This is a genomic window from Sporosarcina sp. SAFN-010 (assembly GCF_059415065.1).
The window spans coordinates 1-107,117 of the sequence record NZ_JBPFDS010000012.1 but is presented as its reverse complement, the minus strand read 5'-3'; the positions used below and the strand labels follow the sequence as shown (position 1 = coordinate 107,117).

Here is a 107,117-nt window from a genome sequence, read left to right as displayed (position 1 = left end):
GATGAGTGTTGATACTTTCCTTCATAAGCTTCATTATTAATCTTATAAAAGACTTGACTCGAGGTAAGAAAGCGTCCACCTGCAGCGGAAAACAACGGTGCTAAAATGTATATTCTTGTGAATGTATATTAGGAAGGAATCGCAATTCGAAGCCAAACGTGCGATAATAAAGAAAATGCGCGAACGGACATAACTATCCGTAGAAAAGGATGAAAACATGAAAACAATTGATGTACTCGTAAACGATAAAAGCGGTATTGCTTTAAAGAAAGGCTACCCGCTTATTTTAAAAGACGCTGTCATGAATCCGGAAGTCTTAAAAGAAGAAGGCGACCTGCTTCGTCTGATCGACCGAAACCGCCGATTCATTGCCAAAGGCTACTACGGTAACCAAAACAAAGGAATCGGCTGGGTATTAACGAGAAAAGAAGAAGAAGCCATCGACTTCAAATTTTTCGAATCCCGCATAAGCGCAGCAATTGAACGCCGCAGTAACTTTAAAATGAACACCCAAACCACTGCATACCGTCTATTCAACGGAGAAGGCGACGGAATTGGCGGATTAACCATCGATTACTTCGACGGCTACTACATGGTAAGCTGGTATAGCGAAGGGATTTACTCGATGAAACATCACGTCTATGGCGTTTTAGACAAAATCGTCAATGCAAAAGCAATCTATGAGAAAAAACGCTTTGACACAAAGGGTCAGTATATCGACCAAGACGATTACGTATCAGGAACTCCTGGAGATTTTCCAATCATCGTCAAAGAAAACGGCATGAACTTTGCGGTCGATTTGAATGATGGTGCTATGACAGGCATATTCCTCGATCAGCGTGATGTGCGTGCGGCGCTTCGAGACAAATACTCTGAAGGCAGTCATGTACTGAATACGTTTTCTTATACAGGTGCGTTCTCAGTCGCTGCGTTAAGCGGTGGTGCTGTGAAGACAACAAGCGTTGACTTAGCGAAGCGTAGTTTAGCAAAAACAATTGAACAGTTCAGTGTGAACGGTATCGACTATGAAGCACAAGATATCAAAGTGATGGATGTCTTTGATTACTTCCGATATGCGAAGCGTCATGAGTTGAAGTTCGATGTAGTGGTACTAGATCCACCTAGCTTTGCACGTTCTAAAAAGTACACGTTCAGTTCAGCAAAAGACTATACGGCTTTGCTGCAGGACGCGATCGCGATTACTGAGAAAAAAGGATTCATCGTCGCATCTACAAACAACGCAAGCTTCAGCATGAAAAAATTCAAAACGTTCATTGACGAAGCGTTCAAAGCAACAGGTACCAAGTATAAAATTTTAGAAGATTCCTCTCTACCTAAAGACTTCCGAACGAACCGAGATTATCCGGAATTCAACTATTTGAAAGTATGTATCATCCAGAAATTGAAATAAGAGAAGCGCCTAAGTGCATTTGAGCACTTAGGCGCTTTTTGTCACAAATACGTTAAAGACATGACCGAATTTATGAAGTATTCTTGAAGTAATAGAACAATTCGGGAGGTTAGTTGGATGAAGCGGATTGCCGGAATACTCATCTTAGGCGTGTGGTTGTTGGCAGGCTGTTCTTATACATTTGCACATGAAGACGGTTACCGGATGGCGGTCATTAACGAAGGATTCCCTGTACCTAACAATGCATACGAACTAAAACCGGAAGACTGTACGACAGAAATTGCAAAGTCTGCGAAGTACAAAATGAATGACATCGGTGACGAGGAAGGGACGCCTCCTGCTGAATATTTGGATGAAATCGAAAAGTGGGGTTGGACGGAGATGCTCGAAGCGCGAGTCGGAAACGTCCATTACTTTAAAAAGAACGGAAAGGTCATGTCGCTAATCATCCAACGTGATGTTTTTGACGTATTTGAAATGAGCGATGAAGTGAAACTTTGAAATAACGTTCATAAAGACACATAATTTACCGGTTTTCAGCCATCCTTATCGTAAGGAGGTTCGAAAATTATATGAAACGTTTAATTGAAGGGGTACTTATTGCGACAATGATGATTGTCTTAAGCGGTTGTGGGGGGATGAATGCAAAAGTCCCTGTGAATGCCGAGGCAACAAAAACAATTGAAACGAGTTTAATAAATACTGAGGGCGAACAAATCGGAGAAGCACATTTCACAGAAGTCAATGGAATTCTCACGATTAGCTTGGGCGCTGAAGGACTGAAGCCGGGCATCCATGGTATTCATCTTCATGAAAAGGCAGTTTGTACACCCCCTGATTTCAAATCTGCAGGCGGTCATTTTAATCCGACGGATAAACAACATGGTTTTGACAATCCGAAAGGGTACCATCTTGGAGACTTGCCTAATTTGGAAGTAGGAGAAGATGGGAAAGTGGCGGTTAAAGTGACGATGCATAATCTCACACTCCAGCCTGGAAAACCCAATTCACTGATAGATGGGGATGGAAGTGCACTCGTCATTCACGCAGATGCGGATGATTATAAAACGGATCCTTCAGGAAATTCAGGGGAACGGATTGCATGTGCGGAACTCAAGAAAAAGTAAGAAAACAGCCAGACTGAGCATTATGCGCACGGTCTGGCTGTTTTTCATCTGAGCAAAAATTCTTCTGAATAATACGGTTGCATCTCTTGGTTGAAACTGACGCCAATACCAAGGCTACTATAATCTTTTAAAAGAATGTTTTCGCGGTGGCCCTTCGAATTCATCAGTCCTTCGTGCGCGAAGATGCTACTGGACTGTCCGTAAGCAAGGTTTTCCCCGGCCCGTTTAAATCCGATGCCATCTTCTTTGATGCGATCGAAAGGGGATAGACCTTGTAGATTATCATGACTGAAATAGTCATTGTCTGCCATATCTGTACTATGTTTGCGTGCGGTACCTGAAACTGCACTGTCCCAAGAAAGGATAGAGCGACCGTGACGGACCCGAGCTGCATTTGTAAGATCGAACAATTGTCGTTCAAACCCATTACGGAGTGCTTCACTACGCTCAGCATAAAGTGATTTTTTGTTATTCTCTAGTGCAACAGACACGAGTTCAACGGCGGTCACAGTTTTTTCTTGATGAATGTCATAAAATACATACGCATAGACATCTCCAAGTTTGAAGAGATCCATGCCTTCATCATCTTGAAGGACAAACACGTTCAGCCCTTTACGCATCTTAGTCAGTGGTTGGCCGAGTGCTTTTCTGACATCTGCTTTTGAGGCGCCATATGAGACACCGACAGTAGATGAGATGAGGTCGTCATTTGTGTAAATGGCACCGACGCGATTAGATTCATCGAGAGAGACCATGACGAAGTTTTGATAATCTGTGTGATACGTTTGCCATTCGGTTCCGTATTCATTGAGGGATTGGCTCTCAGGTTCTCCAAGTGTAGCTGTAACTTGTTCAGCAGGTGCACCGATTTCAAGATTGTTGATGGAGATAGGGGTGTCCGTCGGCTTTGCAAGCGCAGGTTTGTCGACGGACTGTTTCACATCTCGCAATCCTTCAGTTTTGTCCGAGATGATACCTGCAAGATCTTGTGTAGCGGTCCGTAACGTATCGATTGTCGAGTCAATCGTATCTTTGTTGACAACGTCTTCAAGTTTTTCATCTATAGAATCTAAGAAGGATAGGTCCACATACTTAGAGACGGGTTCTTCCCAATAAGGCTTTGAGAGAAAGAGGGCAACGAGAAGTAGCACGAAAAGGAATAGTCGTTTCAAATAATTCGCCTCCTATTCTTAGTATACCTTGCCGAAGTCGATTGAATACAGCGTGACCTCTTTATTTTGAAGAGGTGATAGTTTCCAGAAGAGTGGATTGCAGGTATACTTTGAGAAAGAGTGGAGAATGGACAGAATGTTGTAGGATGAGTACATAACGAGGAGCTGGTGGAATGTTTGGTGGTCTTAGTACAATCCCCAATTGGTTTTATATTTTAGCGTTTTCCGTCGTCATCGTCATTGTTATAGTCACAGAATGGAAAACTAGATAGGAGTGATAGTATGAGAAAAATGGTGATTCAGAAACCTAAGTTATCAGCGCGAAGGGAACAGCTACATGCTGAACAAATCCCGTCAGACCCAGGTACGCTTCGTGGCGTTGAAGTGGAGAACGGAGATTTACGATTTACGAGTGGTATGCAACTCGCAACTGATGATGCAATGTTCACCGATTGCACTTTTGCAGATATGGATTTATCCGGCGCCTCATTCGTAGATACGGTATTTGAGCGGTGTGATTTCTCCAATGTGACAGCTGGACATGCAGACTTATTGCGCTGTGAATTCCGCAACTGCAAATTGACAGGAGCGAACTTTGATCATTCGGGGGTCAAGCATGTACGGTTCGAGGAGTGTGATGCACGCTACAGCAGTTTCAGTTTTAGTAAGCTGCAGGCGGTTCAGCTCGAAGACTCCCAGTTTTCGGAGTCGGACTTTTTTGAGTGCGTATTAAAAGATATGAAGCTTTCCCGAAGCCAATTGGAGAATGCGAATTTTAGAGAGACAGATCTTGCAGGAGTGAATTTGGCTGGTTGTACATTCGAGCGGTTGGAAGTGACACCTTCCAAAATTGCAGCGTGTACAGTTTCCAAGGAACAAGCAATCGGATTCGCACGGATGTTCGGGTTATTGATACACGAAGAATCATGATATACTGAAACGAACAATATGAGGAGTGTGTAAACACCAATGCTTACATTTGAAGAGAAACAAACAATTATTGAATCATATCCGGAACTGTCCCGAAAAGACGTTTCAATGAAGCGAGTCAATTATCATTACGCAGCTAGTAAATTCGATAAGACAGTTGTCGTTCAGCATTTACATCCGAATGGCAACGCGTTCATTTACGTTGCGGATGTGCCTGGTTATGAGCCGGATAGCCGCGGTCTCGTGAATGTACGCGAAGCTTCTGAAGCGGAATTACGTAAGACGATTGAAGATGCAATTGCAGGATTGGCTGAGGAGAAGACGGAATCAGAGCCGGTTGAAGAAGTCTGGTTAGACGGACATAACTCTAAGCTTGAGTTAAAAGAAGAGCTTGGTGCTTGGAATATCTATCACGGTTTGAATTTGGAAGACAGCTTTGGGGATTACCAAGAAGCTGTAGATTATTTAAGAGAAGAAGGATTTAAGAAAGTGGAGGACGGAGGAATCGTCCGATGAAAGGGAAAGCAATCGTGATTGCAGTAATTGTCCTGACAATTGTGGCGGTAGCTTCTATCTACTTTCTAGTCATGGCGACGTTTAAACACGACCAGCAAGGTGTCGATTCATCCATGGACGCATCAGTTTCGATTGAATGGATAGAACAGGCCGCCGTAAGTCTATAAAAAGAGACACATCCTCCGTGAAGGAGGATGTGTCTCTTTGTTATAGATCAGCTTTTCTTACGGAACGGCAGCCACCAGTTCCAGTCACCGAACAGTTTCATAAGACTTGGAACAAGTAACAAGCGAATGATGGTTGCATCAATTGCTACCGCAATCGCAATCCCAACACCGATTTGCTTCACAGGCATGACGTCTGTAAACGCAAATGCACCTGTCAGTACAATCATGATGAGCGCAGCGGACGTAATGACTTTACTTGTCGATGCAAGTCCTTCAACCATCGATTTGTCATTGTCACCCGTTTCCAAATAGGATTCCTGCATACGAGAAATCAGGAAAACTTCGTAATCCATACTTAGTCCGAAAACGAGGCTGAAAACAATGACTGGGATAATCAGTGCAATCGTTCCAGGATGGAGTCCGAAATGACCATATTGGAAAATGTAGACGAGCAGTCCGAATGACGCCGACAGTCCGATGATGTTCATCAGAATCGCTTTAAACGGAATGAGGAGCGATCGGAATGCAATCATTAAGATGATGAACGTTGACACAATAATGATGAGTAGCGCATAGACGATGTTGTCAGCAATTTCGTCGAAAATTTCTTGGTTGAACTTCGCTTCTCCTCCGATTTGCAAGTTCCAAGGAGTCTCTTTCTCAGACCATTTTCGTGCCCATTCTTGGGCTTCACTTGACGCACCATCCGCTTCCAGCGTTACAGGAATCATAAGGAGGTCTTTTGTGATGAATGCATCCAGCAATGGTTGCAACTGAGCAGATTGTTCTGGTAGTTGTAACGCTTGGGCGAAGTCTTCAGGTTGGTCAATACCACTTTCGGAAAAAACGGTTGTCACTTTACCAGTGAGTGCATCTTTTTCAAGAGCTTGTTGAACATCTTTGAGTGCATTCAACCCTTCTTCATCTTCCCATCCGCCTGAGCGTTCGGCGATAACAAATGATGTGGATTCGTTCCGCATCCCAAATGCATCTTCCATATTCTCGTATGCAGAACGAGTGTCATACGAAAGTGGCAAGGAGTCTATCTGCGGAATCGTAAGTGTCATATTGCGAACTGGTATTAGCGCAATTCCGAGTATGACAAGCGCAACAATCGTGATGATGACTGGACGTTTAATGACACTTTCAGCAAAGGAACGCCAACGATCTGTTCCGGTTTTGACGTTAAGAATCTTTCCTTTGTCAATTCGTTCTTTCAGGACAAGGAGCACAGACGGCAAGAGTGTAAGGGAAGCGAGAACGGCCATCGATACGACAATCATGCCGCCGAGCGCGATGTTTTGGAAGATATCCACGCGGATAAGGAGCATTGCACCGAGTCCGATGAAGACACAAAACGCTGAGAAAATAATCGAGCGTCCTGCTGTTTCAATTGTGGTGCGTACGGCTTCAGGAATCGATTGTAGCTTTCGCTCTTCCCGATATCGACTGATGAACAGGAGTGCAAAGTCGATACTGAGCGCGAGTCCGAGCATCGGAATGATATTCAGGACGAAGATGGACAGATCCATTGTTTCGCCGAACAATGCGAGGATTCCAAATGACGTAACAATCGTTGCCACCCCGATTAGTAGTGGAACTAGAGAAGCGACAACAGTACCAAATGCGAACAGCAAAACAATGAGTGCAATTGGCAGACCGATTGCTTCAGCGACCATTAAATCTTTTTGACTTGCCGCGTTAATATCTTTGGTAATCGGTGATTGTCCGGTAAGTGTGATGCCGTTATCCGTTCCCACCGAATCGCGAATTTCAGTAACGAGACTGGACTTATCGCTCTCACTATCATCGAAATGAAGCATCGCATAGGAGATGTCGTCTTTATACTGATCTGATTCATCTAGTGGGGAAATGATCTCTTTTGTGATGTCGAGTTTTTCGATGGAGGTTAAGGCATCTGAAATCTCATCATCTGTTTTCCCTTCGAAGACGAGAAACATGGTTTCGTCGGGCTGGTCAAAGTCTTGTGTTAACGTATTGGAAACGTCTTCTTGCTCGCCGTCCATACGGAATCCATCGCCTTCGAGAAGACCTGGGAGTCGGATTGCAAAAATGGCAAAACCGATGAGTAGCAGGATCCAGAAACCAATTAGCCATTTATACCGAGCGGCAACGAAGCCGGAGAATGCTTTCATGTTGAGTCCCTCTTTCTTATGTAAGTTTCTTTATGTTCATCATATCTGGTAGAGTTGGAGAATGGAACTATTTCGTTGGAAGAATTCGTATCTTTGGACAGTAGGATTGTAGATTAGTTGAATCGGAAAGATAGCATGTGTTATCGGCAATATGAGTGGAAGAGTCGGTAAAATGGAGAGCTGAAGCGGACAATCGGCTTTTTGGGGGAATGAATCAGCAAACAGAAGCAATTCATAATGGGGATAAAACAACATAAAAAAACCGTTCCCTTAGGAGGAAACGGTTTTGAAAGGTTGAAGTTAATTAGTTCTTTTCAACGTTTGTAGCTTGAAGACCGCGTTGGCCTTGCTCGATTTCGAAAGTTACATCCTGGCCTTCTTCAAGAGTCTTGAAGCCTTCGCCTTGGATTGCTGAGAAGTGAACGAATACGTCGTCGCCATCTTCACGTTCGATGAAGCCGTAACCTTTTTCTGCGTTAAACCATTTTACTTTACCATGTTCCATGTTTGTTTCCTCCTCGTATGCGTAATAGCGCATACATTGTGTTACTATCCTTGCTCAAGTCTTGAAAGGGTCAAGTGAACTCAACCATCGCGCCGAACAAAAATAATTCTTCTTAATCATAACAGAGGGTAGTTGGCAAAGCAACCCATATGTTCAAATTAAAATAACAAGTTAAGCAATTGATACAATACTGCAGCTACCAATGCGGAGATAGGCATCGTTATCACCCAAGTGATGACAATCTTCTTAGCGGTCCCCCATTTAACGCCTTTTACACGTTGAGCAGAGCCTACTCCCATAATGGAGGAAGAGATCACATGAGTTGTCGATACAGGCAAGTGAAGAAGCGTTGCTCCAAAAATAATTGCAGCAGAGTTCAAGTCGGCAGCAGCCCCGTGGATTGGACGGATTTTCATAATCTTACCACCGACTGTTTTAATGATTTTGTATCCACCGATTGATGTCCCGATACCCATGGAAGTGGCAGCGGCAATCCGTACCCACATTTGAATATCGTCACCTGTTTGAAGGTTTGCAGCAATAAGGGCCATCGTAATAATCCCCATAGCTTTTTGAGCATCGTTTGTACCATGTGTAAACGACTGAATCGCGGCTGTAAGAATTTGCAAATACCGAATACGTTTGTTTGCTTTAAACAGATTTCTATTTTTCAGCACAGCCCGAAGGATCGTCATGACGATGAATCCTCCTACTATTGCTATGACTGGTGAGATGAGAAGTGCCTTCATAATTTTAGTGAATCCACTATAGTTTAAAATACCAAATCCGGCAGCTGAAATCGCAGCGCCCGCAATCGAACCGATCAAGGCGTGTGAGGAACTGGAAGGAATACCGAAATACCACGTTACCAAGTTCCATATAATCGCAGACAGGAGAGCGGCTAAAATGACGATTGAACCGTTTTCTAGTGTGAACGGATCCACAATATCTTTTGAAATGGTTTTTGCTACGCCGGTGAATGTTAAAGCACCCGCAAAGTTCATCGTCGCAGCTAGTAAAATCGCTACACGAGGCTTAAGCGCACGCGTCGACACGGAAGTGGCAATTGCATTCGCTGTATCATGAAACCCGTTAATGAAATCAAATACAAGTGCAAAAATGACTATCAAAATGGTCAGAAGCAATACTGTATCCATCAGTCTGCCCCCTTACGCGTTACGCATGATGATCGTCTCAATCGTGTTGGCGACATCCTGGCAGTAATCTGCAACATCTTCTAACAGTTCGTATATATCTTTAAATTGGATGATTCGGATTGGATCCGTCTCGCGTATGAACAATTGCTTAATGGATGTACGAAGCACTTCATCACAAATTCGTTCGTATTCCTTAATTGTGACTGCGTGATCACGCATTTCAACAAGTTTTCTCCGTTCTAACAACTTCATCGCTTTTACGATTTCGTCAGAACTTTTCACGATGTTGTCCATGAATGTCTGGACGTATTCATCGATTTCAATCAATGAAAACATTTCTAAGTTAGCGGCGAAATGTTCGACTCCGTCCAAAATGTCATCCATCTTAATGGCGAGTTGTAAAATATCTTCACGCTCGATTGGTGTCATGAATGATGTGTTCAGTTTTGAGATAAGCTCGTGGATTAGGTCGTCCCCATCCGTTTCGTACTTCTTTAACCGTATACTAACTTCTTTTAAGTCAGCAACGGACGTCACTTTATAATCATTTGCATAGTGCATGGCTTCTTGCACATGTTCTGCGATTGTTAGCAGAGCAACAAAAAAGGGATCGGTTTTTCTTGGACTGAACATGATTGACCTCCATCCGATTAACGGAAAGTGAATTGATTAATAACTTATCTATTATAGCAAATTCAACATTGTAAGACGAACATAATTTGCGATTTTTCGACAAAAAAATTGCACTTCATGAATTATTCACAAAAGAGGTAGCAAATAACCGGATTTAAAAATTCTGTTACGAAATATTCATTCAAATGAATCCTTTCCGAATCTCTTACGTATAGAATAGACAAAGGGGGTGTTTGAAATGGAACTGTTCGGCATGACGATTCAAGAACTATACTTACCGATATTGATTGTTGCAGGAATTGCAACGTTGCTCTACTTATTCTTCAGTGATTTAACGGATGGAGCAGGTGATTTGTTTCCTTTGTTAGATCCAGCCGTCATCTTGCCATTCATTACCTTAACGGCAACGTGGGGATATGTACTGGAACTAGCTACAGGACTTGGAAGCGGAGTTATTCTAATTATTTCACTTGCTGCCGGCGCAATACTCGACTTTTTACTATATTTCTTCATTTTGTTGCCACTGAAGTCGGCAGAAGTTTCTATTGCCTATACAGATGAATCGCTTGCAGGAAAAGTGGCTAAAGTCATTGTTCCAATTCCTGCGGATGGATTTGGTGAAATTGTTATCGAAACAGTCAATGGCGTTTTGTCGAAGCGAGCATCTGGTTATGAAAACCATCCGATCGATTATGGAAAAGAAGTGCTTATTATCGAAGTCGATTCAGGAACGTTCATCGTCAAAGAATACGAACCTTTCCGTTTCAAATAATCTTACTAGCTTAAGGGGGAAACAAAATGCCAATAGAATTACCTGGAATGTGGATTGCCATTGCAATCGCAGTATTTGTTGTGTTAGCTGTTATCCTTGTGTACGTAACAAAGTACCGAACAGTCGGACCAGATGAAGCCTTAATTGTTACTGGTAGTTATATCGGGACGAAAAATGTCCATACCGACGACTCTGGAAACAAAGTGAAAATCATTCGTGGTGGCGGTACGTTCGTCCTGCCGGTGTTCCAACAGGCAGCGCCACTCAGTTTGCTGTCTAGCAAGCTTGAAGTTACAACTCCCGAAGTATACACAGAGCAAGGAGTTCCAGTTATGGCAGATGGAACGGCAATCATTAAGATTGGCGGGTCCATTTCAGAAATTGCCACAGCTGCTGAGCAGTTCCTCGGAAAGTCAAAAGAAGACCGAGAGAACGAAGCGAAAGAAGTATTGGAAGGTCACCTGCGTTCCATCTTAGGATCGATGACCGTTGAAGAAATTTATAAAAACCGCGACAAATTCTCTCAAGAAGTTCAACGCGTGGCTTCACAAGATTTAGCGAAAATGGGCTTAGTGATCGTATCATTCACGATTAAAGACGTACGCGATAAAAACGGCTATCTCGATTCACTCGGTAAGCCGCGTATCGCACAGGTTAAACGTGATGCCGATATTGCTACAGCGATTTCAGAGAAAGAAACACGTATCAAGAACGCGGAAGCATCAAAAGAAGCACAAAAAGCGGAAATCGAACGCGCAACTGAAATTGCAGAAGCCGAAAAGGAAAATCAACTGAAAGTTGCAGAATACCGTCTGGAGCAAGACGCGGCTCGTGCGCGTGCTGACCAGGCTTACGAATTGCAAACAGCTCGTTCTAAGCAGGAAGTTATGGAGCAAGAGATGCAAATCCGCATCATCGAACGTCAGAAACAAATTGAACTCGAAGAAAAAGAGATTCAACGTCGTGAGCGACAATACGACTCTGAAGTTAAGAAAAAAGCAGATGCGGACCGTTACGCAATTGAACAGAATGCCGCGGCTGATAAATCCCGCCAACTTGCTGAAGCTGATGCAGAGAAATACCGCATTGAAGCGCGTGCAGCTGCAGATGCTGAAAAAGTTCGTCTCGATGGTACAGCGCGTGCCGATTCCCAACGTGCTCAAGGTGAATCTGAAGCGGATATCATCCGTTTGAAAGGTCTTGCGGAAGCAGAAGCGAAGCGCAAAATCGCGGAAGCATTCGAACACTACGGTCAGGCAGCTATGCTCGATATGATCGTTGGCATGCTACCAGAATACGCGAAACAAGTCGCAAGCCCACTTGCTAACATCGATAAGATTACTGTGGTCGATACAGGTAGCGGCGAAGGTGGCGGTGCTAACAAAGTAACTGGCTACGCAACTGACCTCATGGCTACAATGCAGGAATCACTAGGTGCTACAACAGGTCTAAACATTAAAGAAATGCTAGAAAGTTACGCAGGTAAAGGGACATTGCGCCCAAGCCTCGATAACCTAGCGGAAGAACTCAAGAAACCTCGTTCACCACTAGCGGCATCTACAGAAGAAGCTGCAACTGACGAAGATTAAAATAAAAGTGAAATAATTAAATGAAGTAGGCTGTTCTCCCCAGATGTCTCGGGAGAACAGCTTTTTTATGTGTAGAGATTTTTCTAGAATCAAGCGAGTGATGAGTGGATCCTTATAAAAACTTGGATGTGCTCATAAAACTTGAGAAACGCTCATAAAAACGTAAATGTGCTCATAAGTTTGCAAAACTGCTCATAAACCTTGGTATTTGATCATAACACTAGAAAACTGATCATAAATCAGGAAAATCGCTCATAAAACTCAAAAACTGATCATAACCATTTGCCCGCGGCCTGATTCAAGGCAAGCAAAGTACCTACTCGCGGAAAAGTGCCTTTAACCAATCAAAACCAAGATTTAATTGGTGTGCTTCGCCATGCGAAGCAATTACTACGGAAAGTTGTGAAGCGAAAGTGTCCTAAATGGCAGGAAGCAAATGTTTATCAACTCGTGGCCTAGAAATGTGCTCATAAAACTTGAGAAACGCTCATAAAAACGTAAATATGCTCATAAATTTGCAAAACTGCTCAAAAATCTCTAGAAGTGATCATAAGTACGTGGAAATGACCATAAACGAAAAAAACTGCTCATAAAACTTGAAAACTGATCATAAACCTCTCTTCCACCATCGTCAGCATCCACCGCCAGGCCAATAACCCATCCACTCTCAGAATAGTTCCCTTCATCAATCAAGACCAAGAGCCAGAAGGAGTGCTTCGCCCTGAAAAGCATTCAAATTGAAAAACTTCTCGCATCTTAAGAAATTCTTCATTTTTCCATACACTTCTTCTAAAGATTTGACTGTCATACTCAAAGTATCAGCAAGTTAGAGGAGGACATCAAATTGATTCGCGTAGAAAATATTCAGCATTCGTTCAAAATCGGTAAAAAAGGAAAAGAGCGGCCTGTCCCTGTCTTGAAAGACCTTTCTTTCGAAGTGCAAAAAGGTTCCATTATCTCGATTGTCGGAAGAAGTGGATCAGGGAAGTCAACATTACTTCATATTATGGCTGGATTCCTTAAGCCTGAGAGCGGGAAAATTACAGTCAATGGAACAGTGACGTCTGATTTCAATGAAACCCAAAGTGCAGAATTCCGGCTAGACCAATTCGGGTTCATCTTCCAGAATTTTCAGCTCATGCCCGGTCTCACGACATTCGAGAATATTGAGCTACCTTTGAAACTGAAAGGCACGACAAAAGCAGAACGCACAAAACTAGTGAAGCAACTCATCCAACACGTAGGTTTGAAAGAAGTGCAAGACCATTACCCGAATGAGTTGTCGGGTGGTCAACAACAACGTGTTAGTATCGCCCGTGCACTCATCACGAATCCACCAATCATATTTGCAGATGAACCAACTGGCAGTCTTGACTCAGAAACGGAACAGGAAATTCTAGCGCTCATCCGTTCGCTGAACGAATCCCGTGGAATTACTTTCGTCATTATCACTCACGACGATGAAGTTGCATCTATTGCAGATGAAATTTACCAAATGCACGACGGTGTATTGAAAGCAGGGGGTGTGCATCATGCAATTTAAGGACCAAATCGATTTTGTTAGCCAGCACATTAAAAAGAACAAACTACGTGTATTCATGACAATCTTAGCCGCAACGATGGGAACCGCTTTTCTTATCATTTTAGCTTCTGTCGGATTCGGGATCCAAGACACATTGCGCAGCGAAATTTTGGACAACCGACTCGTCACACAAATTGAAGTGTATTCGAGCGATATCGATTCTGCAAAAGCAGAAGAAATGAAGAAGCTAAATCATGTGAAAGCGGTCGTTTTACGCCAACAAATTAGTTTGTCTCAGCAATCCACACTCGACACATATAGCAATTCTGGAACACTTGTCGTTTCAGAGTTTGCGGAAGAGCAAAAGGCAGGATTCGCGTTAGAGAAAGGGCGTTTACCGGAGAATAAATATGAAATCGTCGTCGGAAGTGATTTTGCAAAAAATTTAATCGATGAAGCGGAAGTTGAGAAGCTGGAAAACCAACAGTCAGCGGAGGACTCGACTACAGAAGGTGATGCTGAAATTGAAATGCCGCACTATGAAGGTGATCTCCTAGGTAAGGAAATCACATATGAACTTGGAAGCCTCGAAACATCTGAATTGTACGGTGAACCGATTCAACTGAAGATTGTTGGAATCGCAAAGGAACCTGCAAAAGACTTTATGTTCGATAGTAACCTATATGCGGATGCATCGATAATACCAGAACTAGAAGCTATTTATGATCGACATAAGCCAAAAGAAGGTGCGGATCCGCTGTTCTATTCAAACCTAAACATCTATGCGGATGAACTGCAAAATGTAAAGGGCATCACGACATCGTTAAAAGATGACGGATATTCTGTGTATTCAATATCAGAAGAGTTGGAGCAAATCGATGTCTTTTTCTTAGCCCTAAAAGCCGGACTTATCTTCGTTGGAACCATTGCTATCTTAATTTCTTCTATTGGTATCTTCAATACGATGACGATGGCAGTGACTGAGCGTACACGCGAAATCGGTGTCATGAAAGCGCTCGGTGCGAAACCAAAACTGATTCAGCGATTGTTTTTACTTGAAAGTGCATGGATTGGCATCATTGGAACTGTCATCGCAGTCATCCTTTCTTATGCAATTAGCATCCTCGCAAACTACATCTTGCCACTCATCGTAGGAGCGGCACTTGGAGAAGAGGACTTTAATGAATTGAACATCACGTTTTCAATCATTCCCTGGCAGCTCGTTGTCATTGCATCAGCGATCAGTATTAGCGTGGCAATGATTTCAGGATGGCGTCCCGCACGTAAAGCAACACAAATCGATGTCATCGATGCGTTACGCCGCGAATTATAAAAGGAAGATCCGCTCACTATGGCGGATCTTTTTCTTATTGTACTGATTCAAATATCTTTGATTTTACAGATGAATTCCGGCATGATAGATAAGAAGAGAGTCAATTTATTTCCGAAAAGGGGTTTTCAGGATGGAATACCGCATTGAGCACGATACGTTTGGTGAAATTCAAGTCCCAGCGGACAAACTATGGGGTGCACAAACACAGCGTAGTAAACAAAACTTTAAAATTGGCGGAGAACGCATTCCGACTGGCGTCATCCAGGCCTTTGCACATTTGAAAAAATCTGCAGCCATTGCAAGTCACTCGTTCGGAAATCTTTCCGAAGTGAAGATGAAAGCAATCTCAGCTGCAGCCAATGAAGTATTAGAAGGTAAATGGGACGACCATTTCCCACTTGTCGTTTGGCAAACAGGAAGTGGAACGCAGTCAAACATGAATATGAACGAAGTACTCGCTAACCGCGGGAATCAGTTGCTTGAAGAGTGGGGCGAGGAAGAGCGCTTGCACCCGAATGACGACGTGAACAAATCACAAAGTTCAAATGATACATTCCCGACGGCGCTTCACGTATCAGGAGTAATCGCAGTTGAACGTGAACTCCTACCAGCACTTGAGAAACTAAAGAAAACGCTAGGCGATAAGTCGGAAGCGTTCATGGACATTATTAAAATTGGCCGCACACACTTGCAGGATGCGACACCTCTTACACTTGGTCAAGAGATGAGCGGTTGGCATCAGATGCTTGTGAAAACGGAGAAGATGCTTAAGGAAAGCGTTCAATCGATGAAAGAACTTGCGATCGGTGGAACAGCTGTCGGTACGGGTCTGAACGCACCAAAAGGATTCGGAGACAAAGTGGCAGAAGAAATTTCGAAGTCTGTCGGTATTGACTTTACGTCAGCTGAAAACAAGTTCCACGCACTTACAAGCTATGACGAAGTCGTTTACACACACGGTGCCATGAAAGCACTTGCTGCAGATCTTATGAAAATTGCCAATGACGTACGTTGGCTTGCTAGCGGTCCGCGTTCAGGTATCGGTGAAATTACGATTCCTGAAAACGAGCCAGGTAGTTCGATCATGCCAGGAAAAGTGAACCCTACACAAAGTGAAGCATTGACGATGGTCGTTGCACAAATCATGGGGAATGACGCAACAATCGGATTTGCAGCGAGCCAGGGGAACTTCGAGCTCAACGTATTCAAGCCAGTCATCATCTTCAACTTCTTGCAAACGTCAAAACTGTTAGCAGATGGAATGATCAGCTTCAACGACAACTGTGCAGTTGGAATTGAACCAAATCTTGAAGAAATCGATAACAAAGTGAAAAATTCACTCATGCTCGTAACTGCACTTAATCCGCATATTGGGTATGAAAATGCAGCTAAGATTGCAAAAACGGCTCACAAAGAAGGAACAACTTTGAAGGAAGCGGCACTCAAAACAGGACTTCTAACTGAGGATCAGTTCAATGAGTGGGTAGATCCTTCTAAAATGACTGGCTTGTAAGTTGCCACAATATTGTAACGGTACGACCATGTTTAATCCTGTATGCTGAGAGGACAAACTTCAAGAAAAGGAGTCGACATGTCCATGAAAAAACGTCTCATGCCGATCTTAGCTGTACTTGTGATTGTTCTCGCTGCATGCGGTGGGAAAACGGCTACAGAACAGCCTCATGAAGAAACGCCAACATTAGCCGTGGGTGAAGAAAAACAACTTCCGAATGGTGACTTACAACAAGTCACTGCGTCTGCAGAAGAACTGCCTGCTTTCCTCGATGACAAATCAGATGATCTTCAACTTGTTTATCAAGTAGCAGGAAGCGCGGAAGACATTTTGAAATACATGCCATGCTACTGTGGGTGTGCGGATAGCGCAGATCACGGCAGCAACTTGAACTGTTTTGTGGATGAAATCCGAAAAGATGGTTCGGTCGTATGGGATGACCATGGAACACGATGTGACGTCTGTGTAGAAATTGCAGTCAAGTCTGTCACCATGGCGCAAGAAGGAAAATCGTTGAAAGAAATTCGTAAAACAATCGACACAGATTACAACAAAGGGTACGCGCGTCCAACGGATACGCCAATGCCATCATAAGATAAGGAAAACAGGTTCTCTTTTGAGGGCCTGTTTTTTTATATAAATCCAACCATTATTTCTGCATAAAAAACCTCTAGAAACCCTTTCGCAATAGGATTAACCCATAAAGGTTGTATTCTTTTGAAAGGTGGTCTATGATCGGTGTCAGATAGGCTATAAAAGGGATGGGAATTTACTATTCTGACAGTTAAATTTAGGGTTCCTTTTTCATGAATATGAGCGTATGATTCTAATATATTTCAGAGAGAATGCAGACGCGAAAAATGCGTAGGAGGGGTACCATGGTTTTTGAAGGCAATAACAAAATACGCAAGAAGATTTTACAAGCAGTCCAAGGACTGACGAATGAGGAACTCAATCGGAAACCTGCCAATGGTGGCTGGTCACCGAAACAAATCCTCGAGCATCTCTCGCTCATGGAAACGCTCATCGCTTCAAATGTGGCAAAGGAATTGAAAAATCCTGAAAGTCCGAAAGCGATGAAGAAGCCAATTTCCATTTCAACGAACCGCATCATTAAAGTAGAGGCTCCAGGAAGAACAGTTCCTTCGGATACATTCAAGACGCTTTGCGAGATGAAACAGGAATTACACAATTCCCGGATATATTTGCTCGACGTATATGATAGCAGCAACAAAGAGTCGCTTATGAAAAAGTCATGCAAGCATCCGATTTTTGGACAAATTCCATTGTGTCAATGGTTCCCGTTTGTTGGATTGCATGAAAAGCGTCATTTGAAACAATTGCGTGATACAATCGAATCATTACAACTGAAAAAAGCAATTTAACCGGAAGTTCGTTAATCGAACAAAGGTTACTTAGCAAATCACCCTCTATGCCATTTGTGCGTAGAGGGTTTTTGCATAGGGAAATGGTCGTGCTATACTGTCTGCAAGTAACTAGAGAGGGAGAGTGGATTGTATGGATCGGAAATTTGTAGCATCCTGGAGTGGCGGTAAGGATTCCACCATGGCCGTTTACAAAGCGTTGGAAAACGGGGAGACCCTCACACGAATATGGACAATGTTTGAAGAAGAGGCAGACCGATCTCGCTCTCATGCTTTGCCGGAATCGGTCATTCATGCGCAAGCAGAGCGATTGAAGGTTCCGTTGATGACACGACAGGCATCCTGGGAGACCTATGAACAAGAATTTATCGACGCCATGAAAGAATGCACAGATGCAGGGATTCGCTATGGTGTATTTGGCGATATCGATTTAGAAGACCATCGAACTTGGGTTCAACAAGCATGTGAACAAGCAGGGATGACTGCATGGCATCCGCTATGGCTTATCCCGAGACGGCAATTGTTGGAGGAATTCATTGCTGCAGGATTTGAAGCGTATATTATTGTAGTGGACACCAGTCGGATGCCGAAACGCTTTCTGGGAGAACGTTTTACAATTGAATTAATGGATGAACTCGAAGCGCTCGGAATCGATAGTTGTGGAGAGTCCGGTGAATTCCATACAGTCGTTGCTGATGGACCGATTTTTAGTGAGCGAGTTCCACTTGTATTTGGGGAACCTGTGGAAAAAGGAAACTACGTCTTTTTACCGACAGACTGCGTCGAATAACGCTAACAAACAAAGGGGATGCGTGTGAAACGATTTTGTGTTGCTGGAGTATGGTTATTCGCAACATTGTTGTTAGCGGGATGCTTTGGAGGCAAGTCCATCACGTTGACACAAAGAACGTTGACGGAGGATGAACAGCGGTTAATCTACAGTGCAGGTGGAATGGACGCCCTGCATTTTACTTCAAAAGACACATTGGCGGATGGCAAAAGTATTCAACTCACCATTGAGCAATATGAACACGGGGAGTACGTAGGAACGCTTGCGGAAATCCCATGGAATGGTTCAGCAGAACAGCAAGTACTGCTAATTGGGTTTGGGGTTCAGCAAACAGATGAAAATACGATCGAACGAATCCTTTTCAGTTCACCAGGCGGACGTTTACTACCTGAACTAGAAGGAATGCCTGGAGGATCGACGTTAATGCCGGCCTTTGAAAGTGAACTCACTTTGAAACAAGGGGAAGTTGCTTATCTTGCATACTATATCGTCTCAGCAAGTGGAAGGGTTCAAACGTTTAACATGGATGATGAAAACGCGTTGAAACAGCTACAAGCTTATGATCGCTGCCTCCTCTTAAAAGCAGAGTGGAAAGAGTAACCCGAAGTGTGTGTAAGCTTCGGGTTTTATGGTGTGAAAAAACCGTTCAGGAGTGTTCTGAACGGTTCGGTAAAACTGCATTATTCGTTTTTTGAAACACTCTGTTGGTTTTTCTGTGTTTCCTGTTTATCTAATCTGTCGCTTTCAATCGCGTCTTGTTTATATTGTTTACTAAACACAATGGAAATGATGATCATGAGAAGCGCCATGAAAGCGGTTGTTAAATAGATCGGTTCATATGCTGAGTGCGCAGCTTGTTGAAATGCTTCATGCAAAGCGTCTCGCACTTCAGGTGCAGGGATCTGGTCAATTTTAGCTTGCAAATCTCCGTAGCTGCTACCCGCCAATTCCTCCATAGAACCTTCTGGAAGTTGACTAGGATCGATTCCGTGTTCCTTCAACTTCTGAGGGATCAGGTCTCCAATTTTACTGAATCCATTTTGGATGAACACCGCAAAGATAGTTGGAGAAATGGTCAGTCCTACTTGACGCGCTACGGAAAGAGTTCCGATAGCAGAGCCTTTTTGTGTCCCAGCAGCATTTGAAGTGAGGACGGTCAATGGTGCGCCCAGTACAAATCCGAATCCTGCTCCTGCGATGACAGAGAAAACGATGAACAGCAATTTAGTATCCACAAAGTAACCAAGACCACCGAAGCCGATGATCCCGATGATTCCTGCAAAAATCAACGTCTTCACTGGTCCTTTTTTATCTACAAAATAACCTCCTCCACCGGCTCCGATACCTGAAGCGAGTGCAAGGGGTGTCATCCAGTAGCCTGATTTCGCGGCGGGAATTCCGAGGATTTGTTGTGCAAAGGATGGAATGAAAATAATCGCACCGATGAACGTCCCTGATAATAATCCCATTACCATTGTCATCGCATAAGTGGGCTTGCGAAGTAAGCTATATGGAAGAATCGGGTCGATTTTATCCCCCTGTTCGTTGCGCTTTTCAACAAAGATGAGGGTTGCGAAAATTAAGACTCCGAGAACTAAAAGTCCAAGCACACTCCATTTTACGATTGCTTCAGTGAAGGAACCACCACGTCCAATGTTATTAATCGCGAACATGACGCTCAATATAGAGAAGGACAAGAGCGAAATCCCGAGGAAGTCAATTTTAGACATAACATAGGATTTTGTTTCTTCCAATGAGAAGAAACCGACTACGACGAGTGCGATCCCGATAGGAACATTAATCAGAAATAGCCAATGCCAGTTTCCTGTGATATCGATAAGGAAACTCCCGATGTTCGGTCCGACAACTGACGCGATTCCGTTCATCCCGCCAAGAAGTCCGAGCATGCTGCCTTGCTTTTCTTTCGTAAACGTACTTAATACATGAGAGCTCGCGATAATGAAAATACCACCACCACCAAATGATTGGAACAAACGCGCTGCGAGGAATAGCGTGAAATTTGGACTGAGCGCTACCCCGAGTGAACCGATGGTGAAGATCACAATTTCAATGAGGAAGAGTTTTTTGCGTCCATACCGGTCAGCGAGTTTCCCGACGATCGGCGTCATCACAGCAAGACCTAGCGTGTACAGAGTAATCCCCCAAGATCCTTGCGTAGCACTTACATCGAATGAGGTGTTAATGGTTGTAAGTGCCGCACTGATTATCCCGTTGTCCAGTGCCGCCATGAACACACCAACCAACAGAATAATAAAGCCGATGTTCACTTTAGATGTTTTTTCTACTGCCATTGTTTGACCTCCTCTGCAGAATGTCTTGAGCTATAAACCATTTAAACAGTGTACCTTATTTACATAAACTTTACATAAACTGCAGATTACAATTGTGGTTTCAATTTTTGAGAAGCGTCCCTCAATTAGTTGTTGAAACAAGTTTTCCCAACGTATGTTGCGTGTTCTTGAGTCACGCGTAGAAGTTTACTATTGTTACTTAGCGGCTGTTAAGAGGACTATGCGTAAGGCGATCGATACGAGAGGGAACCCGCCCGATTCCGGTCGTAAGGCGATCGATACGAGAGGGAACCCGCCCGATTCCGGTCGCAAGGCGCTCGATACGAGAGGAAACCCGCTCGATTCTGGCTGCAAGGCGATCGATACGAGAGGGAACCCGCTCGATTCTGGCTGCAAGGCGATCAATACGAGAGGAAACCCGCTCGATTCCAGCTGAAACCAGCTCGATACAAAGTTAACAATCAAACAATGAAACTAAAAACAGCTGCCACCTCTCTTACAGAGAGTGACAGCCATTCTTTGTTAGTTCCAATCACGCGCAAGCATACTATACATAGCCAGATCATGAAAATGATCATACAAAAACTCACCATCGCGTTGAATACCATCAAGATGAAAACCGAGCCGCTCTGGAATTGCACGGCTTTTTACATTTTCAACTCCACAACGAATCTCTATGCGATTTAGTTTGTATGTAGAAAACGCGCAGTCAACTAGTGTACGAACTGAATCCGTCATAATTCCATGTCCTTGAAAACGATCCCCAATCCAATAGCCTAAACTCGTACTTCTATTCATCCAGTCAATCTTGTGAAATCCAATCATTCCCGCAATCTTACCTTCGTACAGGATACCTACCTGAAAGCCATTGTGTTCCGCAAACTGTTTCAACCACATTTCGATGACAGGACGATAGCTTTCAGGAGAAAGTGCTCCGTCAACCCATGGAAGCCACTCGCGCAAATGCTCCCGTGATTCATTTACCAGAAAGTATAGTTCTGCTGCATTCTCTTGTTCGAGTAACTTCAGTGACACTTTTTCTGAAACAGGAAGAGTAAACATGTGAGCCCTCCATTTGAGATGTTAGATTTTGTTTATTGTAGCAAAGTTGAGTGCACTTGGAAACCTGTATAGGAGACTGCAAATCAGCTATATATGGCCTTTATTAGGTACGTCCAGTAAAAAAAATTTATAGAAACAAGAAAAATACCTCAATCCCTAGTTGACATATCGGGATTGAATACATAAGATAAAGTGTATTAGAAAATCATAGATTATTTACAAAGGGGGACGTCGGGATGGAGACAGGATTTGTCTTATTGAATGTGGCGGGATTGCTTTTGCTAGCGGGTATTTTGTTTTGGATGAACCGCAAACACGTTTCGTTTTCAAAACGTGTGTTTACTGGATTGGGTCTTGGAATTTTATATGGTGTTATCTTGCATGTCAGTTATGGGGTTGAATCGACCGCACTTCAGCAATCGGTTCCCTGGTTCAATATTATGGGCACAGGCTATATTAAACTCTTACAAATGATTGTCGTGCCACTCGTGTTCATCTCGATTTTGACTGCCTTTACGAAAGTGGCGGCGGGGAAGAACTTCGGGAAACAGGCGGCCTTGATTTTAGGAATTCTAATTGGAACGACAGCGATTGCTGCACTGATTGGAATCGGATCTTCACTCTTGTTTGGGCTAGACGCTGAGCAAATCGTACAAGGCGATGCTGAGATTTCTCGCGGAGTATCATTGGAAGAAACTGCGGCAGGCGTTTCAGATAAAGTGCTGCCTGAACAGTTAATAGATTTATTGCCAGCTAATCCATTTCTCGATTTCACGGGTGCTCGTCCGACATCTACAATAGGTGTTGTCATCTTTGCGGCATTTTTAGGATTCGCATTTTTGACAATCCGGAGAAAGGAGCCTGAACAAGCGGCTGTAGTACAAAAAGGAATCGATGCAGTATATTCATTGGTAATGGCAGTCGTAAAAATTGTATTACGACTCACGCCTTATGGAATCCTCGCAATCATGGCACGGACTGTTGCGTTGTCTGATTACGGCGCGATAGTGAATCTAGGTAAGTTTGTAGCCGCTTCTTATGCCGCATTGATTGTCATGTTCTTAGTGCACTTAGTGATTCTTGCCGCAACAGGATTAAACCCGATTACGTACGTGAAGAAAGCGGGAGATACGTTACTGTTCGCCTTTTCATCACGATCCAGTGCGGGTACATTACCATTGACACTAAACACACAAACGACGCGACTTGGAGTACCTGATGGAATAGCGAACTTCGCAGGATCATTTGGGCTATCAATCGGTCAAAACGGATGTGCGGGTATTTATCCAGCCATGCTCGCCGTTATGATTGCGCCGACGGTCGGTCAACCGATTGACGCTCAATTCATTTTGACACTCATTGCGATTGTCGCGATTAGTTCATTCGGCGTCGCAGGTGTTGGGGGAGGCGCAACGTTCGCTGCAATTCTCGTATTGTCTGCGTTGAATCTACCGATTGCACTTGCAGGGATTCTAATTTCTGTCGAGCCACTTATAGATATGGGCCGCACAGCGTTAAATGTCAGTGGATCCATGACAGCTGGTGTCACAACGGCGCGTGTGACGGGAGAACTCGATCATGCGCAGTATGATGAAGTGATGGCGCGAGAAACTTCCGTGTCCGAATTGTAAAAAAACGTCCGCCTCTTATTTGAGAGCGCGGGCGTTTTTACGTGAGTTTGATTTTCAGGTTGAATGAAATGAAAGTGATCAAGCGAGTGGGAAAGTGATCAAGCGAGAGTCGGATCCGCTCAAGCAAGTGGAAAAGTGATCAAGCGAGTAGCGGATCTGCTCAAGCAAATGGAAAAGTGATCAAGAGAGAGTCAGATCCGCTCAAGCAAGCAGCAAAATCACTCAAGCACCACCAACACCATCATCACAAAAAAAGAGCACCCGCAATCGCAGGTGCTCTCCACTTATTTACTCAATACTTCCAACTTCAATTCATTCTCCAAAAACGGCTTAGCATTCAATAAATCCCTGAAAGCCCTATATCGTTCAACAGACTCCAAAGAGGGCTGTTTCCCTGAATGGTACGCACGAATCAAAATATTTTTTGGTGTATGCGCCATATCGATGAATTCCAGCAACTGTGTTTCGTACCCAGCGAGCGTCAACAACTCCGCGCGCATCGAATCCGTTGCCAGTGCGGAAAAACGTTCTTTCACGAGACCATGCTGCAACATCACATCTAGCGCAGGTGACTGGATTTGACTAAACAATTCATGTTGACAGCACGGTACACTCAAAATCACGCTCGCTCCCCAACGGACCGCCCGTGCGAGTGCCATATCCGTCGCAGTGTCACACGCATGCAACGTGACTACCATGTCAACAGAGGTTTCATCCTCATAATCATTAATGTCACCAACTAAAAACTCCAAGCGATCGTATTCAAGGTCGCGTGCAATCTCAGAGCATTCTTCAATGACCTCTTTCTTCAAATCGAGGCCGGTCACGTGGATATCGAGTCCCTTTTCAATATGAAGATAATGATACAACGCAAACGTTAAATACGATTTACCAGAACCGAAATCCAGAATCCGGACAGTTCGATCATTCGGGAGATGGGTCAAAGCGTCATCGATGTATTCAATGAACCGGTTAATCTGCCTAAACTTATCGTGCTTTTGTTTCTTAACCCGTCCATCTTCAGTCTGTACACCAAGGCGTATTAAAAATGGATAAGGAGTGCCCTCTTCAAGCAAATAATTCTTTTTACGATTGTGCGATAAATCAGCGGTCCTGGACGTTTCTGTCGCACTCGACTTCCAGGAGACTTTAAATTTCTTAGTCAGCTGTATTTGAATCGTTTCACCTGTGAATTCGGCTTGTACTTGTTTGAAATGCATTAGTACATTGGTCAAAAATAGCTCGACGCCTTCGACTGAAATATTATGGTGATTCAGCACGCGTTCAAACTGTTCTTCAAACTGAATGTGCAACTCACCTTTCAATTCAATCGGCTTCGCTTTAATACGCAATAAGCCTTCTGATTTTGTACGGGGTTGACTGAACGTTGCGCGGACAAAAGTGCCATCCGTAAAACGTTTCGCTAAGTCGGTGATCAATTTTTCTAACTCCATTAGGTTTGACTCCTTTACAAGAGAGGTAGGGAAGAAAGCAGACTATTAGTCAAAGTTAAATCCTCGATCTCTTAGAAATTCTTTCATGTAGGGACGTTGAGGTGATTGCAAGAAATCAGCCATCTGTTCAGTCCAGCCTGCGTGCTTACGATTGGAGCTTCGTGTTTCATAATAAGTCTCCATAGTTGCGTCGTAATCACGAAGTATTTCCACATAGTTGCTAGCATCATACATATTTTCGTGCAGCACTGCATCCACTGGTAAACGAGGCTTCACCTCATTCGACTTTGCAGGAACACCAATTGTCATACCAAACATCGGAACTACACCCTCAGGAAGTTTGAGTAGTTCGCTAATCTCAGCGGGGCTATTTCGGACACCCCCGATATAGCAAATGCCGTATCCTTTGGACTCAGCAGCGATTGCAACATTTTGTGCAAAGAGTGCAACATCAATCGTTCCGACGAGCATGGCTTCCGCGTGAGAGTAGTCGATTGAACGGTCATGCAATGCAGCAGCAGTTTGTAAGCGATGGAAATCCGCACAAAAGACCAAAGCAGCACCAGCGCCATTGAATTGATGAGGGTTTTTGGAATACTCACCTAGTTTTTCACGAACTGACGCATCAGTTACGTGGATAACGGAATAGGCTTGGACAAAATGAGAACTAGCGGCGTGTTGACCAGCTGTAACAAGTTCTCGGACTGTTTCTGTGGATAAATGCTCATCCGTATAGGAACGAACAGATGCATGAGATTTCAGTAAGTCAATAACCATTGTGAATCGCCTCCAACTAGTGATTGTGATTAATGGTACACCAGTTTGAGATTATAGAAAAGGAGTGGAGCTTATGAACATTTTTGAAGGACTTTCTCTGACCACTATGCTGATAGTATCTGCATTTATCGTCATTCCTATTTTGGCAATTTCTTATGTATATATATTTGATAGGAAGCAGAAGCAGCATGCTATTTTACGGAATTATCCTATACTTGGCAGAATTCGATATATGATTGAAAAAGTCGGTCCGGAATTCAGGCAATATTTATTTGACAATGATAACGAAGGTAAGCCGTTCAGCCGGGAAGATTATTTGCATATGGTTCTACCGGGGAAATACTTAAAGAGCGTAATCGGATTCGGCTCAAAACGTGACTTTGATGCGTCTGGTTATTATTTGCGGAATGCGATGTTTACGAAACAGAACGAAGAAATGCGTGTAGATAACGATCGCAAAGTAGATTCAATGAGATATATAGTCGATGGTGAAGGGTTATTCTCCCGCAGAGAGCACCGGGAAGAAGTGACGGCAGACCCATGGTTACTTCCTGACGAGGATGCAGTTGTAATCGGCCCGAACTGTAAGCATCCTTTCCGTGTCCATAGCTTGCTTGGACAATCGGCCATGAGTTATGGAGCACTTGGTGAAAATGCGATCACGGCACTTTCTAAAGGAATCGGGATGGCAACGGGGGCATGGATGAATACAGGGGAAGGAGGTCTATCCCCACACCATCTAGCAGGAGATGCAGATATTATCGCGCAAATCGGTTCCGGATTGTTTGGATTCCGCACAAGCGAAGGTGAATTCGATTGGGGCCTACTCACTGAAAAGGCGGAAAATCCAAAAGTCCGGGCGTTCGAACTGAAACTGGCGCAAGGAGCAAAAATGCGTGGTGGACACGTGGAAGGTTCAAAAGTGACGGAAGAAATCGCCTTGATTCGGAATGTCACACCGTTTAAAACGATTAACAGTCCGAACCGTTTCCATCAGTTCGATGATTTCCCTTCCATGTTTTCATTCATCGAAAAAATTCGGAATCATTCTGGGAAACCTGTTGGCATTAAAATTGTAATTGGTGGAATATCGGATGCAGAAGAATTAGCTTCATTCATGAAAGAAACTGGAATGGGGCCAGACTTCATTTCTTTAGATGGCTCGGAAGGTGGTTCAGGTGCGACGTATCAAGACTTAGCAGATTCAGTGGGCCTTCCGATTAAATCTGCATTGATCATACTGGATGACGCATTAAGGAAATTTGAAGTGCGGGATCGAGTGAAAATCATTGCTTCCGGAAAGATGACAACTCCAGACAAAGCGGCAATTGCACTTGCAATGGGGGCGGATCTTGTCCAAATTGCTCGTGGGTTTATGATTTCGGTGGGGTGTATTATGGCACAACGCTGTCATACCAATGAATGCCCGGCAGGTGTTGCTACGACAAATCCGCATTTACAGCGTGGTCTCGTAGTCGAAGAGAAAAAGTATCGGGTCACCAATTATATTTTGACAATGCGTGAGGGGTTGTTCAGAATTGCTGCGGCAGCAGGACTAGATTCACCGACAAAATTAGAGAGACAGCATGTATTCTACAAGGATGAACGTGGTAGAGTGACACCAATCGAGTAAAAAACTACAATACTCAACAAGCGAGGGTAATTTACACTCTGCTTGTTTTTTTGTCGAATAATTGTTGTGTTAAATTTAATAATTATTCATCACAATCAGAAAACTATGATATTATAGAAGGAACTTAGAATTAGATAGGAGGATGGAGAAATGGAGCTGATGAATAAAACGGTCGGAGAAATTTTAAGTGAGCAGGCAGTTCGGTACCCTGAAAACGAAGCATATGTGTATCCGGATCGAAAATTGAGAAAAACGTACACTGAATTCGACAAAGAAACGGATCAACTTGCAAAAGCATTTATGGGGATTGGAATTCAAAAAGGGGAACACGTAGCGATTTGGTCGGATAACAAACCACAATGGCTACTGAGTCAATTTGCGACCGGTAAAATGGGCGCAATTCTCGTAACGGTCAACACGAATTATCAAGCAACCGAGTTACAGTATTTACTGCAGCAATCCGAAGCCACTACTCTCATTTTGGACGAGGGATTCAAAGATACTAGTTATCTAGAGATTTTGCGTTCCATTTGTCCGTCCCAAGAGGAAAGCGATGGAGGGCATATCGATTGTCCTACGTTGCCGAATTTGAAACGTGTGATTTTGATGACAGAGAATAATGAAGTAGGAATTTACAATTGGTATGAGTTTTTGAAACACGCAGAAATGGTATTGGATGAAGAACTGGAGATTCGCAAAAAATCTCTCAATCCGGATGATGTCATTAACATCCAGTACACATCTGGGACGACAGGGTTTCCTAAAGGTGTCATGCTCACTCATAATAATGTCGTGAATAATGGCAATATGATTGGAGAAACTATGAAGTTGTCGAACGCGGACAGATTGTGTATTCCAGTTCCATTTTTCCATTGTTTCGGTTGTGTACTCGGAACTCTTGCAGCAGTGTCTCATGGAGCGACGATGGTCATTGTTGAACAGTTTGAAGCTGCCCGAGTTCTACGCGCAGTTCAAGACGAAAAATGCACGGCATTGCACGGAGTCCCTACGATGTTTATAGCTGAATTGAATCATCCTGATTTTAAAACCTTCGATACTTCCAATTTGCGAACGGGTATTATGGCGGGATCTACATGTCCGATTGAAGTGATGAAGCAAGTTATCGAAGTGATGGGGGCGGCTGAAATTACAATCTGTTATGGATTAACAGAGGCTTCACCTGTCATCTCTCAAACGAAGACGGATGATCCGATTGAAAAGCGGGTGTCTACAGTCGGCAAACCACATCCTCATGTAGAAGTGAAAATCATCGATCCAGCTACCGGTGAAGAACTTCCAACAGGGGAGTCAGGAGAGCTTTGTACCCGAGGATATCATGTGATGAAAGGCTATTATAATAACTCTGAAGCAACTCGCGAAGCGATTGACGAAGAAGGTTGGTTGCATACAGGGGATATTGCTAGATTGGATGAAGATGGCTATCTGGATATCACAGGTCGCATGAAAGACATGGTCATTCGAGGGGGAGAGAATATATATCCCCGTGAAGTGGAAGAGTTTTTGTACACATACCCTGGAGTTTCTGATGTCCAAGTCGTGGGAGTACCAGACGAGAAATACGGGGAAGAACTGATGGCATGGGTCATCCCGAAAGACGGTGTGGAGCTGGATAAGGAAGAAATTCGGTCATTCTGCAAGGGAGCCATATCGCATCACAAAATCCCTCGTTATATTGAATTTACGGATGCCTATCCAATTACGGCTTCAGGAAAGATCCAAAAGTTTAAGTTACGTGAAATGTCCCAAGAAAAAGCGATACACTCTTAAAAAGACGCATGTCCAAATAGGGCATGCGTCTCTATCATTCATATAGCGTCTGTTCTTTTGTTCCATCTTCACGGTATACCGTTAACACACCGTCATGTTCGTTTACATAGGGCTTTGCTTTGTCGAGCAATGCGCTTTTCGTATCTTCCTTATAAATAACAGACGAAGCGCTCTTTTTCTTCAACACCCATTCATCTTCACGTGTACGTACCTCGAAGTGAGGGCGGTCTTCAGCCTTTCCTTCAACTGTTTCTCTAGCCTGAGAAAGTCCGATTGAGATTGCTCGGCCTTCTTCGTATCCTTCCCGGAGTAAGGCATTCCCAATTTCAATGGCTTTGTTGCGTACATCCGCCCCTACATTTTTAAAAGTATCTGGATAATCGTCTTTTGTCCAAGGCATTTGTAACTCCTCCTCCTTAGTTTGCATCACATGTGAACCTTGTTAGCTTGAAATATTGGATTGTTGGTTGGAAGCTGCTATGAAAGGCTCTAGTCTATGATCTGTTTCCACATGCATAAAGGGAACGTCCCGCATTGCACCTGGCTTGTCCTGATCACTGTAAAAGTGCTCCACTTTATCGGGTTTCGGGAGGATTTCCATCGCTTCTTTCTTACTACAAGCGTAATAGATTTCCCCAATGCGAGCTTGATAGGACGCAGCTAAACACATCGGACACGGCTCGCCACTTGCATAAAGAATTGTATCTGAGAGGTCCGTCGAAGCAAGGATTCGACATGCTTCCCTGATTGCGACCAATTCCGCATGTGCAGAAGGGTCGTGATCCACATCTACCGAATTGACGCCACTCGCAATGATTTTACCATCCCGTACGATGACAGCACCATATGGGCCTCCACCTTGAAAGACACTATCAGTTGCTAGATGTATGGCATCATTTAAAAAACGTTCGTGATCCAATTGAATTCCTCCTGTCGAATACTAGCTATTTCCCGGGGAATAAATCGAAAATAGGTATGGCGCAATACACCTAACTTGCCTATAATGGATTTGACCGGGCTTGCATAAGATAATGAAAGCGTTTGCGGTTACTTAGAAAAGAAAAAGGGGGATTGAACTATGTCAGCTGATGGTTACAAACTGATTTCGATTGTGCTTTATATGGCGGCCATGGTGTTCATAGGATGGTACGCATTTCGCCGCACATCTAACTTAACAGATTACATGCTCGGTGGCCGTTCACTCGGACCGGCAGTTACAGCGCTCAGTGCTGGTGCTGCAGATATGTCAGGATGGCTACTACTCGGATTGCCTGGTGCAATCTATGACAAAGGGTTGCCAGAGATCTGGATAGCAATCGGTTTAACAACCGGAGCTTACCTGAACTGGTACTTTGTAGCACCACGTCTACGTGTATATACCCAAGTAACGAACGATTCAATCACAATTCCAAGTTTTCTCGAAAATCGATTGAAAGATAAATCGAGACTTTTAAGAATCGCTTCCGGATTTATTATTCTTATCTTCTTTACATTTTACGTATCTTCCGGAATGGTCGCAGGAGGCAAGTTTTTCCTCAGTTCATTCGGATTGGATTATCATCTTGGACTTATCATTGTGTCGGTTGTCGTCGTAGGTTACACATTGTTTGGTGGATTCCTTGCGGTAAGTTATACGGACTTTGTGCAAGGCCTTATCATGTTCCTAGCACTCATTCTCGTTCCAGTCGTTGCCGTGTTTGTAACGGGTGGAATTCCTGAAACTGTCGATTCAATCCATGCAGTGAATCCGGATATGCTTAGCCTTGTGAAAGGGGCAACACTTCTCGGGGTCATTTCATCCGTTGCGTGGGGACTTGGTTATTTCGGTCAACCGCATATTATCGTGCGCTTCATGGCCATTAAATCCGTTAAGGAAACGAAAAGTGCACGTCGCATCGGAATTAGTTGGATGATTTTAAGCTTACTCGGTGCAGTGGCAACAGCGCTTGTCGGGATTGCTTATTACCAACAGAATCCTGGAGCAGAGTTAGTGGATTCTGAAACAATCTTCATTGCACTCGGGCAAATTATTTTCCATCCATTCATTGCAGGTATCATGCTTGCAGCTGTTCTTGCAGCAGTTATGAGTACGATTTCTTCACAGCTTATCGTGACATCTTCAGCGTTGATTGAAGACTTATATAAGGCTGTTTACAAGACAGATGGTACAGATAAGCAATACGTATTCCTTGGACGTATGGCAGTACTTGTTGTATCACTCATTGCAATGGTTCTCGCTTGGCCGAACAACGAATCCATCTTGAAGCTCGTATCATTCGCTTGGGCTGGTTTCGGTGGCGCATTCGGACCAATCATTCTCTTGTCCCTCTACTGGCGCAAACTGACAGCTAAAGGTGCATTATTCGGAATGGTTGCAGGTGCAATTGTTGTTGGCGTATGGGGGAACATTCCAGCACTATCAGACACTTTGTATGAAATCATCCCTGGTTTCATAGTTTGTCTACTCGTTACGTATTTTGTAAGTCTCGCAACTTACAAGGAAAACAAAGAAATCGAGCGCGAATTTACAGAGTCATTGGACCTGTTAAAACGCGATAGTTAAATTAAAAGTCGTCCATTTCAAGTGGGCGGCTTTTTTCATGGTTTCTTTCTGCTAGTGGGGTATGATACTAGTAAAGGGGGAACTCGTTATGAAACTCGATCATGTTGTTTGGTTTACAAAACGCACACCTGAAGTAATTGCTACACAGTATCCAGGTACAGTTATTGGTGGAAGACACGAACAATGGGGGACATACAATGCACTCCTTTACTTGCAAAATGCCTATATCGAGTGGTTGGCAATTGAAAACGAGGAGGTAGCAGACTTCTCCTCTCATCCTTTAATCGAACTATTGAAAAACGACTTAGCGACGTATGGAGAGGGCTGGGGGACGCTATGCATTTCAACCGACGATATACAAACTCTTAATCAGAAGCTTGAAAGAATGGGGATGCATACTTCTGGTGTGCTAGATGCTTCTCGTTTAACCTCTTCAGGAACCCTTAAGAAATGGAAAATGCTATTTGTGGATGAGAAGGATTTAACTGATCTTCCTGCCCCGTTTTTCATTCAATGGGAAGAAAGTGAACAAAGTCGTCGCCTTGCATTACGTGCAGAAGGTGCAATTACTGATGATCGTGATGCCGAACGAATTTTGGAATGTGGACTTGTTACTAGAGAACCTAAGCGGACGCTCGAGCGCTGGTGTAGGATTCTCGGAGTACAACCCGAAGATCAGGAAAGTCTTATGTTGAATGACGTACGACTGCGCTTTATAGAAAATCCGGACGAACGGAACCGTATGCATGCTGTTGTGACGGGGCAAGCTGAATAATAAGGTAAATGATTGGGAGAAGGTGTTTGAATGGATGAAATGGAACAGATAATAGAAACCGCGATACTCGTTGGGGTAGAAGAACAGAACGATGATCATTTTGAATACGAGCTAGAGGAACTTGGTAATCTGGCGGCAGCTGTTGGGGTGAAAGTCGTCGGAAATGTTGTCCAAAAGTTAGAGCGTAAGCATCCGACAGGTTATATCGGAAAAGGGAAGATTGATGAAGTAAGATTATTTGCAGACGAAGCAGGAGCAAATCTCATCATTTTCAATGATGAGCTGTCCCCTTCGCAATTACGTAACTTGGAACGCGATCTGGAAGTGAAAATCATTGACCGGACAATGCTTATATTGGACATATTCGCGCGAAGAGCCCGAACCCACGAAGCGCGAATGCAAGTTGAACTAGCAGAACTGCAATATTCATTACCAAGGCTAGTCGGATTACGGGCTTCCCTTGGTCGGCAAGGTGGAGGTACTGGTGGCGGGTTCCAAAACAAAGGTGCCGGTGAAACGAAGTTGGAACTCGATCGCCGTAAAATCGAAGAGCAGATTGCAAAGTTGCGGAAAGAATTAGAAGGCATGAAGCAACAGCGCGATGTCCAGCGGAAGCAACGAAAACGTAGTGGAACGCCTGTCGTTTCAATCGTAGGCTATACGAATGCTGGAAAATCGACGTTAATGAATAGAATCTTATCTGAAGCAAACGGTGATGAAGCAAAGACCGTGATGGAGAAAGATATGTTATTTGCAACGCTCGACACATCAGTCCGGAACGTTACATTGATTGATCGTAAACCATTCATCCTAACTGATACTGTTGGTTTTGTTGCAAAACTTCCTCACCATCTAGTGAAAGCCTTCCGTTCTACATTGGAGGAAGCCCGTGAAGCAGATTTGCTTCTTCACGTTGTAGATGTTTCAAATCCAGAGTACCGTCATATGATTGACGTCACGAACAAAACACTCCAAGAAGTCGGTGTGGAAGATATCCCGACGATGTACGTTTACAACAAAGCGGATCTTGCAAGTGACGTGGATTACCCACGTGTACAAGATGATCAAATTTGGCTTTCAGCAAAGACGGGTGTGGGCATCGACGAGTTAGTCACTCTCATTGAGCAAAAAGTTTATCAAAAACATATTACGTGTAAACTCCTTATTCCTTTTGATCGTGGAGATTTGGTTTCCTATTTGAACGAGGAAACATATGTGAAATCTACAGAGTACGAAGAAGACGGCACTCTGATGGTTGTAGAGATGGACGAGCGTGAACGAAAGAAACTTGAGGAATACATTGTCAGTCATTAAAAGAAAAAGAACGGCACCGCCAGTATTGGCAGTGCCGTTCTTTTTTTTTCTATAAGAGAAAGGGGGTGGGATAGTAGTAGTATGCCCGTTTCCAATTTTCTTAAACCTGTTGAAATTGATTTGCGTGTAATTTTGAAAAAATACCATTCTGCGCAACTAGCTCGGCATACCCGCCATCTTCTGCAATCCCTTCAGGTGTCACAACGACGACACGGTCTGCATCGCGTATTGTCGCGAGTCTGTGGGCGATGACGAGAGTCGTTCGATTCTCAGAAAGCTCTGTAAGCGATTCTTGAATAATACGTTCTGTCTCAGTATCTAGCGCAGAAGTTGCTTCATCCAAAATTAGAATCGGTGGATTTTTTAAGAACATACGCGCAATTGCGAGACGCTGTTTTTGTCCACCAGACAATTTCAAACCGCGCTCACCAATTTGCGTTTCGTAACCATCAGGAAGATTAGCGATGAAGTCTTCTAAATGAGCACGCTTGGCGGCTTCGTAGATTGCCTCATCTGGAGCATTCAAATCTCCGTAAGCAATGTTTTCTTTAACGGTGCCGGTAAAGAGGAAAACGTCTTGTTGGACGATGCCGATCTGACGGCGCAACGAACGTTGACTCATATTACGGATATCCATCCCGTCGATTGTAATCTGTCCTTCATTCACATCGTAAAACCGAGGAATCAGCGAGCAAATCGTAGTTTTCCCAGCGCCTGAAGGTCCGACAAACGCAATGGTTTGTCCAGATTGAATCGACAAACTCAGGTTGTTGAGCACTGGCTTTCCGCCATCATAACCAAATGTGACATTAGAAAGGCTGATATCTCCATTTAAGTGTGCGACGTCAATCGCATCAGGGGTATCAATGATTTCTGGATCTTGGTTCAGCAAGTCTTGGAAACGGCTAAATCCTGCCATCCCTTTTGGATAGAGTTCTAGCAATGCACTGATTTTATCAACTGGTTTAATGAGGATGTTGACGAACAATATGAAACTAACCAATTCCCCAATAGAGAGCGTCTTTTGGATGGTAAACCACGCTCCAACAACTAAAATTACGAGTGTGAGCAGACGCGTCATCATATAAATGGAAGAAGTCGTCCAAGCCATTACGTTATATGCAACTAATTTAGCAAGCCGGAAGTTTCCGTTGTCTTTCTGGAAACGAGCCAGTTCGAAATTTTCATTTGTAAATGATTTTACGACACGTGATCCTGAGACTGAGTCTTCTACACGTCCATTTACTTCTGCAATTTTTCCATACATATTGAGCCAAGCGGAATTCATGGCTTTGTTACAGAAAGCAACGAGGACAATGAGGAAAGGCACCATAACGATTGCAATGAGAGCGAGTTCAGGATTGATAGAGTACATCAGGATAAATGCTCCTACAATGGTCATGACTGCTATGAACGCATCTTCGGGTCCATGATGGGCGAGCTCTCCAATGTCAAAAAGATCAGTCGTGATCCGCGTCATAATATGCCCGGTTTTCGTATTGTCAAAGAATCGGAATGATTGCTTTTGAACATGATTGAATAGCTTTTCGCGCATGTCCGTTTCAATATTAATGCCCAGTTTGTGTCCAAGATAGCTAACGATGTATTGAAGGAACGTACTAAATAGATAGATGACGAGTAATAAAATAGTAATCGTAGTAATCATGTCCCAGTCTCGGGTAGGCAAAAGTTCGTCAATAAATCCTTGGACTGCGAGTGGAAATGCTAGTTCGAGTAATGCCACAAATACAGCACTTGAAAAGTCGATCATGAACAGTCTTTTGTGCGGTTTATAATAAGAGAAGAATTGTTTTAGCATCATACCCGTCCTTTTTGCAATTTTAGTGCTAGTATACACGGTTTAATCAGAAAGTTCGACATAACTCTCGGAATATTCTACAATCCAGGACTTTTGTTAGGAATATAGGGTATGGACAGAAAGGAGGATTTTCAGAGTTTTTAGAAAAAATATGAAACCGAACCTATTTGCTGTCGTAGACTAATATGTAATGAAGTTTCATAAAAAGGAGAAGATTTCATGAAAAAGTGGACAAAAGGGATTGCAGCAGGCTTACTTGTGCTAGCACTTGGAGCGTGTGGATCAGGAGAAGAGCCAAATGCAGAGGTAGATGCAAATACAAATACTACAGGTACCGGTAAAGATGCGAATAAAGATGCAAGTAAAGAAGTTGAAAAAAACGAACCTACAGCACAAGAAGTTTATCAAAAGTCATTAGAAGCTTCGGAATCGATTAGCAGTATGCATGCGGATTTTTCGATTCAACAAAACATGAAGACAACAGGTGAAGAAAATTTGAGCATGAAAAATGATATCGCTATCACAATGGATATGGTTACAGAACCGTTGTCGATTCATCAGCAAATGGTAGTGGAAGGAGATGCTGAGGGCACGATGGATATCGAGATGTATGGTGAAGGAGATGAACTATACATTCAGACGCAAGAAATGGAAGGCGATTGGATCCTCGTTCCTGCAGAAATGCAAGATGAGGTTTTAGCTGGAATGGACAGTTCCAACGCAATGATGGACTTGGAGGTGTTCAAAGACTTTACGGAAGAATTCACACTTGAAGAACAAGGAGACGAATATATTTTGAACTTATCCGCCTCAGGCGATAAGTTTGGGGAACTCCTGAAAGAACTCATGGATCAAACTGCAGTGGGTAGTCAAGGAATGGAAGGTGAAGAAGAGGGGACGATGGAGAATGTAGAAGTGAAAAAGATCGAACTCACACTTCATATTGACAAAGAAACGTACTATACGAATTCGTTTGACATGAAACTGGATGCAATCATGGACATAGCGGGCTATCGAACTGTCACCATCCAAAATATCAACGCTAAAATGAGCCAAGTCAATGAGCTTGAAGGAATCGTTATTCCAGACGATGTTCGAAACAACGCTTATGATATGTCAGGAAACAAAGTCGGCGAGTAAGGATAGCAAGATGAATGGAACGAACACATAGTGTCGACATTATAACAGGTAGGAGGAAAGCGCATGCTATCCTTCTACCTGTTTTTTGTTTTGTTTTCTCTTTTGAGATCCCTGGATTTCCTCTCATTCTCATTACAAACCCATTCCCATCAAGTTCACAAATTAGTGAGAATCATTGTCAGTTATGTGTTGACTTCCAATTTGCATTTGCTATAATGGGAATTGCGGCTAACTGATAATTGTTTTCATTTAAACGACTCGAGCCCGCAAATATCTAGATATCGGAGTTCTTCATGAAGAAACGTTACTTGATAATCGCGCTAATTCTCCTTTCACTACTTTCTCTATTTGTGGGAGTGAGCCATATTTCACCAAAGGACCTGCTGGACTTCCGCTCTGAGGAAACTGAAATTTTTCTCATTAGTCGGTTACCAAGATTACTTGCGATTTTGCTCGCAGGTGCAGGGATGAGTATTACAGGTCTGATCATGCAACAGCTCAGCCGCAACAAATTTGTATCCCCTACTACGGCGGGTACATTAGATGCCGCAAAGCTTGGGATTCTCGTTTCGATGTTGTTGTTTACAAACACGTCAACGATTGAGAAAATGCTCGTCGCATTTGCATTTGCTCTAGGTGGCACCCTGTTGTTCATGAAAATTTTGGACCAAGTTAAATTTAAAGATGCCATTTTCATACCGCTTGTAGGTCTCATGTTCGGTAATATTTTATCGTCGATCACCACTTTTTTCGCTTACAAAGCGAATGTGATCCAAAACATGTCCTCTTGGTTGCAGGGAGATTTCTCTCTTATTATGAAAGGCCGTTACGAATTGCTATACATAAGTATCCCCGTTCTCATCATTACCTACCTCTATGCAAACCGGTTTACGGTAGCTGGAATGGGTGAAGATTTCTCCAAAAACTTGGGGCTAGCTTATCGAAGGATTGTGAACATCGGGCTGATATTGGTCGCGCTCATTACGACTACGGTTGTTTTGACTGTGGGGGTCATTCCGTTTTTAGGATTAATCATCCCTAATATTGTTTCCATCGTCAAAGGTGACAATTTGGAAAAAACATTACCACATACAGCGATGCTAGGCGCGATCTTTTTACTCGTGTGTGACATTCTCGGAAGGGTTATTATTTACCCGTATGAGATTTCAATCAGCTTGATGGTCGGCGTCATCGGCAGCGCGATATTCCTCTATATGTTGTTTAGGAGGAAAGCCTATGCGTAATCGTACTAAATTGCTTATACTCGCTGTTGCTGCTCTCGTTTTCTGCGGATTGTATTTGTTCCAGGGACTAAATGGAAGTTATGATTATGCGTTGCCGCGTAGAGGTATTAAAGTCGTCGCGATGGCATTAACTGGTGTAGCAATTGCCTATTCAACAGTCATCTTCCAAACAATAACGCACAACCGTATTTTGACGCCAAGTATTATGGGGCTCGATTCCTTATATATCTTGCTACAAACCGTGCTTATCTTTTTCCTTGGGTCAACACACGTCACAATTGTTAATAAGCAAGTGAACTTTGTGTTATCAGTTGGGGCTATGGTTATCTTCGCCCTACTGCTTTATCAGTTCTTGTTTAAAGCAGGAAAGCGTCCGATTTACTTTCTGTTACTCGTTGGGATTATCGTCGGAACCTTCTTCCAGAGTATCTCAACGTTTCTGCAAGTACTGATAGACCCTAACGAGTTTTTAAGGGTACAAGACAAATCCTTTGCGAGCTTCAATAACATTAACGGGGATCTTGTCTGGTGGGCGCTCGGGATTCTGATTATTACGCTCATCATTGGATGGCGGAAGTTCAACGAATTGGATGTGCTGTCACTCGGTCGCGATACAGCCATTAACCTAGGTGTCGATCACGATAAGATCGTCAAAACGATGCTCATTTTGTCTTCAGTTCTCATCGCTGTATCGACAGCGCTGGTCGGTCCGATTACATTTTTCGGCCTCATCGTTGCTAATCTGTCGTATCAGTTTTTCAAAACTTACAAGCACTCCATTCTAATTGCCGGTGCGTCAGTCATGAGTATCATTGCGCTAGTTGGCGGACAATGGATTGTCGAAAGAGTATTCACATTCTCCACAACACTTAGCGTCATCATTAACTTCGTTGGTGGAGCGTACTTCATCTACTTACTATTAAAGGAGAGTCGATCTGCATGATCCAGGTTCGAGAATTGACAAAGGCCTATGGGAATAAAGCAGTCGTTGAAAAAGTGAGCGTGGACATTCATCCAGGTAAAATCACTTCTTTCATCGGACCGAACGGGGCAGGTAAGTCGACACTTTTATCCATGGTAAGCCGGCTGCTAGATGCGGACACAGGTGAAGTGCTCGTCGATAACAACAACGTTAAAAAGATGAAATCCAATGACTTTTCTAAAAGAGTGTCCATTTTGAAACAATCGAACTTCATGAACGTACGTTTAACAATCCGTGAACTCGTATCGTTCGGTCGTTTTCCACACTCCAAAGGACGTTTGCAAGCTGAAGACATTCAAATCGTAAACCAAGCACTCGACTATATGGACTTAATGAGTATGCAAGATATGTACTTAGAAGAGCTGTCTGGCGGTCAAAGACAGCGTGCGTTCATCGCAATGGTTATTGCGCAAGATACAGATTACATTTTGTTGGATGAACCGTTGAATAACTTGGATATGAAGCACTCCGTCCAAATTATGAAGATTTTACGCCGCCTTGTAGATGAATTGGGTAAAACGGTTGTCATCGTTCTTCACGACATCAACTTTGCTTCTGTCTACTCAGACCGCATCGTCGCTTTAAAAGAAGGACGCGTCGTGAAAGATGGTCCGACGAATGACATTATCAACTCTGAATCACTTCGGGAAATCTATGACATGGATATCCCGATCCAACAGATGAACAATTGTCGCATCTGTGTGTACTTCAACTCATAAACGAAAAGGATGGTATAGAAAACATGAAAAAGCTTACCGTATTATTTATGGCATTTGCATTGATGCTCGTACTTGCAGCATGTGGATCTAAGGATGAAGATAAGAAACCAGAAGCAAACAACGCAGGATCAGATAAAGCATCTGAAAGCAGTGAAGAAGCAAAAACAGAAGAAATGACATTCAAGCACGAGCTTGGTGAAACAACATTGAAAGGCACTCCGAAAAAAGTTGTAGTATTTGACTTCGGTGTGTTGGATACGTTAGACGAGCTTGGTGTTGAAGTAGCAGGTGTTCCACAATCAAATATACCTGCATACTTGGAGAAATACGCTAGTGACGACTACACAAATCTTGGTAGCTTGAAAGAGCCAGACTTCGAAGCGCTCCACGCTCTGAAGCCGGATGTGATCTTCATCTCTGGACGTCAAGCTGACTTGTATGATCAGTTCGAAGAAATTGCTCCAACTATCTATATGGGAATCGATAATGCAAACTACATGGATTCATTTAAGAAGAACATGGATACTATCGCTCAAATCTTCGACAAAGAAGATGAAATGAAATCAGAACTCGCTGATGTAGATAAGCAAATTGAAGACATTAACACAAAAGCCTCTGAATCAGATAGCAAAGCATTAATTACTCTTGCATCTGAAGGAAAAGTAAGTGCGTACGGTCCAAGCTCACGTTTCGGTTTGATTCACGATGTATTTGGTTTTACACCGGCTGATGAAGGAATTGAAGCTTCTACACACGGACAGAACATTACGTTTGAATATATTCTTGAAACAAACCCTGACATTCTATTCGTAATTGACCGCGATGCGGCAGTCGGTAAGGGTGCGAATGCTAAAAAGACAATTGAAAACGATCTTGTGAAGAAAACAAATGCATTTAAAAACGACAAAATCGTTTATCTAAATGGAGAATACTGGTACCTTTCTGGTGGCGGATTGAAGTCCATGAAAGAAATGATTAAAGAAGTCGAAGCAGGACTATAATTACATGAAAAAGACCGATTCCACACATGGAATCGGTCTTTTGTGTCTGCCGGAGAAGTCTTTGCTATGCTACACTTTAAGGATTAGAACGAAGAGAGTGGGAGACGGTATGGGAAAAGCGATTACGGTGCGTGGAAAGTCGGTTGAACAAGCTGTAGAGACGGCAATTGACATCTTATGCCTCGACTTGTCAGATGTACATATCCATGTGAATAAGACTGCTGAATCTAGTGAGTTCACCGGGGCATCCAGATTTGCGGAAGTGACCGTGACTCCAGTTCGATACAATGCACCTACTACAGATTTGCTAGTAGGCGAATCTGGACAAGCTGGTGTCAAAATTCAAGGCGGACGAGTTGAGGTGCATGAAGCATCTGCGAAATCTCATCCTTCAATTGAAGCAGGTAATGGTGTATCGGTAATTGTGAATGGTGAGAAAATAGACGGAAGAAGAAAAATTTCGGAATCAGATATTGTACATATTCGAACAATTGATGAACTGACCCGAGCACAGTTATCCATCACAGTAAGGGAACAGGGAGCACTTGCGCTGTTAACCGTATCACCAGGTAAAAAAGTAACTCGCACTGTAAAAGACTCGGGGTATGAGCATAATTTGACGGTAGTAGCTGAAGAAATCCATGAGATTGTTAATGATTGTTCTCAACGTATGATTCGGGATGCATGCACACAACTAGGAATCAGCGCACCATTAGACAAACGTGTGTTATGGGAAGCCTGTGAGACGGTTGTACCATATGAAGCCATTGTAGCACGTGGGATTTTTCCAAAACCAGGACTTGATGGAGATGTTGAGGTTCAAATTGACGTGGATGGCATAACACTCGCTGACGAAGGGAAAGTCAATTACCGGGAGCGAGCCTCGGTGCAACTTGTTCAGAATGGTCAACTTGTTGCTGCTGTCCTTCCTCCAATTCCTGGCCAATCCGGTGAAGACGTGTTTGGTAATGAAATCATGGCAGAAGACGGACAGAATGCCACAATCCGATTAGGCAAGAATGTTACGAAAACAGGAAACCATATCTTTGCGAATTGTTCCGGGAATCTTGTCTTAGAACGCACCGATAATGTGATTTTCATAGATATCGCTGACTCACTAGAAATGGATGAAGTGAATTTTGCGAGCGGGAATATCCATTTCGATGGTGATGTATCTGTGAAAGGAAACGTCAGCCAGGGATGCCTCATGGAAGTAACAGGAGCTGTTGGAATTGATGGAGAAGTAAGTAAAGCAGAGGTGTTTGCGGGAAAGTCTGTCCATGTAGCAGGCAACGTTTCGTCGTCGACGATTGAAGTGGGACAACAACAATCCCCAGATGCGAAATATGCAGCTGAATTGGAGAAACTTCTTCCTATTTTCAACAAGATTGGGTCATTCATCCAAGATATTGGAGCGTTGCGAGAGGTTGAATTGTCTACGTTAGATGGACAGGATCTGAAGAAACTGTTCCGTATCGGATTCGGAGATAAGTACACTTCTTTCCAAGAACAGCTTCAAACATTCTCACAGCGTAGAGAACCGATTGCAACAGATACTGACTGGAATGAGTTGCAAACAACTTTGTACAGTATATTTGTTAACACGATGAATCCGGGAGTAAAAGACGGAATGGAGTTTCTTGAACTGATCTCAAAATCCCATCAAATGGTAGCAAGTCATCTTCCAAAGGTGACGGTAACTTCAGGCCGTTTACGTATACCCTATGCAGTAAGCAGTACCCTGAATTGTGCGGGAACTATTGAAATCACTGGGAACGGCCTAGCTCAATGCAATGTCCATGCACAGTTGGATCTCCTAGCAGAAGGGATTTGCCGGGGTGGGGAGCTTGTAGCAGATCGACACGTATCCATTCGGGAATGTGGTTCTAAACGCGGTGGACAAACGATTGTCCGTACAAAAGAAGAAGGATCCATTGTCATCGGGATCGCACATGCAGGAACGGTTCTTATTGTGGGGGATCAGTCGTACCAGTTGTCGGAAACGCTTATCGGAGTTACAGCTAAATTACAAAATGGAGTGTTGACCGTCCGTTAAGAGGTGTTTAAATTGTTCTTTACGCTTTCGTTAAATGATTGTATAATGACATGTGTCATGACAGTTGTTTAGACATTGGAGGAGAAAAGACAATGGCAAATACTATGGAACGCGTATCTTCGAAACCTCAGAAGTCGCGACCTATTTCACGGAACAAATTACTCGTAATATCAGGAACTGGCTGGATGTTTGATGCAATGGATGTAGGAATTCTCTCATTTGTGATTGCAGCAATCGCGGTAGAATGGAATCTGGCTCCTGCAGCAATTGGATGGGTTGGAAGTATTAACTCATTAGGAATGATGTTCGGAGCGATCGGGTTTGGACTGTTAGCAGATCGAATCGGAAGAAAGCAAGTATTCATGTTAACGCTGGTATTATTCTCGGTGGCAAGCGGGTTATCTGCACTTACCACAACTCTTACAGCATTTCTTATATTACGATTTTTCGTTGGAGCAGGGCTCGGTGGTGAGCTACCAGTTGCATCTACATTAGTTTCAGAAAGTGTGGAAGCGAAGGAGCGTGGAAGAATCGTTGTCCTATTGGAAAGTTTTTGGGCGGCAGGATGGCTTATCGCTGCTTTAATCGCATATTTTGTCATTCCGACGTACGGTTGGAGAGCGGCGTTAATCATAACAGCGTTGCCTGCATTTTATGCAATCTACCTGAGACGCAACTTGCCGGACTCACCAAGATTTGTACAAGCCGGAGAACCGAGGCAATCTGTCGGGGAAAAAATAACAGCTTTGTGGGCAAAACCTTATAGAAGGAGAACCCTCATGCTTTGGATTGTTTGGTTTACAGTCGTCTTCTCTTATTATGGAATGTTTTTATGGTTACCAAGTGTGATGGTCTTGAAAGGTTTTGCGATGATCAAAACCTTCGGCTACGTCTTGCTGATGACGCTAGCGCAGCTGCCAGGTTATTTCTCAGCGGCATGGTTAATTGAGCGAACAGGTCGCAAGTTTGTCCTCGCAACGTACTTGATAGGAACAGCCCTTAGTGCGTTTGCATTTGGAAATGCAGATTCTTTAGCAATGCTGTTACTATTCGGTGCACTGCTATCATTCTTTAACTTAGGTGCATGGGGTGCGCTATACGCGTATTCACCAGAACAATATCCAACGTCAATCCGTGGAACTGGAACGGGAATGGCAGCAGGGATCGGTCGAATCGGTGGAATCTTTGGTCCTTTATTGGTTGGTTCCATGCTAACAGCTGGCTACGGATTCGGGCTGATTTTCGGGATATTCTGTGTAGCTATTTTAATTGGTGTTCTAGCTGTTATATTTCTAGGTACGGAAACGAAACAAATGGAACTTGAATAACGTAGAAGAGACACTGTGGAATTTCCACAGTGTTTTTTAGTGCAATGGTTTATTGTGGAGGTGTAATTTGGATAAAGTGAAGAACGTAGCATGGGCGGTAATAGGCTTTCTCTTATTTCTATTTTCAACTATGATGTTTATCGTTGAATTACGAGATTTTCAAAAGACAATCCAAAGCGAACAAACTAGCCCAGTAGAAGTTGCAGTTACAGGAAAACAGGTTGAAAGAAGTTATTTAGGGAAGAACCAATATTTAGTTATGCTCAGTAACGGGAACGAAGAAAAAGTCTCTATGAAACAGATGATCGGCACCTATTCAGAGGTGAGTAAAGAAGAATATGAAACACTTAAACCCGGTGACAAGATTCAAGGCGTTATGAAAGGCAGGGTACTCTATACGGAACTAGATGGAAGAGAAGCTCATAAAGAACATTGGATTATGCTTGTAGTGACAGTCATTTACCCGATAATTTACCTCGTCTATCAGTTATCCAAATTGGTTGTCTCCCTAAAAATTACCAACCCCTTCACACACTCTTTTGGCTCCTTATTGAAAATTCTATTGGCAGTTGGATTGGGTGCCCCGATGTTAGCTTGTTACGTGTTCTTGTTCAGTGATCTATTTCGATGGATTCATGAAAATGTTGGGGAACAGACGTATAGAATTGCAGAAATTACTGACAGCAGAATTGACATAGGACATGGACGGTATGCAGAAACAAACTATTACTTGTCATTCAATTTCATTGTAGACGGAGAACCCTTTCATATGACGAAAGAAGTATCAGCTAATGATTACGAAAAAAACTTAGAGTTAGTGAAAATTCGCTATCCTGAAGGACATCCAGATCAAGTCAGTATTAGAGGATACAACTGGAGGGATGCAGTCTATCTCATTTCGTACAGTTGGTTCGGCATTTATCTTTGTGTGATTGTAATTACGGGGCTACTGATTTTTGCAGCAGTTAAGATAAAACAAAAAAAGAGAGCTATCGAAGAATCGAGAAAGCAATCGAGGAGAAAGTTCCGGAAACGATAAAATAAGCGCTCAGCTAATTAATATCGCTCGAATTGTGGTAGGTTATATCGAAGAGCAATCACGTTTGGTACGTTATGTCTTATGCTATAAGTAAATTGAGTGATGAGGTGATAAGCATGAGTGAAATGCATTCATTCAGAATTCCTGAGTTTGTCGCGGACCTTGGGAAGAAGCGGATTGAAGGATTCCCGGTGGAAGGGTTTGTGTATGGCGAGGGTCCACGTCAACCTAAAATGATGCTAATTGGCGAAGCACCTGGAGAAACGGAAGCACTGGGTGGTATTCCGTTTACAGGAAGAGCGGGAAAAGAGCTTATGAAATCACTTGCTTCCATCGGGCTTACGAGGGAGGATGTGTATATAACGAGTGCAGTTCGAAGTCGTCCGTATCGTTATGGTCAACGAAAAGAACGGGATGGGACGTTGACAGAACGCAAATACAATCGTCCCCCTACCAAACTCGAAATCCTTGCACATGCACCTGTACTCGATTTTGAAATCGCGAACGTTCAACCTGAACTGATCGTTACACTTGGTAACGTGAGTTTGCAGAGGTTGATCGGCAAACAGGCTAAAGTAACGGAACTGCATGGGAAATCGTTGAATCAGCCCGTGCGTTTTTTACGTGAACTAGAGGATGTAGAATATGGATGGACGGAAGAAACCTACACAATCATCCCTACTTTTCATCCAGCTTCCATATTTTATCGTCCATCGCATCGACCGTCGTTAGAATCGGATTGGCTTGAAATCGGTCGGATCCTTCAGGAACGGAACGAACAAAAATCCAGTGGTAAAACTGAGAAAATTATAATTGAAAGTAGGAATATGGATGGGGAATAACATGGAATCGGGTCAAGAAACAAAACAAACGAAAGGGTCATTGAAAGAGTTTGTCAGCCTGCTAAAACAGTTGGATTGGCCGAAAGGAGTCACAGTCGCGGCTTTAGTATTGGCACTCTTTTCAACACTAGCAAGTCTTGCAATCCCACTGGTGACGAAACAACTCGTCGATTCTTTGACAACTGACTTATTTAACTGGAAAACAGCTATTTTCCTATTTGCTGTATTTGTGATCCAGGCACTGCTTGGCGGGGTGTCTTACTACATGCTTGCCTATATTGGGGAAACAATTGTTGCGGACTTGCGAACCCGACTCTGGGGTAAAGTGCTTCGTTTACCGGTTCCGTATTATGATGAAACTGAAACCGGTGAAACGATGAGTCGGATTACGCAAGATACAACGATATTGAAGCAACTGGTTGCGGACCATTTGGTATCGCTCATAACTGGTATCATTTCCATCATTGGAGCAATAGCGATTCTCTTGTACCTCGACTGGAAGATGACGCTCATCATGCTCATTAGCATTCCGATTAGTATGGCGATTATCTTTCCACTAGGCCGTGTGATGCACAAAATTGCCAAGGCCACTCAAGCTGAAATGGCGAAGTTCTCAGGGCTCTTAGGTCGCGTACTTGGGGATATACGACTTGTAAAAGCATATCGTGCAGAACCGTATGAGCAGGAAAAAGGATCTGTGGCCATTCGTTCGTTATTCGGTTTTGGACTGCGTGAAGCGAAAATTCAAGCAGTGATTTCACCAGTCATGACACTGATTATGATGGGGATTTTAGTTGCGATCCTAGGATATGGCGGTGCCCAAGTTTCAAACGGTGCACTTTCTGCTGGAACACTTGTCGCAATAATTTTTCTTATGTTCCAGATCATTGTCCCGTTTGCGCAGATGGCTCAAGTGTTTACGGTCTTCCAAAAAGCTGTCGGAGCGACAGAGCGTATTCAACAGATCTTAGGGATGGATAGTGAACGTATTGAAGGAGTAACAGGAGATCCGGAATCGGTACTTTCATTTCAAGAGGTGTCGTTTTCTTACGATAGCGATAAGCCTGTTCTTAAAAACGTGACGTTTAGTGCTGTACCGGGCACCGTTACTGCATTTGTCGGTCCGAGTGGTGGCGGGAAAACGACATTATTTTCTCTGATTGAGCGATTTTACAAACCAATGTCCGGCACAATATACCTTGGAGAACGACCTGTTGAAGAGATTGAGTTATCGGACTGGCGTGGAAGAATAGGGTATGTCTCACAGGAGAGTCCCTTACTAAGTGGAACCATTGTCGATAATATTGCCTATGGACTGTCGGAGCGCCCATCGCTGGATAAAATCCGGAACGCTGCGTCTGCGGCCAACGCGCTTGGGTTCATCGAAGAGATGGAAGACGGATTCGACACACTTGTCGGAGAACGTGGCATGAAGCTTTCAGGTGGGCAACGACAGAGAATTGCCATCGCCCGAGCATTATTGCATAACCCGTCTATACTGTTGCTTGATGAAGCGACATCGAATTTGGATAGTGGGTCTGAGACACATGTCCAGGAAGCACTCCAACGACTTATGATAGGTCGTACGACATTGATAATTGCGCATAGGTTATCAACTGTCATCGATGCGGACCAATTAATCTTTTTGGAAAAGGGTACAATTACAGGGGTTGGAACGCACCAGGAGTTATTGAAATCGCATAAGATGTATGAAGAATTTGCTGCAGGTCAAGGGCTTGCGGAAAATCATTCATTGTAAAAAAAGGACCTTTCGCTCTGGAAGGTCCGTTTGTATTTTCCAGAACCGCTTCGTGGATGGATTGTAAATAATGAAACATGGGTAGACCTTTAAATACATTGAATCCATTTTCAACTGGCGAACAGAGTTTTGTGAAATTTGCAGTTGTTGAATGATAGAAGGAGTGATACTTATCCACGAGCCAGTTGAGCAACAATTTTTTGAACGCCCAGTATTGGAACTTGCCCGAGACTTAATTGGCCAACTGATTGTTCATGAACTCCCGGCAGGTCCTGTAGTTGTACGCATTGTAGAAACAGAGGCCTATCATGGAGCTGAAGATCAGGCAGCACATAGCTTTCAAAATCGTAGAACAAAGCGAACGGAAGTGATGTTTGGAGAGGCGGGAGGTGTGTATACCTATCAAATGCATACGCATACCTTGATGAACGTTGTCTGTGGACCGGTTGGGACACCACATGCGATTCTAATTCGCGCAGGTGAGCCGGTTGAAGGATTGGAATTCATGCGCGAACGTAGGGGAGAAAATCTCACTATGAAAGATTGGACAAACGGACCAGGGAAATTGTCTAAAGCACTTGGGATCACGATGAATTATTACGGTCATCATTGGACAAAGCGACCTTTGTTCATCGCAAAATCAGATGCAGTAGGTGAAGTCGTAACAAGCTCGCGTATCGGCATAGCGAATGCTGGTGAAGCAGTGCACTATCCTTGGCGATTCTATGAAAAAGACAATGCATTTGTTTCTAAATTCCGTCCGTAGGTTTAGTTTGGGAAGAGATGTGGAAAATAATGAAGGAGAGACAAAACTTAATTAACTAAAAGGAGTGCATGTGAAAATGGCTAAGATTGCAACTGTACTTACAAATATGTTTGAGGACTCAGAGTACGCAGACCCAGCGAAGGCTTTCCAAGATGCTGGACATGAAGTAGTTACAATAGAAAATGAAGCAGGCACTGTCGTTAAAGGTATGAAAAAAGGTACGCCTGTCAGGATTGATAAAGGCATTAACGAAGTGAAGCCGGAAGATTTCGATGCATTGTTCATCCCAGGTGGTTTTTCTCCGGATCAGCTCCGTGCAGATGAACGTTTCGTAAACTTCGCAAAAGCTTTTATGGATGCAGATAAACCCGTATTTGCGATTTGTCACGGACCGCAACTGTTGATTACTGCAAAATCATTGGAAGGTCGTGACGCGACGGGGTATAAGTCAATTCGCGTTGACATGGAATATGCAGGTACTAAATTCCATGACAAAGAAGTTGTTGTTTGTCACAACCAACTTGTCACAAGCCGTCAGCCAGAAGATATCCCTGCGTTTAACCGCGAAGCACTCAAGTTACTCGAAGCATAATTAGTGAAAATAGACGTACTTATGAGAAGGCCCCTTTGTGGGTCTTCTTTTCGGTGAGTTGAAAACGCTTTAAAGGAGTGGTAAATTAAACGAAGTAGTATACATAGCTAGAATAGCCTGAAAAGTGGCAAGACAGGAGGCTGGATCATTGGGTGAATGGTTGTTGGTGCTCGTTATCACCTTCGTTCTGTTTTCGTTTATGCTCTACTTTGTCGTACGGAATGCAATCGATAATTCAGCTAGACTGAAAAGACTGGAAGAGATTCTTGAGGAAATTTCAGAAGATTTAAAGAGAAAGAAATAAACCGTTTGTTCCAACGTGTTTACGAATTAGGGGGAAAATGCTTGAAAGTTTTAAAGATGGGAAGCGCTTTTATCGGGATTATCGTTGGAGCTGGTTTTGCTTCGGGGAAAGAGATTGTTCAGTATTTTACAAGTTTCGGATTGCTTGGAATTATAGGAGCCATCATCTCCACAGTCTTGTTTGCGTATTTCGGGATGGTCCTAACGCGGATAGGGAGCCGGATGCAAACTACCTCTCATAAAGAAGCCGTCTATACAATCAGTGGGAAATACCTTGGAATAATAGTCGATGCCGTTATAGTCATCACGTTATTTTCAGTAGGCGTAGTCATGATTGCAGGTGCAGGTTCGAACTTGAATCAGCAATTTGGACTCCCGCCTTTCGTAGGAAGCTTGCTTATGGTTATTTTGGTGTTTTTAACGGTATTATTAAAAGTCGATCGTGTCGTGGCTGTTATCGGGAGTGTTACACCATTCCTCATACTTGCGGTCGTCATCGTTTCAGTCTATTGCCTCACAAACATGACGGACTCGTTCTCGAGCCTGAACAGTGTGGCAACGTCAGTCCAAACACCTTTGCCGAATTGGTGGTTCTCAGCGATTAACTACGTATCGTTCAATATGGCTGTGGGGGCCTCAATGGCACTCGTCATGGGCGGAGCTGAGAAAGATGAAAAAGCAGCAGCGCTTGGTGGGCTTGTTGGCGGGCTAGGGCTTGGAATCATGATTTTACTCAGTCATTTAGCCATCTTCTCGAAAATCGATGTTGTAAAAGATGCGGACTTACCAATGCTTGCAATCATCAATGACATTTCACCAATTTTGGCCATCCTGATGGCGGTTGTTATGTATGGCATGATTTTCAATACGGCAGTCAGCATGTTCTATTCGTTTGGAGCACGGTTTGTGCGTCGAGGGACTCCGCGTTTCCGCGTGTTCGTACTCGTCGTACTCGTCATTGGTTTTGGACTCAGTTTCTTCGGATTCTCAGCATTACTTGACTTTTTGTATCCGTTTATAGGGAATATTGGGCTGTTCCTCATGCTTACGTTGCTCATCGCATCTTTCAGATTACCTAAAAAGGCACTGCACAGTATAAAATAGAAAAACAAGCCGTCATCGCACTAGCGATGACGGCTTGTTTTTGTTTATTAAGCATGTGCAAGGTTTAGTTGTACAGCAGGACCAAAGAATTCAAAGTGTACTTTTTCTTTGTCGATACCCATTGCATACAATTCACTAATTACTGCTTGCATGAATGGAGTCGGACCACAAACGTAAACGTCGCTTCCTTCTTTAACGTTTTTCTCAAGGAATTCACGGTTGATGAACCCGTCACCTTCTTCAGAGTAAAGCGCTGCATAGCTTGAAGTTGCAAGAGATTCGTCCATTTCGCGAACGACTTTGTCGAATGCTTGGTGGCTGCGAGTCCGAGCAGAGTGTAGGAATGCTACAGGACGTTCTGGTGTAGTTGTTGCAATTGTTTCGTACATTGCCATCATCGGAGTCACTCCAACACCACCGCTGATTAGTGTGACAGGTGTAGTATTCGCTACGTCTAGGTAGAAATCGCCAGCTGGAGCGCTAAGCTCAACGATATCACCAACGTTTAACTGGTCATGAAGGAAAACGGATGCTTTACCATTTGGGTTGTTTTCCGCTTCGCGTTTTACAGAGATACGGAATGACTCACCATTCGGCGCTTGGGAAAGACTATATTGACGGATCAATGTATTTTTCTCACCAGGAATTTCAAGCTTGATGCTGATGTATTGACCTGGTTTGTAGGTTGGCACTTTACCACCGTCGACTGGTTTGAAGTAGAAAGATGTAATAACTTCACTTTCTTGGATCTTATCAGCAAGGACAAAACCTTTGAACAACTTCCAGCCGCCTTCTTCAGCTGCCATTTCATCGTACATGGACTTTTCTACGCCGATGAATGCGTCAGCGATTATGCCGTATGCTTCTTCCCACGCCCCAAGGATTTCAGGAGTTGCTGCATCTCCAAGTACTTCTTTGATGGCACCAAGAAGATACTTACCGACGATTGGATATTGTTCTGGAAGGATACCGAGTGACACGTGTTTGTTTGCGATTTGAACAACTGCAGGGATGATTGCACCCAAGTTATCTATATGTTTTGCTGCTGCGAGTACAGTATTTGCAAGTGCAGTTTGTTGGCGGCCTTGTGCTTGGTTGACGTGGTTAAACACGTTCAATAGCTCAGGATGCGCTTCGAACATATTTTTGTAAAAAACTGTTGTGATTGTTTTGCCATGTTGCTCTAGAACAGGTACAGTGGATTTAATAATATCAATTTTTTCTTGGGATAACATAATTGACACGACCTCTCGTAGTTGATGAATTAAGCATAATCCTAATGAATTAGAAAAGCTATATAAAAAATACATCTTTAAAGACAGTTCGAATTTTAGTCACATTTCATTCAATGAATGGACAAAAACGTAGGATCTTATAGAAAGAATGGTGAACGAGATGCGGTTGACGCTCTATACAGACTACTCGTTGCGAGTTTTGATTTTTTTGGCTGCCAAGCCAGAAGGCGAATTATCAACTGTAGCAGAAATATCCGAGGCATTCACGATTTCAAAAAATCATTTAACAAAAGTCGTGCATGAACTCGGCAAGGCGGGTTTCATTGAAACAGTCCGTGGTAGAGGGGGCGGGATCCGTTTGAAAGTCCGACCAGAACATATTAATGTAGGAAATGTTGTTCGCAAGACGGAAGACGATTTTCAATTGGTGGAATGCTTTAATCGGGAATCGAATCAGTGTGTCCTTGCACCTGTTTGTCAGCTGAAAGGGGTTTTGAAGGAAGCTTTGCACGCGTATTTAGCGGTGTTGGACCGTTATACAATTGCAGATTTTGTGCAAAATAAAGATGAAATCGGGATGCTTCTGTTTCCGCCGCCCTTGTCGTGATGGTAAGATAAGAAAGATGCAATAGGTAAAGACATTAGGAGGAATTCACTTATGAACAAAGTACTTGTATTTGGTCACAAAAATCCCGATACGGATTCAATCGCTTCTGCGATCACATACGCATATTTGAAACAACAAATCGGAGTGGATGCAGAAGCTGTAAGACTTGGCAGTGTTTCTGAAGAGACTGCGTTTGCATTGGAAACGTTCGGTTTTGAAGCACCACGACAAATCGATCGCGCTGCAACAGAAGCGTCAAAAGTCATTTTAGTCGACCATAACGAAAAGCAGCAAAGTGCAGATGATATTGAAGACGTTCAAGTGCTTGAAGTCATTGACCACCACCGGATTGCAAATTTCCAAACGAGCGAACCCCTTTACTATCGTGCCGAACCGGTTGGATGTACGGCGACGATTTTAAATAAGTTGTTTAAAGAGCACGGTGTAGCGATTCCGAAAAATATTGCCGGACTTATGTTATCGGCAATCATTTCTGATTCGTTGTTGTTCAAATCTCCAACATTTACTGAAGAAGACCGGAAAGCAGCTGACGAACTTGCAGAAATCGCAGGCGTGGACGCAAATGTTTACGGATTGGACATGCTTAAGGCGGGTGCAGATCTCAGCAGCAAAACATTGGAAGAACTCATTTCACTCGACGCGAAAACTTTCGAGGTCGCCGATGTGACGATGGAAATCGCTCAAGTCAATGCGGTCGATTTGAATGACGTGTTGAATCGCAAGGAAGAGTTGACAGAACTGTTGACGAAAGTAGTATCTGTGAAGAAACTTGATTTATTCTTGTTTGTCATTACGGATATTATTAACAACGATTCAATTGCAATTGCGATTGGTGAGAAAGCATTTGCAGCAATGACGGCATTTAAGGTAGTACCTGCGAATGACATGGCGATTTTAAATGGAATAGTATCGCGTAAGAAACAAATCGTTCCGGTATTGACGGAAGCATTTAAGTAAAAATGATGAAAAGCTGTCTGGAGAGTGACGTGTTCACTCACCAGACAGCTTTTTTTAGTGGAAGTATCTGTTGAATTGTGTTCGGATTCCGATTAATTCCTTGAAACTTCCGATATAAGCTTTGGTATTGCCGATTCCGCAACTCATAATACCGATTCAACCGTCGGGGTTGCCGATAATCCCGTTCATAATACCGATTCCACAATTTAACGCTAGTCCTTTTTCAAATCGAGTGGACGTGTTGCGGGACCTTCTAATACAGAACCATCTTTTCTAAAACGGGAGCCATGGCATGGACAATCCCAGGTTTCATCACCTTTGTTCCAACGGGTGCGACATCCCATGTGCGTACAAATAGGAGCATCCGTACGAGTCAAGTGACCGCCGGTAAATTCCTTTAATACAAATCCTGTCGTTTTCAAAGCCTGTAGTAAAAGTGTACCGAAGCCAGTGCGATCAGGTGCGTAAAGCGAGATGGCAGGGTTCGGTTGACCTGTAATCTGGTCAGTGACAATTTGGGCAGCTGCGAGGGAATTTGTCATTCCCCATTTACGGAAGCCTGTACAAATATGAACATATGGCATTGCGGCTGAAATTGGTCCTGCATAAGGTATTAAATCCGGAGTTGACGGATCTTGTGCAGACCAGCTATGGACCGGTTCCCCTAGATGGTAGACAGATTGCAACTCTTCCGCCAGTCGGTTGTAGTGGAGGTCTGTATCGCTCGTGACACCTGCTTTATGATCCTCACCCCCGAGTAAAAAATGAGGACGACCGTCAATGAATACAGTCCGAATTGAGCGTTTTGGTTCATCTACAGATAAGTACTGGCTTTGCAACGGCATATCAGCAGGTGCGGATATCAGATAGGAGCGTTTTACTTCCAGCTTCAAAATGTTCATACCACGTAGCGCTTCAATTGGATAATGTGTACATAACAGGAGCTCATCAAAGTTAATAACGATGTCAGATGCGAGTTGTAGAGACTTCTCTTTCAAGTCCATAGAGCGAACATCCGATTTTTCGCACAGTTGTGCACCTTCAGAAACAGCAAGCTTTGCAATATGCTGACCATATCTGACGGGGTGGAGCTGTGCCTGATTACTTAGTGTAAGTGTTTCTTTAACGGAGAGTGGTAATTCACAATTCAGACGCCGATCAAATGGAATGCCAAGTGTTTTATAGGCATCCGCTTCTTTCCTTAAAGCCGCCACTCCACTGTCAGTACTTGCGAACAATACAGAATTCGTTGAACGCAGTTCGTCACCTTCAGCAATGGACTGTGCGAACCGAATGGCATCATCGTTCGTCTTATAATAGACTTTTGCGGATTCCTCGCCGAATGTCTTCAGAAGGTCTGCATAGACTAAATCATGCTGTGTCGTTAGTTTCCCAGTCGTATTTCCGGAAGCTCCTTCAAGAATTCGATCCTTTTCAAGCAATAACACTTTTTTACCGGCTTTTGCCAACAAATACGCTGCTGTGAGACCGCATAATCCGCCTCCAATAATACAAATATCGCATGTCGTATCTGAAGAGGGTGGAAGATAGGTGTCACGAGGATAGGCTGTTTCAAGCCAGAGTGAGTTCAACATAGGGATTTCCCTCCGTGTTCATTAAGTTCATATAAGTCCATCTTCGCCAGAAATCAAAAGATTTAACGGAATGGATTGAAAATACACGGATTCTCATCAATTGTTAATGTATTACAAGTAGAATGAAACTATATAGAAAACATGTCCGTACCTCTTGTCAAATAACTATATTCACAGCATACTGTAAGAGTGGTACGTACATTCGAAAGGGTTGGGTGGAATGGCTAAGCAACAATGGCTTGCTGATTTACAAACGACGATTACTAAGGGACAGCTTTTGCTGGATGAATCCCTTTCAGCTTATACAAAAACAGAATTAGGCGGACTTGCTGATTTACTGGTGATTCCTGAGACGGTTGATGAAATGCAAACAACTGTCCGTTACGCATATGAACATGATATTCCGTTATTGCTACTTGGAAATGGATCTAACATGGTCGTTCGCGACGGAGGAGTTCGTGGCATCGTGTTGCATCCTGTGAAATTAGATGTAATTACTGTAAATGGAACGCACGTCCATGCTGAAGCCGGTGCATATATTATCGATGTGTCCAAAGCAGCTGCAGCCGCTGGATTGACTGGAATTGAATTTGCTTGTGGAATTCCGGGTTCTGTCGGAGGTGCAATGGCCATGAATGCCGGAGCATACGGCGGGGAGATAAAAGACATCATCGTGAAGTCTACCCTTATGAATCGTAAAGGTGAAATCTTTGTTTTGCAGAAAGAGGAACTTGGACTCGGTTATCGGAAAAGCATTATCGCAGACGAAGGGTACTTCGTTGTGTCTTCAGACTTTGACCTCCAGTTTGGTGACCAAGAGACGATTGATGCGAAAGTGGCAGAATTGACATTTTTGCGTGAGTCGAAGCAACCGCTCGAGTATCCATCAGCAGGAAGTGTGTTTAAACGTCCTCCCGGGTATTTCGCTGGGAAACTGATCCAGGATAGCGGGCTTCAAGGAAAAGGAGTCGGTGGAGCAGAAGTCTCAACCAAGCACGCAGGATTCATCATCAACAAAAACCACGCAACTGCAACGGACTACATTCAAACTATTGAAATGGTCCAAGCAGAAGTGAAAAGGCGTTTCGGAGTAGATCTCGAACGCGAAGTGAAAATTGTAGGAGAACCTGCGGAGTAAGAATACTATAGCGACAAAACAAAAAGCAGGGAGCGCTTCAGCACTCTCTGCTTTTACCTTTGGTTTGGTTATGCATCGATTTTACAACTGACCAGAGATGGATCCTCAACACGATCATCTGTAATTCTCACCTGGCACATCTTTCCGTCATGCATGAATTTAAAAATGCCATTATTGAAATCAGTTCCGGTCTCTTTAAAGAAAATCCCTTCAAATCGAGCGTCTTTTGTATAGTTGAACGTGATACGGAAGCCCTCTCCATCATCCGTCAGATAGGCTCGTAATCCTTTTTCGAACAACCCTTCGACATCATGCTTAATGGAACGTGCGACCGATACGACGTGGAAATCTACGAATGTAATTTCACGCAACAGGACGTTCATGAACGAACCCTTCGTAATTTCTTCCCATCGGCTTTGTGCCGTTTGCCCAATAATAATTTGCGTGACATTGCGGTCGTGAGCAACTTGTTTGATAACTTTCGCAGTGGGTCTACTTTCGTTATCCCGTACGATGAATTCGTCTGCATCGAATTCATCCGCAAGCTCACGCCATCTGTCAATGTAATCCGATTTGTCTGCATCCATATCATCTAATGGTCGTGGATCGACTGTTAAAATGTAAAGAGGGCAGTCCATCGCGCTTGCCATCTGATGACCACGACGAATAAGTCGCTCTCCGTTAGGTCCATAATACACACAGACGAGGATGCTTTCATCCATGCGTCCTTTCACTTTTCCCATGTAGTCCTCCACCTCCATAGAATCCGAATACTAGGCGATCTCACACTCGTGCGCACCGTCTCAAGTGCGATTGATGTAAATGTTGTGTATACTTTATAATGAAACCAAAACACAAACGCCATCGTTTGAACGGTAGTCCTGAAACTAAAAGATAGTTTCGGGCTTGTTCACTGTACTCACATGGCACTCATTATCGCCGGCTTTTCCATCCGCGTCAAGCCGTCACAGAAACTTTTCTGCGGATTCTTGAAAACCCCGTACAAGTACTGCTACGAATTTCCAAGCTTTCACCGTCCGTTAGAAGACTCTGATGATAGAACCCGTGTTTTCTTTTTTGATTGGGGGTACGACGAAATGATTATTCCGATACTTATATTGGTGCCGTTTCTGGCATCGCTTTTTGTCCCGTTTCTTTATACATATGTACGCAGTAAGAAAATCGGTTGGATGGTATTACCGGTTCCGTTGATTTTGTTTGTCATCCTTAGTTTTCAGATTCCAAGTCTAGCTTCAGGCGAGAACCTATTCCACACCATCCGGTGGCTAAACGCTGCCGATATCCACTTTACCACTCATTTAGACGGTCTCAGTATGATTTTGGGATTGCTCATCACAGGCATGGGAACGCTCGTTGTCATGTACTCCATTTATTATCTATCTGAACGAGAAGCACTCGGTCGTTTTTATATGTACTTGTTGTTGTTCATGGGTTCCATGCTCGGTGTCGTCTTTTCAGATAACGTCTTGGTACTCTACGTATTTTGGGAGTTAACAAGTGTTTCATCCTTCCTGCTCATCGCTTTTTGGCATCAACGGAAAAATTCTCGAGCTGGTGCGAAAAAGGCAATGCTCATCACAGTGACTGGTGGAGTCGGCATGCTTGTCGGATTCCTTATGTTGCACCAAATGACGGGGACTTATAGTATCCAAGAGATGATTGGTATGGCGGGAACATTACCGACGTACGATCTTTTCATTCCAGCGATGCTCCTCATTCTACTTGGAGCATTTACGAAATCTGCACAATTCCCATTCCATATCTGGCTTCCAGACGCGATGGAAGCGCCGACACCGGTCAGTGCTTATTTACACTCAGCTACGATGGTCAAAGCTGGGATCTATCTTGTCGCCCGCTTCATTCCTGTATTTGGTGAAAGTGAACTTTGGTTCTATTCGGTGACGTTCGTTGGGCTTTTGACCTTGTTATGGGGCTCATTCAACGCAGTTCGCCAAAATGATCTGAAAGCGCTCCTCGCCTATTCAACGATCAGCCAACTTGGGTTGATCATGAGTTTACTTGGAATCGGTTCAGCCGCCATGTTGAACATACCAGGGGCGGATAAAACGATCTATACCGCTGCGGCGTTTGCAGGACTATTCCATTTGATTAACCATTCCACATTTAAAGGCGCGTTATTCATGATCATCGGAATCGTAGACCATGAACTCGGGACGCGTGATATTCGGAAACTCGGCGGACTTGCTGTGTTCATGCCGATCACATTTACTATTGCGCTTGCAGGTAGTTTTTCAATGGCGGGATTGCCTCCGTTTAACGGATTTTTAAGTAAGGAACTCTTTTTGGAAGCGAGTCTCGCTGTGCAACACTTGGCGTTACCAGGTGTCCACATTTGGATTCCGATTGTCGCATGGGTAGCGAGTGTTCTTACATTCGTATATTGCATGATTATCGTTTTTCAAACGTTTTTTGGCCGCCAGCAGCAACAGCCTGCATGGGTCGATCGAGGAGCGCATGATCCGCGACCAGGGATGCTAGTTGCGCCATCCATTTTAGGAGTAATGATTGTAGGATTGTTCTTCTTCCCGAACGTACTGGGGAAATGGATTTTGAAGCCAGCAATGGCGGCGGTCTATCCATCGTTTGGAAATTCTGAATCACTTGTCCCGCACATTGCAGCGTGGCATGGATTGAATCCGGCACTTTGGATGACGATTGGTATCATACTGATTGGTACTATTCTCTACATTTTCTTACGTCAGTGGAGAAGGATCTATACAGTTGCGCCGTTCAGTTGGAAGATCGATAACATCTATGCGTTGTTACTTATCCAGCTTGAGGGCAACTCCTACCACCTGACGAATAAGTACATGACGGGGCATTTGCATCGTTATTTCACGTACATTCTGCTGTTTTTCATCGCTATGATGGGAACTGCGTTGAGTTTTGTATGGCGTCTAGCGTTTAACTTTTCAGAGGATTCAGTCGTAACGGTCAATGAATACATTCTCGTGATGGTCATGATGTCTGCAGCAGTTGCGATACTGTTCGTGAATTCTCGGTTGATCGCGATTCTACTGAATGGTGTCCTTGGATTTACAGTCGCATTTCTATTTGTCGTCTTACGGGCACCTGACTTGGCACTTACCCAAATCGTTGTGGAAACGGTAACTACTGTGTTGTTTTTACTGACATTCCGCTTTATGCCAGATTGGAAGAAAGAGCGTCCGCGTCGTCCAGTAAAGGTTTTGAATGCATTCATCGCGGTTGCATCAGGACTAATCGTTATCATTACAGCGCTTATGGTTCAAGGGAATCGCCTGTTTGACCCGATTTCCAAGTACTTTGAAGACGCCAAAACGCTCACGGGCGGTGGCAATATCGTCAATGCGATTTTGGGGGATTTCCGTGCATTCGATACAATGCTTGAAATTGTTGTCCTGTTGATCGGTGGACTCGGTGTCTATGTGTTGATCAAGTTAAAAGATAAAAAGGACGGTGACGGCAATGAAAATCAATGACGTCATCTTGCGCACTGTCACGAAAATTGTCGTGTTCATCATTTTAACGTTCGGTGTTGAGCTCTTCATCTCCGGGCATAACGACCCGGGCGGTGGGTTCTCTGGCGGGCTCGTACTCGCTTCGGCGTTGCTGTTGCTGTATATGACGTACGATATTGAGACGGTGCATAAAGGAATTCCGTTCGATTTCAAGAAAATTGCTGGACTTGGAGTGTTTCTAGCGGTCGCTAGTAGTGCAGTCCCTATGCTGTTTAGCAATCAATTTCTGAACCAGGCAAAAGGGGAATTTGTGTTGCCGGTTTTCGGAGCAACGGAGCTTTCGATGGTGCTACTATTTGAAGCTGGTGTTGCGCTAACCGTTGTGGGTGTCGTCGTGACGATTCTTTTGACGATCAGTGAGGATGTGAGTTGAATGGAGACCTTAATTACATTACTTGTAGGCGTTCTCGTCATGGTGGCGGTCTATTTACTGCTGTCGCGTAATTTTGTGCGGATCATTTTAGGGACTGCAATCCTTTCTCATGCCATCCATTTACTGATCCTTACGATGGGCGGATTGAAAAAAGGGGGAGCTCCGTTACTGACAGAAGAAGGTTCGACATATACGGATGCACTTCCGCAAGCACTCATTCTGACCGCAATCGTTATTAGTTTTGCTGTTACCGCGTTCCTCCTCGTTCTCGCATACCGGATTTACCGGGAAACGGGTGCTGATAATTTGGATGATGTTAGGAGAGAGTTGGATGACTAATGCACTCGTATTGCCTGTCCTTATTCCGTTACTCACTGCGATTGTACTGACATTCTTCCGGAATTCGTTCATCCTGCAGCGCACCCTCAGCTTTTTAGCAACTGCAAGTTCTGCTGGAATCGGTGTGTACTTGTTGTTGCGGATCCAATCTGAAGGCATTCTGCGATTGGACTTTGGTGGTTGGGAACCACCATACGGTATTCTATTTGTCGGAGATTCGTTCGCGCTGTTACTAGTTACGGCTGCTGCAACGGTAACAAGTATTATTTTGCTGTATGCGTTCTCGACGATTGGAGAAGCATTTGAGAAGATGTATGTCTATCCATTTATGCTTTTCTTGCTAGCGGGCGTCAACGGCTCATTCTTAACGGGAGATGTCTTCAACTTATTCGTCTGTTTTGAAGTGATGTTGCTTGCGTCTTATGCACTCCTGATTCTAGGAGGACGCAAAGTCCAGCTCGTCGAAGCATTTACTTATATTACAATTAATGTACTAGCCTCATGGTTTTTCTTACTTGCGATTGCATATTTGTACGGAGCAACAGGGACGCTCAATATGGCACAATTAGCGGAGCGTGTCGCTGAAAATGGTCAAGGTCCAGTACTAACCGTGATTAGTCTGATCTTTTTACTCGTCTTCAGTTTGAAAGCGGGGTTGTTATTGTACTTCTGGCTGCCTGGTTCCTACAGCGCGCCACCTGCAGCGATCGCAGCGTTGTTCGGCGCATTGCTCACGAAAGTAGGGATTTATGCGCTAATCCGTATGTTCACACTTGTGTTCCATCATTCTCCAGAAATTACTCAGTCAATTATCGGAATCATGGCTGCATTGACGTTGATTGGGGGAAGTATCGGTGCACTTTCATCGAGTAATATCCAGCAAATCATAGCCTATAACGTGGTCATTGCGGTGGGATTCATCCTAGTCGGACTTGCTGCTGGAAACGAAGTTGCGTTACAAGGTTCAATCTATTACGTCTTACATGACATGGTCTCAAAAGCGATGCTGTTTTTAGCAGGCGGGTTGATGATTTCATTGACAGGTAAGGCGAAAATCGGAGAACTCAGTGGGTTGATACGGAATTATCCTACACTCGGCTGGCTGTTTTTTATCGTCATGCTATCGCTCACCGGGATTCCACCATTCAGTGGGTTCATCGGAAAAGTGTTGCTCGGTGAAGGTCTGATCGAAGCGGAAACGTATGTGTTGCTGACACTAGCGTTTCTGTCGAGTTTGTTTGTGTTGTATTCGTTGTTGCGCATTTTCCTCAACTGTTTCATGGGGGAAGCGATCATCGGCAGCGAAGAACAGGTTGTGTTGAAGAAACGTACGCTGCTACCCATTGTGATGCTTGGCGTCTTGACGCTCGCAATCGGGATAGGAGCGGACGCAATTGCGCCATTTGTGAATGACGCAGCGTCGACATTGGTCAATCCGCAAACATATATTGAAGCTGTTTTAGACAAAGAAGCGATGCTGAAAAAATAGCGCAGAGGAAAGGGGACGGGAGAATGCCAGGTCAACTGTTATTAAACTTGTTCATTGCATTTTTATGGATGCTGCTCATCGATGAAGACGAATTGCGTTTTTCCACGTTCTACGCAGGCTTTCTCGTAGGAATCGGAATCCTGTTCTTCATGCACCGTTTTTTCGGCACACGCTTCTACTTACGTCGTGTCTACGCTGTCGTCCGGTTATTCTTCATCTTTGTCTCGGAATTGATCCAATCGAGTGCGGTCGTGTTGAAACAGATTTTAAGTCCACGTTTGAAGATCGAACCAGGAATTTTCAAGTATGAAACCATATTGCGTAGTGACGTGGAAATTACGATGCTGTCGATGTTGCTGACATTGACGCCAGGTTCTGTCGTAATGGAAGTGACTCCGGAAAGTGATGCGTTGTACATCCATGCGATGGACGTCCAAGAATCCCGTGATGGGCTGATCAAACAATTGAAGAACTTCGAAAAAGCGATTATGGAGGTGACCCGATAATGATTCAGACAATGCTAGCAATTTCTGTAGTACTATTTGCGATAACAATTGCGATCGCTGTTCTCCGACTTATTATCGGTCCTTCCATGCCTGATCGTGTGATTGCAATGGATGTTGTCGGTGTGAATCTGATTGCGATGATCGGAGTCGTATCCGTTGTTTACGGAACGAAAGCATACTTGGAAGTCATTCTGATTCTCGGGATCTTGTCGTTCATCAGCACAATCGCCTTTTCAAAATATATTGAGAGGGGGGTTATCGTTGAACGAAAACGAGATCGGTGAATTCATCGGCGCCCTGCTTATCCTGTTGGGAAGTATTTTTAGTGTCATCAGTGTGTTCGGGATTATCCGATTACCCGATGTTTATACACGATCCCACGCAGCGACAAAAAGCTCCACTCTATCGGTATTGCTGACGCTGATCGGTGTGTTCCTATACTTTCTGTTCCATGATCATTTCGTCAGTGTCCGCGTGTTACTAGGCATCGTGTTCGTATTCCTCACAGCCCCAGTCGCGGGGCACCTGATCATTCGTGCAGCTTATCGCTCAAAAGTGGGACTCGCAGATATTTCAGTGGAAGATGAACTCTATGAAGTCATTCATGGCGATAAACCCGTGAAGGATGAGGAGACGGAAGATGGGGAGCGCTCATAAAGCGTGAGAAGTGATCATAAAAGCAGGAAAGTGCTCATAAAGCGTGAGAAGTGATCATAAAAGCAGGAGAGTGCTCATAAAGCATGAGAAGTGATCATAAAAGCAGGAAAGTGCTTATAAAGCGTGAGAAGTGATCATAAAAGTAGGAAAGTGCTCATAAAGCGTGAGAAGTGATCATAAAAGCAGGAAAGCGCTCATAAAGCGTGAGAAGTGATCATAAAGGCAGGAAAGCGCTCATAAAGCGTGAGAAGTGCTCATGAAAGCCAGAAAACTATTCATATATCAAAAAAACATTCATAATTTCCTCCACTAACTTATCCAGGAGGACTCCCAATCCCTTTCATTTTGAAAGGGATTTTATGGTGTTACAACGAATATAGATTAAGTATAGAGAAAATTAGAAATGGGGGAAACTTACGTGGCAAAACATAAAAAGAGAATGGGGAAACCAGCGAAAATCCTACTATGGTTCATCGCTACGATTGTAGTAATCGCGGCAGCTGCACTTATTTTTGTAAACGTTTACATAGAGAAGTCGAAACCCGTGATTGAAGGGAACGTTCAGATCGCTGTATTAGATGAAAACGTAACCGTAACTCGGGATGAAAATGGCGTCCCGCACTTGGATGCCAAGTCCGATGCTGATCTGTATCGTGCGCAAGGTTATGTTCATGCGCAAGATCGTTTGTTTCAGATGGATCTCGCACGTAGACAGGCGAGTGGACGACTTTCAGAAGTCGTTGGTGCAAAAGCGATTGACACCGACAAACAGTTCCGCACATTCAGCTTGAGAAATGCAGCGGAGAAATCGTTCGACACATATAGTGACGATGCGAAACAAGTTTTGGGATGGTATGCCGATGGCGTTAATGCATTCATCGAAGAAGTAAAAGACAATGGAAAGTTGTCCTATGAATTCAAGTTGCTCGGTTACGAGCCTGAACAGTGGACACCGATCGACTCACTGACAATCGGAAAGTATATGGCGTATGACCTTGGTGGAAAGTGGACGCCTCAAGCCATGCGTCACTGGGCACTTAATAATTTTTCTGAAGAGAAAGCCCAAGATTTGTTCATCACGTATCCGGAGAATGCAGAATCCATTATGGAAGCGAATCTAAAAAATCCAGTCCAAGTCACAGGGCAGTTTGACCCTGGATTACTTCCACACGAATTCAACGGAAGTAACAACTGGGTTGTCTCAGGTGATAAAACAAAATCAGGGATGCCACTTCTCGCGGATGATCCGCATTTAGGACTGAGCACACCATCTATCTGGCATCAAATTCACTTGAAGTCTCCAGAACAGAATGTTAGTGGTGTCATTTTTGCAGGGATTCCTGGAATTATCCTCGGGCATAACGAAAAAGTTGCATGGGGAGTTACAAACGTCGGGCCCGACGTCCAAGATCTCTATATTGAAATCCCGAACCCAGATGATCCGACCCAATTCCAATATGACGACGAATGGGAACAAGCTGAAGTGCGCGATGAGACAATAAGCGTTAAAGGTGAAAAAGACGTACCTTTCGAAGTGCTGGTCACTAGGCACGGGCCGATTATTACAGATGTCATTTATAAAGATGAAAAGCCAGACGCAGTGTTTTCGATGCAATGGACGGCACTCGAGCCGAGCAATGAGCTTGAAGCAATCATGGATTTAAACAAAGCAGACGATTGGGAGTCATTTGAAACGGCATTGGAAGCTTTCAGTGCTCCCGCACAAAACTTTGTCTTCGCTTCAACGGACGGTACAATTGCGTTCAAAGCGAATGGAAAAATTCCGATTCGTAAAAAAGGGGACGCTCAGCTACCGGTTCCGGGGAATTCCTCGGAATACGGATGGGACGGTTATGTTCCGTATGATGAATTGCCGACTGTTGTAAATCCTAAAGAAGGATTCATTGCCACAGCAAACAACGAAGTAGTAGACGAAAAGTATCCATATCACATTACGAAGTTTTGGGCGCAACCGTATCGCTATGAGCGGATTGCAGAAGTGCTTCGCGATGGAGACGACTTAACAGCGGATGATATGATGAAATTACAAATGGACCAAAAGAATTTACATGCAGGAGAGTTTCTGGATTCACTAATTGGGTCAATTGAAAAGATGGACCGAAAAGGGAGATACAAGGAAATTTTGGGTCAGATGAAAGATTGGGATCAGGTGGATTCAGTGGATGCCTCGGAGCCTCTCGTATTCCATAAACTTATGAAACAATTGCCGTTGACGATGTTTGCATCAGATATGCCTGCGGATGTCTATGAGTTCATGCCAGGAAAGCCGCAGTTAACGGATCAGTTCTTGCGCAATGCGTATGCGGGAGATCCTTCTACTTGGGTGGAAGAGTATGGCGGAGTCGACCAATGGGTATATGATGCGTTTGAAAAAACAATGGCAAGCTTGAAAGAAGATTATGGGGATAAATCAGAGAATTGGCAGTGGGGCGATTTCCATCAGCTCGTATTCCCGCATCCATTGTCGAGCGCTTCACCGATTCTAGCTAATTTCTTGGATCCGAAAAAGCAACCTGTCGGTGGATCAGGTATTACAGTTCAGGCAGCATCGTTCAAGGACGATGGCAGTGCGAATCACGGAGCCTCGTGGCGCTTTGTTGCGGATCTGGATGACCTTTCGAAGGCTTATCATATTGTAGGTCCTGGTCAAAGTAGCCACGTGAAGTCGCAATGGTTCCACGACCAAGCCGATGATTGGGTCCGTGGTGATTTCCATGAGACTGTTTTAGAAGGTGACGTGAAGGACGGGAACGTGTTGACGTTAGAAGCGAAATAATTAGATGAAGCAGGGGTGCAAGTTGCCTCTGCTTTTTTTGTCTGCTCGAACCTAGACAAGTGATCGATTGAGCTACATATGTTGCCTATGTGGCTAAGGATGCTCATAAATCTCAAAAAACGCTCATAAACCTGGGAAAGTGATCATAAATCAGGAGAAACGCTCATAACCCTAGGATTGTGCTCATAAATCTTCAAAAGTGATCATAACCCCAGAATTCTGCTCATAAAACTTAAAAAATGATCATAAACACCTCGCGCCCTATCGCTCGCGGGCAACCCAATCTTCACCAGCACCCTCAATCGCGAAAAAGTGCACTTCACCAAACAAAAACCAAGATTTAATTGGTGTGCTTCGCTTTGCGAAGCCGTTTACTGCAGAAAGTTAAGAGCAAAATTGCATTTCATTCAAACCATCGTTTGATAGTAGTTGCAAATCGTCAGAATAACGCATATACTAACCTTACAATCAAACGAACATTTGAATGATGAGGAGGCGGATGAAATTGAAAATGGTAGATACGTGTGATGAACAGATTATTCACGATGCGCTTGTAGTTGAAATTCAAGAGGAATTGCCCCGCGTTGGAAATATGGTGCAACTCTTTAAAGCGCTCGCAGATGAAACGCGACTCAAAATTGCGTATTCATTAACATTGAAACAAGAGCTCTGTGTTTGTGATGTCGGTGCTATTATTGGTGCATCTAACGCGACAGCCTCTCATCACTTACGATATTTGAAAGAAAATGGATTAGCTCGCTCGGAACGAAGGGGGAAGATGGTCTATTACTCACTTGCAGATGATCACGTCTTACAACTTGTGAAAATTGCTCACGAACATACGATGGAAGGTGAAGAGAATGGCTGAAGCGAACAGGACTGAATATCGTCTCGAAAACTTAAGTTGTGCCAACTGTGCCATGAAATTCGAAAAAAACGTCAGTCGACTTCCAAATGTCGAAGTGGCTACCGTCAACTTTGGTGCGAGTAAACTGTCATTTGCAGGTGACGCAACTGTCGAAGAACTTGAATCTGCAGGTGCTTTTGACGGCATCCGTGTTGTACCAGTTTCTCAGCGTAAGCCTACCAAGAAAACACCGTTCTTCAAACGGAAAGAAAACATCGTCTCTCTAATTTCGCTCATATTCCTAGCAGCAGGTCTATTCACTTCTAGCAAATATGGAGAGACCAATACCACCGCAATCATCTTATTTGCAATTGCGATTGTGGTCGGAGGAACTTCGATGTTCATCGATGGGCTCAAAAACTTAGTACGCCTTGAATTCGATATGAACACACTCATGACAATTGCAATTATTGGTGCCGCAATCATTGGGGAATGGCGGGAAGCCGCTGTTGTCGTCCTCTTGTTTGCAATCAGCGAAGCACTCGAATCCTACTCCATGAATAAAGCTCGTCAATCCATTAGTAGCTTAGTGGACATCGCACCGCCTTCAGCAACCATTAGAAGAAATGATGAGATGTTCGAGCTGCCGACTGAAGATATTCGAATTGGAGACGTCTTAATCGTCAAGCCAGGGCAAAAAATCGCGATGGATGGAACGGTACGCTCAGGGTTCTCAACCGTGAACCAAGCTGCGATCACCGGTGAATCTGTCCCTGTCACCAAGCAAGTAGACGACACCGTTTTTGCAGGAACGCTGAACGAAGAAGGATCTCTAGAAGTAACCGTCACCAAATTAGTAGAAGACACGACAATCGCTAAAATTATTCATCTTGTTGAAGATGCGCAGGCTGAAAAAGCACCTTCGCAACAATTCATCGACAAGTTCGCGAAATACTATACACCAGCAATTATCGCCATTGCGGCGCTAACAGCTGTCATTCCTCCACTTCTCGGTGCGGATTGGCAAACTTGGATTTATCAAGGACTCGCTGTTCTGGTAGTCGGATGCCCTTGTGCGCTCGTCGTATCCACACCTGTTGCCATTGTCACAGCAATCGGGAACGCAGCACGTCAAGGCGTGCTCATTAAAGGCGGCGTCCACTTAGAAGAAATGGGGCATATCAAAACCGTTGCGTTCGATAAAACAGGGACTTTGACGAAAGGCTATCCTGAAGTTACGGATATCATCACCTCAAGTGGAGTAGAGGAAGTACATCTCCTGCGGTCAGTCGCGGCAGTGGAACGTCTCTCTCAACACCCGTTGGCAAGAGCGCTCGTTAATGCATCTGTAGCTCGCAACCTCGAAGTTGTGACAGCGGAAAACTTCCAATCCGTCACAGGTAAAGGAGCAGTTGCTGTTGTGGATGGCAAAAGTGTTTCTGTCGGAAGCCTTCGATGGATGGAAGAACTCACTGAACTTCCGGAATCAGCGAAGATCCAAGCTGCAGACATGCAGACTGAAGGGAAATCTGTGATGGGTGCTGTCATCGATGGTGCATTTGCAGGGCTCTTTGCAGTAGCAGATCCAGTTAGAGAAGAAAGCAAACTCGTTCTTGAACGATTGAAAGAAATCGGCGTAGATACTACAGTTATGCTGACAGGCGATGACCCCAAAACAGCGCAAGCGATTGCTGCTCGTCTAGGCATTGACGACGTCCGTGCTGGACTCATGCCGGAAGACAAACTCAATGCAATCCGTGAATTGAGCGAAGGCAAGAAACGTGTAGCGATGGTCGGAGATGGCATTAATGATGCACCAGCACTAGCCGCAGCATCCGTTGGAATCGCAATGGGGGGCGCAGGGACAGACGCCGCGCTTGAGACTGCAGACATCGCCTTGATGGCGGATGATCTCGAACAATTGCCATATACCGTGAAATTGAGTAGAAAAACGTTGCGTACTATCAAAGAAAACATTATGTTTGCAGTAGGACTAAAAATTGCTGCACTGCTTCTCGTCATCCCGGGCTGGCTGACGCTATGGATCGCAATCTTCGCAGATATGGGCGCAACACTGTTAGTTGTGTTGAATTCACTTCGATTAATGCGAATCCAAAAGTAAGAAGCGGTCGTTTGGAGGAACATCCTTATGCAACTTAAAGAATGGACAATGGTGGAGCAAGAACAGCTGATCCACTTCATGACAACAAATACATGGCCATTTCACATGCAAGAAAATTCGGGTCGCGAGTTGATCGAAAAAGCAATCCGAGAAGGTGGATACGAGTCAGATGAAGTCAAAACATTTTGGCTCGTCAACGACAACGGAGAAAAAGTGGGCATCGCAAAAATCCATGACTTACAAGACGATGTCCCCTTGTTCGATCTACGTATCGCTGATCGCTATCGAGGCAGAGGATATGGAGCAAGCGCACTGCGACTCATGGCAGATTATGTGTTTGGTTTGCCGGAGGGGAAAAACCGGCTGGCAGGTCACACGCGACATGACAATCTAGCGATGCGCAAGACGTTCGAACGGTCAGGCTTTGTAAAAGAAGGACATTTGAGGCAAGCATGGTTTTCTCCAGAAGAAGGCCGATATTACGATGCTATTACTTACGGAATCACGAGAGATGACTATATGGCAGGGGAGAAAACTCCAGTAGTCTGGGAAGATAACGAAAATTCGCAGACGATTCAAGGAATCCCTGATTTCCCGGACCAATTTGAATCAGAACGTTTGCTGATTCGTATGCCTTCACTAAATGATGTTTCAGACGTGAATAACGCAATTCTTCAAACTTTACCTACTCTGCGTCAGTGGATGTCGTGGGCGCATCAGCCTCAAAATCTAGCGGACACAGAACAACGGATGCGGCAGGAAATTGCAGATTTCATCACAAAAAAAGATCTCAGACTCCACTTGTTCGAAAAACAAACAGGTGACTTCATTGGCTCATCAAGATTGCATAGAATCGATTGGTCAATTCCGAAACTTGAAATTGGCTACTGGTTAGCAAATGGGTTTGAAGGAAAAGGGTATATGACAGAGGCTGTAGAACGAATTTCGGAATTTGCATTTGACGAACTAGGTGCACGCCGAGTGGAGATTCGATGCGACGAACTCAACAAAAAAAGCCGTGCCGTTGCAGAACGGGCAGGCTTTGAACTAGAAGCTGTGCTGAAAAATGATGATCGGTCGGCTGATGGCACACAGTTGAGAAACACAGTCGTATATGCAAAAATCAGCCAGTAAACGTGAAAAAGGGATGTCGGAGAAAACCGACATCCCTTTATTTAAACTGACCGTCTGCCAGAAATCATATTAAGAATAAATACGATTAATGCGATGACGAGCAAGATATGAATAAGGCCACCACCGATTTTGAAAACTAGTCCAAGCAACCAGAATGCAATTAGTGCTACAATGATAATCCAAAGTAATTTACCCATGTGTTGTTCACTCCTTTCGAGTTTGTGATTGAATTGGTTATGTTGTTTAGATACCCAGCAACAAAATGTGTTAAACACAAAAAAAATTATTTCAGGATATTAGGCTATAAAATGTTACCGGAGGTGCTTGGATTGGCAACACCGAGTATGGAAGACTACATTGAACAAATTTACTTGCAAATTGAAGCAAAAGGTCAGGCCAGAGTTTCGGACGTCGCAGAATCGCTTGCTGTCCTTCCTTCATCCGTTACGAAAATGGCGCAGCGATTGCACAAAGAAGGCTACGTCATTTATGAACGCTATAAAGATATCAGCTTAACCGTTCGGGGTCGTAATTTTGGCGAACGTCTAGTACAGCGGCATGAATTGCTAGAGCAATTTTTACGAATTATCGGAGTGAAGGAAGAAAACATATACGGAGATGTAGAAGGAATTGAACATCACCTAAGCTGGGACGCGATGGATCGAATAACAGATCTTGTACAAGCAATGAACGAAGACAAAAGCTTCGTGACTGCACTCAAACAACGTAACGAATAAGTTTACTAACAATTATTTAAGGAAATGGGAGAATAAGATGACAAATACACTTGCAGGAACAGTTCAAAAAGTTCGAGTACTGGAGCTTGAAGGCTCACGCTGGTCACTCGATTTAGATGGAACAGAATTGTATATGAACGCTTCGGAAGCACCGGAAACACTACAATCAGGAGACACTCCAGACGTTTTCCTTTTCATGAACCGACGCGGAGAACTCGCAGCATCGATGCAATTGCCGCACATGACGATGGGGACATACGGATGGGCACGGGTGTTACGGGTAGATGACAAATTTGGAGCATACGTTGATATTGGTGCAGCCTTCGAAGTACTCGTGAACAAAGCGGATCTGCCGCATGTCCGTAAGCTATGGCCAAAGATTGATGATGCGTTGTATATGACGCTTCGTACGGATCCAGCTGGAACGATTTTCGGACGTCTGGCAACGGAAGAACGCGTATTGGATGTCATCGGCGTTGCTGAACAATGGCGCATGAATGATAATTTAACCGCTCGTCCGTATCGCTTGTTGCCTGTAGGTGCTTTCTTGCTTAGCATTCCGGATAATTTCCGGATCTTCATTCACGCTAGCGAAATGGCTGCAGAACCGCGTCTAGGAGAAGAATTAGCAGTCCGAATCATCGATGTACAAGAAGACGGCACGTTAAACGGTTCTCTACTTCCGCGAAAGCAGGAACGTTTGGATGATGACGCGGAAATGATTTACGCATATTTACAAGAGACTAACGGTAAAATGCCATTTACCGATAAGTCGACACCTGAGGAAATCGAGGAAATGTTCAGCCTAAGTAAGGGCGCTTTCAAACGCGCACTCGGAAGATTGATGAAAGACGGGAAAATCGAACAGCGTGATGGATGGACGTCTCTTAAAGCGTAACGGGAACCTTTTAGTAGCAAATTTCGTATGTATTGGAAACAAGGAGGTAAGATTATGAAACGAACGCTTACTGCCAGTCTTGCATTGATGCTCTCTGTAGGGTTGCTGTTACCGAACATTGCTTCAGCGGATGCAACTATTAATGAGAAGCTAGGAGTACCCATCGTAGTTTACGGTGCCAACCTTTCCGATGACGAAAAGGCTAGTGTGAAAAAGAGTCTGAAAGTTGACGAGGAAGCTGAAGTCGAAGAAATTGAAGTGACAGGTAAAGATTTAGTTACGTATATTAAAGACGGCGATCCGAATGCACGCATGTATTCTTCAGCAAAAATCATGCGACAAGATGCAGGCAAAGGGCTTGTGATTTCAATCGTTACGCAAGATAATATAACTCAAGTCACACCAGACATGTACGCGACAGCAATGCTGACTGCAGGGATTGAAGATGCTAAAGTGGAAGTGGCTGCCCCTAAGAAAGTAACTGGGCATTCTGCATTGGTCGGTATCTATAAAGCCTATGAAGTAAGCGGAGAATCACTGGATAAGGAACGTACGGATGTAGCCAATGACGAATTGGACGTTGCAACGACGTTGTCTGAAAAAGGTGTAGACAAAGACAAAGTAGCCGTACTATTGACGGATATTAAACAGCAGATTTCTGAGAAAAACCCTGCGACTAAAGAAGACGTCGAAAAAATTGTCAAAGAACAACTAGAGAAGCACAAAATCGAGCTAAGTGATGCAGATCGTCAATTGCTAATTGACTTGATGGACCGGATTAGTAAATTAGATATAGATTTCTCGAAATTCTCACAGCAACTGGATGATATGGCTTCAAAGGTTAAAGATAAATTAGGTGAAATCGATCCTGGTTTTTGGGATAAAGTCAAAGAATTTTTCCAAGGGCTTGTGGATTCAGTGAAATCCGTGTTTCAATAACTAAGTAAGTATCGTTGAACTATCTAAATACCCGAATCATCCAATTAAAAGGGAGGCTGTTCTCATGGAATTTGAATACAAAGATCTTGGCGGAGATGCGTATGCATTTCGCAATGAGCAAGGTGGTAAAACGCTAGCTGAAATTACGTGGACACTTCTCGGAGATGTCATGGTCATGGATCACACTTTCGTTTCGGAAGAACTCCGTGGTGGAGGCGTTGCGAAAAAACTTCTAGACCGTGCAGCTGAATATGCTCGGGAAAACAACTTGAAGATGGAAGCGGTATGTTCATACGTAGTAACCGCGTTTAACCGATACGAAGAATACAACGATGTGAAAGCATAACGAAATATAAAAGCGGAACGCTGTGTTGAGGCGCTCCGCTTTTTTAAGAAGTAACCAAAAAATGAAACGTTTTGTGATTTCAGTCGTATAGTAGACTACAACTAGAAAAAGTGAGGCGATGTAAATGAATCGAACGGCAGAAAAAGTATTAGGAATCATAGGATTGGTATTTACCGTATTTGGAGTCATAGCATCCATTTTTGGTGCGGTTATATTTAATATGTTTAGCAATAATCCCGAACTCCGTACAGAAATGGAAATGGATTTCTATTCAGATCCTACAATGACGCCTGCAGATATTGATATGATTTTCAACATCTTTGATGCACTTGGTGGCTTCCTCTGGCTCGGAGTTGTATTCCTGATCATCAGTTTAGTACTTACTATTATCGGATTGATCAAAATTTGGAATAACAAAAATCCGAAACTTGCAGGAATCATGTTTATCCTTGGAGGATTAACAGGAGGTATTCTATCTCTTACTTCAATCTTACTCTATATCGCAGGTATTCTTTGCTTGACTAAGAAACCTAAAACAATGGTTCCAGATGAACAAATCATTACTGACACACCACCTGAAGATGGTGGAATGCGTCCGTTGTAAACAATAAAAAAACGTCCTGTTCGGTAGTTTCCGAATAGGACGTTTTTGAATTAGATGCATAAAGCGGATTGCCGAATCATATAAACATATTGTGCTGTTTCAACCGGAACCCCTTCAAAGTCTTCATCAAATACTTCAAGTAACTCAAACCCAAGCTTCTCGTAGAATGCTTTTGCGGGATCATTTAAATCATCTACGTATACGAATAGCTTCATAGCACCATTCAGTAGCGTCAATGCACCAGTAAATAGCTCCATCCCTATGCCTTGTCGCTGATAGTCTGGAAGGATATAAAGTGCGGTTAGCTCGGCATCTCCATCAACATCAATCCGAGTCATGTTGAAAAATCCAACAGCACGTCCGTCGCGTTCAGCGATTAAAACCTCTGTCTTTTCCATACGCTTCAATAACATAGGAGTTGAGTAAGCGCTATCGAGAAATTTTTGTTGAACAAATTCGGGTAACAGCTCTTTATACGTATCTTTCCAAGTGGCACGGGCAATGTGTTGAACGGCAGCAATATCTTCCTCAATCATTTGTCGAATCATTGCGCTTTCACCTCGTCATTCCTTTCTCTCATCATAACAAATGCAGGTATCGAAAACTAGCGATAGTCAGACTTGTCATGAAAATGAAATGTTCATTGCGTTTGGCAAAGTAGAAGTGGGGTATACTTGTTACATGGACCCATACTAAAAGTTAAGTAAAAATTTGGAGGTTTGATTTTCATGGCTAAAAAACGTAATGGTATTTTACTTGCAACAATTGCAGCTGGAGCATATGCGTATTTCAGTAAAAAAGAGAACCGTGACAAAGCACAAGTAGCTGTAAATAATTTAGTTACGAAAGTCGATTCTTTTGTTCAATCTAAAAAAGCAGACTACTCAGATCAAACTAAACGTGGCATGTCCGATCCGTACGATTTCCAGGACAATAAAATGGTGAGTGAAGGGGCTCAAACTAGCGTTCATTACTACAACCAAGTAGTTGAAGATAAAGGGAAAGGCTCTAAAGAAGATGGTCTTTATCACAAAAAAGAAGACAAAGAAATTACGGACGAGCTTGAGTCCAAAGAAGCGAAATCGGACTCTGAAAAATCGAAACAAAACTAACGAACTACTAGAACAAAACATCTGACCACGAACATCTTATCTAAATAACACGTGTTTAATCACCATATCTATTACAAAACCTGCAAAGTGTCTAAATTGTCACCAAATGCAGGTTTTTTTGTATTGTCCATATGAAATCGGTGTTTTCATGATAGGTTTCATTGTAATTGTGAACGGGAATAGGGTATACTTTTTGAAGAGACGACGAATGTTAATAATTAAAAAAATCCCGTTAGCCGATCAGCGTTTTCCTATGAAAATCCGGATTGCTAATAGTTTGAAAAATAGTGAAGGTGGATTTCGTGAAAAAAAGAATTGGATTTATAACGATGTTGGCTACAGCTGCAGTGTTGTTAAGTGGTTGTACGAGTGTTGAGGAAAAAAGAGGGACGTTCTATGGAATTTTTGTAAAACCGATGGATTGGTTGCTTCATACTCTAGGAGAAGCATTTAACGGAAGCTATGGACTCGCGATCATCGTTATCACGATGGGAATTCGCTTAATCCTAATGCCACTCATGTTAAAAAACTACAAATCACAGCAAGAAATGAAAGTGAAAATGGATGCGTTGAAACCTGAAATGGAAACGATCCAAAAACAGATGAAAACAGCAAAAGAAGCAGGCAACAAAGAAGAACAGATGAAGTTGCAACAAGAAATGATGGGTCTCTATTCTAAGCATAACGTGAATCCGTTAAACATGGGATGTCTTCCATTAGTAATTCAAATGCCAATCATCATGGGTCTGTACTTTGCGATTTTGTATGCCGATGATGTAGTGAAAAGTCATCAATTTCTCTGGTTTGAGCTAGGTAAACCCGATATGATTATGATGCTTGTTGCAGGTGCTGTGTACTTCGTTCAAGCAAGAGTTTCTCTTTGGACAATGCCAGAGCAGCAGAAAGCTCAAATGAAATTATTTGTCTATATCTCACCAATAATGATTATGTTCATCTCGTATAGAGTGGCGGCAGCTCTACCGTTGTACTGGGCTGTAGGGGGTCTGTTTATGATTTTCCAAACGTACCTTGGACGTAAATTCTACTACAAACATACTGCAGCAGAACTAGCTGTTGAAGCTGACGGTCATGTTGATGTTGAAATCGTTGATCCAGAAGATGAGAAGCATAAGAACAACAAGAAAAAAGGTAAGTAATTATAGTCTTTAAACCAGCCGGAGAGCTTACTCCGGCTTCTTTTTTAACTATAGAACATAATCCTAACTGTGAAATGGAGGAATATGCTGATGAACAGTAAATGGATTTATGGAATAGGTATTGTCTTAGCTGGCGCATTTTCACTCTATTTTATCATCAAGCTAGATTTACAAAATGCATTGATTGGCATGGTTGCGCTGTTTGCTCTCACGAATAGTGCGCGTGCAAGGCAATTCAAAAATCAAGGGATGATACGTGAGTCCCGGTGGATGCAAGGGCTCTCCATGTTATTTGCGATTGCCCTCGCAGTCATCTTATTTTTAAGATTGTTAGGATGAAAAAAGGAAATAGCATTGCGCATAGAGCGCTGCTGTTTCCTTTTTTAATACGCAAGCTTTCGTCGAGTAAAGAGAACGATAAAGATGGCAGGGATTGTACATACCGCCATTCCTAAAAAAGCGAGACCTGGAGAAATATCGTATAAATACCCTGCAGGAATCGTTAAAAAAGCTGTACTCAAGCTCATAGCAAACGCTGCATACATGCCTTGCGCAGAGGCGATCTGCTGTTTTGGAAGACGAGTGGATATATATTGGATGAATGCATAATGTGCAATACCGAAAGAAATTGCATGCAACATTTGAGTAACAACGAACACGGCTGTAATGGGAAAGAGGAATACAACGATCCAACGAACGGTTGAACCAATCGCTGCAATTAAAAACATCGTTGAAATCTTTACATTTGCTAGCATTCGATCTGAAACGCGGAAAAAAAGAATCTCGAATAACACAGCAACGTTTAAAATAACCCCAATCCAAAATCCTGAAACATTCAGGTCATCCAGGTAAATGAAACCAAAGCTATAATACGCAGCATGAGCCCCTTGGAGTAAGACAGCTAATATTGTTACGACCAGAAACCCTTTTGTTTGAAATAACGTCCTTAACTTGGTCTGAGAAACATTGGAAGAAGTGCGCTCAGGTGCCATATCAAGAACTGCTGGTGCACCTCTCATGAAAAAAAGAACCGCGACAGCAAGGCCGACAATCATTAAATACAAAATCGATTGCTCGCTCCAAATGGACGTCGCCGCACCAACGAGCAGTAAAGCGACTGTATATCCGATTGATCCAAACGAACGGCTTTTCCCATAATGGATCCGCTCAGACTGCATTAATAGAGTTGCACCACTCTCGACAGCAGGCAAAATCATAGGATAAACCGCACTGAACAAAATCGTGATTGCTGCAAGTGCCCATAATGGAGAATCAGGCAAGTAGAGAATGACGAGTAACAGTGAGAGGATCGCTAACCCTTGAACCACTCTACGTAGAGAGTGTCTATGGGTTAATAGAGGGAATACGAGAAAAGTAGTGAGCGCTCTTGCTGCCATTCCGATACCCATGATGACACTGGCTGTAGAAACAGTGAGACCTTTTTCAATGGTCAACCATCCGGTCCAATAAGGAAGGAAGATTCCCCACGTAAAGAAGAAAACAAAAAAACTGGCAGAAAGCCATCGTTGGTTAGCCAATAGAATCATCCTTCATCTAAAAAAAATCAAGCTGAAAAAGTAATCATAGCACACACTATTAAAAAGGCACAGTAGTCCTAAGATAGAAAAAATGGTAGACTATGAAATGGACTGTTTGTAATGATCCTGTAAAATACAAGAATCTGACAATAGATAGCAAGAGACAATATGAAAGAAGGCAAATTTCTTATGAAGCGAAGACAAGATAGAAGACGAACGAGCAAGAAGCGGTCTAAAGGGCTAAAAGCGACGTTACTAATTGTTGTAGCCGCTCTGGTAGGACTGATTATATGGATTGGCACCAATGATTGGAACGTTGAGAAAACGCTAGAACAAGCAGGTTTATCGAATTCTGATAGTGAAAAACCAGAAACTTCCCCTGGGACAGAAGACAAGGAAGAAGAGGATGAACAAAATTTGCCTCCTGCAGAAGTAGAGCCGGCTCCTCCCGAAGAGTCAGCAGAAAAAGGCGAGGATGACACACCTTTTGATGGAGGTTATGTGGAGGGACAGCAATTGCCAAGCGAACCGACCTATGTAAAAAACATCTTAATTGCCAACAAAAAAAATCCGCTTCCGGAAACCTTTGCACCTGGTGAAAGTAAAGAAGCTCGCGATGCATTTGAAGAAATGGCTGCGGAAGCTAAGCTTTCCAATTTTAACTTAACCGCGTTCAGCACATATCGTTCCTACGACTATCAAGTGACGCTTTACAACCGTTATGTGGATCGAGACGGAATAGAAGCGGCAGATCGCTACAGCGCAAGACCTGGTTACTCAGAACATCAAACAGGTCTGGCATTTGATATTGGTGAAGTGAACCACGAAAAGCACTGGGCATCCTCATCGTTCGGTACAACAGAGGCAGGCAGGTGGTTGCTCGCAAATGCGCATCGCTACGGTTTCATTTTGCGTTACCCTAATCACAAAGAAGATATTACAGGGTACATGCACGAAGCATGGCATTACCGATATGTTGGCAAGCCGATATCTGAACAGATCTTCAAGAAAAATATCACACTCGAAGAATACCTAGGAATAGAATGAGAAAAAGGGCTGCGCCAGCGCGGTCCTTTTTTCTATGGGGTGAGTTTCGCAGGTGCATTGAAGTTCTTAGTTTTTATGGAATCCGCTCAAGCGAGAAGGAATCCGCTCAAGCAAGAAGGAATCCGCTCAAGCGAGAAGGAATCCGCTCAAGCGAGAAGGAATCCGCTCAAGCGAGAAGGAATCCGCTCAAGCGAGAGGGAATCCGCTCAAGCGAGAGGGGATCCGCTCAAGCGAGAAGGAATCCGCTCAAGCAAGAAGGAGTCCGCTCAAGCGAGAGGGAATCCGCTCAAGCAAGAGGAAATCCGCTCAAGCAAGGAGGAATCCGCTCAAGTGAGAAGGAATCTGCTCAAGCGAGAGGGAATCCGCTCAAGCAGGAGGGAATCCGCTCAAGCAAACCACAAATCCGCTCAAGCAACCATCCAAAAAATCAAAAAACAGGATACCTCCAAATAGGAGATACCCCGATACACAATAACTTATAAAATAGGTGACAACAATCGTGAAATCGACTCTTTAATCTTAATCGTACGAGAGCGGTTCAAATACATATCGTAAGTCAACTCGGTCGATAACTGAATGTCTTGTTCAAATAGCTCAGCGAGTTCTCGCGACTTCTCGCGATCATAGATGAACGCATTGATCTCAAAGTTGAGACGGAAACTTCGCTCGTCAATATTGGCTGTACCGACAGTCGACAACTCATCATCCACAACAATCTGCTTCGCATGAATGAACCCATTTTCGTAAATGTAGACGCGTGCTCCAGCCTTCAGTAAGCTGCCGATATTCGAATATGTCGCCCAGTAGACAAACATGTGATCCGGCTTATTTGGAATCATAATTCGCACATCTACCCCAGACAAACATGCGATTCGAAGCGCGTCCAAGAAGCTAACGTCAGGAATGAAATACGGCGTTTGAATATAAATATAATCTTTGGCGATGAAGATCATCTTTAAATAGCCGTCCTTGATTTGTTCCCATTCTGCATCCGGTCCGCTTGAAACGATTTGCATCCCGACAGACCCTTTACGTGGTATGACAGGGAAGTAGCGATCGTTGTACTGAACTTCACTCGATGCCAATGCCTGATTCCAATCCAAAAGGAACCGGGTTTGCAACGGATGTACTGCGCTTCCTTCGATGCGTAAGTGAGTATCTCGCCAATAGCCGAACTTCTTGCTCATTCCGAGATACTCATCGCCTACGTTGAATCCGCCGACATAACCAATACGACCATCTACAACCACGATTTTTCGGTGATTACGATAATTCAAACGTGGGTTGATGAGCGGCATTATAGCAGGGAAGAACGCTGCAGCTTCTCCACCAGCTTCTGTTAGTTCCTTCAAATGTTTGACGTGCAAACCCCGCGATCCGATATCGTCAAAGAGCACACGAACTTTTACGCCGGACTTCGCTTTTCTCACAAGAACTTCCATAATCCTACTACCGAGTTTGTCGAGTCTCATAATGTAATACTGGAAATGAATGTGATCCTTTGCACTTTCCAAATCCTCAATAAGCGCTTCAAACTTTGCAGCGCCATCATTAAAGATTTCCACATCGTTATCTTGTGTTAGCACCGCATGATTATTTCTTAAATGTAAATAAATCATATCGTGGTAATGTGCGGTATCGTCGAGCTGGAATTCGAAGGTTTCGTCTTCAATCGCTTCCATTTGGTAGTCGATTAAGGTTTCGATACCGATACGATCTCGACCCGACCAGCGAAATAAGTGTCGCTTCCGCAACTGTCTTCCAAGCAGTAGGTAAATAATGAATCCGAAGAGAGGGATGAAAAATAGAACAAGGAGCCAAGCCCATGTAGCTGCAGCATCACGTCGTTCTAAAAAGATAAGAACTCCCGCAAGCAGGACGTTTAAAATAAGTGTTGCAATCGTAAGAAAGGTGATAATTCCTGCCATTGTATGCCGCCTTTCTGGAAATGTATTGTATTTCTATAGTATACATGAACATAGGAATTTGTCTCTGAAAACCAAAGCCGCTTGCAACACCATAAAAAAACTGAAAGAAATGATAATCGCTCATTTCTTTCAGCCCTAAACGATATCAAGATTACGAACGCAGCTTCACGCGTTGCAACCGAAGCGCATTCAATACAACTGACACGGAACTAAACGCCATTGCAGCGCCAGCTACCCAAGGGGCGAGCAATCCAGCAGCTGCAATCGGAATGCCAATCGAATTGTATGCAAGTGCCCAAAACAAATTCTGTTTAATGTTACGAACAGTCAATCGGCTCATCGTAAGTGTGTCTGGAACCCGTAACAAATCACCATGCATCAGCGTGACGTCGGCGGCTTCCATGGCAACCGCAGTTCCGGTGCCCATAGCCAACCCAATATCGGCAACAGCTAGTGCGGGTGCGTCATTAATCCCGTCACCCGCCATCGCGACACGTTTTCCTTCAGCTTGTAATTCCAAAATCGTTTGTGCTTTTTGGTCAGGTAACACACCCGCAATCACCCGGTCAATTCCGACAGTTGCTGCAATCGACTTCGCAGTCCGTTCCTGATCACCTGTCAGCATAATGACTTCCATCCCGAGTGCATGCAATTCTTTCACAGCTTGAGCAGAAGATTCTTTCACCGTATCCGCAACAGCAATCACACCAACATGCTCGCCATCCGCTGCCATATACATCACTGTCTTGCCATCGTTCTCAAGGGAAGCCGTGTCTGCAATGCCATCATCGAACGAAACGCCGAAGCGCTCCAATAATTTCTGGTTACCGAGCAATACTTCAATGCCGTCTATCTTACAGTGGATTCCGTGACCAGGAATGGATTCGAATTCTTCAACTGTTGGAATCCGCTCCTCGTTTTCCTGTCCGAAAGCTGTAATTGCTCGAGCGACAGGGTGTTCAGAATCACTTTCCGCTGCCGATGCAAGTGCTATTAACGATTCCCTTTTAGATGAATCTGAAACACAGAAATCTGTCACTTCAGGTGTCCCTTTAGTAATCGTACCTGTTTTATCGAACACGATTGTATCAATCGATTTTGTCTGCTCCATAGCTTCTGCAGTTTTGAACAATATCCCATGCTCAGCGGCACGACCGGACCCCGCCATGATTGACGTCGGAGTTGCAAGCCCTAGTGCACATGGACAGGCAATTACTAATACAGCAATCGTGCTCGTTAGCGCCTCGGCGAAATCACCAGGTGTTACAACGAAGTACCAGATTAGAAAAGTTACGACAGAGATTCCGACTACTACTGGAACGAACACGCCGGAGATTTTATCAGCTAACCGCTGTATTGGTGCTTTCGATCCTTGTGCTTCTTCAACCACTCGAATGATTCCAGAGAGCATCGTATCTTTTCCAATGTTTTTCGCGCGAACCCGCAAGGAACCATTCGCATTGACAGTCGCAGCATACAGCAGATCGCCCGATACTTTATCAACAGGTAGACTTTCGCCGGTCAACATCGATTCATCTACCGCAGAAGAACCTGACAGCACTTCTGCATCTACCGGAACTGAAGCACCAGGACGAATCACGAGCACATCACCAACTTGCACATCGGAAATCGGGATTTCTGAAGCGACACCATCACGCTCGACAACTGCCATAGTTGGCTGCAGTCCCATGAGCTTTTTAATGGCGTCAGATGAATGCCCTTTGGCGCGTGCTTCAAACAGCTTTCCTAGTAAAATCAGCGTAATCAGGACTGCGCTTGTTTCAAAATATAGGCCATGATTCGAGCCAGTCAGAACGAGGAACACTGAATAGAAATATGCTGCTGACGTTCCAAGAACGACGAGAACGTCCATATTGGCACTTCCGTTTCGAAGTGCAGAGAATGCCCCTTTATAAAACGTCCAACCAATCCAAAACTGAACTGGTGTCGCAAGTATCCACTGGAAATAAGGATTCATAAACAAGTCTGGTACATACATCCAACTAGTAAAAGAGAAATGGGCAAACATTGTCCATAACAGCGGCAGAGAAAGTGCGGCAGAAATTACGAACATCCTCGTTTTTTTCCGGATTTCAGTTTTTCTAGGGTCTTCTTCAGTCACAGTGTCTCCATCTTTGACAGAAGCACCATAACCCACCTTTTCTATTTTCCCGATAATCTCTTCTACTGAAAGTGCAGTTGGGTCATACGTAACGCGACCTGTCTCCAGTGCTAAGTTCACATTGACACTATAAACACCTGGCATTTTTGAAAGTACTTTTTCAATCCGTGCAGAACACGCTGCACATGTCATACCTGTCAGCTGTAGATCGACTTGTCGTTCGGTCACTTCATAGCCGAGGGACTGGATCTTAGCGCGGATGGCTGGCAAATCGGCAACATCCGAATCCACCGTAACTGCGGCTTTTTCTGTTGCGAAATTGACAGCGACTTCTTGCACGCCGTCCATCCGAGTAAGACCTTTCTCAATCCGATTTGCACAAGCTGCACATGTCATCCCGGTGATTGGGACATCCATTCGTTTCTCATTCATCTCATACAACTCCTTTTAGATACCTATAGGGGGTATCAATTTTTGAAAAATAAAAAGCAAATAGCGATATTCGTGAACTCAACAAGGTGAAAAGAAACCGCACACGAGTAGCATACGGTTTCAGGAAAAATCACTGAACGACGTCATACCCTTGTTCTTCAATCGTCTCTTCGATTTTGCTGCGGTCTGCTTGTGTTGAGTCATGAGAAACTTGCACAGTTCCAGCGTCCAGATTAACTGACACGGATTCAACACCTGCAAGTTTACCTACATTATCTTCAACCGATTTTACACAATGGCCACATGACATGCCTTTTACTGTTAATGTTGTTTGTTCCATTTCTAATTCCTCCCTTATTTTCTCATCAATTTTGAAACTGTAATCAATAGTTCGTCGAGCACGGCATCATCACCTTCTGCAAGGCGGTCTTTCACACACCCTTTTAAGTGTCCGTCCAACAAAACTTTTGCAGCACCATTCAAGGCTGATTGCGTCGCCGCAAGTTGTGTAATGATATCATCACAATACACATCATTTTCGACCATTTTGCGAATACCACGTATTTGACCTTCCACTCGATTCAATCGGTGAATAAGATTTGTTTTGACACTATCAGGGTGATGACTTTTGCGGCAGGAAACTTCTTCAGCAACTAAAAGTTCATCATCATGGACCATATTCGTCACCTCTTTCTAATTTAATAGTAATGTACCTGTAGGGGGTATGTCAATCAAATACGTTCGCTCAATAAAATTTACAAAAAAAGAGTATTTGTAACATAATTGAAAGGTTAAAAACTTGACAATCGTGGTATAATAAAGTTAGACAAAGAAAACATCACGTTTTGAACAAAATAGAACCTTACATCCAATTCGTGCGTCCTGCACTATAGAAAGGTTGAGGTGGAACCAGATGGCGAAAGAAATCGATTTGAAGAAGATCATCACAAACTTAGCGAAGTTAGGTGTTTCCGCTACAATGACAAAATCGCGTCTAGATATGCTGAAGGCACTTACACCGCCAGCTCAGCAAGACCCGCAAATCCAACCATAACTAAAAAACACGACCTAGGAATATTCCTAGGTCGTGTTTTTTATTCTTCCTCATCCGAGTTGAACATATACGTACGGTGATGGAACTTCATGCTAAAGATCAGTCCGATGGCGAGCATGTTGCCCATCAAAGAACTACCTCCATAACTGATGAAAGGAAGGGGAATCCCCGTAATCGGAAGTAATTGAATCGTCATGCCGATATTTTCAAATACGTGGAACGTGATCATCGCAATAATCCCTGCAGCAATATACGTACTGAACGGATCCTTTAACTCCAATGCGATTTTCGTCAAATGATAAATCAGAAAGAAATATAGACAAATGACGACGCTTGCACCGAAGAATCCCCATTCCTCTCCAATAACACTGAAGATGAAGTCTGTATGGCTTTCAGGTACATACACTTCACGGTCTTTATATCCTTTACCGAAAATCTCTCCAGACCCAATTGCGTTCAATGAAGTAATCAGATGCAAGCCTTCATTTGACGAATACGAATAGGGATCGAGCCATGAATAGATCCTCTGGAACTGATACTGTTTAAATCCAAGTGACGCTAAAAAGTCTTGGGCATATAATGCCATAAAGAGCATTGTGCCTCCAATTGAAGCAGAGCCCACAAAGATTGGCAATAAGATTTTCCACGTAATGCCTGAAACGATAGTAAGAGCAGCAGTGATGGCAAGGAAAACTAACGCTGTTCCTAGATCCGTCTGCATCATTATGAAAAATAGGGGCACAATCAGGACGACGCCGATTTTTAAAAGTAACATGAAATCGGTTTGCAACGTCTTCTCTGTAAACTTCTCATGGTGTTTTGTAATGACACGAGCGAGACCGATGATGAAAAATGTTTTCATAAACTCGGCAGGCTGGATACTACCAATGCCAGGTAAGTGGAACCAACTTTTTGCTCCATTACGGCGAGCAACAAGATCCATACTTTCTGGGAGGATGAACAGCACGAACAGGGCGAAAATACCGACCCCATAAATGAGCCATGCTGCTTTTTTATATTGTTCAGGTTCGAAGTACATTGTAAAAGCAATAATAATCGAACCTACGACATACCACTGGATTTGAGACGGTATAAAGTTGGTACCATATTGTCCTGTCGTTTGAGCTGAAGAAATAGCAATAAGACTAATTGCTCCAAACATAAGTAAAAGAAAGGCTAGTGGCCAATCGAAACGGTCCGCAGATCTTTGTTGTATTTTCATAATTTGTCACCTTTGTCGTTTCATAGAGTTACAGTCACTCATTATAACCGAAAACGCCCCCGAATCCACAAGAGGAAATTTTCCTGTTTTGTTCGGTTACTATTCTTCTGTTTCAAATAAGTAATTTTGCTGGTGGAATCGTATACTAAAAATCAAACCAATTGCAAACATATTACTAAATAAGGAACTTCCTCCATAGCTGATAAAAGGAAGAGGAATACCTGTTATCGGAAGCAGTTGAATATTCATACCGATGTTTTCTAACACATGGAAAGCTAACATGGCAATCACACCTGCCGTCACATAGATACTGAACGTATCTTTCAACGTCAATGCGATTTTCGTTAAATGATAAATGAAGACGAAGAAAAGTGTGATCAATAAACTTGCCCCGATGAATCCCCATTCTTCTCCAATTACACTGATGATGAAGTCTGTGTGGTTTTCAGGAATATACACAACACTTTCTTTGAATCCTTTTCCAGTGAACTCTCCAGAACCAATCGCCGTCATCGCCTGGATCAGGTTATATCCTTCCTCACCTGGATACGAATAGGGATCGAGCCACGAATAGACACGCTTAAATTGATAAGGGTCAAAACCAAGCTTCTGTAAAAAATCCTGTGCATATATAGCCATCCATAAAAGAGTTGCTCCTAGTGTTGCGCCGACCGCCATCAACGGACCGAGCAGTTTCCATGAGATTCCAGATACAATGACGACGGCAATTGTAATCGCTATGAATACAAGAGATGTCCCCAAATCTGGTTGCTTCATTATGAAAGCAAGCGGAACCAACAACATCACACCTACTTTTCCAAGCAGCATCAAATCCATCCTGATCGATTTTTCGGGATGACGGTCATGATGAACACTAACTGTTCGAGCTAATCCAAGGATGAAAAAAGACTTGATGAACTCTGAAGGTTGAATCGTTCCAATGACAGGCAGATGTAGCCAACGCTTTGCACCTAGACGGGTTTCTGCAATCTGATCTTCACCACCTGGTGCCAACATAAGAAATACTAAAAGGAAAATTCCAAAGCCATAAAGGGGCAACGCCAGTTTTTTGTATTGTTGAGGTTCGAGCTGTATCATAACGAAAATGATAAACGCACCTAGGGCGTACCAACGTATTTGCAGGGGGATGAAATTTGTGTTGTACTGTCCAGAGTTTTGAGCAGAACCAATTGCGGTTAAACTGACGATAAAAAACAAAAATAGTAATAAAGCAAGTGTCCAGTCAAAGCGATCTGTCCACTTGGATGAAAGTTTCAAAGCGGAACTCCTTCCTAAGGAGATAATCGGTAAAGTATACCGTAGTTAGGTCAAAGATTCACGTAGTTCATAAGACGTGATCGTGGAATGATAAGTTTCTCCATTGTAAAACTTATTACTCTAACAATAGATGAAGAGAGAGGTTTTTTCTAGCTTCATCCACGGTTCATGGTAAACTAGTGAGACGAAAACTAACGGATCGAGAGGGATTATTATGAAAAAAAAGCTAGGGTTAGTCTATGGAGGAAAATCAGCAGAACATGAAGTTTCGTTGTCTACAGCGCGCGCAGCTACACAAGCAATCAATTTTGAAGCATACGAAGTGATGCCGATCTACATAACTCCTGAAGGGGAGTGGCGTACGGGCACATCTCTTGCGGCACCTGCAAAAACAATCGAAGAATTGCGTTTGGAAGGGAACGGAACAAACGAGCCGGATAGTATCGCTCAATTTCTTCAGCTAGAAAGCAAGCCGGATGTCATCCTACCACTACTTCACGGAACAAATGGGGAAGATGGAACAGTTCAAGGTCTCTTTGAAGTGATGAATATACCTTATGCGGGAAATGGTGTTCTTGCCTCATCAGCAGGGATGGATAAAGTCGTCATGAAACAATTGTTTGCTCAAGTTGGGCTTGCACAAGTACCTTATGTCCATTTCATTCGTTCAGAGTGGGAGAAAGATGAAACGCGTCTATTAGACGCTGCAGAGCAAACACTTGAATACCCGGTATTTGTAAAGCCGGCTAACTTAGGCTCAAGCGTAGGTATTAGCAAAGCGGACAATCGGGGGAGTTTGAAAGAAGCGATTTCGTTTGCGCTAAAATTCGACAGAAAAATAATTGTGGAACAAGGGGTCACGGCACGTGAAATCGAAATGGGTGTACTAGGAAACGACGAACCGGCATGTTCCGTTCCGGGGGAAATCAAGCCTGTTGCGGCATTTTACGACTACGAAGCGAAATACCAAGACGGTAATACGGAATTAGTAATTCCTGCACATGTACCTGATGACGTTGCAAACCACATGAAAGACATGGCATACCGTGCATTCAAAGTACTCGACTGTTCTGGACTCGTTCGCGCGGACTTCTTTGTAACTGAAACTGACGAAGTACTCATCAATGAAGTCAATACGATGCCTGGATTTACACCAACGAGTATGTTCCCACTACTTTGGCAACATACTGGCGTAAGTTATCCGGAACTAATTGACCGTCTTATTGAATTGGCGATCGCACGCCATGCAGAAAAACAAAAGATACAATACACAATGGATTGAGTGGGATAACTAATGAAACGAAAATTGACTGAATTAGCTAGCTGGTTGGGTGCTTCTGGACAGCTTTTAGAAGGTATTACTGTGACAGGAGCAACCATTGACTCGAGAAATATTCAGGAAGGTGAGTTGTTCATCCCATTCCGTGGAGAACATGCAAACGGTCATGTGTATGTCCGTTCAGCTATCGAAAATGGTGCAGTTGCTGCGCTATGGCTTGCCGATGAACCGAACCCTCCTGTAGACATTCCACTTATCTTTGTAGAAGATGCAGAGATTGCTTTGCAGCAACTTGCTCGTAGCTATCGCGAACAGCTCACATGTAAAGTGATTGGTGTCACGGGCTCGAACGGTAAGACATCGACAAAAGATTTACTTGCGAGTGTTTTAGGCGCGAAATTTGAGGTCCGTAAAACAGAAGGGAATTTCAACAACGAACTTGGGATGCCGTTGACAATTCTTTCCCTAGAAGAAGATACAGAAGTGGCTGTTTTGGAAATGGGCATGAGTGGTTTTGGGGAAATTTCATTCCTTTCTAAATTAGCAAAGCCTGATATCGCAATTATTACGAATATCGGTGAAGCTCACATGCAGGATCTCGGAAGTCGCGAGGGAATTGCGAAAGCGAAATTCGAAATTATCGATGGGCTTTCTTCAAGTGGAGTGTTTTACTACGATGGCGATGAACCGCTTCTTACAACGCTTGTAGATCTACATCCAGATCTCGATGCACATGCATTCGGCTATGGGGGCGCGTGTGATGTTTTAGCGAAAGATATAAAAGTGACCGAACAAGGTAGTCAGTTTACTGTTCAAGGTCAAATCGAGGGTCAATTTGTCATTCCAGTCTACGGTGAGCATCAAGTTAAAAATGCACTAGCAGCAATGCTGGTGGCTAAAAAACTAGGCATGACTGACGAATCGATCCGAAGTGCGCTACTGAATGCAGTCTTAACACCGATGCGCATGCAGCCAGTAACAGCAAAAAGTGGAGCCTTGTTCATAAATGATGCCTATAATGCCGCCCCTACGTCGTTGCGTGCAGCTTTGACGTTCATTGGCCAAACAGAACTCCGTAATGATAAGTGGGTAGTGTTGGGCGATATGCTGGAACTTGGACAAGATGAACGACATTTCCATGAATCAGTTGCTGACCAACTTGCCAACCTAGAGTTGAAGGGAATTGCCTTATACGGACCTAGAATGCATTGGTTATATGAAAAACTTTTAGCGCGAAAAACGAGTGTGGAACTGATTTGGACAGAGAATGACTATGCACCCATCGTGGAGAAACTACTTGGATCCATCAACGATCAATCCATTATCTTGTTGAAAGGATCTCGTGGGATGGCGCTTGAAAACGTGTTGAAAGGTGTACTGGAAACGGAGGCGTAATCCGTGAAAACAGGTGTAATTATTCTGCATGGATTTACGGGTGGCTCATTTGAAGTTCGCCCGTTCGTCCAGTATTTGAAGGACAAGACGGACTGGATGTTCGAAATCCCAGTATTGCCTGGGCATGAACCAGGAGGCAGACTAGCTGAAATCACTGCAGAAGCCTGGCTAATGGAAGCGGAACTCGCATACAGACGCCTGAGTAAGCAAACGGATCGAATTTTTGTGGTCGGATTTTCGATGGGAGGTCTGATTGCGCTATATCTAGCGCTTCGGTATCCTGTCGAACGTCTCGTCTTACTGAGTGCTGCTGCAAGATATATCTCACCTCGGTTATTATTAGCTGATGCTGCGATTTTACTTTCCGAGCCGGTAGTTCGACACTTCCCACCAAACACATTTTATCATTTGTATCGCTATAAACTGGCCAATACGCCGATCCGCTCTGCTTATCAATTTACACGGATTATACAACAAATTGAGCCCTATTATAGCAGGATCACAGTGCCTGTTTGTATTGTACAAGGCAAGCAGGATAGTATTGTCCCGTATTCAAGTGCCCACTTGCTCTATCATTCGCTCGGCTCTTCAACGAAGCAGCTAATCTTCTCTGATAACGGGAAACACCACATTTGTTACAGTGATGATTGCGCGGAGTGGTTTGAAAAGGTACTTGAATTTATGTGTCGGGAAGATGAACAACAGACTTGTTTAGGCTGAGTGTATAGCTTGCGATGTCGACTTTATTGTGGTAAACTAGCATGAGCATTGGATACATTTACGCAGAACTCTTCCTTTTGTGGAGAGTGCTTTTTTTTGAATAAAACGGTTTGACGGCAATGCCGCTAAAGAGGAGAATCCTCTATCGAACCGCTCGGCAAAGACCGGGCTTTCCTTTCATCCACTACATCTAAATAGTCGAGATCATAGGATGATTTCCTATATTAGATTTGTATACGTTCGGAAACATACCCAATAAGCATAAGGCTCCGATTTGCCGCGCTTTCATTTGCAAATGTAACCAATTGTCAAATGGAAAACACAAAGGAGATTGAGAAGTTTGACGAAATTTTCAGAACTTAATATCAGTAAATCTACACAAGACTCTCTAAAGAGAATGGGCTTTGAAGAGGCTACTCCAATTCAAGAAGGTACGGTTACTTTTGGAATGGAAGGCAAGGACGTCATCGGTCAAGCACAGACGGGAACTGGTAAGACAGCAGCATTTGGTATCCCTATGATCGAAAAAATCGATACAAGCAACCCTGCAGTTCAGGCACTTGTCATCGCGCCAACTCGTGAGCTTGCGATTCAGGTTTCTGAAGAAATTTATAAAATCGGTTACGGAAAACGTGCTCGCATTCTTTCTGTATTTGGTGGACAAGAAATTTCACGCCAAATCCGTGCTTTGAAAAACAATCCACAAATCGTTGTCGGTACGCCGGGACGTATTTTGGATCACATTAAGCGTAAAACATTGAAGCTTGACGGCGTTCAAACACTTGTATTGGACGAAGCGGATGAAATGTTGAACATGGGCTTCATCGAGGACATCAACTCAATTCTTGAGAATGTTCCTGCAGAGCGCCAAACATTGCTATTCTCAGCAACTATGCCTGGACCAATCCGTAAAATCGCGGAAACGTTCATGAAAAACCCTGAGATCGTTAAAATCAAGTCTAAAGAAATGACTGTTGAAAACATTGAACAGTTCTTCGTGAAGTCACAAGAACGTGAAAAGTTCGATATTCTATCTCGTTTGTTGAACGTTCAACAGCCTGAACTTGCGATCGTTTTCGGTCGTACAAAGCGCCGTGTTGACGAGCTTTCACATGCACTCAACATTCGCGGATACATTGCAGAAGGAATCCACGGTGATTTGACACAAGCGAAACGTATGTCTGTTTTGCGTCAATTCAAAGAAGGTAAAGTCGACATTTTAGTTGCAACAGACGTTGCTGCTCGTGGACTTGATATTTCTGGAGTAACTCACGTTTACAACTTTGATATTCCACAGGATCCTGAAAGCTATGTTCACCGTATCGGCCGTACAGGTCGTGCTGGTAAGAGTGGTATGGCTATTACGTTTGTAACACCACGTGAAATGGGTTACCTTCGTATTGTGGAAGAAACAACGAAAAAGCGTATGAATCCACTTCAGCCACCAACATCTGACGAAGCGCTTCTTGGCCAACAAAAAGTTGCAGTCGAGACGCTTGCTGAAGCTGTTCAAAAGAATGAGTTGAATGATTATGTTCAATTTGCAACAGATCTTCTTAGTAAATACGATGCAACTGACCTAGTTGCTGCAGCATTGAAACATTTAACAAACGAGCCAGACGCAACTCCTGTATCAATTACAGAAGAACGTCCATTGCCATCACGTGGCGGCAGCGGCGGAGGTCGTGGCGGATACAAAGGCAATCGCAGTGGCGGCAATCGCTCACACGGTGGTGGCCGTGGATTCAGTGGTGGCCAACGTCGCAGCAGCGGTGGAAGCCGTGACGGACGCAGCAGTGGTAGTCGCGATGGACGCAGTGGCGGCAGTCGTGAAGGCGGAAACCGGGATCGCTCACGTGGCGGACGGTCTGAACGCTAATCACTAACTATATAAATGGAAAGCTCGGGACGTGCACAAGAAAATGTGCATTTCCCGAGCTTTTTGTTTAGTTTTTTGAAACATCTATCTTCGTCAATCGTATACACTAGTAATAGATAGGGAGGAATCGATGTGAGAAAAGAACCTGCGAACAAACTATCGAAGAAAGGCTTAACTGTATGGCGTCTCTATGGTTGGCTGCAAACCGCTGTTGTGCTGTTGCTTGCAATAGGTGCGGGTACGTTAACTGTTATCTTTGATTGGCCATGGTGGGTATACATAATTGCTGCTTCTGTTGTCGTATTATACGGATGGCTATTCATCTATCTGTTTCCTAAGATTAGATGGTCCAGGTGGCGCTATGAAGTGAGAGAGTCAGAAATAGAATTGCAACACGGAATTTTCATCGTCACTCGTACGCTAATTCCGATGGTGCGTGTCCAACACGTTGATACGGCTCAAGGTCCGATATTGAAGAAATATGACTTGTCCGCGATATCGATTTCTTCTGCAGCGACGGTTCACTCAATTCCTGCACTAGCAACTGAGGAGGCAGATGAATTACGCAATCGTATTTCGGCGTTGGCAAAGGTGGCGGAAGACGATGTCTGAGCCGCGTTACAAACTGCATTGGGTTACGGTTTTGGTTGAAAGTCTGAAAGCTTTAAAAGAAGCAATATTACCTTTAGTGGTCGTATTGATATCGGGGAGTAGAAACAATGACTCTGGAATATGGATTCTAGACAATTGGTCTTTGGTATTAGGCGTTATTTTAGTCGTCTATTTACTTTCCAGTGGCTTCATTAAATGGCGAAGATTTTCGTACTGGTTTGAAGACGGGGAGTTGCGAATCGAATCGGGATTGTTCGTTCGGAAGAAACGCTATATCCCTTTTGAACGAATTCAAAGTTTAAATTACACAGAAGGAATTTTCCATCGTCCATTTGGACTTGTAAAAGTGCAAGTGGAAACCGCCGCTTCTTCTGGAGGAGAAGCTGAGGCAGAGTTGACGGCTGTTACCCGTGAAGATGCGGATTTGATAAAGAAACGGATTGCCGAGGGGAAGAAACGAAAAGTTGAGGAAGCAGGAGACGCACTTGAGGTTGGGATAGATAGTGCAGAATTGATTGAGGAAGAACCTGCTGAGAAGCGTGTGTTTTCTTTGAACCCGAAGCAACTAGTTCTCCTTGCCACGACGTCTGGGGGGATCGGTGTCATTTTTTCAGGGGTGGCTATATTTCTATCCCAGTTCGGTGAATTTTTGCCGCTTGATAAAGTGAGTGACGAGCTTGCTGGCCTTATTAAGTTCGGTGTATTTATTATTGTCCTCTTAGTTCTTGTGGGCTTGCTCGTCGCGTGGCTACTGTCTGTCGCGATGACGTTTTTCTCGTATTATGGGTTTACCGTTCGTGTAACAGAGGAAGAGCTGATCATAACACGCGGGCTACTCGAGAAAAAACGTACCACGATCCCGCTTAGTCGGATTCAAAGTGTAAGTTTTGTTGAAAACCCTCTTCGACAAATATTTGGCTATGGACGTGTACTAGTGCATAGTGCAGGCGCTGCAGGAGATGGTTCTAAAATTCAGCTGTTTCCTCTTGTGAAGAAGAAAGAGTTGTACGAACCTCTACAAGCTATTTTTCCTGAGCTAGATTTACGTGAGCCTGCAAAGAAACTGCCTGAACGAGGGCGTAGGTTCTACTATCGGATTGACTTCATCTGGATGATTCCGGGGATTGTGCTATTAGGCTGGTTCTTCTATCCTTATGGACTGTTTTCGCTTCTCATTGTACCCCTCGTTATGGCATTTGGAGTTTGGCAACACCGCTCGGCTGCGTATCGGGTGAGTGGCAGTCAGGTTACCATGCGCTCGCGGGGATTTAGTTTAGAAACATCCTATACGATGCGCAAAAGAATTCAATCAGCGCACTTGCGGCAAACAATTTTTCAACGTCGTAAACGGGTCGCGACCATTCATATGAATGTGAAGTCAGGTATTGGGGTTCACGACGTCCGATTGAGGCAGATGGATGTGGACGAAGCAGAGTACTTGCTGGATTGGTATGAACCTTCACGAGAGAGTGGAGAAGTGCTCTTAAATCTTGAGAAGTGATCATAAATGCTGGAAAGTGCTCATAAAGCATGAGAAGTGATCATAAATGCTGGAAAGTGCTCATAAAGCATGAGAAGTAATCATAAATGCTGGAAAGTGCTCATAAAGCATGAGAAGTGATCATAAATGCTGGAAAGTGATCATAAACCCAGGGAAGTGCTCATAAACCCAGGAAAGTGCTCATAAAACTTGTAAAGTGATCATAAACCCAGGAAAGTGCTCATAAAACTTGTAAAGTGATCATAAACCCAGGAAAGTGCTCATAAAGCTCGAGAAGTGATCATAAACCCAGGAAAGTGCTCATAAAGCTCGAAATGTGATCATAACCCAATAAAAGTGCTCATAAATCTCGAAAAATGATCATAAATCCATGTGAGTGCCCCCGCAAAACAAAAAAGACTGTCAGAAAGTCAGCAACACTGACTTTCTAGCAGTCTTTATCTCTTCGGAACAACTTTGATCTTCGGCTTGCGCCAGCTAATGATGCGCTTTGGATGGAAAATGCTTAATCCGATCAAGAAGCCGACCACCAGTCCTGCAATATGCGCAGCTGCATTAATATTAGGTCCGACAAAAGTCATGACTACACTGAGCCCGATAATTGGTAACATAATTTGGCGAAGCTGAGGTAACATCTTTTTTGTGTAATACACAAGAGCGCCAAATGCACCAAAAATCCCGAAAATCGCACCACTTGCACCGACGTGTAAATAATTGGAGTCGTAAATAAAGAACGTTGCAATGTCTCCGAAGACACCAGCCAAGAAGTACACAGTTAGAAATCGAGCCTTACCAGCTACCTTTTCCAACTCTGGTCCAAAGATGAATAAGGAAAACATATTGAATAATAGATGCATGATTCCGGAATGTAAAAACATTGGTGTGACAAGACGCCAATACTCTCCTTGTTCAATCATATAATTCGAGCCTACTCCAAAGTTCCAAATGGTATCGCCTATGATGGGTAGAAACGTGAGTAGATGAATCACGACATTAAGAGCGATAAGCGTGGACACTACAGGATATAGCCGAATGTATTGAGAAAAACTTTCAGTACGGATAAACATGACTCTCCCCCGATCTTTGTTTTAGTATACAATTTTTCGACTCTATATGGAAAGAAGGTGACTGAATGATATCAGGAATTGGTTTGGATATTACAGAACTTGACCGAATTGCAGAACTGGACAACAAATCCGATAAATTCCGCAATCGAATTCTTACGACTGAAGAACAGCGATACTACGAGAGCCTTTCCAATCACCGTCGTATCGAATTCCTTGCGGGACGTTTTGCAGCAAAAGAAGCTTTTGCAAAAGCGCTTGGAACCGGAATTGGTCCAACATGCAGTTTTCTGGATATTGCGATCTTACCTGACGATAAAGGCGCACCTATCCTATACTTTAACGGAAACCTTGTGGACGGCTTTGTTTCCATCACACATACGAAGACGGTAGCTGCTGCACAAGTAATTCTTCAAAAAATGGAACGTTTCTAACCAGCTTTGCATAAATGACTGTCCCTCCTCATAAGATGACCTACCCGATTGAAATAGGAGAGGATGACCTGAATGCGGAGCAAAATTGGATTACTGTTGATGGGTGCGGTTCTTTTGTTACTAACTGCTTGTGGAGCACCGTCGAAAGAAGATGTCGTCAAGAAATTGAGTGGTAAATGGAATGATTCCAATGGGTACGATCTTCAAGCAACGATGGAGATTAAGACTGGTGAAGAACCACGTCAATATGACGTGACAGTATGGCACACGAAGCCTGATTTTTACAAAGTGGACGTTTCTCAAAAAGGGAAAGACGAATCACAGATGATCGTACGTAACGAAGAAGGGGTTTTTGTTGTCACGCCATCCTTGAACAAGACGTACAAATTCCAAAGTGATTGGCCAGCACAAAACAGCCAGGCGTACTTAATCAGCACGTTATCTGATGATATTAAAGCGGATAAGAAGTCTACGATGACTGAAAAAGATAAGACCTATGTATTTGAAACGGCAACACGCAATAATCATAAAGCAGTTCTGCCGAAACAACAGATTCATATCGATAAGAAGACATTGCTTCCAACGCATGTATCCTTATTGGATGAAAACAAGGAAGAGAAAATCCGTGTGACATTCAAGAAAATCACTTTAGGTGTGAAGCGTAAAGCGGATGATTATAAAGTCGAGACGGAAAATATGGATCACGAGAAAAAAGATGAAAAACCGAAGGACAAAAAGGCACAACTTGAAACCTTCTATCCTTCCGCTTCCTTTGAAGGTGTCACGTTGTTAAGTGAAGAACCTGTTGCAACAGAAACTGGAACGCGTCTCTTCCTATCTTATGGTGGTGCTGGAAAAGAGTTCGTTGTTGTTCAAGAACCAGCAGCTGAAATGGATAGCCAAGTGGCAGTATCCATTGAAGGGGATCCAGTAGATCTAGGTTTCGCTGTAGCAGCTCTTTCAGGAAATACGATTCGCTGGGAACAAGATGGAGTTGCGTTTTATGTAGCCTCTGAGACCCTTAGTAAGGGAGAACTCATTCAAGTGGCTGGTTCAATGCAAACAGATGTAGTCAAGTAAATCAAACACGTCAAGCGGGTGCCGAACAATCCGGTACCCGCTTGTTATCTAGTTTGACGTACGGTGCCTTTCAGGATGATAATGAGAATACTTATTCTGAAGAGGTGATCCGCGTGACAGAATCATTTAACTATCGACCGACTCGCGCAGTAGTTGATGTGGGTGCGATTCGTGCGAACGTCAGGAACTTAAGGGAACTATTGCCTGCTGAAACGGGCATCATAGCAGTTGTGAAAGCAGATGGTTATGGACATGGAGCAGCTGAAAGTGCACGGGCTGCATTCCAAGAAGGTGCGATAATGGCGGCTGTTGCAACGCCTGACGAAGCATTGGATTTACGTGAGGCGGGTATTCAACAACCGATTCTAGTACTTGGTCCAGTACCCATTACTTTTTTAAAAGAAGCAATCCGCCAAGAGATTACAGTTACGATTCCAGGTGTTCAATGGGCGCAAGCTGCAGCTGATGAACTCAGAGGGATTAAAGAATCTTTGAATACTCATGTAAAAATTGACACAGGGATGGGTAGGATAGGCGTACGAAGTGAACAAGAAATTGTTGAATTAGTTAAAATTCTTGAAGGAACTTCGGCTATCCGAGTGGAAGGTATATTTACACACTTTGCAACTGCAGATGAGCAAGATACGAAGAGTACGGAGGAGCAATTCCGGAAATTTAATCGGCTAGTTACCTGCTTTCCGGAACGCCCGAAACTTATTCACGCTGCAAATAGCGCAGCAGCACTAAGATTTCCAGATTTTGCGCTCGATGCGGTTCGTTTTGGTATTGGTATGTATGGTATAGCGCCTTCTGAAGTGGTTGCTCGGGAACTGCCATTTCAACTTGAACGTGCATTGCGATTGGAAACGGAGATTGCATTTGTTAAGCAAGTGGATGCGAAAGAACCAATCAGTTATGGCGGTACCTACGTATCGCAACCAGGTGAGTGGATCGCAACGTTGCCAATCGGCTATGCAGATGGTTTGAAGCGCGGATTGCGCAATCAAGAAGTATTGATTCGCGGAAAACGTGTCCCGATAGTTGGAACAATCTGCATGGACCAATGTATGGTGCGATTACCTGAAAGATATCCAGAAGGCGAACCAGTTTTATTATTAGGGAAACAAGGAAATGAAGAAATTACAATGGAAGAATGGGCAACTCGTATCGGCACGATTCCTTATGAAATTGCCGTAACGATTGCTAGACGTGTACAAAGACAGTATTTTGGGGATTAGTTGGCACCTCCTACTTCTCGCACTTTCGACAAACTACCAAACCTGACTGCGCAACTTGTCGCTATATTACCTAATTTGTCTTTTCATTGTCGAACTCCAATGGTAAGATAAACATGTATAGAAATGAGGATCGGGTTTTGTCGGAGGTGCTAGAGTTGGATGCTAACCAAAACAAAAGAGAACTACTTATGGAAATCCCCACAAAAATGCTGAAACAAAATGAACAGACGATCGTCCATCAGGAGCAGCAGGGAGATTTCGTATATTACTCGGCTACGCGGTATAAGACTGATTGTGAGTTAAATGCAATCAGAGAAAAGATGATGCGCGGATATGTGGAAATGTCCCAAATCAATCTTGGAATTGCCGCTGAATGTCTGCATGCGGAATTCGAAGCTCAGCATACGGTGGAACGAATCGTAAGCGGAGGATGAAAAGTTGGCAATTAAACGCGGAGATGTCTTTTTTGCGGATTTGTCGCCTGTCGTAGGATCTGAACAAGGCGGCACGAGACCTGTTCTCGTCATTCAGAACGACATTGGGAACCGGTTTAGCCCTACAGTGATTGTAGCGGCAATCACTGCCCAGATACAAAAAGCAAAGTTGCCGACACATGTCGAAATAGATGCGGCCCGTCACGGATTCGAGCGGGATTCTGTAATCCTGCTCGAACAAATCCGCACTCTCGACAAATCGAGGCTCACAGATAAAATCACCCACTTAGATCACCAAGTTATGCAGAAAGTGGACGAAGCATTAGAAGTCAGTTTTGGCTTAACTAACTTATAGGCATACATAGCAAAGAAATCCATTCTGTCCTCCGACGGAATGGATTTTTTGTACGGAAAAGATGCTGAACGGACACTTATCCGTTATAATAGAGAACAAAGTTGTATCGCGTTTTCATCATAAGGGGGAAAAGACATCATTATGAACAGTAAAATGAGGATAATAGTAAACGAGCATATGGATGCAATTATTGAACAGTGGATTGAACTGATGAAAGAAGAGAAGGGAGAGCGTTTCTTCCATTTTATGCCTCAGCATCTTGTTGAAAAAACGAGTCGTGAGTTCACGACGTTAATGACTTCCAACATAACTGAAGGCGAAAGCGCGTTAAACAACGAACGCCTAGACGACTTTACGGAGAAAGTGATCCGCTTTGGGTGGTCGATAAAATTCGTGAACAAAGCAATCGATAATTTTGCTGCCGTTGTTTTTGAAATGCTTGAAGACGAGGAAGTCATTACCGAACAGAATCTTAGAATCTTTATGGGTGTATTCACTGGATGGATCAACCCCTTACGTGAAAGCATTATAGAAGCATATTCTATCAAATGGGAACAAACTGACACGTTGCAAAAAGTCGCGTTGCAGGAACTTTCGGCTTCTCTAATACCGGTAGTGGACAAGGTTTCAATCATGCCTTTAGTCGGAACCATCGATACAGAGCGTGCTAAGCTGATAATGGAGAATTTACTTGAAGGTGTTGTTCAACAACGAGCGGAAGTTGTATTACTAGACATTACGGGAGTTCCTGTTGTCGACACAATGGTTGCACACCATATCATTCAGGCGGCAGATGCTGTTCGTCTTGTGGGTGCAAAATGTATGTTAGTCGGAATTCGACCTGAAATTGCACAAACTATCGTTGCACTTGGCATAAATTTAAGTGATTTCACGACCACTAGTACACTTCGCAGAGGAATGCAGGAAGCACTAAGCTTAACCAACAGAGAAATAGTGGAGGTAGAGTAATATGAATGTCCGTATACCTATTTTGAAATTAGATGAAGTACTCATTGTGTCCATACAATGGGAATTAGACGACCAGACTGCGATTCAATTTCAAGAAGATTTATTGAACAAAATGCACGAAACTACTGCTAGAGGTGTCGTCATCGACTTGACCTCTATTGATTTCATTGATTCATTCATCGCAAAAGTGCTTGGTGACGTAATTAGTATGTCAAGTCTCATGGGAGCTAAAGTAGTCATTACAGGAATCCAACCTGCCGTAGCAATTACTTTGATAGAACTCGGTATTCGTTTGGAAAATGTAATGACAGCCCTGGACCTTGAAAACGGACTTACGAAGCTACGTAGAGAATTGGAGGCCTGAATATGAGCAATCGGTCTTCTGTAGAGATTTTCACGGAATGGGATATTGTTGCTGCACGACAGCTTGGTCGTAATGAAGCGAAAAACTCCGGGTTCGGAACAGTGGACCAAGCAAGAATCACAACCGCGATTAGTGAACTGGCACGCAATATTTACTTGTACGCAGGTAAAGGAAAGATAGAAATCGAGCGACTTTCGACAGATGGCATGAAGGGGATGACTATCATCGCTTCGGATGAAGGACCTGGTATTCCGGATTTACGTAGAGTTATGGAAGATGGGTTTTCAACATCTGGAGGACTAGGCGCAGGAATGCCTGGAGTAAAACGCTTGATGGACGATTTTAAAGTCGAGTCAGAGGTTGGTAAGGGTACCATAATAACTGCAACAAAATGGCTGCGATAAGGAGAGTAACAAATGCCGCAAGAAGTCGGAAAGCAATACTCTGAATTGCTTAGGAAATATATAACCCATGAGGATGAAACTGATTTATATGCTGCACAGCAAGTCAGTCGGAAGTTTATCGAAAAAAAGATTTCACCAGAAGAAGTAATTAGTCTTCATAAAACATCTGTGGAGCAGATTTTTCCTGATCTCTCTTCACGTATCGGCCCCTCTTACGACTTTTTAATAGAGATTATGATCCACTACGGATTGGCGCTAATGGAGCATCAAAGTCTCTTACGTAAACAAGAAGCGATGCAAATCGAAATGGATGTCGCTGTAAAGGTACAAGATATGCTTCTTGAGACAACAGTACCCAAAGTAGATGGCTTGGATATTGGAATAGTAAGTAAGCCCGCGAAAAAAATGAGTGGGGATTATGTCTATTTTATCGAGCAAGGTAATAAGGAAGCATGCGTTGCTGTGGCGGATGTGATGGGTAAAGGACTTCCTGCCGCACTGTGCATGTCGATGATTAAGTTCGGGATGGACAGTTTGCGGGAAAAGGCCACAGAGCCACATCACGTGTTAGAAGTCATTAACCAAATCGTTGAGAAAAGCATGGATGATTCAATGTTCATCTCCATGTTTTACGGTAAGTACGTTGAAAGTACAAGTACGTTTACGTTCGGCTCCGCTGGACACGAGCCTGCATTGCTTTATCGTGCTGCAGAAGACCGATTTGTTGAGTTGGATGCAAAAGGACTTCTACTTGGGATCAGTAAAGACGTAGACTTCCAACAAGAATCAGTGGAGTTGTTGCAGGGTGATTTCATCGTCATGTTGACTGATGGTGTAACTGAAGGTAGAAATGCTGAAGGATTTATTGACGAAGATGTCATTTTGGACATGCTACGTGATGTGAAAAACTTACCCGCACAACAAATTGTCGACCATCTTTATACAGAACTTTTCAAAATGCAAAATTACATGTTACATGACGACTTTACTCTTGTCCTCTTCAAGAAAGAATAAAAATGTTTTGTTCACACGAAATTGGGTAAACACAATTATAGAGGATTAAACTCAGTTTACAACAGAAAATATGGGGTGTGGATAAATGAATTTACAAGTTGATGTACAAGAGAAGGACTGTGTCCATGTATTTAAAATCGTTGGGGAGATTGATGCGTTTACTGCCCCAACATTAAAGGAGCGACTTGAAAAAGTTGCAGACCAACCGGAATGTCAAGCTGTGCTCGATTTTAAAGAAGTGAATTATATGGATAGTACGGGATTGGGCGTTTTTGTAGCGTTTTATAAGAAAGTGAAAGCTGTGAATGGCTCAGTTAAAATCGTCGGTTTGAACAAACGACTTAAGCGTCTATTTGAAATTACAGGTCTCGATGATGTCGTTGAGATTGAAATGGAAAGTGGGGACCCGAATGGCACCGTTTGATTACATTGAAATAAAAGTTCCTGCTAAGCCACAGTACGTCGGTGTGGCAAGGCTAACGATTTCAGGGCTAGCAAGCCGCCTTGGTTTTACATACGATGAAATTGAAGATTTGAAAATTGCTTCTAGCGAAGCGATTACAAATGCAGTACGGCATGCTTATGATGAAGATGAAGAAGGTGAAATCATCATAGGCTGTGCGTTGTATGAAGACAAACTGGAAATCATGGTAGCAGATCACGGACAAAGTTTCGATTTTGAAGAAACTAAAAAACAGGTCGGTCCTTATACTGAACAAGAGTCTGACGTTCAACTCATACGCGAAGGAGGACTTGGACTCTATTTAATGGAAACACTAATGGATGATGTAAAAGTCCATCATGAAGAAGGAGTCACTGTTTTCATGACCAAATACCTGGGCAGAGAGCGGGGCGAAGCGGATGTCAAGCAAACAGCCTACTCGTGATCCGCAAGTTCAGGAACAAGTTCTAGAGTGGATTAAACGATATCAAGAAAACGAGGATGATGAAGCGCAAACTCGACTCGTCATGCACTATGAGCGTCTCGTACAATCAATCGCTCGTAAATATTCTAAAGGTAAGTCGTATCACGAAGACATTGCCCAAGTGGGAATGCTTGGATTATTAGGTGCTATCCGTCGATATGACCCTGATTTCGGTCGTAGTTTTGAAGCATTTGCTGTGCCTACGATTATTGGAGAAATTAAACGATTTTTGCGTGATAAAACATGGGCAGTTCATGTACCGAGACGTATTAAAGAACTCGGACCACGTATTAAAGCAACCGTTGAAACGCTTACTACAGAACTTCAAAGGTCTCCGCTTGTTAGCGAAATTGCAGAGTACTTGGAAGTAGACGAAGAATCTGTATTGGAAGCTATGGAAATGGGACGTAGTTATCAAGCGCTCTCAATGGACCATACGCTTGAAGCGGATTCTGAAGGAGGTACGGTCACACTATTTGATATCATCGGATCAAAAGATGATGGATACGAAAAAACGGACCAGAGGTTGCTTGTTGCAAATGCGTTGAATGTTTTGTCGGACAGGGAGAAACAGATTATCCAATATACATATATTGAACAACTTAGCCAAAAGGAGACCGGTGAACTTCTTGGCATCTCTCAAATGCACGTGTCCAGACTTCAACGTAAGGCAATTAAGAAATTACAGGAGGCCATAGTGGCTGCGGGCGGGGCCTCCTGATGGAAGCATTCAAAAACGATCATATCGAGGCATATATTTATCAGCAGGCCAAAGGTGGAAATCGTGATTCTGGGGACGTGTACTTTCTTCACTCGGAAGAGGATTATTTTATATGTGCAATTGCGGATGGACTTGGCAGTGGAATTGTTGCCCGCCAATCTGCGGAAGTCATGCCACGTATATTAGAGGAGCATCATGAAGAATCGATTGAAGAGCTACTCAGTCGTATTAATGAGCATATGGTTCAAAAACGTGGTGCAGCGGTAGCGATTGTGAAAGTTGACTATGTGAAACATACCATTCAACATAGCTGTGTTGGCAATGTCCGGTTATATATCCGGCAACAAGACGGCAAGATGCTTTATCCACTTCCCGTGATGGGGTACTTATCCGGTCGTCCTCAAAAAATGAAGACACAGGAGTATGCATATCAAAATGGAGATTTGTTCTTCATGCACTCAGACGGTGTCGAACTAAGAAGTCCTAAAGCTTATTTATGCCAAAGTGATGATCCGCTTGCGCTATCAGAAATGGTGCGTGCAACGGTGAAACCTGGCGACGATGCGACGTTCATCGCAGGAACCCTGCTTCTATAAATTAGAAGTGGGATTTTTTGTGTGCACTTTCATGGTAAACTAAGAAGTGATGAATGGGGGAATGGAAATGTCGGAACGAATTTTAGAATTGACCGCAAAACGTGCAGAACTTCCGTTGAAACAAACTAAACAAGTCATTGCATTGTTAGATGAAGGGAATACGGTGCCATTCATTGCACGGTACCGTAAAGAAGCAACCGGCTCATTGGATGAAGTTCAGATTAAAGACATTGAAGACGCATACCAATACAGCAAAGGCTTGGAACAGCGAAAAGAGGAAGTCCTTCGACTGATCGGTGAACAAGACAAGTTAACTCCTGAACTGGAACAGCAAATAGAAGCAGCAGATGTTTTACAACGGCTTGAAGACTTATATCGTCCTTATAAACAAAAGCGTCGGACTCGTGCCATGATCGCGATTGAGAAAGGCTTGAATGGGCTTGCGGACAAACTTCTTCAATTTACAAACGAAGCTGTTGGAACGTTGGCCAAAGAGTTCATCAACGAAGAAAAAGAAGTGAATACAGTTGAGGACGCGTTAACAGGCGCACAGGATATTATTGCAGAGCGACTTGCGGATGATGCTGGGCTACGCGAGAAAATCCGTAAAATCAGTTGGTCCAGAGGAACACTCGTCTCATCCAAACGCAAAGACGCTGAAGATGAAAAAAGCATTTATGAAATGTATTACGAATATGAGGAACCTTTGTCTAAGGTTGTTCCACACCGCGTTCTCGCATTAAATCGGGGAGAAAAAGAAGATGTACTCCGAGTAACAGTAGGATTTCCCGCGGACAGAATTATGGGGGATTTGGAGAGAAGTGTTGTCAAACGGGAATCTTCTCCTGCTACACAGTATGTAAAAGAAGCATTGGAAGATTCGTTCAAGCGACTAATTGCTCCATCTGTGGAACGCGAAATCAGAGCGTCTTTATCTGAAAAGGCAGAAGCGCAGGCAATTCATGTATTTGCAGAAAATCTGAAGAGCTTGTTACTGCAGCCACCATTAAAAGGGCGAATGGTACTGGGAGTCGATCCGGCTTTTCGGACAGGCTGTAAATTGGCGGTAATCGATGAGACTGGGAAAAACCTAGAAATCTCGGTCATTTATCCACACCCACCGAAACCTCAAAAAGAGGCATCGAAACAAACAGTATTACAACTACTGAAGAAATACGACATTAAACTAATTGCGATTGGAAACGGGACGGCTTCTAGAGAAACAGAAAAGTTCATTGCAGAAACGATAAAGGAAGTCGATTCCGATGTAGCGTATGTCATTGTCAATGAAGCAGGGGCGAGTGTTTACTCTGCATCTGCACAGGCCCGTTCTGAATTCCCTGACCTGCAAGTTGAGCAACGAAGTGCAATTTCGATCGCTCGTAGACTACAAGACCCTCTATCAGAGTTAGTGAAAATTGATCCTGAATCGATAGGGGTCGGTCAATATCAGCATGACGTTGCTAAGAAGCAATTGGCAGAATCTCTTTCGTTTGTCGTTGAAACTGCTGTTAACCGTGTTGGTGTCAATGTCAACACGGCCTCTGCATCATTATTACAATACGTCGCTGGACTGTCTAAAACAGTTGCTGAAAATATTGTGAAGAAGCGTGAAGAGGAAGGTCAATTTGAAAAGAGAACGCAGTTGAAGAAAATACCTCGATTAGGTGCAAAAACCTACGAACAGGCAATAGGTTTCTTACGAGTACCTAATGCAAAGGAATTATTCGATGCAACAGGCATACACCCGGAGAGTTATGCACTCGCCGAAGATATATTACGGGAAGCTGGAGTTTCTAAGGAACAAGTTGGATCCGCAGAAGCAATTGCTGCACTCAACGATTTAAATAGCGCGGAACTCGCAAGTAAGCTGAATGTAGGAACAGTGACCGTTAACGATGTGATTGAAACATTGAAACGACCGAATCGTGACCCGCGTGATGAATATCCTCAACCTCTTTTAAAAGCGGATGTACTTGATATGAAAGATCTTCACGAAGGAATGGAAATGCAAGGAACTGTAAGAAATGTTGTAGACTTCGGTGCATTTGTCGATATAGGAGTGCATGAAGACGGACTCGTTCATATTTCGAAATTGAAAAAAGGGTTTGTGAAGCATCCTTTGGACGTCGTAGCATCAGGTGACATAGTAACTGTTTGGGTTGAGTCTGTAGATAAAGCAAAGGGTAGAATTGCCTTGACGATGTTATCACCTGCAGGGAAATGACAGTGAAAGGTATTAATCTATCGATTGATGATCTACAAGCACTTACTGAGACTCTATCCATTCAGTGGTTTCAGAAACCATTTGTTCACAAAGCTGTCTACAACAGTCGTCTTCAAACGACGGGCGGTAGGTATATGCTGTCGGATCATTCCATACAAGTGAATCCTAAGGTTGAAGATCTATATGGAACGGAAGAGCTAATAGGTGTCTTGAAGCACGAGTTGTGTCATTACCATCTTCATATAGAAGGAAGAGGGTATAGACATGGCGATTATGAATTTAAAGATCTTCTACTGAAAACTGATTCACCAAGATATTGCAAACCACTCAAGAGCCGTGAAACGTCATCTAGAAAGATTCGTATCTATATTTGTACAAATTGCGGACTTCAATATAATCGGAAACGACGAGTAGACACAAAACGATTTCGATGTGGAAAATGTCACGGTATACTAAAAGAGATTCAATAACACGAGCTTTTTAAAACGTTCAACCCTAGTCATATCAAGGGGTTGAACGTTTTTTAAAAAAAGTTTCAGGAAAACTGTTGACGAATAGTGAAAGACTGTCTATAATAATAAAAGTCGACAAGGAACAACGACGACAAACGACAAAGCAACAAACTATAAATGGCCCCTTGGTCAAGCGGTTAAGACACCGCCCTTTCACGGCGGTAACACGGGTTCGAATCCCGTAGGGGTCACCATGTTCTTTCTATCAATAATATTGGGGTATAGCCAAGCGGTAAGGCAACGGACTTTGACTCCGTCACTCGTTGGTTCGAATCCAGCTACCCCAGCCAAGTTTTTCAAACTTTGTTTGAAAAACTTAGCGAGAGACACCGCAAGATATATGGAACGATGATAATGAAACCATTATCTAATTTCAAAACTGTACGAGCCATTAGCTCAGTTGGTAGAGCATCTGACTTTTAATCAGAGGGTCGCAGGTTCGAATCCTGCATGGCTCACCATTTACTTTTAAAACTTAAATTTAAAACTTCAAACTTAACTGTTGACAAACTTTACTTATCGTGTATAATAAAGGATGTCGCAAAAATGATAAATAAGCGGTAGTGGCGGAATGGCAGACGCGCTAGGTTGAGGGCCTAGTGGGGGTTAACCCCGTGGAGGTTCAAGTCCTCTTTACCGCACCAAACATTCTTAATTAATCTTAGCGAGCGCCCGTAGCTCAATTGGATAGAGCGTCTGACTACGGATCAGAAGGTTGTGGATTCGACTTCTGCCGGGCGCGCCATAACATAATAATAATAACAATAATAATAACGCGGGTGTAGTTTAGTGGTAAAACCTCAGCCTTCCAAGCTGATGATGAGGGTTCGATTCCCTTCACCCGCTCCATAATTTATAACCATATGAACCTTGAAAACTGAACAGCAAAATGTCAACGAATTATCGTTTGGGAAACCGGTTCTGCCGGTGAAACAAACA

The 107,117-nt window shown here is 43.5% G+C and carries 106 protein-coding genes and 6 tRNA genes; 87 read left to right on the top strand and 25 right to left on the bottom strand.

The genetic code is table 11. The features are described from left to right. Nucleotides 1–217: 217 nt before the first annotated feature. The 3 genes from ACR65F_RS13870 to ACR65F_RS13860 all read left to right on the top strand — a co-directional run bounded on the left by ACR65F_RS13870 (nucleotide 218) and on the right by ACR65F_RS13860 (nucleotide 2,538). Nucleotides 218–1,411, top strand: coding sequence for a class I SAM-dependent rRNA methyltransferase (locus ACR65F_RS13870; protein WP_440504752.1), 1,194 nt, complete (start codon nucleotides 218–220; stop codon nucleotides 1,409–1,411). A gap of 117 nt (nucleotides 1,412–1,528) precedes the next feature. Beyond that, the gene (locus ACR65F_RS13865; protein ID WP_039042294.1) at nucleotides 1,529–1,912 is read left to right on the top strand and encodes a hypothetical protein; all 384 of its coding nucleotides are present in this window, start codon (nucleotides 1,529–1,531) and stop codon (nucleotides 1,910–1,912) included. Nucleotides 1,913–1,983: 71 nt separating this feature from the next. After that, complete coding sequence (locus ACR65F_RS13860) at nucleotides 1,984–2,538, top strand: superoxide dismutase family protein (protein ID WP_440504751.1); 555 nt, start codon at nucleotides 1,984–1,986, stop codon at nucleotides 2,536–2,538. A 44-nt stretch (nucleotides 2,539–2,582) separates the two neighbouring features. Here ACR65F_RS13860 and ACR65F_RS13855 read toward each other — a convergent pair whose 3' ends face one another. After that, nucleotides 2,583–3,710 (bottom strand): CAP domain-containing protein, encoded by a 1,128-nt coding sequence (locus ACR65F_RS13855; protein WP_440504750.1) that lies wholly within the window; start codon nucleotides 3,708–3,710, stop codon nucleotides 2,583–2,585. Between the two features lie 282 nt (nucleotides 3,711–3,992). Between ACR65F_RS13855 and ACR65F_RS13850 the strand changes: the two genes are divergently transcribed. Genes ACR65F_RS13850 through ACR65F_RS13840 form a run of 3 tightly spaced genes read left to right on the top strand, consistent with a single transcriptional unit; the run spans nucleotide 3,993 to nucleotide 5,323 of the window. Continuing rightward, nucleotides 3,993–4,640 (top strand): pentapeptide repeat-containing protein, encoded by a 648-nt coding sequence (locus tag ACR65F_RS13850; RefSeq protein ID WP_440504749.1) that lies wholly within the window; start codon nucleotides 3,993–3,995, stop codon nucleotides 4,638–4,640. Between the two features lie 39 nt (nucleotides 4,641–4,679). Beyond that, nucleotides 4,680–5,156: a hypothetical protein gene (locus ACR65F_RS13845; RefSeq protein ID WP_039042291.1), complete on the top strand. Its 477-nt coding sequence runs from the start codon at nucleotides 4,680–4,682 to the stop codon at nucleotides 5,154–5,156. Beyond that, on the top strand, nucleotides 5,153–5,323 hold the full coding sequence (locus tag ACR65F_RS13840) for a hypothetical protein (protein ID WP_156137902.1): 171 nt from the start codon (nucleotides 5,153–5,155) through the stop codon (nucleotides 5,321–5,323). The genes ACR65F_RS13845 and ACR65F_RS13840 overlap by 4 nt, the downstream gene beginning before the upstream one ends. A gap of 47 nt (nucleotides 5,324–5,370) precedes the next feature. Here ACR65F_RS13840 and ACR65F_RS13835 read toward each other — a convergent pair whose 3' ends face one another. The 4 genes from ACR65F_RS13835 to ACR65F_RS13820 all read right to left on the bottom strand — a co-directional run bounded on the left by ACR65F_RS13835 (nucleotide 5,371) and on the right by ACR65F_RS13820 (nucleotide 9,774). Then, complete coding sequence (locus tag ACR65F_RS13835) at nucleotides 5,371–7,479, bottom strand: MMPL family transporter (RefSeq protein WP_440504748.1); 2,109 nt, start codon at nucleotides 7,477–7,479, stop codon at nucleotides 5,371–5,373. A gap of 304 nt (nucleotides 7,480–7,783) precedes the next feature. Then, nucleotides 7,784–7,984: a cold-shock protein gene (locus tag ACR65F_RS13830; protein ID WP_025783780.1), complete on the bottom strand. Its 201-nt coding sequence runs from the start codon at nucleotides 7,982–7,984 to the stop codon at nucleotides 7,784–7,786. A 158-nt stretch (nucleotides 7,985–8,142) separates the two neighbouring features. Next, nucleotides 8,143–9,141 (bottom strand): inorganic phosphate transporter, encoded by a 999-nt coding sequence (locus ACR65F_RS13825; protein WP_039042289.1) that lies wholly within the window; start codon nucleotides 9,139–9,141, stop codon nucleotides 8,143–8,145. Nucleotides 9,142–9,153: 12 nt separating this feature from the next. Then, nucleotides 9,154–9,774: a DUF47 domain-containing protein gene (locus tag ACR65F_RS13820; protein WP_025783778.1), complete on the bottom strand. Its 621-nt coding sequence runs from the start codon at nucleotides 9,772–9,774 to the stop codon at nucleotides 9,154–9,156. A 238-nt stretch (nucleotides 9,775–10,012) separates the two neighbouring features. On the opposite strand from ACR65F_RS13820, the gene ACR65F_RS13815 reads away from it, so the two are divergent. The 9 genes from ACR65F_RS13815 to ACR65F_RS13775 all read left to right on the top strand — a co-directional run bounded on the left by ACR65F_RS13815 (nucleotide 10,013) and on the right by ACR65F_RS13775 (nucleotide 19,278). Further along, nucleotides 10,013–10,546, top strand: coding sequence for an NfeD family membrane protein (locus tag ACR65F_RS13815; protein WP_231567234.1), 534 nt, complete (start codon nucleotides 10,013–10,015; stop codon nucleotides 10,544–10,546). A gap of 47 nt (nucleotides 10,547–10,593) precedes the next feature. Continuing rightward, entirely contained in the window at nucleotides 10,594–12,135 is a 1,542-nt protein-coding gene (gene floT / locus ACR65F_RS13810) for a flotillin lipid rafts scaffold protein FloT (protein WP_039042302.1), read from the top strand. An 844-nt stretch (nucleotides 12,136–12,979) separates the two neighbouring features. Further along, nucleotides 12,980–13,678 carry an ABC transporter ATP-binding protein gene (locus ACR65F_RS13805; protein ID WP_440504747.1) on the top strand — a complete coding sequence of 233 codons (699 nt, stop codon included), beginning with the start codon at nucleotides 12,980–12,982 and terminating at the stop codon, nucleotides 13,676–13,678. Further along, nucleotides 13,668–14,990 (top strand): ABC transporter permease, encoded by a 1,323-nt coding sequence (locus ACR65F_RS13800; protein WP_440504746.1) that lies wholly within the window; start codon nucleotides 13,668–13,670, stop codon nucleotides 14,988–14,990. The genes ACR65F_RS13805 and ACR65F_RS13800 overlap by 11 nt, the downstream gene beginning before the upstream one ends. Before the next feature lie 130 nt (nucleotides 14,991–15,120). Further along, nucleotides 15,121–16,503: a class II fumarate hydratase gene (gene fumC, locus ACR65F_RS13795; protein WP_039044600.1), complete on the top strand. Its 1,383-nt coding sequence runs from the start codon at nucleotides 15,121–15,123 to the stop codon at nucleotides 16,501–16,503. Nucleotides 16,504–16,587: 84 nt separating this feature from the next. Next, nucleotides 16,588–17,097: a PCYCGC motif-containing (lipo)protein gene (locus ACR65F_RS13790; RefSeq protein WP_440504745.1), complete on the top strand. Its 510-nt coding sequence runs from the start codon at nucleotides 16,588–16,590 to the stop codon at nucleotides 17,095–17,097. Nucleotides 17,098–17,348: 251 nt separating this feature from the next. Next, complete coding sequence (locus ACR65F_RS13785; protein ID WP_255352981.1) at nucleotides 17,349–17,888, top strand: DinB family protein; 540 nt, start codon at nucleotides 17,349–17,351, stop codon at nucleotides 17,886–17,888. 133 nt (nucleotides 17,889–18,021) lie between these two features. Then, nucleotides 18,022–18,678, top strand: coding sequence for a Dph6-related ATP pyrophosphatase (locus tag ACR65F_RS13780; RefSeq protein ID WP_039044337.1), 657 nt, complete (start codon nucleotides 18,022–18,024; stop codon nucleotides 18,676–18,678). 24 nt (nucleotides 18,679–18,702) lie between these two features. Next, the gene (locus ACR65F_RS13775; protein WP_440504744.1) at nucleotides 18,703–19,278 is read left to right on the top strand and encodes a YgaN family protein; all 576 of its coding nucleotides are present in this window, start codon (nucleotides 18,703–18,705) and stop codon (nucleotides 19,276–19,278) included. Between the two features lie 80 nt (nucleotides 19,279–19,358). Here the strand turns inward: ACR65F_RS13775 and ACR65F_RS13770 are convergent, their stop codons facing one another. Both ACR65F_RS13770 and ACR65F_RS13765 read right to left on the bottom strand, forming a co-directional pair. Next, on the bottom strand, nucleotides 19,359–20,990 hold the full coding sequence (locus ACR65F_RS13770; RefSeq protein ID WP_440504743.1) for an MFS transporter: 1,632 nt from the start codon (nucleotides 20,988–20,990) through the stop codon (nucleotides 19,359–19,361). Nucleotides 20,991–21,512: 522 nt separating this feature from the next. Beyond that, nucleotides 21,513–22,052: a GNAT family N-acetyltransferase gene (locus ACR65F_RS13765; RefSeq protein WP_440504742.1), complete on the bottom strand. Its 540-nt coding sequence runs from the start codon at nucleotides 22,050–22,052 to the stop codon at nucleotides 21,513–21,515. A gap of 236 nt (nucleotides 22,053–22,288) precedes the next feature. On the opposite strand from ACR65F_RS13765, the gene ACR65F_RS13760 reads away from it, so the two are divergent. Next, a complete protein-coding gene (locus ACR65F_RS13760; RefSeq protein ID WP_440504741.1) occupies nucleotides 22,289–23,683 on the top strand; it encodes an L-cystine transporter in 1,395 nt (464 codons plus the stop codon). A gap of 284 nt (nucleotides 23,684–23,967) precedes the next feature. Here the strand turns inward: ACR65F_RS13760 and ACR65F_RS13755 are convergent, their stop codons facing one another. Together ACR65F_RS13755 and nfsA are read right to left on the bottom strand one after the other, a co-directional pair. Beyond that, complete coding sequence (locus tag ACR65F_RS13755; protein ID WP_440504740.1) at nucleotides 23,968–25,137, bottom strand: class I SAM-dependent methyltransferase; 1,170 nt, start codon at nucleotides 25,135–25,137, stop codon at nucleotides 23,968–23,970. 45 nt (nucleotides 25,138–25,182) lie between these two features. After that, nucleotides 25,183–25,914, bottom strand: a complete 732-nt coding sequence (gene nfsA / locus ACR65F_RS13750) for an oxygen-insensitive NADPH nitroreductase (RefSeq protein ID WP_440504739.1) — start codon at nucleotides 25,912–25,914, stop codon at nucleotides 25,183–25,185. A 73-nt stretch (nucleotides 25,915–25,987) separates the two neighbouring features. Between nfsA and ACR65F_RS13745 the strand changes: the two genes are divergently transcribed. Both ACR65F_RS13745 and ACR65F_RS13740 read left to right on the top strand, forming a co-directional pair. Next, the gene (locus ACR65F_RS13745) at nucleotides 25,988–27,547 is read left to right on the top strand and encodes an FMN-binding glutamate synthase family protein (RefSeq protein ID WP_039044331.1); all 1,560 of its coding nucleotides are present in this window, start codon (nucleotides 25,988–25,990) and stop codon (nucleotides 27,545–27,547) included. A gap of 150 nt (nucleotides 27,548–27,697) precedes the next feature. Then, nucleotides 27,698–29,335 (top strand): AMP-binding protein, encoded by a 1,638-nt coding sequence (locus ACR65F_RS13740; protein WP_440504738.1) that lies wholly within the window; start codon nucleotides 27,698–27,700, stop codon nucleotides 29,333–29,335. Between the two features lie 34 nt (nucleotides 29,336–29,369). On the opposite strand, the gene ACR65F_RS13735 is transcribed toward ACR65F_RS13740, so the two are convergent. Both ACR65F_RS13735 and ACR65F_RS13730 read right to left on the bottom strand, forming a co-directional pair. Beyond that, entirely contained in the window at nucleotides 29,370–29,735 is a 366-nt protein-coding gene (locus tag ACR65F_RS13735; RefSeq protein WP_039044329.1) for a DUF2188 domain-containing protein, read from the bottom strand. 42 nt (nucleotides 29,736–29,777) lie between these two features. Beyond that, the gene (locus ACR65F_RS13730) at nucleotides 29,778–30,254 is read right to left on the bottom strand and encodes a nucleoside deaminase (protein WP_440504737.1); all 477 of its coding nucleotides are present in this window, start codon (nucleotides 30,252–30,254) and stop codon (nucleotides 29,778–29,780) included. Nucleotides 30,255–30,413: 159 nt separating this feature from the next. Here ACR65F_RS13730 and putP point away from each other — a divergent pair, with 159 nt between their 5' ends. The 3 genes from putP to hflX all read left to right on the top strand — a co-directional run bounded on the left by putP (nucleotide 30,414) and on the right by hflX (nucleotide 33,987). Beyond that, the gene (gene putP / locus ACR65F_RS13725) at nucleotides 30,414–31,898 is read left to right on the top strand and encodes a sodium/proline symporter PutP (protein ID WP_039044327.1); all 1,485 of its coding nucleotides are present in this window, start codon (nucleotides 30,414–30,416) and stop codon (nucleotides 31,896–31,898) included. A gap of 88 nt (nucleotides 31,899–31,986) precedes the next feature. Beyond that, on the top strand, nucleotides 31,987–32,673 hold the full coding sequence (locus tag ACR65F_RS13720) for a VOC family protein (protein WP_440504736.1): 687 nt from the start codon (nucleotides 31,987–31,989) through the stop codon (nucleotides 32,671–32,673). Nucleotides 32,674–32,712: 39 nt separating this feature from the next. Beyond that, nucleotides 32,713–33,987 (top strand): GTPase HflX, encoded by a 1,275-nt coding sequence (gene hflX / locus ACR65F_RS13715; RefSeq protein ID WP_440504757.1) that lies wholly within the window; start codon nucleotides 32,713–32,715, stop codon nucleotides 33,985–33,987. Nucleotides 33,988–34,087: 100 nt separating this feature from the next. On the opposite strand, the gene ACR65F_RS13710 is transcribed toward hflX, so the two are convergent. Beyond that, nucleotides 34,088–35,806, bottom strand: coding sequence for an ABC transporter ATP-binding protein (locus ACR65F_RS13710; RefSeq protein WP_440504756.1), 1,719 nt, complete (start codon nucleotides 35,804–35,806; stop codon nucleotides 34,088–34,090). Nucleotides 35,807–36,025: 219 nt separating this feature from the next. Here ACR65F_RS13710 and ACR65F_RS13705 point away from each other — a divergent pair, with 219 nt between their 5' ends. From ACR65F_RS13705 to ACR65F_RS13640, 14 genes are all read left to right on the top strand, one after another. Next, entirely contained in the window at nucleotides 36,026–36,946 is a 921-nt protein-coding gene (locus ACR65F_RS13705; protein ID WP_440504735.1) for a DUF6612 family protein, read from the top strand. A gap of 293 nt (nucleotides 36,947–37,239) precedes the next feature. Beyond that, nucleotides 37,240–38,190 carry an ABC transporter permease gene (locus tag ACR65F_RS13700; RefSeq protein ID WP_039044322.1) on the top strand — a complete coding sequence of 317 codons (951 nt, stop codon included), beginning with the start codon at nucleotides 37,240–37,242 and terminating at the stop codon, nucleotides 38,188–38,190. After that, nucleotides 38,183–39,133, top strand: coding sequence for an iron chelate uptake ABC transporter family permease subunit (locus tag ACR65F_RS13695; protein ID WP_039044321.1), 951 nt, complete (start codon nucleotides 38,183–38,185; stop codon nucleotides 39,131–39,133). Before ACR65F_RS13700 ends, ACR65F_RS13695 begins: the two co-directional genes overlap by 8 nt. Beyond that, nucleotides 39,130–39,891 (top strand): iron ABC transporter ATP-binding protein, encoded by a 762-nt coding sequence (locus ACR65F_RS13690; RefSeq protein WP_039044320.1) that lies wholly within the window; start codon nucleotides 39,130–39,132, stop codon nucleotides 39,889–39,891. Before ACR65F_RS13695 ends, ACR65F_RS13690 begins: the two co-directional genes overlap by 4 nt. 23 nt (nucleotides 39,892–39,914) lie before the next feature. Continuing rightward, nucleotides 39,915–40,892 (top strand): siderophore ABC transporter substrate-binding protein, encoded by a 978-nt coding sequence (locus tag ACR65F_RS13685; RefSeq protein WP_440504734.1) that lies wholly within the window; start codon nucleotides 39,915–39,917, stop codon nucleotides 40,890–40,892. 109 nt (nucleotides 40,893–41,001) lie between these two features. After that, nucleotides 41,002–42,948 (top strand): flagellar assembly protein A, encoded by a 1,947-nt coding sequence (locus tag ACR65F_RS13680; protein WP_440504733.1) that lies wholly within the window; start codon nucleotides 41,002–41,004, stop codon nucleotides 42,946–42,948. A gap of 92 nt (nucleotides 42,949–43,040) precedes the next feature. Then, complete coding sequence (locus ACR65F_RS13675) at nucleotides 43,041–44,276, top strand: MFS transporter (RefSeq protein ID WP_231567290.1); 1,236 nt, start codon at nucleotides 43,041–43,043, stop codon at nucleotides 44,274–44,276. A 67-nt stretch (nucleotides 44,277–44,343) separates the two neighbouring features. Continuing rightward, nucleotides 44,344–45,315: a hypothetical protein gene (locus tag ACR65F_RS13670; protein ID WP_440504732.1), complete on the top strand. Its 972-nt coding sequence runs from the start codon at nucleotides 44,344–44,346 to the stop codon at nucleotides 45,313–45,315. Between the two features lie 125 nt (nucleotides 45,316–45,440). Continuing rightward, on the top strand, nucleotides 45,441–46,157 hold the full coding sequence (locus ACR65F_RS13665) for a uracil-DNA glycosylase (RefSeq protein ID WP_440504755.1): 717 nt from the start codon (nucleotides 45,441–45,443) through the stop codon (nucleotides 46,155–46,157). Continuing rightward, nucleotides 46,147–47,916 carry an ABC transporter ATP-binding protein gene (locus ACR65F_RS13660; protein ID WP_440504731.1) on the top strand — a complete coding sequence of 590 codons (1,770 nt, stop codon included), beginning with the start codon at nucleotides 46,147–46,149 and terminating at the stop codon, nucleotides 47,914–47,916. Before ACR65F_RS13665 ends, ACR65F_RS13660 begins: the two co-directional genes overlap by 11 nt. Nucleotides 47,917–48,067: 151 nt before the next feature. Further along, a complete protein-coding gene (locus ACR65F_RS13655) occupies nucleotides 48,068–48,682 on the top strand; it encodes a DNA-3-methyladenine glycosylase (RefSeq protein WP_440504730.1) in 615 nt (204 codons plus the stop codon). Between the two features lie 76 nt (nucleotides 48,683–48,758). Further along, complete coding sequence (locus ACR65F_RS13650; protein ID WP_440504729.1) at nucleotides 48,759–49,274, top strand: type 1 glutamine amidotransferase domain-containing protein; 516 nt, start codon at nucleotides 48,759–48,761, stop codon at nucleotides 49,272–49,274. Nucleotides 49,275–49,422: 148 nt separating this feature from the next. Further along, nucleotides 49,423–49,578 carry a hypothetical protein gene (locus ACR65F_RS13645; RefSeq protein WP_156137995.1) on the top strand — a complete coding sequence of 52 codons (156 nt, stop codon included), beginning with the start codon at nucleotides 49,423–49,425 and terminating at the stop codon, nucleotides 49,576–49,578. A gap of 56 nt (nucleotides 49,579–49,634) precedes the next feature. Beyond that, the gene (locus ACR65F_RS13640) at nucleotides 49,635–50,681 is read left to right on the top strand and encodes a YkvI family membrane protein (protein ID WP_039044341.1); all 1,047 of its coding nucleotides are present in this window, start codon (nucleotides 49,635–49,637) and stop codon (nucleotides 50,679–50,681) included. 47 nt (nucleotides 50,682–50,728) lie between these two features. Here ACR65F_RS13640 and hmpA read toward each other — a convergent pair whose 3' ends face one another. Further along, a complete protein-coding gene (gene hmpA / locus ACR65F_RS13635; RefSeq protein WP_440504728.1) occupies nucleotides 50,729–51,916 on the bottom strand; it encodes an NO-inducible flavohemoprotein in 1,188 nt (395 codons plus the stop codon). 160 nt (nucleotides 51,917–52,076) lie between these two features. Between hmpA and ACR65F_RS13630 the strand changes: the two genes are divergently transcribed. Further along, a complete protein-coding gene (locus ACR65F_RS13630) occupies nucleotides 52,077–52,523 on the top strand; it encodes an RrF2 family transcriptional regulator (protein ID WP_039044340.1) in 447 nt (148 codons plus the stop codon). 51 nt (nucleotides 52,524–52,574) lie between these two features. Beyond that, nucleotides 52,575–53,501, top strand: a complete 927-nt coding sequence (locus ACR65F_RS13625) for a manganese-dependent inorganic pyrophosphatase (protein WP_039044313.1) — start codon at nucleotides 52,575–52,577, stop codon at nucleotides 53,499–53,501. A 212-nt stretch (nucleotides 53,502–53,713) separates the two neighbouring features. Here the strand turns inward: ACR65F_RS13625 and ACR65F_RS13620 are convergent, their stop codons facing one another. Then, nucleotides 53,714–55,096: an FAD-dependent oxidoreductase gene (locus ACR65F_RS13620; protein ID WP_440504727.1), complete on the bottom strand. Its 1,383-nt coding sequence runs from the start codon at nucleotides 55,094–55,096 to the stop codon at nucleotides 53,714–53,716. A gap of 220 nt (nucleotides 55,097–55,316) precedes the next feature. Between ACR65F_RS13620 and murB the strand changes: the two genes are divergently transcribed. Further along, nucleotides 55,317–56,234: a UDP-N-acetylmuramate dehydrogenase gene (murB, locus tag ACR65F_RS13615; RefSeq protein WP_440504726.1), complete on the top strand. Its 918-nt coding sequence runs from the start codon at nucleotides 55,317–55,319 to the stop codon at nucleotides 56,232–56,234. Between the two features lie 68 nt (nucleotides 56,235–56,302). On the opposite strand, the gene ACR65F_RS13610 is transcribed toward murB, so the two are convergent. Beyond that, on the bottom strand, nucleotides 56,303–56,977 hold the full coding sequence (locus ACR65F_RS13610) for a universal stress protein (protein WP_039044310.1): 675 nt from the start codon (nucleotides 56,975–56,977) through the stop codon (nucleotides 56,303–56,305). Between the two features lie 354 nt (nucleotides 56,978–57,331). Here ACR65F_RS13610 and ACR65F_RS13605 point away from each other — a divergent pair, with 354 nt between their 5' ends. The 11 genes from ACR65F_RS13605 (at nucleotide 57,332) to ACR65F_RS13555 (ending at nucleotide 70,040) form a co-directional block, all read left to right on the top strand. Then, on the top strand, nucleotides 57,332–59,737 hold the full coding sequence (locus ACR65F_RS13605; protein ID WP_440504725.1) for a Na+/H+ antiporter subunit A: 2,406 nt from the start codon (nucleotides 57,332–57,334) through the stop codon (nucleotides 59,735–59,737). After that, complete coding sequence (locus ACR65F_RS13600) at nucleotides 59,724–60,149, top strand: Na(+)/H(+) antiporter subunit B (protein ID WP_440504724.1); 426 nt, start codon at nucleotides 59,724–59,726, stop codon at nucleotides 60,147–60,149. The genes ACR65F_RS13605 and ACR65F_RS13600 overlap by 14 nt, the downstream gene beginning before the upstream one ends. Then, entirely contained in the window at nucleotides 60,150–60,488 is a 339-nt protein-coding gene (locus ACR65F_RS13595; RefSeq protein WP_039044308.1) for a Na(+)/H(+) antiporter subunit C, read from the top strand. Next, nucleotides 60,481–61,977, top strand: a complete 1,497-nt coding sequence (locus ACR65F_RS13590) for a Na+/H+ antiporter subunit D (protein ID WP_440504723.1) — start codon at nucleotides 60,481–60,483, stop codon at nucleotides 61,975–61,977. The genes ACR65F_RS13595 and ACR65F_RS13590 overlap by 8 nt, the downstream gene beginning before the upstream one ends. A 23-nt stretch (nucleotides 61,978–62,000) precedes the next feature. After that, nucleotides 62,001–62,483, top strand: coding sequence for a Na+/H+ antiporter subunit E (locus tag ACR65F_RS13585; protein WP_039044306.1), 483 nt, complete (start codon nucleotides 62,001–62,003; stop codon nucleotides 62,481–62,483). After that, a complete protein-coding gene (locus ACR65F_RS13580) occupies nucleotides 62,483–62,767 on the top strand; it encodes a Na(+)/H(+) antiporter subunit F1 (RefSeq protein ID WP_440504722.1) in 285 nt (94 codons plus the stop codon). The genes ACR65F_RS13585 and ACR65F_RS13580 overlap by 1 nt, the downstream gene beginning before the upstream one ends. After that, on the top strand, nucleotides 62,745–63,140 hold the full coding sequence (locus tag ACR65F_RS13575) for a Na+/H+ antiporter subunit G (RefSeq protein ID WP_039044305.1): 396 nt from the start codon (nucleotides 62,745–62,747) through the stop codon (nucleotides 63,138–63,140). The genes ACR65F_RS13580 and ACR65F_RS13575 overlap by 23 nt, the downstream gene beginning before the upstream one ends. Nucleotides 63,141–63,579: 439 nt before the next feature. Continuing rightward, nucleotides 63,580–65,937 (top strand): penicillin acylase family protein, encoded by a 2,358-nt coding sequence (locus ACR65F_RS13570; protein WP_440504754.1) that lies wholly within the window; start codon nucleotides 63,580–63,582, stop codon nucleotides 65,935–65,937. A gap of 511 nt (nucleotides 65,938–66,448) precedes the next feature. Then, nucleotides 66,449–66,805: an ArsR/SmtB family transcription factor gene (locus ACR65F_RS13565; RefSeq protein ID WP_125101486.1), complete on the top strand. Its 357-nt coding sequence runs from the start codon at nucleotides 66,449–66,451 to the stop codon at nucleotides 66,803–66,805. Further along, entirely contained in the window at nucleotides 66,798–68,906 is a 2,109-nt protein-coding gene (locus ACR65F_RS13560; RefSeq protein WP_440504721.1) for a heavy metal translocating P-type ATPase, read from the top strand. Before ACR65F_RS13565 ends, ACR65F_RS13560 begins: the two co-directional genes overlap by 8 nt. Nucleotides 68,907–68,933: 27 nt before the next feature. Further along, on the top strand, nucleotides 68,934–70,040 hold the full coding sequence (locus ACR65F_RS13555) for a GNAT family N-acetyltransferase (protein WP_440504720.1): 1,107 nt from the start codon (nucleotides 68,934–68,936) through the stop codon (nucleotides 70,038–70,040). Between the two features lie 41 nt (nucleotides 70,041–70,081). On the opposite strand, the gene ACR65F_RS13550 is transcribed toward ACR65F_RS13555, so the two are convergent. After that, nucleotides 70,082–70,237, bottom strand: a complete 156-nt coding sequence (locus ACR65F_RS13550; protein ID WP_156138007.1) for a lmo0937 family membrane protein — start codon at nucleotides 70,235–70,237, stop codon at nucleotides 70,082–70,084. Nucleotides 70,238–70,369: 132 nt separating this feature from the next. Here ACR65F_RS13550 and mntR point away from each other — a divergent pair, with 132 nt between their 5' ends. The 5 genes from mntR (at nucleotide 70,370) to ACR65F_RS13525 (ending at nucleotide 73,564) form a co-directional block, all read left to right on the top strand. Further along, nucleotides 70,370–70,777, top strand: a complete 408-nt coding sequence (gene mntR / locus ACR65F_RS13545) for a transcriptional regulator MntR (RefSeq protein WP_025785473.1) — start codon at nucleotides 70,370–70,372, stop codon at nucleotides 70,775–70,777. A 37-nt stretch (nucleotides 70,778–70,814) separates the two neighbouring features. Continuing rightward, nucleotides 70,815–71,675: a CvfB family protein gene (locus ACR65F_RS13540; RefSeq protein WP_125101453.1), complete on the top strand. Its 861-nt coding sequence runs from the start codon at nucleotides 70,815–70,817 to the stop codon at nucleotides 71,673–71,675. Between the two features lie 54 nt (nucleotides 71,676–71,729). Then, entirely contained in the window at nucleotides 71,730–72,614 is an 885-nt protein-coding gene (locus tag ACR65F_RS13535) for a DUF1002 domain-containing protein (protein WP_125101454.1), read from the top strand. 64 nt (nucleotides 72,615–72,678) lie between these two features. Next, complete coding sequence (locus ACR65F_RS13530) at nucleotides 72,679–72,960, top strand: GNAT family N-acetyltransferase (protein ID WP_039044577.1); 282 nt, start codon at nucleotides 72,679–72,681, stop codon at nucleotides 72,958–72,960. 124 nt (nucleotides 72,961–73,084) lie between these two features. Then, nucleotides 73,085–73,564: a DUF4064 domain-containing protein gene (locus tag ACR65F_RS13525; RefSeq protein ID WP_052246027.1), complete on the top strand. Its 480-nt coding sequence runs from the start codon at nucleotides 73,085–73,087 to the stop codon at nucleotides 73,562–73,564. Between the two features lie 50 nt (nucleotides 73,565–73,614). Here the strand turns inward: ACR65F_RS13525 and ACR65F_RS13520 are convergent, their stop codons facing one another. Then, entirely contained in the window at nucleotides 73,615–74,112 is a 498-nt protein-coding gene (locus tag ACR65F_RS13520) for a GNAT family N-acetyltransferase (protein ID WP_039044576.1), read from the bottom strand. Between the two features lie 180 nt (nucleotides 74,113–74,292). On the opposite strand from ACR65F_RS13520, the gene ACR65F_RS13515 reads away from it, so the two are divergent. From ACR65F_RS13515 to ACR65F_RS13505, 3 genes are all read left to right on the top strand, one after another. Beyond that, the gene (locus ACR65F_RS13515; RefSeq protein ID WP_039044575.1) at nucleotides 74,293–74,676 is read left to right on the top strand and encodes a YbyB family protein; all 384 of its coding nucleotides are present in this window, start codon (nucleotides 74,293–74,295) and stop codon (nucleotides 74,674–74,676) included. A 302-nt stretch (nucleotides 74,677–74,978) separates the two neighbouring features. Then, nucleotides 74,979–75,833 carry a membrane protein insertase YidC gene (gene yidC / locus ACR65F_RS13510; RefSeq protein ID WP_052246026.1) on the top strand — a complete coding sequence of 285 codons (855 nt, stop codon included), beginning with the start codon at nucleotides 74,979–74,981 and terminating at the stop codon, nucleotides 75,831–75,833. A 90-nt stretch (nucleotides 75,834–75,923) separates the two neighbouring features. Beyond that, nucleotides 75,924–76,172, top strand: coding sequence for a hypothetical protein (locus tag ACR65F_RS13505; RefSeq protein ID WP_039044574.1), 249 nt, complete (start codon nucleotides 75,924–75,926; stop codon nucleotides 76,170–76,172). A 44-nt stretch (nucleotides 76,173–76,216) separates the two neighbouring features. On the opposite strand, the gene ACR65F_RS13500 is transcribed toward ACR65F_RS13505, so the two are convergent. Next, nucleotides 76,217–77,380 carry an MFS transporter gene (locus ACR65F_RS13500; protein ID WP_440504719.1) on the bottom strand — a complete coding sequence of 388 codons (1,164 nt, stop codon included), beginning with the start codon at nucleotides 77,378–77,380 and terminating at the stop codon, nucleotides 76,217–76,219. A gap of 180 nt (nucleotides 77,381–77,560) precedes the next feature. On the opposite strand from ACR65F_RS13500, the gene ACR65F_RS13495 reads away from it, so the two are divergent. Further along, entirely contained in the window at nucleotides 77,561–78,418 is an 858-nt protein-coding gene (locus ACR65F_RS13495; protein WP_440504718.1) for a M15 family metallopeptidase, read from the top strand. A 75-nt stretch (nucleotides 78,419–78,493) separates the two neighbouring features. Next, nucleotides 78,494–78,871: a hypothetical protein gene (locus tag ACR65F_RS13490; protein WP_440504717.1), complete on the top strand. Its 378-nt coding sequence runs from the start codon at nucleotides 78,494–78,496 to the stop codon at nucleotides 78,869–78,871. A 23-nt stretch (nucleotides 78,872–78,894) separates the two neighbouring features. On the opposite strand, the gene cls is transcribed toward ACR65F_RS13490, so the two are convergent. The 4 genes from cls to ACR65F_RS13470 form a co-directional block, all read right to left on the bottom strand. Beyond that, nucleotides 78,895–80,346, bottom strand: coding sequence for a cardiolipin synthase (gene cls, locus ACR65F_RS13485; RefSeq protein ID WP_039044404.1), 1,452 nt, complete (start codon nucleotides 80,344–80,346; stop codon nucleotides 78,895–78,897). Between the two features lie 151 nt (nucleotides 80,347–80,497). Then, the gene (locus ACR65F_RS13480) at nucleotides 80,498–82,900 is read right to left on the bottom strand and encodes a heavy metal translocating P-type ATPase (protein WP_440504716.1); all 2,403 of its coding nucleotides are present in this window, start codon (nucleotides 82,898–82,900) and stop codon (nucleotides 80,498–80,500) included. Nucleotides 82,901–83,030: 130 nt separating this feature from the next. Continuing rightward, nucleotides 83,031–83,240 (bottom strand): copper chaperone CopZ, encoded by a 210-nt coding sequence (copZ, locus tag ACR65F_RS13475; RefSeq protein ID WP_039044402.1) that lies wholly within the window; start codon nucleotides 83,238–83,240, stop codon nucleotides 83,031–83,033. 14 nt (nucleotides 83,241–83,254) lie between these two features. Beyond that, complete coding sequence (locus ACR65F_RS13470; RefSeq protein WP_039044401.1) at nucleotides 83,255–83,578, bottom strand: metal-sensitive transcriptional regulator; 324 nt, start codon at nucleotides 83,576–83,578, stop codon at nucleotides 83,255–83,257. A gap of 235 nt (nucleotides 83,579–83,813) precedes the next feature. On the opposite strand from ACR65F_RS13470, the gene ACR65F_RS13465 reads away from it, so the two are divergent. Continuing rightward, on the top strand, nucleotides 83,814–83,954 hold the full coding sequence (locus tag ACR65F_RS13465; protein ID WP_172643597.1) for an Lmo0850 family protein: 141 nt from the start codon (nucleotides 83,814–83,816) through the stop codon (nucleotides 83,952–83,954). 40 nt (nucleotides 83,955–83,994) lie between these two features. Here ACR65F_RS13465 and ACR65F_RS13460 read toward each other — a convergent pair whose 3' ends face one another. Together ACR65F_RS13460 and rodA are read right to left on the bottom strand one after the other, a co-directional pair. Next, nucleotides 83,995–85,176 (bottom strand): FtsW/RodA/SpoVE family cell cycle protein, encoded by a 1,182-nt coding sequence (locus tag ACR65F_RS13460; RefSeq protein WP_039044400.1) that lies wholly within the window; start codon nucleotides 85,174–85,176, stop codon nucleotides 83,995–83,997. A gap of 99 nt (nucleotides 85,177–85,275) precedes the next feature. After that, a complete protein-coding gene (gene rodA / locus ACR65F_RS13455) occupies nucleotides 85,276–86,454 on the bottom strand; it encodes a rod shape-determining protein RodA (protein ID WP_440504715.1) in 1,179 nt (392 codons plus the stop codon). Between the two features lie 214 nt (nucleotides 86,455–86,668). Between rodA and ACR65F_RS13450 the strand changes: the two genes are divergently transcribed. The 6 genes from ACR65F_RS13450 (at nucleotide 86,669) to ACR65F_RS13425 (ending at nucleotide 93,840) form a co-directional block, all read left to right on the top strand. Beyond that, on the top strand, nucleotides 86,669–87,736 hold the full coding sequence (locus tag ACR65F_RS13450; RefSeq protein ID WP_440504714.1) for a D-alanine--D-alanine ligase: 1,068 nt from the start codon (nucleotides 86,669–86,671) through the stop codon (nucleotides 87,734–87,736). Nucleotides 87,737–87,748: 12 nt separating this feature from the next. After that, nucleotides 87,749–89,128, top strand: coding sequence for a UDP-N-acetylmuramoyl-tripeptide--D-alanyl-D-alanine ligase (locus ACR65F_RS13445; RefSeq protein WP_440504713.1), 1,380 nt, complete (start codon nucleotides 87,749–87,751; stop codon nucleotides 89,126–89,128). Between the two features lie 3 nt (nucleotides 89,129–89,131). Continuing rightward, the gene (locus tag ACR65F_RS13440) at nucleotides 89,132–89,848 is read left to right on the top strand and encodes an alpha/beta hydrolase (RefSeq protein WP_440504712.1); all 717 of its coding nucleotides are present in this window, start codon (nucleotides 89,132–89,134) and stop codon (nucleotides 89,846–89,848) included. Nucleotides 89,849–90,188: 340 nt separating this feature from the next. Beyond that, nucleotides 90,189–91,727 carry a degradosome RNA helicase CshA gene (gene cshA / locus ACR65F_RS13435; protein WP_039044395.1) on the top strand — a complete coding sequence of 513 codons (1,539 nt, stop codon included), beginning with the start codon at nucleotides 90,189–90,191 and terminating at the stop codon, nucleotides 91,725–91,727. A 132-nt stretch (nucleotides 91,728–91,859) separates the two neighbouring features. Further along, nucleotides 91,860–92,339 carry a PH domain-containing protein gene (locus tag ACR65F_RS13430; protein ID WP_039044394.1) on the top strand — a complete coding sequence of 160 codons (480 nt, stop codon included), beginning with the start codon at nucleotides 91,860–91,862 and terminating at the stop codon, nucleotides 92,337–92,339. Next, complete coding sequence (locus ACR65F_RS13425; RefSeq protein ID WP_440504711.1) at nucleotides 92,332–93,840, top strand: PH domain-containing protein; 1,509 nt, start codon at nucleotides 92,332–92,334, stop codon at nucleotides 93,838–93,840. The genes ACR65F_RS13430 and ACR65F_RS13425 overlap by 8 nt, the downstream gene beginning before the upstream one ends. 437 nt (nucleotides 93,841–94,277) lie before the next feature. Here the strand turns inward: ACR65F_RS13425 and ACR65F_RS13420 are convergent, their stop codons facing one another. Beyond that, the gene (locus ACR65F_RS13420) at nucleotides 94,278–94,907 is read right to left on the bottom strand and encodes a rhomboid family intramembrane serine protease (RefSeq protein WP_039044392.1); all 630 of its coding nucleotides are present in this window, start codon (nucleotides 94,905–94,907) and stop codon (nucleotides 94,278–94,280) included. A 65-nt stretch (nucleotides 94,908–94,972) separates the two neighbouring features. Between ACR65F_RS13420 and acpS the strand changes: the two genes are divergently transcribed. The 21 genes from acpS to ACR65F_RS13315 all read left to right on the top strand — a co-directional run bounded on the left by acpS (nucleotide 94,973) and on the right by ACR65F_RS13315 (nucleotide 107,027). Further along, a complete protein-coding gene (acpS, locus tag ACR65F_RS13415; protein WP_039044391.1) occupies nucleotides 94,973–95,338 on the top strand; it encodes a holo-ACP synthase in 366 nt (121 codons plus the stop codon). A 72-nt stretch (nucleotides 95,339–95,410) separates the two neighbouring features. After that, nucleotides 95,411–96,418, top strand: coding sequence for a LolA family protein (locus ACR65F_RS13410; RefSeq protein WP_039044390.1), 1,008 nt, complete (start codon nucleotides 95,411–95,413; stop codon nucleotides 96,416–96,418). A gap of 113 nt (nucleotides 96,419–96,531) precedes the next feature. After that, entirely contained in the window at nucleotides 96,532–97,656 is a 1,125-nt protein-coding gene (alr, locus tag ACR65F_RS13405; protein ID WP_440504710.1) for an alanine racemase, read from the top strand. 146 nt (nucleotides 97,657–97,802) lie between these two features. Continuing rightward, nucleotides 97,803–98,090, top strand: coding sequence for a transcriptional regulator (locus ACR65F_RS13400; RefSeq protein WP_369795252.1), 288 nt, complete (start codon nucleotides 97,803–97,805; stop codon nucleotides 98,088–98,090). A 4-nt stretch (nucleotides 98,091–98,094) separates the two neighbouring features. Further along, nucleotides 98,095–98,445, top strand: a complete 351-nt coding sequence (locus ACR65F_RS13395; RefSeq protein WP_025783175.1) for a type II toxin-antitoxin system PemK/MazF family toxin — start codon at nucleotides 98,095–98,097, stop codon at nucleotides 98,443–98,445. 141 nt (nucleotides 98,446–98,586) lie between these two features. Further along, entirely contained in the window at nucleotides 98,587–99,414 is an 828-nt protein-coding gene (locus ACR65F_RS13390; protein ID WP_039044388.1) for an RsbT co-antagonist protein RsbRA, read from the top strand. 1 nt (nucleotide 99,415) lies between these two features. Beyond that, nucleotides 99,416–99,778 (top strand): STAS domain-containing protein, encoded by a 363-nt coding sequence (locus tag ACR65F_RS13385; protein ID WP_025783173.1) that lies wholly within the window; start codon nucleotides 99,416–99,418, stop codon nucleotides 99,776–99,778. A 2-nt stretch (nucleotides 99,779–99,780) separates the two neighbouring features. Further along, a complete protein-coding gene (locus ACR65F_RS13380) occupies nucleotides 99,781–100,182 on the top strand; it encodes an anti-sigma regulatory factor (protein ID WP_039044387.1) in 402 nt (133 codons plus the stop codon). A 12-nt stretch (nucleotides 100,183–100,194) separates the two neighbouring features. Further along, nucleotides 100,195–101,196, top strand: coding sequence for a PP2C family protein-serine/threonine phosphatase (locus tag ACR65F_RS13375; protein ID WP_039044386.1), 1,002 nt, complete (start codon nucleotides 100,195–100,197; stop codon nucleotides 101,194–101,196). A gap of 85 nt (nucleotides 101,197–101,281) precedes the next feature. After that, on the top strand, nucleotides 101,282–101,620 hold the full coding sequence (locus ACR65F_RS13370; RefSeq protein WP_039044385.1) for an STAS domain-containing protein: 339 nt from the start codon (nucleotides 101,282–101,284) through the stop codon (nucleotides 101,618–101,620). Beyond that, complete coding sequence (gene rsbW / locus ACR65F_RS13365; protein WP_039044384.1) at nucleotides 101,607–102,083, top strand: anti-sigma B factor RsbW; 477 nt, start codon at nucleotides 101,607–101,609, stop codon at nucleotides 102,081–102,083. Before ACR65F_RS13370 ends, rsbW begins: the two co-directional genes overlap by 14 nt. Next, nucleotides 102,058–102,843, top strand: coding sequence for an RNA polymerase sigma factor SigB (sigB, locus tag ACR65F_RS13360; RefSeq protein ID WP_025783168.1), 786 nt, complete (start codon nucleotides 102,058–102,060; stop codon nucleotides 102,841–102,843). The genes rsbW and sigB overlap by 26 nt, the downstream gene beginning before the upstream one ends. Further along, nucleotides 102,843–103,439: a SpoIIE family protein phosphatase gene (locus tag ACR65F_RS13355; protein WP_039044383.1), complete on the top strand. Its 597-nt coding sequence runs from the start codon at nucleotides 102,843–102,845 to the stop codon at nucleotides 103,437–103,439. The genes sigB and ACR65F_RS13355 overlap by 1 nt, the downstream gene beginning before the upstream one ends. A 67-nt stretch (nucleotides 103,440–103,506) precedes the next feature. After that, a complete protein-coding gene (locus tag ACR65F_RS13350) occupies nucleotides 103,507–105,666 on the top strand; it encodes a Tex family protein (RefSeq protein ID WP_440504709.1) in 2,160 nt (719 codons plus the stop codon). Between the two features lie 11 nt (nucleotides 105,667–105,677). After that, nucleotides 105,678–106,136, top strand: a complete 459-nt coding sequence (locus ACR65F_RS13345) for a SprT family protein (RefSeq protein ID WP_440504753.1) — start codon at nucleotides 105,678–105,680, stop codon at nucleotides 106,134–106,136. Between the two features lie 161 nt (nucleotides 106,137–106,297). Beyond that, nucleotides 106,298–106,372, top strand: a tRNA-Glu gene (locus ACR65F_RS13340). Nucleotides 106,373–106,393: 21 nt separating this feature from the next. Further along, a tRNA-Gln gene (locus ACR65F_RS13335) sits at nucleotides 106,394–106,468 on the top strand. A gap of 95 nt (nucleotides 106,469–106,563) precedes the next feature. Next, nucleotides 106,564–106,639 (top strand) — tRNA-Lys (locus tag ACR65F_RS13330). Between the two features lie 96 nt (nucleotides 106,640–106,735). Continuing rightward, a tRNA-Leu gene (locus tag ACR65F_RS13325) sits at nucleotides 106,736–106,822 on the top strand. A gap of 24 nt (nucleotides 106,823–106,846) precedes the next feature. Further along, nucleotides 106,847–106,923 (top strand) — tRNA-Arg (locus tag ACR65F_RS13320). A gap of 30 nt (nucleotides 106,924–106,953) precedes the next feature. After that, a tRNA-Gly gene (locus ACR65F_RS13315) sits at nucleotides 106,954–107,027 on the top strand. The last annotated feature ends 90 nt before the right edge of the window (nucleotides 107,028–107,117 follow it).

Excerpts from the sequence above, each read along its gene's own strand:
- ACR65F_RS13870 (WP_440504752.1), top strand. The coding sequence starts at position 218 with ATGAAAACAATTGATGTACTCGTAAACGATAAAAGCGGTATTGCTTTA.
- ACR65F_RS13865 (WP_039042294.1), top strand. The coding sequence starts at position 1,529 with ATGAAGCGGATTGCCGGAATACTCATCTTAGGCGTGTGGTTGTTGGCA.
- ACR65F_RS13860 (WP_440504751.1), top strand. The coding sequence starts at position 1,984 with ATGAAACGTTTAATTGAAGGGGTACTTATTGCGACAATGATGATTGTC.
- ACR65F_RS13850 (WP_440504749.1), top strand. The coding sequence starts at position 3,993 with ATGAGAAAAATGGTGATTCAGAAACCTAAGTTATCAGCGCGAAGGGAA.
- ACR65F_RS13845 (WP_039042291.1), top strand. The coding sequence starts at position 4,680 with ATGCTTACATTTGAAGAGAAACAAACAATTATTGAATCATATCCGGAA.
- ACR65F_RS13840 (WP_156137902.1), top strand. The coding sequence starts at position 5,153 with ATGAAAGGGAAAGCAATCGTGATTGCAGTAATTGTCCTGACAATTGTG.
- ACR65F_RS13835 (WP_440504748.1), bottom strand. The coding sequence starts at position 7,479 with ATGAAAGCATTCTCCGGCTTCGTTGCCGCTCGGTATAAATGGCTAATT.
- ACR65F_RS13830 (WP_025783780.1), bottom strand. The coding sequence starts at position 7,984 with ATGGAACATGGTAAAGTAAAATGGTTTAACGCAGAAAAAGGTTACGGC.
- ACR65F_RS13825 (WP_039042289.1), bottom strand. The coding sequence starts at position 9,141 with ATGGATACAGTATTGCTTCTGACCATTTTGATAGTCATTTTTGCACTT.
- ACR65F_RS13820 (WP_025783778.1), bottom strand. The coding sequence starts at position 9,774 with ATGTTCAGTCCAAGAAAAACCGATCCCTTTTTTGTTGCTCTGCTAACA.
- ACR65F_RS13815 (WP_231567234.1), top strand. The coding sequence starts at position 10,013 with ATGGAACTGTTCGGCATGACGATTCAAGAACTATACTTACCGATATTG.
- floT (WP_039042302.1), top strand. The coding sequence starts at position 10,594 with ATGTGGATTGCCATTGCAATCGCAGTATTTGTTGTGTTAGCTGTTATC.
- ACR65F_RS13800 (WP_440504746.1), top strand. The coding sequence starts at position 13,668 with ATGCAATTTAAGGACCAAATCGATTTTGTTAGCCAGCACATTAAAAAG.
- fumC (WP_039044600.1), top strand. The coding sequence starts at position 15,121 with ATGGAATACCGCATTGAGCACGATACGTTTGGTGAAATTCAAGTCCCA.
- ACR65F_RS13790 (WP_440504745.1), top strand. The coding sequence starts at position 16,588 with ATGAAAAAACGTCTCATGCCGATCTTAGCTGTACTTGTGATTGTTCTC.
- ACR65F_RS13785 (WP_255352981.1), top strand. The coding sequence starts at position 17,349 with ATGCAGACGCGAAAAATGCGTAGGAGGGGTACCATGGTTTTTGAAGGC.
- ACR65F_RS13780 (WP_039044337.1), top strand. The coding sequence starts at position 18,022 with ATGGATCGGAAATTTGTAGCATCCTGGAGTGGCGGTAAGGATTCCACC.
- ACR65F_RS13770 (WP_440504743.1), bottom strand. The coding sequence starts at position 20,990 with ATGGCAGTAGAAAAAACATCTAAAGTGAACATCGGCTTTATTATTCTG.
- ACR65F_RS13765 (WP_440504742.1), bottom strand. The coding sequence starts at position 22,052 with ATGTTTACTCTTCCTGTTTCAGAAAAAGTGTCACTGAAGTTACTCGAA.
- ACR65F_RS13760 (WP_440504741.1), top strand. The coding sequence starts at position 22,289 with ATGGAGACAGGATTTGTCTTATTGAATGTGGCGGGATTGCTTTTGCTA.
- ACR65F_RS13755 (WP_440504740.1), bottom strand. The coding sequence starts at position 25,137 with ATGGAGTTAGAAAAATTGATCACCGACTTAGCGAAACGTTTTACGGAT.
- nfsA (WP_440504739.1), bottom strand. The coding sequence starts at position 25,914 with ATGGTTATTGACTTACTGAAATCTCATGCATCTGTTCGTTCCTATACG.
- ACR65F_RS13745 (WP_039044331.1), top strand. The coding sequence starts at position 25,988 with ATGAACATTTTTGAAGGACTTTCTCTGACCACTATGCTGATAGTATCT.
- ACR65F_RS13740 (WP_440504738.1), top strand. The coding sequence starts at position 27,698 with ATGGAGCTGATGAATAAAACGGTCGGAGAAATTTTAAGTGAGCAGGCA.
- ACR65F_RS13735 (WP_039044329.1), bottom strand. The coding sequence starts at position 29,735 with ATGCCTTGGACAAAAGACGATTATCCAGATACTTTTAAAAATGTAGGG.
- putP (WP_039044327.1), top strand. The coding sequence starts at position 30,414 with ATGTCAGCTGATGGTTACAAACTGATTTCGATTGTGCTTTATATGGCG.
- ACR65F_RS13720 (WP_440504736.1), top strand. The coding sequence starts at position 31,987 with ATGAAACTCGATCATGTTGTTTGGTTTACAAAACGCACACCTGAAGTA.
- hflX (WP_440504757.1), top strand. The coding sequence starts at position 32,713 with ATGGAACAGATAATAGAAACCGCGATACTCGTTGGGGTAGAAGAACAG.
- ACR65F_RS13710 (WP_440504756.1), bottom strand. The coding sequence starts at position 35,806 with ATGCTAAAACAATTCTTCTCTTATTATAAACCGCACAAAAGACTGTTC.
- ACR65F_RS13705 (WP_440504735.1), top strand. The coding sequence starts at position 36,026 with ATGAAAAAGTGGACAAAAGGGATTGCAGCAGGCTTACTTGTGCTAGCA.
- ACR65F_RS13700 (WP_039044322.1), top strand. The coding sequence starts at position 37,240 with ATGAAGAAACGTTACTTGATAATCGCGCTAATTCTCCTTTCACTACTT.
- ACR65F_RS13695 (WP_039044321.1), top strand. The coding sequence starts at position 38,183 with ATGCGTAATCGTACTAAATTGCTTATACTCGCTGTTGCTGCTCTCGTT.
- ACR65F_RS13690 (WP_039044320.1), top strand. The coding sequence starts at position 39,130 with ATGATCCAGGTTCGAGAATTGACAAAGGCCTATGGGAATAAAGCAGTC.
- ACR65F_RS13685 (WP_440504734.1), top strand. The coding sequence starts at position 39,915 with ATGAAAAAGCTTACCGTATTATTTATGGCATTTGCATTGATGCTCGTA.
- ACR65F_RS13680 (WP_440504733.1), top strand. The coding sequence starts at position 41,002 with ATGGGAAAAGCGATTACGGTGCGTGGAAAGTCGGTTGAACAAGCTGTA.
- ACR65F_RS13675 (WP_231567290.1), top strand. The coding sequence starts at position 43,041 with ATGGCAAATACTATGGAACGCGTATCTTCGAAACCTCAGAAGTCGCGA.
- ACR65F_RS13665 (WP_440504755.1), top strand. The coding sequence starts at position 45,441 with ATGCATTCATTCAGAATTCCTGAGTTTGTCGCGGACCTTGGGAAGAAG.
- ACR65F_RS13660 (WP_440504731.1), top strand. The coding sequence starts at position 46,147 with ATGGGGAATAACATGGAATCGGGTCAAGAAACAAAACAAACGAAAGGG.
- ACR65F_RS13655 (WP_440504730.1), top strand. The coding sequence starts at position 48,068 with ATGATAGAAGGAGTGATACTTATCCACGAGCCAGTTGAGCAACAATTT.
- ACR65F_RS13650 (WP_440504729.1), top strand. The coding sequence starts at position 48,759 with ATGGCTAAGATTGCAACTGTACTTACAAATATGTTTGAGGACTCAGAG.
- ACR65F_RS13640 (WP_039044341.1), top strand. The coding sequence starts at position 49,635 with ATGGGAAGCGCTTTTATCGGGATTATCGTTGGAGCTGGTTTTGCTTCG.
- hmpA (WP_440504728.1), bottom strand. The coding sequence starts at position 51,916 with ATGTTATCCCAAGAAAAAATTGATATTATTAAATCCACTGTACCTGTT.
- ACR65F_RS13630 (WP_039044340.1), top strand. The coding sequence starts at position 52,077 with ATGCGGTTGACGCTCTATACAGACTACTCGTTGCGAGTTTTGATTTTT.
- ACR65F_RS13625 (WP_039044313.1), top strand. The coding sequence starts at position 52,575 with ATGAACAAAGTACTTGTATTTGGTCACAAAAATCCCGATACGGATTCA.
- ACR65F_RS13620 (WP_440504727.1), bottom strand. The coding sequence starts at position 55,096 with ATGTTGAACTCACTCTGGCTTGAAACAGCCTATCCTCGTGACACCTAT.
- murB (WP_440504726.1), top strand. The coding sequence starts at position 55,317 with ATGGCTAAGCAACAATGGCTTGCTGATTTACAAACGACGATTACTAAG.
- ACR65F_RS13610 (WP_039044310.1), bottom strand. The coding sequence starts at position 56,977 with ATGGGAAAAGTGAAAGGACGCATGGATGAAAGCATCCTCGTCTGTGTG.
- ACR65F_RS13605 (WP_440504725.1), top strand. The coding sequence starts at position 57,332 with ATGATTATTCCGATACTTATATTGGTGCCGTTTCTGGCATCGCTTTTT.
- ACR65F_RS13600 (WP_440504724.1), top strand. The coding sequence starts at position 59,724 with ATGAAAATCAATGACGTCATCTTGCGCACTGTCACGAAAATTGTCGTG.
- ACR65F_RS13595 (WP_039044308.1), top strand. The coding sequence starts at position 60,150 with ATGGAGACCTTAATTACATTACTTGTAGGCGTTCTCGTCATGGTGGCG.
- ACR65F_RS13590 (WP_440504723.1), top strand. The coding sequence starts at position 60,481 with ATGACTAATGCACTCGTATTGCCTGTCCTTATTCCGTTACTCACTGCG.
- ACR65F_RS13585 (WP_039044306.1), top strand. The coding sequence starts at position 62,001 with ATGCCAGGTCAACTGTTATTAAACTTGTTCATTGCATTTTTATGGATG.
- ACR65F_RS13580 (WP_440504722.1), top strand. The coding sequence starts at position 62,483 with ATGATTCAGACAATGCTAGCAATTTCTGTAGTACTATTTGCGATAACA.
- ACR65F_RS13570 (WP_440504754.1), top strand. The coding sequence starts at position 63,580 with ATGGGGAAACCAGCGAAAATCCTACTATGGTTCATCGCTACGATTGTA.
- ACR65F_RS13565 (WP_125101486.1), top strand. The coding sequence starts at position 66,449 with ATGGTAGATACGTGTGATGAACAGATTATTCACGATGCGCTTGTAGTT.
- ACR65F_RS13560 (WP_440504721.1), top strand. The coding sequence starts at position 66,798 with ATGGCTGAAGCGAACAGGACTGAATATCGTCTCGAAAACTTAAGTTGT.
- ACR65F_RS13555 (WP_440504720.1), top strand. The coding sequence starts at position 68,934 with ATGCAACTTAAAGAATGGACAATGGTGGAGCAAGAACAGCTGATCCAC.
- ACR65F_RS13550 (WP_156138007.1), bottom strand. The coding sequence starts at position 70,237 with ATGGGTAAATTACTTTGGATTATCATTGTAGCACTAATTGCATTCTGG.
- ACR65F_RS13540 (WP_125101453.1), top strand. The coding sequence starts at position 70,815 with ATGACAAATACACTTGCAGGAACAGTTCAAAAAGTTCGAGTACTGGAG.
- ACR65F_RS13535 (WP_125101454.1), top strand. The coding sequence starts at position 71,730 with ATGAAACGAACGCTTACTGCCAGTCTTGCATTGATGCTCTCTGTAGGG.
- ACR65F_RS13530 (WP_039044577.1), top strand. The coding sequence starts at position 72,679 with ATGGAATTTGAATACAAAGATCTTGGCGGAGATGCGTATGCATTTCGC.
- ACR65F_RS13525 (WP_052246027.1), top strand. The coding sequence starts at position 73,085 with ATGAATCGAACGGCAGAAAAAGTATTAGGAATCATAGGATTGGTATTT.
- ACR65F_RS13520 (WP_039044576.1), bottom strand. The coding sequence starts at position 74,112 with ATGATTCGACAAATGATTGAGGAAGATATTGCTGCCGTTCAACACATT.
- ACR65F_RS13515 (WP_039044575.1), top strand. The coding sequence starts at position 74,293 with ATGGCTAAAAAACGTAATGGTATTTTACTTGCAACAATTGCAGCTGGA.
- ACR65F_RS13505 (WP_039044574.1), top strand. The coding sequence starts at position 75,924 with ATGAACAGTAAATGGATTTATGGAATAGGTATTGTCTTAGCTGGCGCA.
- ACR65F_RS13500 (WP_440504719.1), bottom strand. The coding sequence starts at position 77,380 with ATGATTCTATTGGCTAACCAACGATGGCTTTCTGCCAGTTTTTTTGTT.
- ACR65F_RS13495 (WP_440504718.1), top strand. The coding sequence starts at position 77,561 with ATGAAGCGAAGACAAGATAGAAGACGAACGAGCAAGAAGCGGTCTAAA.
- ACR65F_RS13490 (WP_440504717.1), top strand. The coding sequence starts at position 78,494 with ATGGAATCCGCTCAAGCGAGAAGGAATCCGCTCAAGCAAGAAGGAATC.
- cls (WP_039044404.1), bottom strand. The coding sequence starts at position 80,346 with ATGGCAGGAATTATCACCTTTCTTACGATTGCAACACTTATTTTAAAC.
- ACR65F_RS13480 (WP_440504716.1), bottom strand. The coding sequence starts at position 82,900 with ATGAATGAGAAACGAATGGATGTCCCAATCACCGGGATGACATGTGCA.
- copZ (WP_039044402.1), bottom strand. The coding sequence starts at position 83,240 with ATGGAACAAACAACATTAACAGTAAAAGGCATGTCATGTGGCCATTGT.
- ACR65F_RS13470 (WP_039044401.1), bottom strand. The coding sequence starts at position 83,578 with ATGGTCCATGATGATGAACTTTTAGTTGCTGAAGAAGTTTCCTGCCGC.
- ACR65F_RS13465 (WP_172643597.1), top strand. The coding sequence starts at position 83,814 with ATGGCGAAAGAAATCGATTTGAAGAAGATCATCACAAACTTAGCGAAG.
- ACR65F_RS13460 (WP_039044400.1), bottom strand. The coding sequence starts at position 85,176 with ATGAAAATACAACAAAGATCTGCGGACCGTTTCGATTGGCCACTAGCC.
- ACR65F_RS13450 (WP_440504714.1), top strand. The coding sequence starts at position 86,669 with ATGAAAAAAAAGCTAGGGTTAGTCTATGGAGGAAAATCAGCAGAACAT.
- ACR65F_RS13445 (WP_440504713.1), top strand. The coding sequence starts at position 87,749 with ATGAAACGAAAATTGACTGAATTAGCTAGCTGGTTGGGTGCTTCTGGA.
- ACR65F_RS13425 (WP_440504711.1), top strand. The coding sequence starts at position 92,332 with ATGTCTGAGCCGCGTTACAAACTGCATTGGGTTACGGTTTTGGTTGAA.
- ACR65F_RS13420 (WP_039044392.1), bottom strand. The coding sequence starts at position 94,907 with ATGTTTATCCGTACTGAAAGTTTTTCTCAATACATTCGGCTATATCCT.
- acpS (WP_039044391.1), top strand. The coding sequence starts at position 94,973 with ATGATATCAGGAATTGGTTTGGATATTACAGAACTTGACCGAATTGCA.
- ACR65F_RS13410 (WP_039044390.1), top strand. The coding sequence starts at position 95,411 with ATGCGGAGCAAAATTGGATTACTGTTGATGGGTGCGGTTCTTTTGTTA.
- ACR65F_RS13390 (WP_039044388.1), top strand. The coding sequence starts at position 98,587 with ATGAACAGTAAAATGAGGATAATAGTAAACGAGCATATGGATGCAATT.
- ACR65F_RS13385 (WP_025783173.1), top strand. The coding sequence starts at position 99,416 with ATGAATGTCCGTATACCTATTTTGAAATTAGATGAAGTACTCATTGTG.
- ACR65F_RS13380 (WP_039044387.1), top strand. The coding sequence starts at position 99,781 with ATGAGCAATCGGTCTTCTGTAGAGATTTTCACGGAATGGGATATTGTT.
- ACR65F_RS13375 (WP_039044386.1), top strand. The coding sequence starts at position 100,195 with ATGCCGCAAGAAGTCGGAAAGCAATACTCTGAATTGCTTAGGAAATAT.
- ACR65F_RS13370 (WP_039044385.1), top strand. The coding sequence starts at position 101,282 with ATGAATTTACAAGTTGATGTACAAGAGAAGGACTGTGTCCATGTATTT.
- rsbW (WP_039044384.1), top strand. The coding sequence starts at position 101,607 with ATGGCACCGTTTGATTACATTGAAATAAAAGTTCCTGCTAAGCCACAG.
- sigB (WP_025783168.1), top strand. The coding sequence starts at position 102,058 with ATGTCAAGCAAACAGCCTACTCGTGATCCGCAAGTTCAGGAACAAGTT.
- ACR65F_RS13355 (WP_039044383.1), top strand. The coding sequence starts at position 102,843 with ATGGAAGCATTCAAAAACGATCATATCGAGGCATATATTTATCAGCAG.
- ACR65F_RS13350 (WP_440504709.1), top strand. The coding sequence starts at position 103,507 with ATGTCGGAACGAATTTTAGAATTGACCGCAAAACGTGCAGAACTTCCG.